Source organism: Burkholderia sp. JP2-270, from assembly GCF_003233675.1.
In the GTDB taxonomy this organism is placed as follows: Bacteria; Pseudomonadota; Gammaproteobacteria; order Burkholderiales; family Burkholderiaceae; genus Burkholderia; species Burkholderia pyrrocinia_C.
The window spans coordinates 2,217,063-2,332,143 of sequence record NZ_CP029824.1; the positions used below are offsets into that span (position 1 = coordinate 2,217,063).

At 65.7% G+C, this 115,081-nt stretch carries 92 protein-coding genes, 3 tRNA genes and 4 pseudogenes (2 of these 99 only partly in view); 56 read left to right on the plus strand and 43 right to left on the minus strand.

What is annotated here, in order from left to right:
- The 12 genes from DM992_RS41610 to DM992_RS41625 all read left to right on the plus strand — a co-directional run.
- Nucleotides 1-206, plus strand: partial view of a hypothetical protein gene (locus DM992_RS41610; RefSeq protein WP_162631628.1) — the 3' portion only. 31 nt of this gene lie to the left of the window's left edge; only the last 206 of its 237 coding nucleotides appear in the window; its start codon lies off the left edge, out of view; it ends in the stop codon at nucleotides 204-206.
- 19 nt (nucleotides 207-225) lie between these two features.
- Nucleotides 226-1,080, plus strand: coding sequence for a hypothetical protein (locus DM992_RS10535; protein ID WP_162631629.1), 855 nt, complete (start codon nucleotides 226-228; stop codon nucleotides 1,078-1,080).
- Nucleotides 1,081-1,099: 19 nt separating this feature from the next.
- A complete protein-coding gene (locus tag DM992_RS41615; RefSeq protein ID WP_162631630.1) occupies nucleotides 1,100-1,750 on the plus strand; it encodes a hypothetical protein in 651 nt (216 codons plus the stop codon).
- Nucleotides 1,744-4,479: a type VI secretion system Vgr family protein gene (tssI, locus tag DM992_RS10540; RefSeq protein WP_111016756.1), complete on the plus strand. Its 2,736-nt coding sequence runs from the start codon at nucleotides 1,744-1,746 to the stop codon at nucleotides 4,477-4,479. The genes DM992_RS41615 and tssI overlap by 7 nt, the downstream gene beginning before the upstream one ends.
- Before the next feature lie 47 nt (nucleotides 4,480-4,526).
- Entirely contained in the window at nucleotides 4,527-9,134 is a 4,608-nt protein-coding gene (locus tag DM992_RS10545) for an RHS repeat-associated core domain-containing protein (RefSeq protein WP_111016757.1), read from the plus strand.
- On the plus strand, nucleotides 9,134-9,517 hold the full coding sequence (locus DM992_RS10550) for a DUF2750 domain-containing protein (protein ID WP_111016758.1): 384 nt from the start codon (nucleotides 9,134-9,136) through the stop codon (nucleotides 9,515-9,517). The genes DM992_RS10545 and DM992_RS10550 overlap by 1 nt, the downstream gene beginning before the upstream one ends.
- Nucleotides 9,518-9,585: 68 nt before the next feature.
- Nucleotides 9,586-10,032 (plus strand): RHS repeat-associated core domain-containing protein, encoded by a 447-nt coding sequence (locus DM992_RS10555; RefSeq protein ID WP_239511265.1) that lies wholly within the window; start codon nucleotides 9,586-9,588, stop codon nucleotides 10,030-10,032.
- Nucleotides 10,029-10,424 carry a hypothetical protein gene (locus DM992_RS10560; protein WP_059691478.1) on the plus strand — a complete coding sequence of 132 codons (396 nt, stop codon included), beginning with the start codon at nucleotides 10,029-10,031 and terminating at the stop codon, nucleotides 10,422-10,424. Before DM992_RS10555 ends, DM992_RS10560 begins: the two co-directional genes overlap by 4 nt.
- Nucleotides 10,425-11,937: 1,513 nt before the next feature.
- Entirely contained in the window at nucleotides 11,938-12,957 is a 1,020-nt protein-coding gene (locus tag DM992_RS10575) for an IS30 family transposase (RefSeq protein ID WP_080484403.1), read from the plus strand.
- 126 nt (nucleotides 12,958-13,083) lie between these two features.
- Nucleotides 13,084-14,171 (plus strand): IS3 family transposase gene (locus DM992_RS10580; protein WP_111016761.1). Its coding sequence is split into 2 segments (ribosomal slippage): nucleotides 13,084-13,345 and nucleotides 13,345-14,171, totalling 1,089 coding nucleotides; the frame shifts between segments, so codons are not numbered across the junction.
- Between the two features lie 40 nt (nucleotides 14,172-14,211).
- Nucleotides 14,212-14,430 carry a hypothetical protein gene (locus tag DM992_RS41620; RefSeq protein WP_162631632.1) on the plus strand — a complete coding sequence of 73 codons (219 nt, stop codon included), beginning with the start codon at nucleotides 14,212-14,214 and terminating at the stop codon, nucleotides 14,428-14,430.
- Between the two features lie 1,941 nt (nucleotides 14,431-16,371).
- A complete protein-coding gene (locus tag DM992_RS41625) occupies nucleotides 16,372-16,611 on the plus strand; it encodes a hypothetical protein (protein ID WP_162631634.1) in 240 nt (79 codons plus the stop codon).
- 636 nt (nucleotides 16,612-17,247) lie between these two features.
- On the opposite strand, the gene DM992_RS10595 is transcribed toward DM992_RS41625, so the two are convergent.
- The gene (locus tag DM992_RS10595; RefSeq protein WP_111016764.1) at nucleotides 17,248-17,865 is read right to left on the minus strand and encodes a 3'-5' exonuclease; all 618 of its coding nucleotides are present in this window, start codon (nucleotides 17,863-17,865) and stop codon (nucleotides 17,248-17,250) included.
- Between the two features lie 342 nt (nucleotides 17,866-18,207).
- Here DM992_RS10595 and DM992_RS10600 point away from each other — a divergent pair.
- Nucleotides 18,208-18,783: pseudogene (locus tag DM992_RS10600) on the plus strand (2'-5' RNA ligase family protein); the annotation flags it as partial.
- On the opposite strand, the gene DM992_RS10605 reads toward DM992_RS10600, so the two are convergent.
- The 6 genes and pseudogenes from DM992_RS10605 to DM992_RS10635 all read right to left on the minus strand — a co-directional run bounded on the left by DM992_RS10605 (nucleotide 18,698) and on the right by DM992_RS10635 (nucleotide 23,900).
- Nucleotides 18,698-19,462: an acetyltransferase gene (locus tag DM992_RS10605; RefSeq protein ID WP_343212380.1), complete on the minus strand. Its 765-nt coding sequence runs from the start codon at nucleotides 19,460-19,462 to the stop codon at nucleotides 18,698-18,700. The pseudogene DM992_RS10600 and the gene DM992_RS10605 overlap by 86 nt on opposite strands.
- A 187-nt stretch (nucleotides 19,463-19,649) precedes the next feature.
- The gene (locus DM992_RS10615) at nucleotides 19,650-19,991 is read right to left on the minus strand and encodes a gamma-butyrobetaine hydroxylase-like domain-containing protein (protein WP_111016766.1); all 342 of its coding nucleotides are present in this window, start codon (nucleotides 19,989-19,991) and stop codon (nucleotides 19,650-19,652) included.
- Nucleotides 19,988-20,980: a HEAT repeat domain-containing protein gene (locus DM992_RS10620; protein WP_111016767.1), complete on the minus strand. Its 993-nt coding sequence runs from the start codon at nucleotides 20,978-20,980 to the stop codon at nucleotides 19,988-19,990. The genes DM992_RS10615 and DM992_RS10620 overlap by 4 nt, the downstream gene beginning before the upstream one ends.
- Before the next feature lie 157 nt (nucleotides 20,981-21,137).
- Nucleotides 21,138-21,383 (minus strand): ferredoxin family protein, encoded by a 246-nt coding sequence (locus tag DM992_RS10625; protein ID WP_111016768.1) that lies wholly within the window; start codon nucleotides 21,381-21,383, stop codon nucleotides 21,138-21,140.
- 11 nt (nucleotides 21,384-21,394) lie between these two features.
- Nucleotides 21,395-23,133 (minus strand): annotated as a pseudogene (locus DM992_RS10630) (fumarate reductase/succinate dehydrogenase flavoprotein subunit).
- Nucleotides 23,130-23,900 carry a GntR family transcriptional regulator gene (locus DM992_RS10635; RefSeq protein WP_111016769.1) on the minus strand — a complete coding sequence of 257 codons (771 nt, stop codon included), beginning with the start codon at nucleotides 23,898-23,900 and terminating at the stop codon, nucleotides 23,130-23,132. Before DM992_RS10635 ends, DM992_RS10630 begins: the two are co-directional and overlap by 4 nt.
- Nucleotides 23,901-24,250: 350 nt before the next feature.
- On the opposite strand from DM992_RS10635, the gene DM992_RS10640 reads away from it, so the two are divergent.
- From DM992_RS10640 to DM992_RS10690, 11 genes are all read left to right on the plus strand, one after another.
- Entirely contained in the window at nucleotides 24,251-25,456 is a 1,206-nt protein-coding gene (locus DM992_RS10640; protein ID WP_111016770.1) for an MFS transporter, read from the plus strand.
- Between the two features lie 279 nt (nucleotides 25,457-25,735).
- Nucleotides 25,736-26,137, plus strand: coding sequence for a DnaJ family domain-containing protein (locus DM992_RS10645; protein WP_111016771.1), 402 nt, complete (start codon nucleotides 25,736-25,738; stop codon nucleotides 26,135-26,137).
- Nucleotides 26,138-26,169: 32 nt separating this feature from the next.
- Nucleotides 26,170-26,730, plus strand: coding sequence for a tRNA adenosine(34) deaminase TadA (gene tadA, locus DM992_RS10650; protein WP_111017882.1), 561 nt, complete (start codon nucleotides 26,170-26,172; stop codon nucleotides 26,728-26,730).
- Nucleotides 26,731-26,830: 100 nt separating this feature from the next.
- The gene (gene ldcA / locus DM992_RS10655) at nucleotides 26,831-27,769 is read left to right on the plus strand and encodes a muramoyltetrapeptide carboxypeptidase (protein ID WP_111016772.1); all 939 of its coding nucleotides are present in this window, start codon (nucleotides 26,831-26,833) and stop codon (nucleotides 27,767-27,769) included.
- 306 nt (nucleotides 27,770-28,075) lie between these two features.
- Nucleotides 28,076-28,780 carry a GntR family transcriptional regulator gene (locus tag DM992_RS10660; RefSeq protein ID WP_034181153.1) on the plus strand — a complete coding sequence of 235 codons (705 nt, stop codon included), beginning with the start codon at nucleotides 28,076-28,078 and terminating at the stop codon, nucleotides 28,778-28,780.
- A 148-nt stretch (nucleotides 28,781-28,928) separates the two neighbouring features.
- Entirely contained in the window at nucleotides 28,929-30,413 is a 1,485-nt protein-coding gene (locus DM992_RS10665) for an NCS1 family nucleobase:cation symporter-1 (RefSeq protein ID WP_111016773.1), read from the plus strand.
- Nucleotides 30,414-30,423: 10 nt separating this feature from the next.
- A complete protein-coding gene (locus DM992_RS10670) occupies nucleotides 30,424-31,215 on the plus strand; it encodes an aspartate/glutamate racemase family protein (RefSeq protein WP_047900969.1) in 792 nt (263 codons plus the stop codon).
- A 148-nt stretch (nucleotides 31,216-31,363) separates the two neighbouring features.
- Entirely contained in the window at nucleotides 31,364-32,317 is a 954-nt protein-coding gene (puuE, locus tag DM992_RS10675) for an allantoinase PuuE (protein ID WP_111016774.1), read from the plus strand.
- Nucleotides 32,314-32,835 (plus strand): 2-oxo-4-hydroxy-4-carboxy-5-ureidoimidazoline decarboxylase, encoded by a 522-nt coding sequence (gene uraD / locus DM992_RS10680; RefSeq protein ID WP_111016775.1) that lies wholly within the window; start codon nucleotides 32,314-32,316, stop codon nucleotides 32,833-32,835. The genes puuE and uraD overlap by 4 nt, the downstream gene beginning before the upstream one ends.
- Nucleotides 32,836-32,897: 62 nt before the next feature.
- The gene (gene alc, locus DM992_RS10685; protein WP_111016776.1) at nucleotides 32,898-33,911 is read left to right on the plus strand and encodes an allantoicase; all 1,014 of its coding nucleotides are present in this window, start codon (nucleotides 32,898-32,900) and stop codon (nucleotides 33,909-33,911) included.
- Nucleotides 33,908-34,420: an ureidoglycolate lyase gene (locus DM992_RS10690; RefSeq protein ID WP_111016777.1), complete on the plus strand. Its 513-nt coding sequence runs from the start codon at nucleotides 33,908-33,910 to the stop codon at nucleotides 34,418-34,420. The genes alc and DM992_RS10690 overlap by 4 nt, the downstream gene beginning before the upstream one ends.
- Before the next feature lie 81 nt (nucleotides 34,421-34,501).
- On the opposite strand, the gene DM992_RS10695 is transcribed toward DM992_RS10690, so the two are convergent.
- Nucleotides 34,502-35,467: a LysR family transcriptional regulator gene (locus DM992_RS10695; RefSeq protein WP_111016778.1), complete on the minus strand. Its 966-nt coding sequence runs from the start codon at nucleotides 35,465-35,467 to the stop codon at nucleotides 34,502-34,504.
- 152 nt (nucleotides 35,468-35,619) lie between these two features.
- Here DM992_RS10695 and DM992_RS10700 point away from each other — a divergent pair, with 152 nt between their 5' ends.
- Complete coding sequence (locus tag DM992_RS10700; protein WP_111016779.1) at nucleotides 35,620-36,024, plus strand: RidA family protein; 405 nt, start codon at nucleotides 35,620-35,622, stop codon at nucleotides 36,022-36,024.
- A 137-nt stretch (nucleotides 36,025-36,161) separates the two neighbouring features.
- A complete protein-coding gene (locus tag DM992_RS10705) occupies nucleotides 36,162-36,572 on the plus strand; it encodes an ACT domain-containing protein (RefSeq protein WP_111016780.1) in 411 nt (136 codons plus the stop codon).
- Nucleotides 36,573-36,662: 90 nt separating this feature from the next.
- Here the strand turns inward: DM992_RS10705 and DM992_RS10710 are convergent, their stop codons facing one another.
- Together DM992_RS10710 and uraH are read right to left on the minus strand one after the other, a co-directional pair.
- The gene (locus tag DM992_RS10710; protein WP_111016781.1) at nucleotides 36,663-37,856 is read right to left on the minus strand and encodes a urate hydroxylase PuuD; all 1,194 of its coding nucleotides are present in this window, start codon (nucleotides 37,854-37,856) and stop codon (nucleotides 36,663-36,665) included.
- Between the two features lie 54 nt (nucleotides 37,857-37,910).
- Entirely contained in the window at nucleotides 37,911-38,264 is a 354-nt protein-coding gene (gene uraH / locus DM992_RS10715) for a hydroxyisourate hydrolase (RefSeq protein WP_011352401.1), read from the minus strand.
- Between the two features lie 519 nt (nucleotides 38,265-38,783).
- On the opposite strand from uraH, the gene DM992_RS10725 reads away from it, so the two are divergent.
- Nucleotides 38,784-40,196 (plus strand): 8-oxoguanine deaminase, encoded by a 1,413-nt coding sequence (locus tag DM992_RS10725; protein WP_111016782.1) that lies wholly within the window; start codon nucleotides 38,784-38,786, stop codon nucleotides 40,194-40,196.
- A gap of 93 nt (nucleotides 40,197-40,289) precedes the next feature.
- Here DM992_RS10725 and DM992_RS10730 read toward each other — a convergent pair whose 3' ends face one another.
- Both DM992_RS10730 and DM992_RS10735 read right to left on the minus strand, forming a co-directional pair.
- Complete coding sequence (locus DM992_RS10730) at nucleotides 40,290-41,219, minus strand: LysR substrate-binding domain-containing protein (protein ID WP_006478550.1); 930 nt, start codon at nucleotides 41,217-41,219, stop codon at nucleotides 40,290-40,292.
- Nucleotides 41,220-41,440: 221 nt separating this feature from the next.
- Complete coding sequence (locus tag DM992_RS10735) at nucleotides 41,441-41,650, minus strand: dodecin (RefSeq protein ID WP_111016783.1); 210 nt, start codon at nucleotides 41,648-41,650, stop codon at nucleotides 41,441-41,443.
- Nucleotides 41,651-41,785: 135 nt separating this feature from the next.
- On the opposite strand from DM992_RS10735, the gene DM992_RS10740 reads away from it, so the two are divergent.
- Nucleotides 41,786-42,679, plus strand: a complete 894-nt coding sequence (locus DM992_RS10740) for an NAD(P)-dependent oxidoreductase (protein WP_111016784.1) — start codon at nucleotides 41,786-41,788, stop codon at nucleotides 42,677-42,679.
- A gap of 66 nt (nucleotides 42,680-42,745) precedes the next feature.
- On the opposite strand, the gene DM992_RS10745 is transcribed toward DM992_RS10740, so the two are convergent.
- The 4 genes from DM992_RS10745 to DM992_RS10760 form a co-directional block, all read right to left on the minus strand.
- A complete protein-coding gene (locus tag DM992_RS10745) occupies nucleotides 42,746-43,192 on the minus strand; it encodes a hypothetical protein (protein ID WP_027784713.1) in 447 nt (148 codons plus the stop codon).
- 337 nt (nucleotides 43,193-43,529) lie between these two features.
- Nucleotides 43,530-43,961, minus strand: coding sequence for a large conductance mechanosensitive channel protein MscL (gene mscL, locus DM992_RS10750; RefSeq protein ID WP_111016785.1), 432 nt, complete (start codon nucleotides 43,959-43,961; stop codon nucleotides 43,530-43,532).
- A 235-nt stretch (nucleotides 43,962-44,196) separates the two neighbouring features.
- Nucleotides 44,197-45,357, minus strand: coding sequence for a tetratricopeptide repeat protein (locus DM992_RS10755; protein WP_111016786.1), 1,161 nt, complete (start codon nucleotides 45,355-45,357; stop codon nucleotides 44,197-44,199).
- A gap of 79 nt (nucleotides 45,358-45,436) precedes the next feature.
- Complete coding sequence (locus tag DM992_RS10760) at nucleotides 45,437-46,117, minus strand: PspA/IM30 family protein (protein WP_111016787.1); 681 nt, start codon at nucleotides 46,115-46,117, stop codon at nucleotides 45,437-45,439.
- A gap of 443 nt (nucleotides 46,118-46,560) precedes the next feature.
- Between DM992_RS10760 and DM992_RS10765 the strand changes: the two genes are divergently transcribed.
- Nucleotides 46,561-49,083: a penicillin-binding protein 1A gene (locus tag DM992_RS10765; protein WP_111016788.1), complete on the plus strand. Its 2,523-nt coding sequence runs from the start codon at nucleotides 46,561-46,563 to the stop codon at nucleotides 49,081-49,083.
- 87 nt (nucleotides 49,084-49,170) lie between these two features.
- On the opposite strand, the gene DM992_RS10770 is transcribed toward DM992_RS10765, so the two are convergent.
- The 4 genes from DM992_RS10770 to mfd form a co-directional block, all read right to left on the minus strand.
- Nucleotides 49,171-49,635: a DUF3574 domain-containing protein gene (locus DM992_RS10770; protein WP_239511266.1), complete on the minus strand. Its 465-nt coding sequence runs from the start codon at nucleotides 49,633-49,635 to the stop codon at nucleotides 49,171-49,173.
- Between the two features lie 145 nt (nucleotides 49,636-49,780).
- Nucleotides 49,781-50,800 (minus strand): threonine/serine dehydratase, encoded by a 1,020-nt coding sequence (locus DM992_RS10775; RefSeq protein ID WP_111016790.1) that lies wholly within the window; start codon nucleotides 50,798-50,800, stop codon nucleotides 49,781-49,783.
- A gap of 60 nt (nucleotides 50,801-50,860) precedes the next feature.
- Nucleotides 50,861-52,081: an acetylornithine deacetylase gene (gene argE, locus DM992_RS10780; protein ID WP_111016791.1), complete on the minus strand. Its 1,221-nt coding sequence runs from the start codon at nucleotides 52,079-52,081 to the stop codon at nucleotides 50,861-50,863.
- A gap of 94 nt (nucleotides 52,082-52,175) precedes the next feature.
- Nucleotides 52,176-55,646 (minus strand): transcription-repair coupling factor, encoded by a 3,471-nt coding sequence (gene mfd / locus DM992_RS10785; protein ID WP_111016792.1) that lies wholly within the window; start codon nucleotides 55,644-55,646, stop codon nucleotides 52,176-52,178.
- A 107-nt stretch (nucleotides 55,647-55,753) separates the two neighbouring features.
- Here mfd and ispD point away from each other — a divergent pair, with 107 nt between their 5' ends.
- Nucleotides 55,754-56,464: a 2-C-methyl-D-erythritol 4-phosphate cytidylyltransferase gene (gene ispD, locus DM992_RS10790; RefSeq protein WP_111016793.1), complete on the plus strand. Its 711-nt coding sequence runs from the start codon at nucleotides 55,754-55,756 to the stop codon at nucleotides 56,462-56,464.
- Between the two features lie 28 nt (nucleotides 56,465-56,492).
- The gene (gene ispF, locus DM992_RS10795; protein ID WP_111016794.1) at nucleotides 56,493-56,978 is read left to right on the plus strand and encodes a 2-C-methyl-D-erythritol 2,4-cyclodiphosphate synthase; all 486 of its coding nucleotides are present in this window, start codon (nucleotides 56,493-56,495) and stop codon (nucleotides 56,976-56,978) included.
- Between the two features lie 145 nt (nucleotides 56,979-57,123).
- On the opposite strand, the gene DM992_RS10800 is transcribed toward ispF, so the two are convergent.
- The 4 genes from DM992_RS10800 to ompR all read right to left on the minus strand — a co-directional run bounded on the left by DM992_RS10800 (nucleotide 57,124) and on the right by ompR (nucleotide 60,592).
- Nucleotides 57,124-57,651 (minus strand): carboxymuconolactone decarboxylase family protein, encoded by a 528-nt coding sequence (locus DM992_RS10800; protein ID WP_006478562.1) that lies wholly within the window; start codon nucleotides 57,649-57,651, stop codon nucleotides 57,124-57,126.
- 76 nt (nucleotides 57,652-57,727) lie between these two features.
- Nucleotides 57,728-58,276, minus strand: a complete 549-nt coding sequence (locus DM992_RS10805) for a peroxiredoxin (protein WP_034181176.1) — start codon at nucleotides 58,274-58,276, stop codon at nucleotides 57,728-57,730.
- Between the two features lie 189 nt (nucleotides 58,277-58,465).
- A complete protein-coding gene (locus tag DM992_RS10810) occupies nucleotides 58,466-59,827 on the minus strand; it encodes an ATP-binding protein (RefSeq protein WP_111016795.1) in 1,362 nt (453 codons plus the stop codon).
- Nucleotides 59,828-59,866: 39 nt separating this feature from the next.
- Nucleotides 59,867-60,592 (minus strand): two-component system response regulator OmpR, encoded by a 726-nt coding sequence (gene ompR, locus DM992_RS10815; protein WP_004199523.1) that lies wholly within the window; start codon nucleotides 60,590-60,592, stop codon nucleotides 59,867-59,869.
- A 267-nt stretch (nucleotides 60,593-60,859) separates the two neighbouring features.
- Between ompR and DM992_RS10825 the strand changes: the two genes are divergently transcribed.
- The 3 genes from DM992_RS10825 (at nucleotide 60,860) to DM992_RS10835 (ending at nucleotide 64,062) form a co-directional block, all read left to right on the plus strand.
- Nucleotides 60,860-61,138 carry a hypothetical protein gene (locus tag DM992_RS10825; RefSeq protein ID WP_111016796.1) on the plus strand — a complete coding sequence of 93 codons (279 nt, stop codon included), beginning with the start codon at nucleotides 60,860-60,862 and terminating at the stop codon, nucleotides 61,136-61,138.
- A gap of 133 nt (nucleotides 61,139-61,271) precedes the next feature.
- Nucleotides 61,272-62,774, plus strand: a complete 1,503-nt coding sequence (locus DM992_RS10830; RefSeq protein ID WP_111017883.1) for a DUF1800 domain-containing protein — start codon at nucleotides 61,272-61,274, stop codon at nucleotides 62,772-62,774.
- Nucleotides 62,775-62,841: 67 nt separating this feature from the next.
- On the plus strand, nucleotides 62,842-64,062 hold the full coding sequence (locus DM992_RS10835; RefSeq protein ID WP_111016797.1) for a DUF1501 domain-containing protein: 1,221 nt from the start codon (nucleotides 62,842-62,844) through the stop codon (nucleotides 64,060-64,062).
- 10 nt (nucleotides 64,063-64,072) lie between these two features.
- On the opposite strand, the gene hpnD is transcribed toward DM992_RS10835, so the two are convergent.
- Complete coding sequence (hpnD, locus tag DM992_RS10840; RefSeq protein WP_111016798.1) at nucleotides 64,073-64,906, minus strand: presqualene diphosphate synthase HpnD; 834 nt, start codon at nucleotides 64,904-64,906, stop codon at nucleotides 64,073-64,075.
- Between the two features lie 249 nt (nucleotides 64,907-65,155).
- Here hpnD and DM992_RS10845 point away from each other — a divergent pair.
- Nucleotides 65,156-65,242, plus strand: a tRNA-Leu gene (locus DM992_RS10845).
- Nucleotides 65,243-65,376: 134 nt separating this feature from the next.
- Nucleotides 65,377-65,727 (plus strand): hypothetical protein, encoded by a 351-nt coding sequence (locus DM992_RS10850; RefSeq protein ID WP_239511267.1) that lies wholly within the window; start codon nucleotides 65,377-65,379, stop codon nucleotides 65,725-65,727.
- 83 nt (nucleotides 65,728-65,810) lie between these two features.
- On the opposite strand, the gene DM992_RS10855 is transcribed toward DM992_RS10850, so the two are convergent.
- From DM992_RS10855 to DM992_RS10870, 4 genes are all read right to left on the minus strand, one after another.
- A complete protein-coding gene (locus DM992_RS10855) occupies nucleotides 65,811-66,041 on the minus strand; it encodes a hypothetical protein (protein WP_111016799.1) in 231 nt (76 codons plus the stop codon).
- 118 nt (nucleotides 66,042-66,159) lie between these two features.
- The gene (locus DM992_RS10860) at nucleotides 66,160-67,269 is read right to left on the minus strand and encodes a class II histone deacetylase (protein ID WP_111016800.1); all 1,110 of its coding nucleotides are present in this window, start codon (nucleotides 67,267-67,269) and stop codon (nucleotides 66,160-66,162) included.
- 16 nt (nucleotides 67,270-67,285) lie between these two features.
- Entirely contained in the window at nucleotides 67,286-68,494 is a 1,209-nt protein-coding gene (locus tag DM992_RS10865; RefSeq protein WP_111016801.1) for an MFS transporter, read from the minus strand.
- A 21-nt stretch (nucleotides 68,495-68,515) separates the two neighbouring features.
- Complete coding sequence (locus DM992_RS10870) at nucleotides 68,516-69,562, minus strand: porin (protein WP_111016802.1); 1,047 nt, start codon at nucleotides 69,560-69,562, stop codon at nucleotides 68,516-68,518.
- 302 nt (nucleotides 69,563-69,864) lie between these two features.
- Between DM992_RS10870 and DM992_RS10875 the strand changes: the two genes are divergently transcribed.
- Together DM992_RS10875 and DM992_RS10880 are read left to right on the plus strand one after the other, a co-directional pair.
- The gene (locus DM992_RS10875) at nucleotides 69,865-71,010 is read left to right on the plus strand and encodes a helix-turn-helix transcriptional regulator (RefSeq protein WP_111016803.1); all 1,146 of its coding nucleotides are present in this window, start codon (nucleotides 69,865-69,867) and stop codon (nucleotides 71,008-71,010) included.
- Nucleotides 71,011-71,102: 92 nt separating this feature from the next.
- A complete protein-coding gene (locus tag DM992_RS10880) occupies nucleotides 71,103-72,101 on the plus strand; it encodes a 2-dehydropantoate 2-reductase (protein ID WP_162631635.1) in 999 nt (332 codons plus the stop codon).
- Nucleotides 72,102-72,288: 187 nt separating this feature from the next.
- On the opposite strand, the gene DM992_RS10885 is transcribed toward DM992_RS10880, so the two are convergent.
- Together DM992_RS10885 and DM992_RS10890 are read right to left on the minus strand one after the other, a co-directional pair.
- On the minus strand, nucleotides 72,289-72,738 hold the full coding sequence (locus tag DM992_RS10885) for a MarR family transcriptional regulator (RefSeq protein ID WP_111016804.1): 450 nt from the start codon (nucleotides 72,736-72,738) through the stop codon (nucleotides 72,289-72,291).
- Between the two features lie 62 nt (nucleotides 72,739-72,800).
- The gene (locus DM992_RS10890; RefSeq protein ID WP_111016805.1) at nucleotides 72,801-73,946 is read right to left on the minus strand and encodes a glycerate kinase; all 1,146 of its coding nucleotides are present in this window, start codon (nucleotides 73,944-73,946) and stop codon (nucleotides 72,801-72,803) included.
- A 387-nt stretch (nucleotides 73,947-74,333) separates the two neighbouring features.
- Here DM992_RS10890 and tig point away from each other — a divergent pair, with 387 nt between their 5' ends.
- The 7 genes from tig to DM992_RS10925 all read left to right on the plus strand — a co-directional run bounded on the left by tig (nucleotide 74,334) and on the right by DM992_RS10925 (nucleotide 83,173).
- Entirely contained in the window at nucleotides 74,334-75,680 is a 1,347-nt protein-coding gene (gene tig / locus DM992_RS10895; RefSeq protein ID WP_111016806.1) for a trigger factor, read from the plus strand.
- Nucleotides 75,681-75,820: 140 nt separating this feature from the next.
- The gene (clpP, locus tag DM992_RS10900; RefSeq protein ID WP_010092137.1) at nucleotides 75,821-76,474 is read left to right on the plus strand and encodes an ATP-dependent Clp endopeptidase proteolytic subunit ClpP; all 654 of its coding nucleotides are present in this window, start codon (nucleotides 75,821-75,823) and stop codon (nucleotides 76,472-76,474) included.
- Between the two features lie 164 nt (nucleotides 76,475-76,638).
- On the plus strand, nucleotides 76,639-77,910 hold the full coding sequence (clpX, locus tag DM992_RS10905) for an ATP-dependent Clp protease ATP-binding subunit ClpX (protein WP_006489345.1): 1,272 nt from the start codon (nucleotides 76,639-76,641) through the stop codon (nucleotides 77,908-77,910).
- A 197-nt stretch (nucleotides 77,911-78,107) separates the two neighbouring features.
- Nucleotides 78,108-80,531 carry an endopeptidase La gene (gene lon, locus DM992_RS10910; RefSeq protein ID WP_111016807.1) on the plus strand — a complete coding sequence of 808 codons (2,424 nt, stop codon included), beginning with the start codon at nucleotides 78,108-78,110 and terminating at the stop codon, nucleotides 80,529-80,531.
- A 206-nt stretch (nucleotides 80,532-80,737) separates the two neighbouring features.
- Nucleotides 80,738-80,813: transfer RNA gene (locus DM992_RS10915), tRNA-Val, on the plus strand.
- Between the two features lie 22 nt (nucleotides 80,814-80,835).
- Nucleotides 80,836-80,912, plus strand: a tRNA-Asp gene (locus DM992_RS10920).
- 326 nt (nucleotides 80,913-81,238) lie between these two features.
- On the plus strand, nucleotides 81,239-83,173 hold the full coding sequence (locus DM992_RS10925; RefSeq protein ID WP_111016808.1) for a SurA N-terminal domain-containing protein: 1,935 nt from the start codon (nucleotides 81,239-81,241) through the stop codon (nucleotides 83,171-83,173).
- 74 nt (nucleotides 83,174-83,247) lie between these two features.
- Here DM992_RS10925 and DM992_RS10930 read toward each other — a convergent pair whose 3' ends face one another.
- Nucleotides 83,248-83,922: an arylesterase gene (locus tag DM992_RS10930; protein WP_111016809.1), complete on the minus strand. Its 675-nt coding sequence runs from the start codon at nucleotides 83,920-83,922 to the stop codon at nucleotides 83,248-83,250.
- Between DM992_RS10930 and DM992_RS10935 the strand changes: the two genes are divergently transcribed.
- On the plus strand, nucleotides 83,921-84,634 hold the full coding sequence (locus DM992_RS10935; RefSeq protein ID WP_111016810.1) for an ABC transporter ATP-binding protein: 714 nt from the start codon (nucleotides 83,921-83,923) through the stop codon (nucleotides 84,632-84,634). The genes DM992_RS10930 and DM992_RS10935 overlap by 2 nt on opposite strands.
- Nucleotides 84,635-84,694: 60 nt before the next feature.
- Here the strand turns inward: DM992_RS10935 and pgi are convergent, their stop codons facing one another.
- The 3 genes from pgi to DM992_RS10950 form a co-directional block, all read right to left on the minus strand.
- The gene (gene pgi / locus DM992_RS10940) at nucleotides 84,695-86,317 is read right to left on the minus strand and encodes a glucose-6-phosphate isomerase (protein ID WP_111016811.1); all 1,623 of its coding nucleotides are present in this window, start codon (nucleotides 86,315-86,317) and stop codon (nucleotides 84,695-84,697) included.
- 111 nt (nucleotides 86,318-86,428) lie between these two features.
- A complete protein-coding gene (locus DM992_RS10945; RefSeq protein ID WP_111016812.1) occupies nucleotides 86,429-87,973 on the minus strand; it encodes an NAD(P)H-hydrate dehydratase in 1,545 nt (514 codons plus the stop codon).
- Nucleotides 87,974-88,026: 53 nt separating this feature from the next.
- The gene (locus DM992_RS10950) at nucleotides 88,027-89,328 is read right to left on the minus strand and encodes an FAD-dependent oxidoreductase (protein WP_111016813.1); all 1,302 of its coding nucleotides are present in this window, start codon (nucleotides 89,326-89,328) and stop codon (nucleotides 88,027-88,029) included.
- A 328-nt stretch (nucleotides 89,329-89,656) separates the two neighbouring features.
- Between DM992_RS10950 and purL the strand changes: the two genes are divergently transcribed.
- Together purL and DM992_RS10960 are read left to right on the plus strand one after the other, a co-directional pair.
- Nucleotides 89,657-93,721 (plus strand): phosphoribosylformylglycinamidine synthase, encoded by a 4,065-nt coding sequence (purL, locus tag DM992_RS10955; protein WP_111016814.1) that lies wholly within the window; start codon nucleotides 89,657-89,659, stop codon nucleotides 93,719-93,721.
- A gap of 5 nt (nucleotides 93,722-93,726) precedes the next feature.
- Entirely contained in the window at nucleotides 93,727-94,272 is a 546-nt protein-coding gene (locus DM992_RS10960) for an N-acetyltransferase (RefSeq protein ID WP_111017885.1), read from the plus strand.
- A 174-nt stretch (nucleotides 94,273-94,446) separates the two neighbouring features.
- Here DM992_RS10960 and DM992_RS10965 read toward each other — a convergent pair whose 3' ends face one another.
- From DM992_RS10965 to DM992_RS10985, 5 genes are all read right to left on the minus strand, one after another.
- The gene (locus tag DM992_RS10965) at nucleotides 94,447-95,229 is read right to left on the minus strand and encodes a peptidylprolyl isomerase (protein WP_034181200.1); all 783 of its coding nucleotides are present in this window, start codon (nucleotides 95,227-95,229) and stop codon (nucleotides 94,447-94,449) included.
- 18 nt (nucleotides 95,230-95,247) lie between these two features.
- On the minus strand, nucleotides 95,248-95,556 hold the full coding sequence (locus DM992_RS10970; RefSeq protein ID WP_047900921.1) for a BolA family protein: 309 nt from the start codon (nucleotides 95,554-95,556) through the stop codon (nucleotides 95,248-95,250).
- A 1-nt stretch (nucleotide 95,557) separates the two neighbouring features.
- Entirely contained in the window at nucleotides 95,558-96,088 is a 531-nt protein-coding gene (locus tag DM992_RS10975; RefSeq protein WP_034181202.1) for a septation protein A, read from the minus strand.
- A 158-nt stretch (nucleotides 96,089-96,246) separates the two neighbouring features.
- Nucleotides 96,247-96,678 carry a peptide-methionine (R)-S-oxide reductase MsrB gene (gene msrB, locus DM992_RS10980; protein ID WP_072437159.1) on the minus strand — a complete coding sequence of 144 codons (432 nt, stop codon included), beginning with the start codon at nucleotides 96,676-96,678 and terminating at the stop codon, nucleotides 96,247-96,249.
- A gap of 46 nt (nucleotides 96,679-96,724) precedes the next feature.
- Nucleotides 96,725-98,293: a YdiU family protein gene (locus DM992_RS10985; RefSeq protein ID WP_111016815.1), complete on the minus strand. Its 1,569-nt coding sequence runs from the start codon at nucleotides 98,291-98,293 to the stop codon at nucleotides 96,725-96,727.
- A gap of 155 nt (nucleotides 98,294-98,448) precedes the next feature.
- Between DM992_RS10985 and DM992_RS10990 the strand changes: the two genes are divergently transcribed.
- The 5 genes and pseudogenes from DM992_RS10990 (at nucleotide 98,449) to DM992_RS11015 (ending at nucleotide 105,962) form a co-directional block, all read left to right on the plus strand.
- Entirely contained in the window at nucleotides 98,449-100,092 is a 1,644-nt protein-coding gene (locus DM992_RS10990; RefSeq protein ID WP_111016816.1) for a 3-(methylthio)propionyl-CoA ligase, read from the plus strand.
- A 214-nt stretch (nucleotides 100,093-100,306) separates the two neighbouring features.
- A complete protein-coding gene (locus DM992_RS11000) occupies nucleotides 100,307-102,391 on the plus strand; it encodes a 3-hydroxyacyl-CoA dehydrogenase NAD-binding domain-containing protein (RefSeq protein WP_111016818.1) in 2,085 nt (694 codons plus the stop codon).
- Nucleotides 102,392-102,435: 44 nt separating this feature from the next.
- Nucleotides 102,436-103,067, plus strand: a pseudogene (gene pncA / locus DM992_RS11005) (bifunctional nicotinamidase/pyrazinamidase).
- A 50-nt stretch (nucleotides 103,068-103,117) separates the two neighbouring features.
- Nucleotides 103,118-104,296 carry an acetyl-CoA C-acyltransferase gene (locus DM992_RS11010; protein WP_111016819.1) on the plus strand — a complete coding sequence of 393 codons (1,179 nt, stop codon included), beginning with the start codon at nucleotides 103,118-103,120 and terminating at the stop codon, nucleotides 104,294-104,296.
- A 265-nt stretch (nucleotides 104,297-104,561) separates the two neighbouring features.
- Complete coding sequence (locus DM992_RS11015; RefSeq protein ID WP_111016820.1) at nucleotides 104,562-105,962, plus strand: GGDEF domain-containing protein; 1,401 nt, start codon at nucleotides 104,562-104,564, stop codon at nucleotides 105,960-105,962.
- A 160-nt stretch (nucleotides 105,963-106,122) separates the two neighbouring features.
- Here DM992_RS11015 and DM992_RS11020 read toward each other — a convergent pair whose 3' ends face one another.
- Nucleotides 106,123-108,264 (minus strand): hypothetical protein, encoded by a 2,142-nt coding sequence (locus DM992_RS11020; protein WP_111016821.1) that lies wholly within the window; start codon nucleotides 108,262-108,264, stop codon nucleotides 106,123-106,125.
- Nucleotides 108,265-109,482: 1,218 nt separating this feature from the next.
- Between DM992_RS11020 and DM992_RS11025 the strand changes: the two genes are divergently transcribed.
- The 3 genes from DM992_RS11025 to DM992_RS11035 all read left to right on the plus strand — a co-directional run bounded on the left by DM992_RS11025 (nucleotide 109,483) and on the right by DM992_RS11035 (nucleotide 111,722).
- Nucleotides 109,483-110,223, plus strand: a complete 741-nt coding sequence (locus DM992_RS11025) for a hypothetical protein (RefSeq protein WP_162631636.1) — start codon at nucleotides 109,483-109,485, stop codon at nucleotides 110,221-110,223.
- A 325-nt stretch (nucleotides 110,224-110,548) separates the two neighbouring features.
- Nucleotides 110,549-111,115: a nucleotidyltransferase family protein gene (locus DM992_RS11030; protein WP_111016823.1), complete on the plus strand. Its 567-nt coding sequence runs from the start codon at nucleotides 110,549-110,551 to the stop codon at nucleotides 111,113-111,115.
- Between the two features lie 79 nt (nucleotides 111,116-111,194).
- Nucleotides 111,195-111,722 (plus strand): 2'-5' RNA ligase family protein, encoded by a 528-nt coding sequence (locus DM992_RS11035; RefSeq protein WP_111016824.1) that lies wholly within the window; start codon nucleotides 111,195-111,197, stop codon nucleotides 111,720-111,722.
- Between the two features lie 523 nt (nucleotides 111,723-112,245).
- On the opposite strand, the pseudogene DM992_RS11040 reads toward DM992_RS11035, so the two are convergent.
- Both DM992_RS11040 and arsA read right to left on the minus strand, forming a co-directional pair.
- Nucleotides 112,246-113,328: pseudogene (locus tag DM992_RS11040) on the minus strand (ArsO family NAD(P)H-dependent flavin-containing monooxygenase).
- 81 nt (nucleotides 113,329-113,409) lie between these two features.
- Nucleotides 113,410-115,081: the 3' portion of an arsenical pump-driving ATPase gene (gene arsA / locus DM992_RS11045; RefSeq protein WP_111016825.1), read on the minus strand. It continues 92 nt past the right edge of the window; only the last 1,672 of its 1,764 coding nucleotides appear in the window; the start codon falls outside the window, past its right edge — the gene reads right to left on this strand; the stop codon is at nucleotides 113,410-113,412.

Sequence of the window (115,081 nt, forward strand, 5' to 3'; positions counted from 1 at the left end):
CTTACCGAGCGAGGCCGTGGGAAAACGACGCGTACTTCTGCGGCGACATGGCGAGCGCCTATTGGGATGAGATCGCGGGTTACGGTTTTCAAATCCATGCTGCTGACCAGTGCAGCAATGCTTATGACTTTGCCTATACCCATCCCGAGTCGGGCAGAAACCCAGATGGCACAACAAAGCTCGGCGGCGGCGGTGAGGGCCAGTGACATGGGTGAATCGCCAACCATGAAGAAGATGGACGCCTCTCAGCAGGAGCAGTTGCTGCGCATTTTCGGTATTGGTCTACAGTGGGCCACGGGAGAGATTTCCTTCGATGAGGTGACGCGAAGTATCGGAAATCCATCTCGGTATTACGCCGACGCGCCAAACGCGGGTGCTGACATGAGCGAATATTCCTACTTCCTGAATGGAATGACGGTAGATTTCATCTACGACAAGACACGGCTCGTTGACGGGAAGCACGTGGTGAGCAAGGTGTGGATCGACGTGGACGAACACTTCCAGACGAATATTCCTAAGGAAATCTATGAGACTAGATTTCCCCTGCATCGGCGTGTGATTGGTGAGTCGATCGACGGCGTGCGCACGGAAACGGCCCCCTATTTTATTCCGTCAGGCATTGTCGGTGCGGAGGATCCGAATCGTGCGAGATTCGGCTATCGGATACTGCTGCCGGCCGATTCGCCCTACGACGTTCATGTCGGCGTCGATTATCTCGGGAAATTCGAAAATGATGGCCCCGAGTTCCGCAGTCTCCGGAATTCGGTGAACCTGCGTGGTATCCAGATCAATCGAGTGTATTTGACGCCCAAGGAGTTGCAGCAGCGGGAACAGGCAAAGCGCCAAAAGTACGGCGAGATGAACTTATGCACCGGTATGCTCTGCCCGGAGACGGGTATGTGGCAGGGCTTTTCCGAAAACAGCAGCGCAGATGTCACGGTGGTATGGAAGGGACAGAAATTCCCGAGCGTACGTACGTTGACCCATCAGGAAGAGCAGGAGCAGCGACGGCCCACAAGCTGGGTGGATGGACGCTGGATGTGGTTGAGGGAAATTGACTCGACCAGCCGGTCAGGTTAACGCGAACAGACATTTCGACATGCGGACGGATTTTGGCTTTGTGAGGCGCAACCGCTTTGGTCATGGGCCAAGTGGGCGTGTGGGCGTCGCTGCTTGCGTGATTTTTGCGCTGACGGCGTGTCAACACATCACGGCGCAAGTTACTCGTCCAATCGCGAACTCACCTTCTCCTCCGATTGTGATGGACGGCGGGTTTTGTAACGGAAATATCGAAAGCATACGGCTGTACTTTCGTACTGGATCTGTGATCCCGGCCGACGGTTGGAAAGAGAGGGTACATGAACTTATTGACAATGCGCGATGCGGTCCATTGCGCGATACCGACACGGTCATCGCGGGCTTCGACAATCAAGATGGCGAGATAGATAGCTCTGTCCTCATGCGGAACCTGAACGCAGAGCGAGCCAGGCTGATTTCCGAGTATTTGCTTACTAGAGGAATAAAGCGGTTTGCAGCTGATTTGGATGGCAGGCCGGGGCTATACGAAGTTGACCAAGTAAATAACGGAAATTCTCCGACAGGAGCATACGTGGTGTTGCAGATCTCTCGATGTAATTCTCAGAAGAGTGGGAGTCGCTATTTTGATCCGCTTGCCCACTACGGTATGACACAAAAGAAAGCGAAAACCGGCCGTTTTGAAGCGGCCGACCGGGAGATTGCATCATGGTGACACTCACCCAAGCACGCACGCTGTCGATTTCGGGCGCTGCGCTACCCACCTATTCGACCGGCGGTCTGCCGACGTTCGTGCCGGTACGGCTGCAGGGCAGCGAGGCAATCGGCCGTCTCGAGGCCTGCCGCTACCTCGTCACGCTGCGCACCGACGACGCGTTCGCGTTCTCGCCGAGCGTGACCGCCAACCTCGACCTCGACAAGATCGTCGGCACCGAGGTGACGGTGTCAATCCAGCTCGAAGGCAAGGGGCAGTTTATCCCCGGGCTCGCGGGCAACGCCGGACTGGGCAACATCGGCGCGGGCACGCGCGAGATCACGGGCCTCGTCACCGCGGCGCGCGTGGCCGGCGAGGACCGGCACTCGATCCTGTACGAGCTCGAGCTGCGGCCGTGGCTGTACCGCGCGACGCTTACGCAGGACTGCCGGATCTTCCAGGACATGAGCGTCGTCGAGATCACCGACGCGGTGCTGGCGAAGTATCCGTACCCGGTCGACAAGCGCCTGGCTGGCGCGTTCCGCGGCATCTATCCGAAGCGCGACGTGCAGCGCCAGGCGTTCGAGACCGATTGGGCGTTCCTGCAGCGGCTGTGGGAGGAATGGGGTATCTGGTGGTGGTTCGAGCACGAGGGCGGACATCAGCGCCTGGTGCTGTGCGACACGATGGGCGGCCACCATCCGCACGGTGCCGCGTACGAGACGGTGCGCTACCTGTCGCCGGACGGCAAGCGCATCGACGAGGAGCACATCCACGCACTGTCGGTGACGAGTCGGCTGACGTCGGGCAGCGTGACGGTGGTGGACTACGACTACACGCGCCCGCGCGCGAACCTGACGGTGACCGAGGAGAATCCGCGCAAGACAGCGAGCGCGGACGGGGCGGTGTACGAGTGGGGCGACTACAGCCAGCCGCTGGCGGGTGCGCAAGGCGTCGAAGGCCAGCCGAACGACACCGAGCAGGAGTCGCGGCATCTGGCGCGCGTGCAGCTGGAGGCGCGACGCTGCGCCGGCCTGCGCGCGAACGGTCGCGGCAACCTGCGCGGCCTGACGGTCGGCCGCACCTTCGCACTGACGGGCTACCCGCAGCAGGCGGCGAACCGTGAGTACGTGGTGCTGTCGTCGACGCTCGACATCGAGGAGGTGGGCGATCGCACGGGCGCCAGCTCGACGTATCGCTGCGAAGCGCAGTTCGAGTTTCTGCCGGCGAACGAGCCGTTCCGGCTCGAGCGTAGCGTGCGCAAGCCGGTGATGAGCGGTCCGGAGAAGGCGATCGTAGTGGGGCCGGCCGGCCAGGAAATCTGGACCGACCGGTTTGGCCGTGTGAAGGTCCAGTTCGGCTGGGACCGGCAGGGCAAGTTCGACGAGCATGCGGGGATCTGGCTGCGGGTGGTGTCGCCATGGCAAGGCACTGACATGGGCGCGACGTTCCTGCCGCGGATCGGCCATGAAGTGGCGGTGATGCACTACTACGGCGACCCGGACCTGCCGGTGATCGCGGGCAGCCCGGTGAACGAGTTCCGGCAGCCGACGCTGGACCTGCCGGCGAACCAGGCGGTGGCGGTGCTGCGCGGCCGCGAGTTCCAGGGCACGGCGTCGGGCCACGTGGCGATCGACGACACGCAAGGGCAGATCGAGACGCAGATTGCGAGCGACGCGGGCAGCTCGGTGCTGGCGCTGGGGAACATCCGCCGCATCGTGAAGAAGACGGGCCGGGCGGACGCACGCGGCAAGGGCTTCGACCTGCGCACCGATTACTGGGGCGTGGTGCGCGCGCTGATGGGCTTGTTCATCTCGACGGACGGGCAGGCGAACGGTGCCGGCCAGACGAAGGACGCGAAGGCGGCGGTCGGGCGTCTGACGCGCGCGCGTGAACTGCAGGAGAGTCTGTCGGGGCTGGCACAGCAGCACGAGGCGCAGCAGCGCGACGCGGACCAGAGCGAGGTCGCGAAGGCGATCAAGGCGCGCAACGACGCGATCCGCGGCGACGCACCGGCGGGCGAGAACGACTTCCCGGAGCTGAAGGAGCCGGATCTGGTGCTGGCGAGCGCATCGGGCGTCAGCGTGGCGGCCGAGCGCGGCGCGCACGTGGTGAGCAACGAGGACATCGCGATGACGAGCGGGCGGCATGCGGGTCTGGCCGTGGGTCATTCCCTGTTCGCGAGCGTGTCGAACGCGTTCTCGCTGTTCGTGCACAAGGCGGGGATGAAGCTGATCGCGGCTGCGGGCAAGGTGCGCATCGAGGCGCAGACTGACGGCATCGACATGAAGGCCAAGCAGTCGGTTGGCGTGATGAGCACCACCGACAGCATTGAGCTCCATGCCGCGAAGGAAATCGTGCTGCACGCGGGTAGCACCCAGGTCCGCATCAGCGATCAGGGCTATACGGTCCATACCGCTGGCGAGCACACGATCCATGCCGGCAGTCACCAGACAGACGGGCCGCAGGGACAGGGCGGAGGCTTCCCGCCGTTCCCCAAATCCGGGCCCGGACAACTGGAAGTGCTGCGCCACTACGTGACCGATGCCCCGGTCGACAAGAACACCATTGCGGTGACGGACAGTCTTGGCGCGGTACACAAAGGGACGCTGGACGCATCCGGTCGAACCATCGTAAGCGGGTTGGCGCCCGGTGCGGTCACTGTGCAATACGGGCACGACCCGCACGACTCGTGGGCCATGTCGAGCTACTTGAAGCAGCCTAGCTGGAACCCGGCAGGCGCTGCCTGACGTTTATCGGCCAGTCTCCCAATCCATTTCACAGTCCGAACAAGATCATGGCTGACAAACAGCAGTCCCTTCCGTCTGTCGACGCGGCGATCGTCCCGCTCAATCAGGTTCACATTGCCGATCTCGAGGCCGGCGCTTCGCACTTCGACAGCTGGTTGCGCACCGCCAGCGGCGGATACGTGACGCTCGAACGCATCAAGGAAGTCTCGGCTGCAATGCCCGTTCTCGGCAACATCATTGCGGCCGTCGACGTCTGCGGCGACATCTCGAAGCTGATCGAGCACCGAAACGTCCAACCGCGATCGGAGGCTGAGAAGCTCGACCGTGTCCTCGATTGGGCAAACCTGGCGATCAACCTGATCGGGGTACTGCCGATTCCGCCGGGGACTACCGCGGCACGCATGTCGTTGCGTCCGACGTTGGGCCTGGTACGGCAAGCTGTCAAGCGCGGGGCAACGGATCTTGCGACTGCGTCGGTCGCCGTGATCGCAGGGCATTTCACGGCAATCTTGATGGGCGAACTCAAGCCGTTTGTTGAGGAAGCCAAGGCCCGATTGACCGAACTGCTGAAGGACGCTGGCAGTGAGGCCGAGAAACGGCTGAACCAATTGGCTGACGGATTCGACGCGTTGGCTTCCGGGAGGCTGACCGATCCAAATGCGAATCTGGCAGCCGCACGGAACAAGGCATCGCGTGTTTCGGCCCGCTCGCTGATCCACGACCCGACCCAAACGCTTGGAGATCTGTTCGGCGCCGTGTGGGAGGTCTACAAGGCGGGCGCGAAGGCAGAGGTGAATTTCGTCGTGTCGCTAACCCCGGATGAAGCTCGCTCGACTGTTCGGCGTCTCGCTGCCGATATTCGAGCCAGCATTCCGGACGTCAAGAAGCGGATCCAGAGCCTGTCCAGCGACGATGTCGGGTCGGTGATGTACATGCTGAACATCCTGATCCGAGCGATTCAGGTGTACGAGGAGAAGAAGCGCCATCTTGCCGCGACAGTCGACAGCAATAAGAGAAACCAGGCGCAGCGGAAGGAGGGGGGCGAGCAAGTCACCAATATCGGCAAGGAGGCCAAGACCCAGAAGCCAGGACCCGGTTGCCTCTGTGGAATTGGCCAACCTCCAGCACGAGTAGGCGGTTCGATTGGCCTAGGGCTGGGAGACGAGTCATTCACCCATACGGATTTTGTATTGCCCGGAATCGTTCCGGTCGAATGGGCGCGCACATATCGCTCGAACTTCGATGCCCATGACGAGCAAGGGCCGCTCGGACCGCGATGGACGACGCCGTATCACGTCGCGTTCGAGGCAAAGGGCGACGAGTTCGTCTATCACGACGCGTCCGGAAGAAGTCTCACCTACCCGGCGCTGAAGCTGGGCCAGCCGCATCGCGATTCAATCGAGTCTTGCACGATCACACGTGAATCGGACGATCGAATCCGGCTCGTGCGCGGCGAAACCCTGACCGAGACTTACGAGCGGCATGGGTCACGCTTCGTGCTCGGGAAGATCGAGGATCGCTCTGGCAACGCGGTGGCGCTGGAGTGGGCGGAAGGCTTGCTTACCCGGATCGAGGTGGCGGACATCGTCGCGGCGATTACGCACGACAACGTTGGCCGCATCACGCGCGTCGCGCTGGTCGACAGCGCAGGCACTGCTATCCGCACGCTCGCGCGGTATCGCTATGACGAGGCCGGCGATCTGGTGGAAGCAAACGATGAGAATGCGGCGTCGTGGAGCTACGCGTACTCGCATCACCTTGTGACGCGCTACAGTGACCGCACCGGACGGGGGATGAATCTGGAATGGGACGGTACGCACCTCGACGCAAAAGCGATTCATGAATGGGCCGATGACGGATCCTTCGACACTCGCCTGACTTGGCACGATGACCTGCGCCTAACCTTCGTGACTGACGCGCTGGGCAATACGACGCAGCAATACTACGACATCGACGGGTACGTATACCGCACCGTCTATCCCGACCGCACCGAAGAATGGTTCATGCGCAACGCGGACAAGAATTTGACGCGGCACGTGTTTCCCGACGGAACCGAGGAATCGTTCACGTGGGACGATGGGGGGCAGATGACTTCGCATACGCAGCGCGATGGACGCATTGCGTACTACGTCTACGATCGACACCGCAATCTGACGGGATTGCAGGACCAGGAAGGTCATCGCTGGGAGCGCTACTACGATAGCAAAGGGCGCGTCACCGAAGTGCTCGATCCGCTTGGCCACGTAACGAAGTACGAATACGATCGCGCGGGCCTGCCGGTCGCGATCACGGATCCGAAGGGCGGCACGACGAAGATCGCGTGGCGCCCGGACGGACAGATTGCGAGCTATACCGACTGTTCTGGCAAGACCGCCATGTGGAAGTACGATGAACGCGGGCGGCTTGTTCAGCAACAGAACGCAGCTGGCGAGATTACGCGTTACGGCTATGAGGCTGGACAGCTTGCATGGGTGACACGGCCTGCTGGCCTGCGTGACACCTTTGCACGCGACGCGGAGGGCCGGCTGCTCGAGCACGTCGATGCCCTGAATCGATCGACGCGTTATACCTACACGGCGGCCGGCCTGCTCGCCAAGCGGATCAATGCCCGCGGCGATTCACTCGAGTATGGCTGGAACCGACTCGGACAGATCACGTTGCTGCGCAACGAAAATGGCCGGGAGTATCGGTTTGGCTACGACACCGCGGGGCGCCTCAATAGCGAATCTGACTTTGATGGACGCGAGACGCGGTATTACCGTGCGGCCGGCAGTGGGCTCGTGACGAACCGATTGTACGGCGGCGTCATGCAGGCGTTCGAATACGATGCGATGGGCAGACTCGAATCCCGACGCGGCTGGCCGGCACAGTTCACGGACCGGGGGCACGTTTTCCTGGCTCCGCAAGGAGAGACGGCGGTCGAGGCCGAGTCCTTCCGATATGACGGTCTGGGGCGGCTGCTGCAGGCAGTCAACGATCAGTCGCTGGTCCAGCGCTTCTACGATCCGGTCGGAAATCTGGCGCGTGAGCACGTGCACATGCGGGTCGAAGGCAAGGCATACGAGTTCGTATGGCGCCACGAATACGACGAGGTCGGGGCGCGGATTGCGACCACTCGGCCCGATGGTCATCGGTTGGAGTGGCTCACGTACGGATCCGGCTACGTGCATGGCGTCATGCTTGATGGTGCGACTATCGCGAATTTTGAACACGACGACGCGCACCGTGAAACGCAGCGCGAGCTTGGTAACGGTCTGACGCAGACGACGCATTACGACGAGGCTGGGCGACTCGCGCGGCAGCTGCTGCAAGGCACTGGCGGCAAGGTGATGGAGCGCCGCTACCAGTACGACGTCGCAGGGCAGTTGACCCAGATTGCGGACCTGCGGCGCGGTGAGATCCAGTACACGTACGATCCGATTGGCCGGCTGACGCGTGCGCAGTCGTCGCTCGGTGTCGAGACCTTCGCGTTCGATCCGGCAAGCAACATTGTCGAATCGAAGGAGCGTGACGAGCACGGTATCGGTGTGCTGAGTGGCGCCCGGTCTGCCCCCCTGCTGGACAACCTGCTGAAGGATTTTGCGGGTACCCACTTCGCTTACGACGAAGTGGGCAACCTGAAGCAGCGCACGCGAAACGGCGAGCGCACGGACTTCGAGTGGAGCAGTCTGGGCCGGATGGTGTCGGCTCGCGATCGACACATGCAGGCGACGTACACGTACGACGCGCTCGGCCGGCGCATTGCGAAGCTGACGGAGCCGGTGGTGCCAAATCTCGCAGGTGCTGGCAGTGGCTGGCGGGATGCGGAACGGCAACGTCTGAAGCAGGAACGCGGCTACGGCTTCACATTGTACGGTTGGGATGGTGAAACGCTGGCCTATGAGACAGCGTGGGAGCGGCGCGAGACGACGCACTACGTGTACGAACCGGGGAGCTTCACGCCGCTAGCTCAGGCGACGGGCGCGGCACTGCTTCATGATGGCGCCGCCGAAACCTCCCAATTTTCGGGCATCGCGTACTACCACTGTGATCAGATTGGCACGCCGCAGGAGCTCACTGACGATGCGGGCGAAGTCGCTTGGTCTGCGCGCTACAAGGCGTGGGGCGAGGCGAGAGAAGTCATCAGCGAGGCTGCACGCAAGGCTGGCATCACAAACCCGCTGCGCTTCGCGGGGCAGTACTTCGATCATGAAACGGGTCTACACTACAACCGGCATCGGTATTTCGATCCGGCATCGGGGCGTTTCGTGTCGAAGGATCCGATCGGACTGGAAGGTGGTATCAATGTCTATCAATACGCGGAAAATCCTGTCCTGTGGACCGATCCTCTTGGGCTCGCCTCAAAGCTCGCATGTCCGATGTGCTGTGATGGCTCACATGGGAGGTCGAACAAGCAGGAAAGGCTGAAAGCGCTGGCTGACGACCCAATGCAGCCCAGTTGGGTGAGGGGCTGGATTCGGAACGAAATGAGGCACATCGAAACCGGAAATCGTACGTCGGTTAGATTGCCCGGCAACTCACGTAATTCTCGAACTCCCGGCATGGAACTCGCTCACGGGCGCGGGACGGAAGCAAAAGATGGCTATTGCTATAGGCACTCCGAATTGCAAGATGCTGTCCTCCATAAGACCCAACACCAGGTTGGAGGGTATTGATGAAACCTCACCCGAAGAAGATCGAGAATGTTCTGCGGCTCGATACTCAGGCGCGATGTGATTACTTCGTCCGGAAAGTTGCCGACTCCGAAGTTGTCTGGGGCCTATTCGATACTGGATGGGCGACCGGTACCTCGGGTGGTCATACGGTGATTCCGTTCTGGCCGGAAGAGGACTTTGCCGTCATGTGTGCCAGTAGCGAATGGAAGAACTTCCATCCTAAAGCCATTGCCCTGGACGAGTTCCTGTCGCGATGGCTACCCGGGATGGAGACGGACGGAAGAATTTGTGCTGTGTTTCCCGGAACTGAAGGCAAGGGACAGCTACTTTCGCCACAGGAACTTCTCGAATTGATCAAGCATGAACTTGAGCAATACGAATGAACCTCACTGCCTGATCATTCGATGCTGAGACGCGTCTGCACTATAACCGGCATCGGTATTTCGATCCGGTGTCGGGGCGTTTCGTGTCGAAGGACCCGATCGGACTGGAAGGCGGTATCAATGTCTATCAGTACGCGCCCAATCCGGTTGAGTGGGTTGATCCTTTTGGCTTGGCAAAGGTACCTGGTGGGGCAGGAAGAAAGCCACATTCGACCAAACCCAATCAGAACGCTAAGTGCCCGTGCAGGAATAAGTGGGAAATAAATCGTTTTGACAGGATATGTTCAGGCAATGTGCCAGGCGTTGGTTACGCTAAATACGTGCGCGATCCGGGCACAGGCATGTGGTGGTCTGAGGATCAAACCGGACACGGAAATAGTGCTTGGAAGGTGTACGACAAAAATGGCGCATGGGTAGCCGATGCCGACGTCTATGGCGACTACATGAACAAGCACAAGAGTGATACAGGCAAGGACATTAACTTTGACTCGCTGAAGTGCAAGGATTCGAAATGATCCAGTCTGCCGAGGAATTTATTGCGCTGAGAGACAGTCGCATCAAGGACGAATATGACCGCGCAGCGACCGACGAGGCGTCTGTCTCAGTTTGGAGGGATGTAATCGTCAGATTTCCAGACTACAGAAAGTGGGTCGCTCACAACAAAACAGTTCCTGTGGAAATTCTGGCGGAGCTTTGTCAGTTCGAAGCTGAAGTGCGACGCTTTGTCGCCGTCAAGAGGAAATTGTCCAGAGAGCTATTTGAACTCTTGGCAAAAGATCCTGATCCGGTTGTGCGGCAAGGCATCGCGTCGAACAAGAAGGCTCCTATTTCGATAATTAGCGGCCTTATGCAAGATGAAGATGAGTCGGTCTCGTCAGTTGCTAGATATAATTTTGAAAATCGATAAGAATTAGAAACGGAAGGGCCGCTGACGCGGTCCTTCGTTCGTCTTCAGACTACTGACATGGACCGGTGTGGCCGGATAAAACCCGGCGCTAGACAAAAAATTGTGTTAACTCAAATATTGCAAAGCGGCGTGGAGTCGCGCTTGGGCCCTGGCGTGTGCCCCGGGAAAATCGTGTCTAGGGAAAAATTACTGACGTGGCGTAGGCGAAGGGCTAGAAGTCTTGCTGGATAAGGGAGTGCGGCGTATACGAGGGGCGAGCGTGTCGGTGTAAAAAGTCTATCAATACGCGCCCAACCCGACGCAGTGGATTGATCCGCTTGGGTTGACCAACACGTTCCCGTCGAATCCAGACGACATGACAAAGGCCCTGGCTGTTGATCCTAAGGTTGGAACGACTCCGGATGGAACGCCTCGCTATACTTGGTTTCCGAATAGCAACACACGTATCCGCTACGAGAGCCATCCCGAGGATTTATGCCCTTGCGACAAAGGATTCAACCCACGCCATCATGGAGCGCACTACCACGTCGAAACGAAACCTGACGGCTTGAGTTGGGGCCAAGCAGGGCGGCATGGTCAGATAACCAAATCATTACCGGACGGCTACACACGGGGCAGCGGCACGGGATTCACTCCAGGCGAAAATTTTCCGGGAAGTTGAGAAATGAAAAGTAGTGAGGTTTTTGTCGCTGATGCGCAGATCGAGTCCTTCTCTTATCGAGGGGGGCGTCTAGCAGTACTTATACGGGCCGATAGCGGAATATTTGAGGTCATCTTTCATACGGTCATTGGCATGAAGGCCATTTCCCCGGAAGGACAAGATTTGTCGCATTTGGCTGAGAGCAAGGGGGGGCTTACCTTATTGCCACATGTGACACAGCGGAGGAGCCAGCCGATGGGTTCAGGGAGTTCAGCTTCATCTCAGTTTGGACCGATGAGCCGTTATTAACTGTAATCGCTATCGACGTTCAGGTTTCCGGAGCGTCGAATTAGACAAGGAGCCACGCTTGCGCTCGAGGCGCACCACGTGAGAATCGCGTCTAGGGGAAAATGCTGATGTAAAGCGGGCGGAGGGCTGGGAGCCTTGCTGGAAAAGGGGTTGCGGCGTATACGAGGGGCGAGTGTGTCGGTGTAAAAAGTCTATCAATACGCGGCTAATCCTATTAGCTGGATTGATCCATTGGGATTGACTAGGTGTCAGTGCAATTGTCCGACGATGGTTAATCCCCGGCGCTTGAAATCGCGTCAAGGTCCGAGTGAAATGACTGGGAATAAAGTTAAGCGATATGCGTCGGCGATGCGGAATCAAGGAGGTTACGGAGATTTTCCTCCCGTTGAGGCTGCTGATGTGGGCAATGGTAATCTCGTAATTGTTGACGGTCACCATCGTGCGGAGGCAGCAATGAAGGCGGGCATTCCGGAAATTCCTGTCAATGTCACTGCTGTATCGCCGGAGGAAGCTGCTTAGACTCTAGCTTCAAGTGCAACACCTTTGATGAGATAGGGTGTTGCGATGACGAATTACAAGCATCTGAGCGCCGAAGAGCGTGCGGTGATCATGATCGAGAAGGCCCGGAACACGAGCGTCAGGGCGATTGCAAGGCTGCTTGGCCGCAGCGCGTCGACGATCACACGAGAACTGGCGCGCAATCGTACGGAAGCGCCTCGCTGCTATGACGCCACAAGCGCGGCCAGAGCCTATCGGACGCGCCGCGAGCGAAGTCGGCGTCAGGCGAAACTGGCAGCAGGAAGCACGCTGTACTGGCGGGTGCATCACGATCTGGTTTATCGGTGCTGGTCGCCGCAGCAAATTGCTGCGAGACTTCGCGAGATGCATCCAGACAACCCCGAGCAACGCGTCAGCCACGAAACGATCTACGCGGCGATTTATACCCATCCCCGCGGCGGCTTGAAGCAGGCCATGATTGAGGCCCTGCGTCAGGAGAAACCGGTGCGTGGCAACGCACGCAAGACGCTGGCCCGCAAGAGCTTTGTGCCGGAAGAACTTCGCATCGTCCATCGGCCCGAGGCAATCGAAACGCGCCAATGGCCCGGTCATTGGGAAGGCGATCTCATCAAGGGGGCCTTCAATCGTTCCTGCGTCGGCACACTGGTCGAGCGCAAGACGCGCTTCGTGGTGCTGTGCCGCATGGATGGCTGCACGGCCGAGGATGCACTGGAAGGCTTCACGCGCCAGATGAAGAAGCTGCCGGCCTTTCTGCGGGAAAGCCTGACCTACGATCGCGGATCGGAAATGACCTGTCATGTCGAGCTGGCTGAACGATTGAATCTGGATATCTGGTTCGCGGATCCCTACGCGCCTTGGCAACGAGGCAGCAACGAAAATACCAACGGCCTGCTGCGCCAGTTTCTACCCAAAGGAATGGACCTGTCAGGCGTGACCCAGATGCAGTTGAACGATATTGCCAAGCTGATGAACGGACGCCCTCGTCAAACCCTCAACTGGAAAACCCCCGAAGAGGCCATGGCGATGGAATTAGCTGCCACCGGGTTGGCTAAACGTTGCACTTGATTCTTGAGACCGCCGAGACTCTCGGGTGGACACCTTTGGTGCCTGGCGAGCGCGATCTTATGGTAATCCCCCCGAAAAACCGGTGTGATCAGAAGTAGAATTTTCTCGTTGAGGGAGTTCTACAGCATGAAAAAATCGAGATTCACGGACAGCCAGATCATGGACGCGCTCAAGCGCGTGGAGTCGGGGCTGTCGGTGCCGGACCTGTGCCGGGAACTGGGCATCAGCACGGCAACGTTCTACAAATGGCGCTCGAAGTACGGCGGCATGGACGTCTCGCTGATCGCGCGGATGAAGGAGTTGGAGGCCGAGAATGCCCGGCTGCGCAAGATGTACGTTGAGGAGAAGATCAAGGCCGAGATCGTGGCGGAGGCGCTCGCAAAAAAAGACTGAGGCCATCTCGCCGGCGTGAGATGGCCATGCATGCCGTGTCCAGCCGGGGCATATCGATCCGGCTGGCATGTGAGGCATTTGGGATCAGCCAGGCCTGTTATCGATACGTCGGTCGGCGCAGCGCCGAGAACGACGAGATTGCGAACTGGCTGCTGCGCCTGACGGACAACCATCGGAACTGGGGCTTTGGGCTGTGCTTCCTGTACCTGCGCAACGTGAAGGGCTTCGGCTGGAATCACAAGCGCGTGTACCGGATCTATCGCGAACTGGAACTGAACCTGCGGATCAAGCCGCGCAAGCGACTGGTCAGGCAGGTACCAGAGCCGCTGGCGGTGCCGCGTGCCGTCAACCAGGTCTGGTCGATGGACTTCATGCACGACCAACTGGCCGACGGACGCAGCATCCGGCTGTTCAACGTGATCGACGACTTCAACCGCGAGGCACTCGGCATCGAGATCGACTTCTCATTGCCATCGGAACGCGTGATCCGTGCGCTGCGGCAGATCATCGGTTGGCGCGGCAGACCCAAAGCGATTCGGTGCGATAACGGGCCCGAGTACCTGAGCGGGGCGATCATCGAATGGGCCCGACAGTACGGCATCAGGCTCGACTACATTCAGCCGGGCAAGCCGCAGCAGAACGCGTATGTCGAACGATTCAACCGGACCGTGCGGTACGAATGGCTGTCGCAGTACCACTGGGAAGACTTGGACCATGTGCAGCGCTTCGCGACCGATTGGATGTGGACTTACAATCATGACCGCCCGAACATGGCCCTGGGCGGATTTACGCCAAAGCAGCGGCTGGCCATGGCCGCTTAGTTTCTACTTCTGACCCCCGTGGAAAACGGGGGATTACCTTATGAGTGAATTTTTCAACTCTGATCTGGGGGATAAGGTTATCGAGAAGGGGGCGATTGTCCCTCTCCTATCGATTGATGACGGTGGCTACGAAATTATCTGTAGGCTGGCTACTGAGAGAAGTACTGTTGAAGATCTCGTTGTTGCGAAAAATGGATCCTTTCCCTTGTCAGTAAGGGAGGGTGCGTATTTCTATGATCTGGAAAATTTGATGCATTGACCGCCTAGCGAAACTGGCATCGACTCTGCGCTGGAATCCGGATCTTATTCGGTGACAATAAACGGATTTGGATCTATTGAATCGGGAAAAATCATCCGCGCCGGATATGAATTTGTCTGTGAAAAAACAAGTGAATTAATTGAATCAACGGCAGAAATCGATAAATACATGCGCGTCTTTTTTTGAGGGGTAGACGTTCGGGGCGCCGGATCAGTCAGAAGTATTTTGGGCGACGATGCAGAATAGGCGATGGCGATCGCCTTTGGGGTAAGGGTGAGCAATTTCGACTTTGAGATTTCAGTGGATCCTGCCTTCGATCGAAGCGGTGGCAAGGCTGCTCTCGTTAAGTTCTCGGCGCCGGTGGTGGAATTAAACGTATATGTATCAATCGGCGATATAGGGAAGGTGATCGATTTTGGAAGAGGCGGGTGCGACTATGTTCTGGCGGGGAGTCGGCGAATAATCCGGTCCACTGGAAAAGAGAGGAAGGTGATGTGTATATACTTGTTGGGGGCGATCAAGATGTGTGGGATGTCTCGATCGTTGCCAATAGCGACTTGATTTATCAAATTATTTTCGAAATTGAGAATTTGGTCAGAGGTTGACCGATAAGTGGGCCAAGGAGGACTTCATCTAGTGCGAGCTGGCGCACACGAAAGGCATTTCGACCTGACCATCGGCGGTCGGGTAGACCAGTCGCGAGCAATCGACGATGAAGCGGCCGAGGATCCGGTGCTGACAGACTACTTGTCCCGCGCGTGGCTCGAATTCACCAGTTCGTCGCCAACACCGGTGCCGAGGTGTTCCCACTGTGACGGGCTCCGTGTTCGACCACGTCAATTCGGTGGTCCGAATAAGCAGCTCCCCGGCTATTTTTGTCATGCGTGTAGGCGGAGCTTTAATCGCCAAACGGGCACGCCGTTCGCGCGCTTACGTAATCAGGCAAAGGTCTCTGGATTGATTCCGCTCCTTTCGCGCCAGGCAACATTGACGCAAGTGACTGAGCGGGTCGGCATGTCGTATGAAGGGATCCTTTCGTGGCTCTTGGCATTCCGGCGCTACGTGCTCGAGATCGATCCTTCGGGGGCGTGGGAGGCTCGTATTCGGCTTGGGATGCACGCGCTCCCACATGCTCGGTGCGCGCGTTGCGGCTTCGAGGGCGGGTTCCTTTCCGGAGGCTTCGACGCGCAGCGCCGTCGCCGCATCCGATGTCCTCAATGTGGGCGTCATCGGCTGTTGGACGTGACTCAACGCGAGGGGCAGGCGCTCGAAGCGGTTGTCGTGCGTGATTCGATTGTGCCGGCTGTGCGCCGGCGGCGAAAACACTTTCCGGACATGGCCATGCCGCCGATTAAACGGGCTGCCCGAGTAGACGACGCGGCGCCAAATGTTGCTGCTCGGTCTTTGCGGAAGCTGGACGGAATTCTACTACCCGCAAGGCGCCTGCCAGTGGGAGCGGCGCAACGTTGCGAAGACGCGGTGCTTTCGGCCTTCTTACCCGAGCAGATCGACAAGGCGCTGAGTTTGGACCCGACTCCAGTCCCGTGTCCGTGGTGCGGCGGTGGCCGTACCAGTTACCATCCATATCGGCGGCCCAGCGGACTCCCGGGTTTCCGATGCCAGTGCTGCCTTGCATATTTCACCCGCGTGTCGAATACGCCGTTGTTGCTTCCTCGGGCGCGTGAACATGCGCGGCGCTTCATCAGCATGCTGGGATGGCGCGAGAGCTTCGATGCGGCCGCACGCGAACTCGACGTTGGACATAAGGTCGTCAGGCGATGGGTTCGGGTGTGGCGGCAATGGCTGATACTGCTTGATCCAAGCGGCGAGATGGAAACTCGTGTGCGGCTAGGCGTGCCACCGCAGCCGCGGAGATCCAAAGTTTGACCGAGCAGCGATGACGCATGCCGATGTTTCTGATCTGGTGCTGGCGTGTTCAGGATGATCGAAGTACCTTGGGCGATATTCCAATGGGTACGAGTGAACGAGTTGACTGATCATCGTTACGTCCAAATCTCGCCCGACGCCATTTTCTCGGCCTATGTCTTCACGCCCATGTACCTCGGGCTGCCAGTAACTCGACCGAGTAATCGCGCGGGACAGGTTCCCGCCGAAAACCCGGGCATCGATCCGCGACAGATTGACCTATGGGCAGACGACGTCGATCAGACGCCCGTGTAGAAGCGATGGAGGTGTATCGATTCTAGGTTCGGTTGTTTTGAGTAGGATTCCTGACTGAATTTCACATAAATACAATTCTCATCGGAAACGCGTGTAGCAGCCGTCGCACTCCCGTGCGTGACGCGACGGTATCGATGACGGTATCTCTACAAAGGTCGTCATTGAGGTGCGTGGCCTTCGCGAATCTTCAACGAAAGTATGCCTTGATTTTCCGGTGCGGTCTCTCCAGTACCGGTAACTGCCAGCCGGATTCTTCGGTATCTTTGACGGTATCATCACTACGCGACCGCGTGGAAGCGCCGTCTCCACAAGGGTTCCGGCCATTGATTGACAATCGAGTGGGAGTGAGCATTCGTGCTGAATCCGTGCTTGATTCCGCCCTCGTCGTTGCGCGTTGGTCGATCGCGCGATAGTTCGTAAGCGGATTGCTGGTTCAGTGCGTCTGCTGTCCAGTCGCAGATTCGGACAAGAAACGGCTTGGCAGTTGCCAAGCCGTTTTGCATTGACGCGTTGCGTGAGTCAGGAAACGTCGTGCGGCATTCGTGGCGCGGCAATCCGGCGTCAAGTTTCGTACGCCCCGCTTTCAGCAGTCGAAGGTGCGTTTGACGGCGACAGCTTGCGTCCCCTGATCTGATTTCACGCGTGCGTTCGCACGAGCGAACGCAAGTACATAGGCACCTTCGCCTTGCTCGTCGTCTGGACACGCGTCATGAGCGCATGATCGATACGCTCCAGTCCGTAGGCCCGCGCAATGTCGTGCTGCAACCGGCACCACAGATGGCCGGCCATCTCGGCGTCGACCATGGCCCGGTGAGCGCGGCCCGATTTCGGCAACTGCAGCGTCTCGGCCAGGCTCGACAGGCGGTGGCTCCGAGCGTCCGGGTAGATGCGTCTCGCCACGAGCATCGTGCAAGCAAAGGAATGCTCGGCTGACATATCGAGAAGCCCGAGCTCTGACTGCCAGAACCGTTTATCGAAACCGGCGTTGTGTGCCACGACGGCATGCTTGCCGACGAACGCTGCCGCTTCTTTCATGACTTTCGACGCCGGGGGAGCCGATGCAATCATGTCGTTCGTGATGCCGGTCAGCGCGACGACATCGGACGGTATGCGCTTGCCCGCATTCATCAAGCTCTGGAAACGGTCGACGACTTGTCCGTCGCGGAGCAGGATGACGGCAATTTCGGTGGCGCGGTCGCCCAGATTCGGCGAAAGCCCGGTTGTTTCGAAGTCCAGTACCGCAACGGTTTGCATGGTCGAATCCTATTACTTCATGCGGTGGCGTTTAGTTTGGCCAAGAGGTTAGCATCATCGGGCCTGTGAGAGACTCGTTCAGTCCGAGAAACGATCGTCCTCGCCATTTCCCCGCTTGCGATCCGGTGCCATGCGGTTGCTGTCGACGTCCAATTCCGAATCGGGGCGTTGATGTCTTGATTCCAGGTCCAGCGGTCGGTGCGTCGTTGGTCGCTTGCCGCATCGACTGATGCAGGCGCCCGGCAGGGATACCTGCCGGGCGTTGTTTTTTGCGCGACGGAAGGGGTGTCTTCCGATCGACGATATTGGAGAAGTTGCCATCGGCGTATCCGCAATATGGCCATGACTCAGCTGACGCTACCTGGATTCGACATGCCACCGCCGGTTCCCGAGCATCGCTTTTTCTTCGCGGCGATGCCCGATCTGGCGACGGCTGCATGTATTGCCGAGATGGCTGAAGGCTTGCGTTCAGGGAAGCCTGGAGAGGGCCGGGTGCTGCCCACTGAGCACCTGCATGTCACGCTGTACACTCTGGGCGACTTTGCTTATGTGCCGGGTGCCACCATCACGCGTGCATGTGCCGCGGCGGATCGCATTGACGTGCCGTCTTTCGGCGCCACCTTCGATCGGCTCGTCAGCTTCAATGGGCGGCCGGACCATCGGCCTCTGGTACTGACAGGGAGCGCGGGGCTGGAAATGTTGATCGACTTTCAGCAGCAACTTCGAAATGCCCTTGGAAAGGCGGGCCTGCGTGCTTCAGGCGCGCGTTTCACGCCCCATACGACATTGCTGTACGGCGAACGCAGGCCCGATCAGTACAACATCGATCCGATTACGTGGACCGTCCGCGAATTCGTCCTGATCCACAGTTGGCTCCGCAGGACACACTACGATGTAATAGGGCGCTGGCCGCTGACGAACCGCAGCCGGACTCGAGCGCGCCGCGATAGCGAAGGTGGACCAGCGGATAAGGCCGCCCCTGCCCGTCGAGCGCCGATCGCCCGCAGCGTTCGAATCCGAGCCTTTCATAGAATCCCGCGGCCGCTTCGTTCTGTTCGTTGACGTCGGTCGACAGGTCGGGATGGCGCCTGAGCGCTTCTTCCACGAGCAGGCGCCCGACGCCCGCGCCATGGTGAGCGGGATCGATGAACAGCGCTGCCATGTGACTGCCGTCGAGCAGCATGAAGCCGATCGGCCGATCGGTCTCGTCGACGGCCACATCGAGCGGCGCGCGGGGCAGAAACGGCTCGACTTCGGAATCGATTGCGCGCCGGTCGGCGTCGCTCAGGAAGTGATGCGTCGCGTCGACGGCGCTGCGCCAGATATCCAGCACGCGAGCGCCGTCGGCCAGGGTGGATTTGCGAATTCTGATCATGGTTTGATTTGTTGTGGTTCGGATGCCCGTTCGACGGCTCGTCGCGCGACGTCCTGGACCCCCGTGCTCATCGGCAGATCGTCCCGATCGAGTTCCGCGAGATCGAACCAGCATGCCTTGAGCGCACCGTCGCTGCCCGTTCGAACGGCTCCGCACGACGAGCGGCGTGCCGGTCGGCGTGCCCATCACGCCGAAGCCGATGAATCCGACCGCCGTTTGCATGTCCCGGCTCCTGTGAAAAAGGGGAGTACAGCGCGCAGGCGTCAGTATCGCAGCGTTTCAGGGGGCATGCCGGTGGCGCGCGATGGCTTCAGCGGCAACGTTTCGAGTGCGCCGGGCAGGCGCGGTGCACAGCGAGGCATGCTGCGAGCCGGAACGGCGCACCGACGCGAGGCTGGCCCGCCGGTGGTCAGTTCGCGAGATCGCCGAGCATGAGCATGCAATGCGTGCCGATGTCCGGATCCGTCGCGCGTTTTCCGAGTTCCGCCAGATACGACCACGGAAAGATGCCGCGAGCATGACCGTCGCCGAACCGCAGGCGAATGCCGTAACCGGCCGCTTCCACATCGTCCAGCGTCACGTCGGGTCGCGCGTCGACCACACCGGCGTCGAATCGGATCTTGCGGCAAGCAGCGCACGGGCAACTGCTGCGCAACAGCACATAATCGATGCGTTGCATGTCGCCGTCCGGCCAGCGCAGCGTCAGCACACGAGCAGCGTGGTCGAGCACGATTTCGGTCGGCGGCGTCATCGCGCCTCTCCGATCTGCCGGATTGCGATCCGCACAGACTTGCGCACTTCGGGATCGCGATCGTCGAGTGCATCGTGCAGCGCCGGCAGCGTGCCGGGGTCGCGCAGTTCGCCGAGCGCGAGCGCGGCTTCCTTGCGCAGATTGCTGATCGTATGCGGAAGCAGCGCGGCGACCGCCGGCGCCGCAGCCGCATCGCGCAACTGTCCGAGCGCGCGCACGGCGCGCAATCGCACTTGCCAGTAGTCGTCGTCGAGCGCGGCGACGAGTTGGTCACGCGCGACCGCGACGCGCAGCTTGCCGAGCGTTGCAGCCGATTCTTCGCGTACCTGCCATTCGGCATCGCGCAACGCGGCGAGCAGTGCGGTGATGACGGCCGTGGCGTCCGACGCCGCGAAACCGAGCGCACCGACCGCGACGCGCCGCACGTCCGCATCGGCATCGGTCGTCGCGACGCGCGCGAGCGGCGACAACGCGCGTCTATCCCTGAGCCAGCCGAGCACGGCGACGGCCTCGGCCCGCACGGCGGTGGCGTCGGCGTCGAGCGCGCGCAACGCAGGGGCGAACGCATCGGGATCGCGCAACTCGCGCAGCCCGCGCAGCACGGCGCTTCGAACGTACGGTTCGGGCCGGTCGGCCCAGCTGCAAAGCACGGTGCCCGATGCAGCGTCCTTCAGTTCGGACAGGCTCTGCGCAGCGGTCGCGCGCACGCCATCGTCCGGATCGAGCAGCGCGCGGCACAGCGCGTCGACGACGTCGTGCTGTTCCCATGCGGCGAGCACGCGGGCCGCCTCGCTGCGCACGTCGGCGGACGGGTCGTCGCGCAGCGCCGCGACGAACGCGGGGATGAAACCGGATTCCTCGAGATCGGCGAGCTCGAGCAGCGCGATGCGGCGCACGGATGCGTCGGGTGCAGCGAGGCGGGCGACGAGCGCGGCACGATCCGGATCGTGCGTGCCGGGCAGCGAGGAGGTGGAAGAGAAAGCGGTCATGGGCAAAAGTCGGTTCGATGAACGGGCGGCTGCTCGCGGAGCGCGGTGCATGGGCGGCGCGGTATGGCGACGTGAATCTGGCGAGCGCCGGCCTGGCCGTTACGTCGTCGATGCACGGCCCGCGCGGGCAGCACGACGAAGATCGGCCCGCGCGCGGTCAGCGCAGCAGATAAGGGATTTCAACCTTGACCGCGCCGGTCGGGCAATCGCGCTCGCACGGCATGCAGTACCAGCATTCGTCGAACTGCATATAGGCCTTGCCCTTGGTTACGTCGATCGCGAGCAGGTCGAGCGGGCACACGTCGACGCAGGCGGTGCAGCCCTTGTCGGCGATGCACAGTTCCTCGTCGATCGTGACGGGCGCGATGCTGCGCTGGAAGATGTCGTGCGGGGTATGGGGCACGGTAAGGCTCCTCAAAGGGCGGCCGCGGGCACGGCCGGTTCGCGGATGCGCAGATGCGCGTAGGCGCCGCGTTCGTCGTCGGCCAGCGGCACGATGGTCGGCTCGACCGGCCGCTTCTCGCTGCGCATCGCGCCGTCGGCGTCCTTGCGCAGCCACGTATGGCAGAACCATTCGGCGTCGTTGCGGTGCGGATAGTCGATGCGATGGTGGTACAGCCCCAGCGGCTCTCGGTGCGGAACAACGACGCGCGCGCGGCCATTTCCGCGCAGTCGCGGATTGCGCGAACTTCGGCCGCGCGCATCAGTTCGTGAGGATGGCTCGCCTTTATCTCTTCGATATCCTCAGTAATCTCGTCAAAACGCTGCAACCCGATTTCCATCTTGCGCGTCACCTTCGGCGGTTGCAGATAGTCGTTCACCATGCGGCGCAGCTTGTATTCGACCTGCGCCGGCGCCAGGCCGCGCTCGCGTAACAGCGGGGCGAGCACGCGGGCGCGTTCGGCGTCGACCTGTTCGTCGTCCACCGGCGCATGGTCGCGGCCGGCGACGTAGTCGGCCGCATTCTGCCCGGCGAACCAGCCGTACGTGAAAGCGCCGAGCATGTAGTTGTGCGGGACGGCGGCCATGTCGCCGGCGGCGTAGAGCCCGGGCACGGTCGTCTCCGCGCGTGCGTTCACGTACACGCCAGACGCGCTGTGGCCGCTGCAGAAGCCGATCTCGGAGATGTGCATCTCGACCATCTGGCTGCGGTAGTCGGTCCCGCGCCCCGCATGGAAGCGGCCGCGGCTCGGCCGCTCGTTCGTATGCAGGATCTGCTCGATGGTTCGGATCGTTTCTTCCGCGAGATGGTCGAGCTTCAGGAACACGGGGCCGTTGCCGCTTTGCAGTTCCTGGTAGAACTCCCACATCATCTGGCCGCTCCAGTAATCGCATTCGATGAAGCGCTCGCCCTTGCCGTTCGCGGTGAAGCCGCCGAGCGGCCCGGTCACGTATGCGCATGCAGGGCCGTTGTAATCCTTGATTAGCGGATTGATCTGGAAACATTCGAGGTTCGCGAGCGCGGCACCCGCGTGATAGGCCATCGTGTAGCCGTCGCCCGCGTTGGTCGGGTTCTCGTACGTGCCCATCAGATAGCCCGACGCCGGCAGCCCGAGCCGACCGGCCGCGCCGCAGCAGAGAATCACGGCCTTCGCGCGGATCACGTGGAACTCCGCGGTGCGGCAGTCGAAGCCGAGCACGCCGCTCGCATGGCCGTGCGCGTCGGTCAGCACGCGCGTCGCGACGATCCGGTTCGTGATCGCGATGCGTGCGCGCTTCAGTTGCCGGTACAGCACCTTCTTGATGTCGTGTCCTTCGGGCATCGGCAGCACGTACGAGCCCATGTGATGGACTTTCTTTACCGCATAGTCGCCGGTGCCGTCCTTCTCGAACTTCACGCCCCAGCGGTCGAGCTGTTCGATCGTCGCGAAGCTGTGCGTCGCATACGCGTACACGGCTGCCTGGTCGACGATGCCGTCGTTGGCGATCGTGATTTCGCGCGTGTACTGCTCGGGCGTCGCATGCCCGGGGATCACCGCGTTGTTCAGCCCGTCCATGCCCATCGAGATCGCGCCGCTGCGCTTCACGTTGGCCTTTTCGAGCAGCAACACGCGCAGGGACGGGTCGCGCTCCTTCGCCTTGATCGCCGCCATCGGGCCGGCCGTGCCGCCGCCGACCACGACGACGTCGTATTCGTGCACATGGGTATTCATCGCGGGTTCCTTGCAGGTTTGCGGGCCTTCTGCCGGTCGATGCGCAACCGGTACTGGAAGGCGTCGCCGCGGAAGTAGAGGTATTCGTAGTCGATCGGCGCGCCCGATGCGTCGTGCGTGAGGCGCTCGATGCGCAGCACGGGGCTGCTTTCCTCGACGTGCAGCGCGTCGACGATCTCGTCGTCGGCGAGGATTGCGTCGATCGACACGTCGGCATGACCGAGCGGGATGCCGCAGTCGTTTTCCAGGATCAGGAAGATGTCGCGGGTCGCAAGATCGGCGCCCGCGAGGCGCTTGCCGAGCGCTTCGGGCACCCAGGTCTGCTCGAGCGACACGGGCTCGCGGTTCAGCAGCCGCACGCGATGGATCTCGACGAGCGGTGCGCCTTCCGGCACGTTCAGCTTCGTCGCGAGATGGCGGTCGGCCTTCACGGTGCGAACGCCGCGCAACTGGTTGACGATCTCGTAGCCCATCGACGACATCGCCTCGGCGAACCCCTGCAGAGACGTCACGTTCTGGAACGCCTTCGGCTTCGACACGAACGTGCCCTTGCCGTGCAGCTTGAACAGCAGGCCTTCCTTCTGCAGGTCGCCGAGCGCCTGGCGCACCGTGATGCGGCTGACGTCGAACATCGCGCAGAGTTCGTGCTCGGACGGCATCCGGCTGTGCGGCGCATAGGTGCCGTCGAGAATGCGCGCGCGCAGCGTGTCCTTGATCTGCACGTAGAGCGGGGCCGCCGACAGCGGCACGACGTTGGGTGGGGTCATCGGTCAACTTGTTATGACAAGATGGTTCGAGTGTAGCCAGCGCGATCGCGCGTCCAAACCAACCATTTCTGATTTCGACTTTCCGAATCCGGAAAAGCTGGGCGTCGGGCGAACGGCCGCTCCTGCGTCCGGTGTTCGAACGATCCACCCCTCGCCAGCCGCGCGGATTGGCCGACAATCAAAAAATTCGCCGGCGTGTGCGCCGCGCATGTCGATTTCCCGATGCGCCGCCCGTCGTATCCATGTCGACCGGGCTTGCGACAGCGTCGATGCGGCAGCCGGACCTGCCGCCGCGCAGCGCGGCGGGAGGCCGGTTCCGAGGGTTGCGGAAACGCGAAAGGAGACGCCAGATGCCGGATTCCCGATACCGCTGGGTGATCGTCGCCGCGGGCGGCCTGATGGGCTGCATCGCGATCGGCGCGATGTTTTCGCTGCCGGTGTTCCTGCGCGCGATTGCGCGCGACACGGGCTGGTCGATGACCGGCATTTCCGGCGCGATGACGCTCGGCTTCATCGCGATGGCCTTCGCGAGCATGGGGTGGGGCAGCCTGTCGGACCGCGTCGGCACGCGCGCGGTCGTCGTGACGGGCGCCGTGCTGCTGTCGGCGAGCCTCGCGCTGGCGAGCCGCGCGCCGTCGCTGCTCGCGTTCCAGCTGACCTTCGGCGTTGCCGTCGGCAGTGCGACGGCCGCGGTGTTCGCGCCGATGATGGCGTGCGTGACGGGCTGGTTCGACACGCACCGCAGCCTGGCGGTGTCGCTCGTGTCGGCCGGCATGGGGATGGCGCCGATGACGATGTCGCCGCTGGCCGCATGGCTCGTATCGACGCACGCCTGGCGCACGTCGATGCTGCTCGTCGCCGCGCTGGCGGCCGTCGTGATGATTCCGGCGTCGCTGCTGGTGCGCCGGGCGCCCGCGCTCGACCGTGCGCCGGCGGTGCCTGCCGGCGCGCCCGCGGCGATGTCGGTCGCGGATGCGCTGCGCTCGCCGCAGTTCATGGTGCTGCTGCTGACCAATTTCTTCTGCTGTGCGACCCACTCCGGCCCGATTTTCCATACGGTCAGCTACGCGGTGACGTGCGGAATCCCGCTGATCGTCGCGGTGTCGATCTACAGCGTCGAAGGGCTCGCGGGCATGGGCGGCCGGATCGTATTCGGGCTCCTCGGCGATCGTGTCGGCGCGAAGCGCATGCTGGTGGCCGGGCTGCTCGCGCAGGCGCTGGGCGCGCTCGGCTACTACTTCGTGCGCACGCTGGACGGGTTCTACGCGATCGCGACGCTGTTCGGCTTCATCTATGCGGGCGTGATGCCGCTGTATTCGGTGCTCGCGCGCGAGAATTTCCCGTTGCGGATGATGGGCACCGTGATCGGCGGCTGTGCAATGGCCGGCAGCCTTGGCATGGCCGCAGGGCCCGTTGCCGGCGGCCTGATCGTCGACACGTTCGGCAGTTACGGCTGGCTGTACCTCGGTTCGTTCGCGATCGGTCTCGGCGCGTTCCTGATCGCGATGATGTTCCGCCCGTTTGCGAAAGCGCGGCCGGAAACGGTGGCCGCGTGACCCGGCAGCGGAAGTGGGGCGGCGTCCGTTTCGCAGGATTGGCGACGCCCGCAACGCACCGCCGCAGATAAAAATCAGGGCCCGACACCGCCTGCATTTGCCGGTGCCCGGACGGCGCTTCGCCCGCTGCGGCGCAGCAGACCGGCAACTGGCGCCGATCGGCGCGCATGCGTCACGATTCGGCCCCTAAAAGCACAATATCGAGCATGTATTCGAAGGGCCTGTCATACCCGCGTCACCCTGCTAGAATTCGGCCTGCCGCATTGTTCCCATTGACTGATGAGATTGCTTGACGCCCTGGTCGAACAACGTATTGCCGCCGCCGCCGCGCGGGGCGAGTTCGACGATTTGCCGGGTACCGGCGCGCCGCAGGCGCTGGATGACGACCTGCTCGTGCCCGAGGAGGTGCGGATGGCCAACCGTATCCTGAAGAACGCGGGCTTCGTGCCGCCGGCCGTCGAGCAATTGCGCGCGCTGCGCAACCTGCATGACGAAGTGCAGGCGGTCAGCGACCGCGCCGCGCGCTGCCGGCTGCAGGCGAAGATCCTGGCGCTCGACATGGCGCTCGAATCGCTGCGCGGCGGCCCGATGGTGATGCCGCGCGACTACTGCCGTCGCATCGCGGAACGCCTGTGCGAGCGCGGGCTCGACGAGGCGCCCGCCGAAGCGGGGCCGATGTGACGTCCGACGCGCTGCACGACGCAGCCCGATCGGTGGCCGACGCGACCGCTGAACCCGCCGCACAGTCTCCTGCTCCCGAAACCGCACCCGTATCGGCGCGCGACCTGCATTTCATGCGGCTCGCGCAGGCCGCCGCGGAAGAGGCGCGCGCGGCCGGTGAAGTGCCGGTCGGCGCGGTGCTCGTGCGCGGCGACGAAGTGATCGCACGCGGCTTCAATCATCCGATCGGCGGGCACGACCCGTCGGCCCATGCGGAAATGGCGGCGCTGCGCATGGCCGCGCAAAATCTGCAGAATTACCGGATGCCCGGCTGCGAGCTGTACGTGACGCTCGAGCCCTGCCTGATGTGCGCGGGTGCGATCATGCACGCACGCATCGCGCGGGTCGTCTACGGCGCCGCCGATCCGAAGACGGGGGCATGCGGCAGCGTGATCGACGCGTTCGCGAATCCGCAGCTCAACCACCATACCGAAGTGACCGGCGGCGTGCTCGCCGACGAGTGCGGCGCCGCGCTGAAGTCGTTCTTCGCCGAGCGCCGTCGCGCGTTGCGCGAAGCACGGCTGGTTCGCGACGCAGAATCCGGCGCGTCATAGTCGCGCCCGGCCGCGCCTGTCGCCCGGGCGCGCACGGTTCCGCTGAACCGAAGACGGTTCGGACCCTCTAAGCAGGTTTGACGACCCGACACCTTTCGCCATGTCCTTCCAGCCCGCCGCGTCCTACACCATCCGCCTGCTGGCGCCATCCGGTTATCCGCACGATCCCGACGCGATCAATCGCGCGCTCGAACGCCTCAGCATCGCGCAGCAGCGCATCGAGAACATCGAAGCGACGCAGCGGCGCTTCCAGCGTTTCGGCGGCACCGACGGCGAGCGGGCAGGCGACCTGAACCGTCTCGCCGATCCCGAGCGGCCGCTGCCGGACATCGCGCTCGCGGTGCGCGGCGGCTACGGTGCCGCGCGGATCCTGCATGGGCTGGACTATCGCGGGCTCGAGCGCAGGCTGCGCGACCGGCCGGTCGCGCTCGTCGGCCACAGCGATTTCACGGCGATCCAGCTCGCGCTGTACGCGAAGGCGCGCATCAAGACGTTCGGCGGCCCGATGCTGTCCGCCGATTTCGGCGCGGAAACGCCGAGCGACTTCACGATGCAACACTTCTGGCAGACGCTGACGCAGCCGAGCACGACGATCATCGCCGAAGCACCGCAGGTGCAGACCGTGAACGTGACAGGCACGCTGTGGGGCGGCAACCTCGCGATCCTCGCGTCGCTCATCGGCACGCCTTACATGCCCGACATCGAGGGCGGCATCCTGTTTATCGAGGACGTCAACGAACAACCGTTCCGGATCGAGCGGATGATCTATCAACTGCACCTGTCGGGCCTGCTCGCGCGCCAGCAGGCGCTCGTGCTCGGCCAGTTCACGGGCGCGCGGCCGTTCGAGTACGACAACGGCTACGACATGCAGACGATGATCGACCAGGTGCGCGAGGTGATCGGCATTCCGGTCGTCACGGGCCTGCAGTTCGGCCATGTGCCCGACCTGCTGACGCTGCCGTTCGGCGCGCAGGCGCAACTGGTCGCGAATGCGCACGGGTTCCGGCTTACGCTGTCGGACTATCCGCACCTCGGATGATGCGGGCGCGGTCGATCGAAAGGCGGGTTTCCCGCCTTTTTCTTTATGTAATTGTGCAACTAACGGTCAAAAATTTCGGCTGACGCCGACAGAGTCGTCATCGGATTTTGCACCAGTTTTGTCAACAAAATGGCCGGGTGGATATACGATGAGACGGCCTCTGTCATGGCGTTCAGGCTTGATGTGCATGGATTTCGCACATCCTGCACCGATTGGAGTCGCGTCCATGCACGCCGATTGTGCGAAATTCCGGAAAAGAATTGTTGACAATATTTATGTCCGTCCTAGGATGAGGACCATCACACGATGCAGATCATGAACGAGCCCGATTCCCACCCGTCCGGTGCAGCCAGTCCCGAAGCGATCGCAGAGCGGATTCGCACGGCGATCCTCGAGCATCGGCTCGCGCCCGGCGCGAAGCTGACGGAGGCGCAGCTCTGCGACGTGTTCGGCGTGAAGCGCGGGACGATCCGCCAGGCGCTCGCGCAGCTCGCGACCGACAAGCTGGTCGAACTCGAGCCGAACCGCGGTGCGTTCGTCGCGAGCCCGACGCTGCAGGACGTGCACGAGGTGTTCGAGATGCGCCGGATCATCGAGCTCGCCGTGGTCGAGCGGCTCGCGACCGGGCCCGGCGCGAAGCGGCTGAAGGGCGTCGCCGCGCTGATCGACAAGGAACGCAAGGCGTTCGAGCGGCACGACTTCGCGGCATGGATCCGGCTGTCGGGCGAATTCCATACGGCGCTCGCCACGCTGATGGGCAATGCGACGCTCAGCGAGTGCCTCGAGGGGCTCGTCGCACGCTCGACGCTGATGTCGGCGCTGTACGAATCGCACGGGCGCAGCCCGTGTTCGTGCGACGACCACGACGAGATCCTCGCCGCGCTGGAGGCGGGCGATCCGAAGCGGGCGGTGACGCTGATGGCGCGCCACCTGCAGCATGTCGAACTGAAGATGCTGGACCGGCCCGCGCAAGGGCAGGTCGATCTGCGCGAAGTGTTCGGCGGCGCCTGAGCGGCGACGCGAACCCGGCCGCGCGCCACAGAACGAGAGCAATGCAGGCCTGCGGTGTTCGCCGCGGGCCGCTGGTCCGACTCCGGGCGACGATCCGGAGCGGTAACGATGACGGTGGAGCGGCCCCAGGCCGCATCAAGGAGAAGTCATGGCTCAGTTCAGTGTGGCGCACGACAGCGCCTATCCGGCGGAAGAAGGCGGCGAGGGCGGCGATCCGGCGCTGCCGGGCGGTTACAGCGAACGTCTGTATAACGAAGATTTGGCACCCCTAAAGAATCAGACATGGGGCTCGTACAACATCTTCGCGTTCTGGATGTCGGACGTGCACAGCGTCGGCGGCTATGTGTTCGCGGGCAGCCTGTTCGCGCTCGGACTGACGAGCTGGCAGGTGCTGATCGCGCTGATCGTAGGCATCGGCCTCGTGAACGTGCTGTGCAACCTGATCGCGCGGCCGAGCCAGCAGATCGGCGTGCCGTATCCGGTCGCGTGCCGCGCGACGTTCGGCGTGCTCGGTGCGAACGTGCCGGCCGTGATCCGCGGGCTGATCGCGATCGCGTGGTACGGCATCCAGACCTATCTCGCATCGAGCGCGCTCGTGATCGTCGTGCTGAAGTTCTTCCCGCAATGGCTGCCGTATGCGGACGTCCATCGCTACGGCTTCCTCGGGCTGTCCGCGGTCGGCTGGGCCGGGTTCATGCTGCTGTGGGTGCTGCAGGCGTTCGTGTTCTGGAACGGGATGGAGACGATCAAGAAGTTCATCGACTTCGCGGGCCCGGCCGTCTATGTCGTGATGTTCATCCTCGCCGGCTACATGGTGTGGCGTGCGGGCTGGCGCAACATCGGCATCAACCTCGGCGGCGTCAAGTATCACGGCGCGGAAGTGATCCCGGTGATGATCACGGCGGTGTCGCTGGTCGTGTCGTACTTCTCCGGGCCGATGCTGAATTTCGGCGATTTCTCGCGCTACTGCCGCTCGTTCGGCGAAGTGAAACGCGGCAATTTCTGGGGGCTGCCCGTCAACTTCCTCGCGTTCTCGCTCGTCACGGTGATCACGACGGCCGCGACGCTGCCGGTGTTCGGCGAACTCATCACCGACCCCGTCGAGACGGTCGGCCGCATCGACCATCCGACCGCGGTGATCCTCGGCGCGCTGACGTTCACGATCGCGACGATCGGCATCAACATCGTCGCGAACTTCGTGTCGCCCGCGTTCGATTTCTCGAACGTCGCGCCGCGCCTGATCAGCTGGCGCGCGGGCGGGATGCTCGCGGCCGTGGCGTCGATCTTCATCACGCCGTGGAACCTGTTCAACAACCCGGCCGTGATCCACTACACGCTCGACGTGCTCGGCGCGTTCATCGGCCCGCTGTACGGCGTGCTGATCGCCGACTTCTACCTCGTCAAGCGCGGCCGGCTCGTGCGCGACGACCTGTACACGATGTCGGAAAGCGGCACATACTGGTACACGGGCGGCGTGAACCGCCGTGCGCTCGCCGCGCTGCTGCCGGCTGCGGTGATCGCGGTCGTCTGCGTGATGGTGCCGGGCTGGCAGGGCGTCGCGAACTTCTCGTGGTTCATCGGCGCGGGGCTCGGCTTCGTGTTCTACCGGCTGCTCGTGAGCGCGAAGGCCTGAGGAGCACGAGATGAAGATCCGGCTGATCAATCCGAATACGACGCAGCGGATGACCGATGCGATGGGCCGCTGCGCGCGCGACGTCGCGGCCGCGGGCACGGAGATCGTCGCGGTGAGCCCGCCGATGGGGCCGCCGTCGATCGAAGGGTATTACGACGAGGCGCTCGCGACGCCCGGGCTGCTCGCCGAGATCGCGCAGGGCGAGCGCGACGGCTGCGACGCATACGTGATCGCGTGCTTCGGCGATCCGGGCCTCTATGCGGCGCGCGAGCTTGCGCGCGGGCCGGTGATCGGCATCGCCGAGGCCGCGATGCATGCGGCGAGCGTGCTCGCGCCGGGCTTCTCGGTCGTCACGACGCTCGCGCGTACCTGCGGGATGGCGTGGCACCTGGCCGAACGCTACGGAATGAAGCGGTTCTGCCGCAACGTGCGCGCGACCGACGTCGCGGTGCTCGAGCTCGACCGGCCGGGCTCCGCCGCACGCCGGATCATCGTCGACGAATGCCGGCGCGCGCTCGACGAGGACGGCGCGGACGCGATCGTGCTCGGCTGCGCCGGGATGGCCGAATTCGCGCACGAGATCGAGCAGCAGATCGGCGCGCCGGTGGTCGAGGGCGTCACGGCGGCCGTCAAGTGGGCCGAGGCGCTCGTTGCGCTGCGCCTCGCGACCGCGAAGCGCGGCGACTACGCGCGGCCGCTGCCGAAGCGCTACGACGGCGCATTCGCCCGCTTCAGCCCGCCGGACGGGGATGCGGCGGAGCCGGTCCCGAATTTGCCGCAACCGCACATACACACGGTCTGACATGCACTATCTGCGCCGCTGTATGGGCGCGTATGGACGTTTTCGCTACACTGGACCGTCATCGCATCGGCTCGCGCGGCCGCGCTGCGGCACCCGCGCGGTCGATGCGAACCCATTATTCCAGCGAACTTTCGCGGCACTTCGAACCATGTCACTCGATCCCAACTATCCTCGCGACCTGATCGGCTACGGCCGCCATCCCGTGCAGGCGAACTGGCCGGGGCGCGCCCGCGTCGCCGTGCAATTCGTGCTGAACTACGAAGAAGGCGGCGAGAACTGCGTGCTGCACGGTGATCCGGGCTCCGAGCAGTTCCTGTCCGAAATCGTCGGCGCGGCCGCGTATCCGGACCGCCACATGAGCATGGAGTCGATCTACGAATACGGTTCGCGGGCCGGCGTGTGGCGCATCCTGCGCGAATTCGAGAAGCGCGGGATGCCGCTGACGGTATTCGGCGTCGGCATGGCGATCGAGCGTCACCCGGAGCTCGCACGCGCGTTCGTCGAGCTCGGCCATGAGATCGCGTGCCACGGCTGGCGCTGGATCCATTACCAGAGCATGACGCCCGAACTCGAGGCCGAACACATGCGGCTCGGGATGGAGGCGATCGAGCGCGTGACGGGCGAGCGCCCGCTCGGCTGGTATACCGGCCGCGACAGCCCCAATACGCACCGTCTGGTCGCGGAATACGGCGGCTTCCTGTACGACTCCGACAACTACGGCGACGACCTGCCGTTCTGGATGGACGTCGCCGTGTCGGGCGGCGGTACGTCGCCGCAACTGATCGTGCCGTACACGCTCGATACGAACGACATGCGCTTCGCGACGCCGCAGGGCTTCAACACCGGCGATCACTTCTTCGACTATCTGCGCGACGCGTTCGACGTGCTGTACGCAGAGGGCGACGAGGCGCCGAAGATGCTGTCGATCGGCATGCACTGCCGACTGCTCGGCCGGCCGGGCCGGTTCCGCGGGCTGCAGCGGTTCCTCGATCACATCGAGAAGCACGATCGCGTATGGGTGACGCGCCGTGTCGATATCGCGCGTCACTGGCGTGAACATCATCCGTATCAGCCCAATCATCGAAACGAAGGGAAAGCATGAAGGCGATGCGTTACACGTTGAGTCAACTGAACACGATGGCGCCGAGCGCATTCGTCGCGGCGCTGTCGGGGATTTTCGAACATTCGCCGTGGGTGGCCGAGGTTGCCGCGGGCGAGCGGCCGTTTGCAAGCATCGACGCGCTGCACAAGACGATGTCGGGCGCGGTGGAAGCGGCTGGAGAAGCGCGCCAGCTCGCGCTGATCAACGCTCACCCGGAGCTGGCCGGCAAGGCCGCCGTGCGCGGCGAGCTGACGGCCGAGTCGACGCGCGAGCAGAGTGGTGCGGGCCTCGACCAGTGCACGCAGGAAGAGTTCGACAAGCTGCTGACGCTGAACCGCACATATCGCGAGAAGTTCGGCTTCCCGTTCATCCTCGCGGTGCGAGGTTATGACCGGCACGGCATCATCGCGAACTTCGAGTCGCGCGTGAATCATTCTCGCATCGAGGAACTGCGCGCGAGTCTCGACCAGATCTACCGGATCGCGCGCTTCCGCCTCGACGACCTGATCGACGCCTGACACCGCAATACGGCCTGCTGTGCCGCAGCGGCCCGAACGCATCACTGAAACAAGGAAACATCATGGCTGTTCCGCTTCTCGATCCCAACGCACCCGAATTCACGCGGCGCTACGTGAATCTTGCCGACCCGCGTCTCGGTGCGCAGGCGCTCGAAGCCAGCGACGATTTCTTCGCGCCGAAGGACCGGATGCTGAACCCCGAGCCGGCCGTCTTCATCCCCGGCAAGTACGACGACCACGGCAAGTGGATGGACGGCTGGGAGACGCGCCGCAAGCGCACGACGGGCTACGACTGGTGCATCGTCAAGCTCGCGCGCCCGGGCGTGATCAAGGGCTTCGACATCGACACGAGCCACTTCACCGGCAACTTCCCGCCGGCCGCGTCGATCGAGGCCGCCTTCGTGGCCGACGCCGCGCCGACGCATGCGACCGAGTGGATCGAGATCGTGCCGTCGACGACGCTGCAGGGCAACAGCCATCACTACGTCGAAGCAAGCGACGCACGTGCATTCACGCACCTGCGCGTGAACATCTATCCGGACGGCGGCATTGCGCGCCTGCGCGTGTACGGCCAGCCGCAGCTCGACTGGGCCGGTGCGAGCGCAACCGAGCAGTTCGATCTCGCGGCGATGGAAAACGGCGGCTACGTCGTGGCCGCGAACAACCAGCACTTCGGCGTCGCGTCGAACCTGCTGCTGCCGGGCCGCGGCGTGAACATGGGCGACGGCTGGGAAACCCGCCGCCGCCGCGAGCCGGGCAACGACTGGGCGATCATTGCGCTCGCGCAGCCGGGTGTGATCCGCAAGATCGAAGTCGATACCGCGTTCTTCAAGGGCAACTACCCGGACCGCTGCTCGATCCAGGCTGCCTACGTGTCGGGTGGCACCGACAGCTCGCTGATCACGCAGTCGATGTTCTGGCCGGTGCTGCTCGGCGAACAGAAGCTGCAGATGGACAAGCAGCACTACTTCGAAGCCGACATCGCGTCGCTCGGCCCCGTCACGCACGTGCGACTCAACATCATTCCGGACGGCGGCGTGTCGCGCCTGCGTCTGTGGGGGACGCTCGACAAATGAAGACGCTAGTTATCGAACCGCTGACCAAGGAAGCGTTCGCGCCGTTCGGCGACGTGATCGAAACGGAAGGAGCAAAGCAGATCCCGATCAATCTCGGCACGACGATCCGCTTTCACGATCTCGCGAAAGTCGACGTGACCGACGAAGACGGCCGCACGCTCGTCAACCTGTTTCGAGGCCAGCCGCGCACGCTGCCGTTCGAGGTGAAGATGCTCGAGCGGCACCCGCTCGGCAGCCAGGCATTCGTGCCGCTGAACGAGCAGCCGTATCTCGTCGTCGTGGCACCCGCGGGCGATCTCGACCCGGCGAAGATCCGCGCGTTCGTGACGAGCGGGTGGCAGGGCGTCAACTATGCGAAGGGCGTGTGGCATCACCCGCTGATCGCGCTCGGCGGCGTCAGCGATTTCATCGTCGTCGACCGGGGCGGCGACGGCCTGAATCTCAACGAACAGGATCTGCAGGAATCGCTGTGGCTCACCGACGAGGCGCAGCACGCGCTGGCGGCCTGAGTCGCCGGCGTTTCCGCGCCAGCTTGTCGAAACCCGCGCAACTTGCGCGGGTTTTTTTATGTGTGGCCGTTCATGCGCGATTCAGGTTGATATAGCCTTGCCCGTGTCGCGCGAACCGTTGCCGCCGCGACGCCGGTGCGCGACCGGCGCATGCTGCGCCATCAGGTCGGCGATCCATTCGACGAAGACGCGCAGCTTCGCGCTGACGTGCCGGTTCGGCGGGAACGCGACGTACATCGGCATCGGTTCGAGCTGCCACGCCTCGAACAGCGGCACCAGTTCGCCACGCTCGCGATGCGCGGCAGCCATGTAGTGGGGCAGCCACAGAATGCCCAGCCCGGCGAGGCCGGCCTCGAGGTACGCATTGCCGTCGTCGACGGCGAGCACGTAGCGCCCGCGCACGTCGACGCGCTCGCCGTCGCATTCCATCGCAAACGGCAGCGCCTTGCCGGTACGCGCCCACAGGAAGCCGACGATCCGGTGATGCGTGTCTTCCAGTTCAGCCGGATGCGACGGCGTGCCGGCGCGCGCGAGGTAGGCAGGCGACGCATACACGCCGAGCCGCAGGTCGCCGACGCGACGCGCGACCAGCGAGCGGTCGGCCGGTTCGCCGCCGCGCACGACGCAGTCGACGTTCTCGCCGATCACGTCCACCACGCGGTCGCTCACGCCCATGTCGAGCTGGATGTCAGGATAGCGAGCATGGAACGCGGGCAGCGCGGGGATCAGGATCAGGCGCGCGAACGGGCTCGGCACGTCCACGCGCAGCCGCCCCCGGGGCGACGCGGACGCCGCGGACAGGCTCGTTTCGGCATCGTCCATGTCGGCCAGCAGCCGCACCACGCGCTCGTAGTATGCGGCGCCGTCGGCGGTGACGACGACCTTGCGCGTCGTGCGGTTGAACAGCTTCACGCGCAGCCGCGCTTCGAGCTGCTGCACCAGTTGCGTGACGGTGGTGCGGCTCATGTGCAGCGTCTCGGCCGCCTTCGTGAAGCTGCCGGCTTCCACTACGCGGGCGAACGCCTGCATTGCGTCGAATCGATCCATCGGGTCAGGGCTCCGCGTCGGTCGGAAATTGTTTGGGGCGTGCAAACAGTGCTGGACAGGGTTGCCGGTTTATCCGCCGGGCGACGGTCCTTAAAGTGCCTTCATCGTTGATGCAGGGGCGGCTTCGCCCCACTGACTGATGGAGGTGTTGGATGGCAAAGCGTAGCGTAGTTTTCCCGCCCGGTCGCCGGGCGCTGTATGAGCGCAACCGCTATTCGCCGGCGCTGCGCTCGAACGGTTTCCTGTTCGTGTCCGGGCAGGTCGGCAGCCGCGACGACGGTTCGCCCGAGCCGGAGCTGGGCGCGCAGGTCCGCCGCGCGTTCGAGAACCTGAATGCGGTGCTGCGCGCGGCCGGCTGCACGTTCGACGATGTCGTCGACGTGACGGTGTTCCTCGTCGACCCCGCAGCGACGTTCGAGCGGATCTGGGAGATCGTCCCCGAGTATTGGGGCGACGCGCCGCACCCGACGCTGACCGCCGTCGGCGTGACCTGGCTGTACGGCTTCCAGTTCGAGATCAAGGCGATCGCGCGGCTGCCGGAGTCCGTCGACGGGTGATGTGCCGACAGCGCACCCGCGTTCCGAGGCTGGCTTGCGGACGAAGTCGCGGCGGTGCGTGCATGGTGCCGTCATCGTGCGTGCTATCGTGCCCGCATCGCCACTGCACGACGTCCTGTTCCGGACGTATTCCTCCGATGAGCCAACCTGAAAACGACCTCGTGATCCTGCTGCGCACGATGCAACCCGAGCTGCATCCGGGCGCGTTCGCGTTCGTCTCGCTGCCGACCGATGCAGACGTATCGTTATCCGAAACGATCGCGACGTTCCGCGAAGCGGAGGGGCTGACGGTCGTGGTCGGCGACGAGATGGCCGTGCGTCGAGGCTGGCCCGTGCTGTTCCGCGCCGCGTGGATCACGCTGACCGTGCATTCCGATCTCGCGGCCGTCGGCCTCACGGCGGCATTCGCGCGGGCGCTCGGTGCGGCCGGCATCAGTTGCAACGTGATGGCCGCCGCGTATCACGATCACATCTTCGTGCCGTTCGACGACGGCCCGCGCGCGCTCGAGGCGCTCGTCGCACTGCAGCGCGACGCGATGCACGGCTAGCGCGCCGCGCATTCGGAACACGCAAAAAAACGGGCCCGTCACCGGGCCCGCGAACGAAGAGGATTGCGCCGGCAACCGGCGCACGGCGGCTTACTTGACCGCGCCGCCCTCGAACCAGGCGGCGAGCTTCGTCCGTTCGTCGTCGGTCATGTGCGTGACGTTGCCGATCGGCATCGCCTTCAGGCGCACGGCCTGTTCGTAGATGCGCTGCGCGTTCTTCGACACTTCGTCCGGCGTGTCGAACATCACGCCCGCGGGCGCGCTGCCCATCAGCGTCGGCTTCGACGAGTGGCATTCGACGCAGCGCTGCTGCAGGATCGGCATGATGTCGTTGATCGCGATCTTCGGTGCGTTCGCGGCTTGCGCCTCCGGTGCTACCGGCTTCGGCATCGTCCACACCAGCGCGCCCGACAGCAGCGCGACGCCGCCGATCGGCAGGTACCACAGCTGCTTGCCGCGGTGACGCATCACGAAGAACTGGCGGATCAGCGCGCCGGCCAGCATGATCAGCACGAGCACGACCCAGTTGAACTTGTTCGTGTACGTCATCGCGTAGTGGTTCGACAGCATCGCGAACACGACGGGCAGCGTGAAGTACGTGTTGTGCACCGAGCGCTGCTTGCCGCGCTTGCCGTAGATCGGGTTCGGCTCTTCGCCCTTCAGCATCTTGTCGACCATCTTGCGCTGGCCGGGGATGATCACGAAGAACACGTTCGCCGACATGATCGTCGCGAGCATAGCGCCGACGATCAGGTAGGCCGCACGGCCCGAGAAGATGTGGCACGCGAGGTACGCTGCGACGACGACGTAGAGGCCGACGCAGATGCCGAGCACGCGGTCGTTGGTGCCGAGGATGCGGCACAGCGAGTCGTAGACGATCCAGCCGGCCATCAGGAAGCCGAGTGCGGATGCGACGGCGACGACCGGGCCCATGTCGAGCACGCTCTTGTCGATCAGGTACGTGTTCGGCGCGAGCAGGTACAGCACGAAGAACAGCGAGAAGCCCGACAGCCAGGTCGTGTACGACGGCCACTTCGACCAGTGCAGGTCATCCGGCATTTCCGGCGGGGCGACCGTGTACTTCTGCATGTTGTAGAAGCCGCCGCCGTGGACGTGCCACAGTTCGCCGAACACGCCGCGCTTGCGCTGGTTCGGGTCGGTCGGCGGTTTCAGGCTGTTGTCGAGCGCGACGAAATAGAACGACTCGCCGATCCACGCGATGGCGACGATGACGTGCAGCCATCGCAGCGCGAGGTTCAGCCAGTCGGTGATGAAGCCTTCCATGAAACTCCTCCAGACTCAGATCGTTTGTCGTTGATGCGGGCGCCGATGCGTATGTCAGCTGCCGCGATAGGTGCTGTACGACCACGGCGACACGAGCAGCGGTACGTGGTAGTGCGAGCCGGTGTCGGCGATGCCGAAGCGCAGCACGACGCGGTCGACGAAACGGGGTTCGGGCACCTTCACGCCGAGCGACGCGAAGTAGTCGCCGGCATGGAACACGAGTTCGTATTCGCCGGCGGCGAGCGCGGCGCCTTCGAGCAGGGGTTCGTCGCAGCGGCCGTCGCTATTGGTCAGCACGGTCTTGATCGCGCGGCGCGATTCGCCGTCCAGCGCGTAGAGGTCGACCTTGATTGCGGCGCCGGGACGACCGTGCGCCGTATCGAGTACGTGGGTAGTGAGCTTTCCCATTCGTTGTGTCCTTGTGTGAATGCGAGGTTCGGCGGCGACTCGATCCATTGACTGTGCGGCGGATCGAGGCTCCACGTCTCGTGGCTACATACCCGTCGGCGAGGTGAAGCGAGCGCCGTGCAGGCATTGTAAAAAGGTTCCCCGAGCAAATACGGGCGCGATATCAAAGATAATGCGCCGCGCATAAGCGGCTGTCGACGGCACGCCGGATATGGCTTTCAGCCTGCGTTTCGGGCGTCCGGCGGCAGGGCGGACCAGGCGCGCGCGGCGTACCATATCGGAACCGTGAAGTGCGGTATTACGGATTGCGCATTGTGCGCCGCGCGTGCTTGGGCGATCCTCCCGCCGTGCGCGTCGGCCTGTGGCCCGCGCGTACCCCGAAGACGGCGAGCACGCCGGGTAACCGGGCCAGGGCGTTCGAACGGACGCAGGCACCGGGGCGTGCCGCGAATCAGCGTTCGAACGGCTTTGTGACCGTCCCCAGGATCAAGCCCTGGGGCCGACCGACGCGGAGAACGCATGAACCTCGAGCAGCACGCCGGCGCACGCGCGCCGAACGCATCCCCATCCCGCCCGAAAACCCTGCTGGTCAAGCACGCCGACGTGCTGGTGACCATGGACGACACGCGCCGCGAATTGCGCGACGCGGGGCTCTACATCGAAGACAACCGGATCGTCGCGGTCGGAACGACCGCCGAGCTGCCCGACACGGCCGACGAAGTGCTCGACCTGCGCGGCCACCTCGTGATCCCGGGGCTCGTGAATACGCACCACCACATGTACCAGAGCCTCACGCGCGCGGTGCCGGCCGCGCAGAATGCCGAACTGTTCGGCTGGCTCACGAACCTGTACCGGATCTGGGCGCACCTGACGCCCGAGATGATCGAGGTGTCGACGCTCACCGCGATGGCCGAACTGCTGCAATCGGGCTGCACGACGTCGAGCGACCACCTGTACATCTATCCGAACGGCAGCCGGCTCGACGACAGCATCGGCGCCGCGCAGCGGATCGGCATGCGCTTTCACGCGAGCCGTGGCGCGATGAGCGTCGGCCAGCGCGACGGCGGGCTGCCGCCCGATTCGGTCGTCGAGCGCGAACCCGACATCCTGCGCGACACGCGGCGCCTGATCGAGACCTATCACGACGAAGGCCGCTACGCGATGCTGCGCGTGGTGGTCGCGCCGTGCTCGCCGTTCTCGGTGAGCCGCGACCTGATGCGCGACGCGGCCGGGCTCGCGCGCGAGTACGGCGTGTCGCTGCACACGCACCTCGCGGAGAACGTCAACGACATCGCGTACAGCCGCGAGAAGTTCGGGATGACGCCCGCCGAATATGCGGAAGATCTCGGCTGGGTCGGCCACGACGTATGGCATGCGCACTGCGTGCAGCTCGACGATGCGGGCATCGGCCTGTTCGCGCGCACCGGCACGGGCGTCGCGCACTGTCCGTGCTCGAACATGCGGCTCGCGTCGGGTATCGCGCCGGTAAGGAAGATGCGTCTCGCGGGCGTGCCGGTCGGCCTCGGCGTCGACGGCTCCGCGTCGAACGACGGCGCGCAGATGGTCGCGGAAGTGCGGCAGGCGCTGCTGCTGCAGCGGGTCGGCTTCGGGCCCGATGCAATGACCGCGCGCGAAGCGCTCGAGATCGCGACGCTCGGCGGCGCGAAGGTGCTGAACCGCGACGATATCGGCGCGCTGAAGCCCGGCATGGCCGCGGACTTCGCCGCGTTCGACCTGCGCCAGCCGCTGTTCGCAGGCGCGCTGCACGATCCGGTCGCGGCGCTCGTGTTCTGCGCGCCGTCGCAGGCGGCGTACACGGTGGTGAACGGGAAGGTGGTGGTGCGCGAAGGGCGGCTGGCGACGCTCGACCTGCCGCCGGTCATCGAGCGCCATAACGCGCTCGCGCATGCACTGGTCGACGCATCGCGCTGAACGAAGCATGAAGCGATATGGCGGCCGCGTTGCCGGGCATGCCGCCAGCTGCTAGCCGTCACCGCGCCGCGACGGCGCGGGCGGCGCGTGCCGTTACGCTTCGATCAGCGTGCGGGTCGCTTCGGCGACGAGGCTGCGCAGCCAGCGCACTTCGTCGGAGTAGTGGCAGCGTTCGTGCCACAGCTGGTAGTACTGCATCGGCGGGAAGTCGAGCGGTGCCGGCACGACCGACAGCGGCAGGAACTTCGCGTAGTGATCGGCGAACAGGCGCGTGGTCGTGAAGATCAAGTCGGACTTCACGAGCACGTACGGCGCGAGGTTGAAGTACGGCAGCGTGACGACCACATGGCGCTTGAGCCGTTCGCGTGCGAGATGCACGTCGATCGCGCCGCGCTGGCCGACCGAGTAAGGCGTCGGCGCGAGATGCGGCGCGTTCAGGTACTGGTCGAGCGTGAGCCCGCCGCGCTTCGCGAACGGGTGCGTGTTGCTCATCAGGCAGACGATCTCGTCGACGAACAGGTTCGACAGGTGCAGCTGCTCGGGCGGTTCGGGCCAGTTGCCGACGACGATGTCGAGCTTGCCGTCTTCCAGCGCAAGTTCGTAGTCGAATGCGGGGCCGAGCGAGTGAAACTCGAGCGTCGCGTTCGGCGCGGCCAGGCGGAAGCGCTCGACGACGGTCGGCACGAACAGCACGTTCAGGTAGTCGGGGCAGCCGATCCGGTAGCAGCGGATCGACGTGGCCGGGTCGAAGTTGTGCTGCTGGAACTTGATGCGCTCGATTTCACGCAGTGCGTTCTGCACGGGCTCGAGCAAACGCAGCCCGTATTCGGTCGGCACCATGCCGGATTTGCCGCGCACCAGCAGCGGATCGCCGGTGATGTCGCGCAGGCGCCGCAGCGCGGCGCTGATCGCCGGTTGCGACTGGTTCAGTTTGACGGCCGCGCGCGTGACGCTGCGCTCCATCAACAAGGTGTGCAAGACGCGCAAGAGGTACGTGTCGATCGCCTCGCGTTGCTGACTCATGATTTCTCCAGGTTATATGGCTGGGCTGATCGATGGGTACTGTGGGTATATCGTTTTTAATATGAACGAAAGTCAGCGTCAAGAGATGGATACCCGCAGGCACCCGCCGGCCGGGCCGCGACAAGGGGCCCGAACGGGACGGAATGCGAGGCGCGCGGCGCCGCGCGGATGCGCGTTGCGCGTATCCGGGTCGCGGTGCGGCGTGTGATGCGAGGTGCGCGTCAGTCGTCGATGCGCATGCCGACCTTCAGCGTGACCTGCCAGTGAACGACGTGGTCGCCTTCGATGTGGCCGCGCGTTTCGGTCACCTGGAACCAGTGCAGGTTGCGCAGCGTCTTGCCGGCCTTCGAGATCGCGTTGCGGATGGCGTCGTCGCTCGATTGCTGCGACGAACCGGTCAGTTCGATCAGCTTGTACACGTGGTCGCTCATGATGCGCTCCCTGGGATATCCGTATGGTTCGCCGGTGCAAGCCGCGGTCCCGAAGCTGCGCCGCGCGTGCCCGGCTTCTTGAGTGATAGGTATGATGGGCGGCAAGTGCAACCCATATCGGAGACGAGGAACATCGTGGAAGTCGGATTTTGCGGACCGGGATTGATGGGCGCGCCGATGATTTGGCATCTGCTGGCGGCCGGGCATCGGGTCAGCGTGTGGAATCGCTCGCGCGACAAGGCCGAGGCGCTCGTGAAGGACGGCGCGCAGGTGGTCGGCACGCCGCGCGAGCTGGCGGAGCGCGTCGATACGGTGTTCGTGTGCGTGCTCGACGGGCGTGCGGTCGGCGACGTCGTGTTCGGCGAGCATGGGCTGCTTTCCGGTGACGCGGCGGCGCGCCGCCTGCGGCGCATCGTCGATCATTCGAGCATCCCGCCTGCCGCGACGCGCGACTACGCGGCGCGCGCGGCCGCGCTCGGCGCAGGCTGGGTCGATGCGCCCGTGTCGGGCGGCGTGCCGGGCGCGCAGGCCGGCACGCTCGCGGTGATGGCCGGCGGCCGCGCGGCCGATCTCGACGCGGTGCGGCCGCTGATCGGCACGTATGCATCGCGCATCACGCACATGGGCGACGCGGGCGCCGGCCAGACGGCGAAGCTGTGCAACCAGGCGATCGTCACCGCGACGGTGACCGCGATTGCCGAGGCCGTCGGCCTGGCGCAGGCGAGCGGCATCGACGCCGCGCGGCTGGCCGAGGCGCTGGCCGGCGGCTGGGCCGATTCGGTGCTGCTGCAGACGTTCGTGCCGCGCATGACGTCGGACGGTCACGCACCGATCGGCGCGCTGAGCACATTCCAGAAGGATGTCGATGCGATCGCCGACGCGGCGCGCGACACGGGGGCGGTGATGCCCGTGTCGGCCACCGTGCAGCAGGTGCTGCGGCTGGGCGCCGCGCAGGGGCTCGCCGGCGCCGATTTCGCTGCGTTCATCGACATCGTGCGGCCCGGCAACGGGCGTCGGCAGCCCGCATGACGGGCAAGCGGCGCGCGTGAATGGCAGATGGGCCGCCCGGAGGCGGCCCATCGAATGACTGGCGGTTCAGCCGAGGGAGCGTGGTGTCGTGTCGCCGGCGTTCTGGCGACCGAGCCCGCCGCGCAGGCTCGCTTTCGTGCCTGCACCAAACTCGGGCAGGATGCGCGCGCGTGCCCGGCTCGCGAATACCAGGAAGCCGAAGCCGTTCGCTTCGTACCAGTACCCGCCGTTTTCGAGGCCGTCCAGCGGCTGCTCGAGCGCGTTGGCGATCGATTCGATGCAGCGCTTGCGCAGCTCGGCGATGGCCGGATAGGGCGGCTGTGCGCCGCGCACGCTGCACAGGAGCACGTCGAGACCGGGTAGCACATGCGCGTAGAGGACGGGTTCGTCCTGCGCACGGGCGCGGGCAATCTTGGTGTCGAGCTGGGCGAAAGGTTTCGAGTGACGCAACACCGCGAGGAATGACTCCTGGCCATCCTGTTGGGCACGCCGACGTTTTTTCGGGAAGGACATAAACACTCGCCTCAAAAACAATTGCAAGAAATGCGGCACTTTCATGCGACCCACTCCCGGCTATGTACGCCGCATGTCGATCCTTTATAGCACACGAAAATGCTGCATTCGTGCAGTACGACGATCAATGTCTCCCGTCGACCTGCTCGCCATGATCGACACAGCCAGCGTCTTGGCGCCCGTACTGTCGTTTAGTCTCCATCATAGACCCGCTTTCCCCGCGCGTGCATTCGCGCGTCACAAAAAAATGAAACCGGCTGCATGCGGCGGGCGGTGCACGGCGTGCGCAATAAAAAGGCCCGCACGGGGCGGGCCTGGCGGGCGGGGCGCTCGGCGCTCAGCGCTGCTTGAGCGAATCGCGGATCTCGCGCAGCAGCACGGTGTCTTCCGGCGTCGCGGCCGGCGCGGCTTCTTCCGGCTTGCGCAGCTTGTTGATGAATTTCACCATCAGGAAAATGATGAACGCGAGGATGACGAAATTGATCGCCACGGTAATGAACGAGCCGTAGCCGAACGCGGCGACACCGGCCGTCTGCAGGTCCTTGAACGAATCGGGATTACCCTTGAACGTCGGAGGGATGGTGCCGAGCAGAACGAACTTGTTCGAGAAATCCAGGCCGCCCGTCAGCAAGCCGATGACCGGCATGATGAGGTCTTTCACGACCGAGTCGACGATCTTCGAGAAGGCGCCGCCGATGATCACGCCGACGGCGAGATCCATCACGTTGCCCTTGACGGCGAACTCCTTGAATTCCTTGATGATGCTCATGAGCGGCTTTCTCCTGGTTGGGGCGAAGGGAGGCGTGCCGCGACGCGCAGGATTGCAATGCGTCGAATGAGGGTCGGTGGCACGCCGATGGCCGCATGATAGCGAACGCTCCCCATTGCCGGTAGCCCATCTTGAAATGATTGACAAATCCGCGCGTCGGCGCGCGGCCGGTGATGCAGGGGAGCGTGGCGTGTGTAGCAGCGCGTCGACGGGAATGTCGGCGCGCTGCCGAAGGTCAGGTGTTGTCGTCCGTCCAGCCGTCGTCGTTGCTGCCGAGATCGACGTTGCCGCTGCCGCCGTCGCTCCAGTTCGACGCATCGCCGCGGCCGAGGTCGAAGCCCGGGTCGGCATCCTGCCGGCGGCGCTCGCCGTCGACGATCACGTCGCGTTCGACCACGCGCTCGCGGCCGCCCGACATCGCCTCGCCGAGCAGCACGCCGGTCAGCAGCCCGCCCATCCCGCCGCCGAAACCACCGCCGCCTTGCTGGATCACGACAGGCGGCTGTTGTTGCGGGTAGGGCTGTTGCGGGTACGGCTGGCCCTGCGCGCCCGTCATGCGATCGGCTTCCTGCGCGTATACGGAGCCGCTGCCGTTCGCCGGCGGCGCGGGTTGCGCGGTCGGATCGGGGCGGCCTTCGACGCGTGCCTTCACGCTGGCATGACGCTGTTCGAGTTCGTCGACCTGATACGGCGGCACCGGATTCTTGCCGTTCGACAGCGTCTCGACGAGCGTGCGCGCGTCGGTCTCGATCGCTTCGAGCTCGCCCATCAGCGCCGCGGCGCCGGGCGCCGTCGACAGCTTCGCGTCGAGTTTCAGCGGACGGATGTCGTTCAGCACGTCGGTCGCACGCTTGAGCTGCGTGCGGCGTTCGTCGTCGGCGCGGCTGTTGTCGGCCGTGCGTGCACGCCGCAGAGTCCAGCGCAGCACCAGCGCGATTACCGCGACGATCAGCCCGAGGCCGATCCACATGCCGGTCGACGGGCCGTGTTTTTCGGCCGGCGCGACGGCGGGCACGAGCGACGGCTGCAGCGTGCCGGCCTGTGTGGCTGACGGCGCGTTGCCGCTCGCGCGCGCGGCGTCGGCGCGAATGCGCGACTCGGTCTGCGCGAAGCGCGACGCGTCGGTGAAGCGCAATTGCGGATCGAGCGACTTCGCTCGCTGCAGCTGCGCGAGCGCGTCGGGCGCGCGGCCTTCGCGGTCCAGCACCTGCGCATACAGGTAGCGCGCGTGTGCGTTGTTCGGATGGGCGTCGATGACTTGCGACAACTGCGTGTCGGCTTGTTGCCAGTTGCGCTGGGCGATCGACTGCTCGACCTGCTGCAGCGACGGTACGGCAAACGCGGCGGACGACAGCAGCATCAGCGAGAGGCCGAGTGCGGCGAGAGATTTCTTCATGGTCGAACCGGGCGCAGGCGCCCGTCTCCTGACGATCGGTTCGCGCCGCGCGCCCGGGCGGGCCGCGGCGCGGTTGCCGTTACTGCGTGGGCGTGTCGAGCTGCTTCTTCAGCGCGGCGAGGCGATCCTCGACCGACGGGCCCTTGTTCAGCGCGGCGAGCTTGTCGTCGAGCGCCTTTCCGCTCGACGTGTCGGCCGAATTGAGGCGAGCGTCCGAGCGTGCGTTCTGCAGTGCGACCTTGTCCTCGAGCTTCTGGAAATCCTCGGACAGGTTCTTGCCGCCAATGCCGCCCAAGGCGCTTGCCGCGACATCCTTCGCCTGCGCGATTTCCTGCTTGGCCTGCAGGATGTTCGAGCGCGCGTTCAGGTCGTTGCGGCGCTGGCGCATGTCGGCGATCTGCCCCTTCAGCTTGTCGACCGACGGTTCGAGCGTCGTCAGCTCGGCCGCGAGCGCGTCGCGCTCGGCTTCCGCGTTCGACTGCGCGGCCAGTGCCTCGCGTGCGAGCGCTTCGTCGCCGGACTGCAGCGCGCGCTTCGCGCCGTCCTCGTACTTCTTCACCTTGTCGTCGGCCGCATCGCGCTTGCTGCGCTGGGTCGCGACCTGTGCCTCGATCTCGATCAGCGAATTTTCGGCACGACCGATGCTGTCGTCGAGCTCCCGCACGATCTGCCGTGCGTCGCGCGACGGATCCTGTACCGAATCGGCCGCATCGTTCAGCAGGCCTTTGATCGTGCGCGAAACAGAGTCGAAAAGCGACATGAAATCCTCCGTGGTTGAAAGGCGCCGCGTGACCGCGGCAATGCCCGCCGCGGGCCGGTTGCGACCTGCGTGAGCCGGCGGATATTACACCACCGGTTCACTTAAATACGGCTTAAACGCGCGAGTTCAAGCGGCTTGCGTATCGGGATGACAAACCTTTCGCGATTGAAAGAAAATCGGCCGCGCGTGCCATATTGCGTGTCCATGATAGGCCGAGGATGCCGACAATACGTTCCGCAAATCACGGCGTTGCGGGAATTTTTACAAAAAATCGCGAAGGCACCCGGTCGATTTCATTAAAATGCGCTGTCACGTCGCGGGAACGGATCGCCGCGCGGCGGGGTCTGTCGACGTGACAGTCGCATTTCGATGCACCCGCTCTGATCCATCCGCTTGCATTTCCGCATGCGTCCGAGGGCGCCACGTACGCCCGCCATTCCGACATGCCAATTATCAAACGACCACCTTCTTCTTCCGACAGGAACGAACCCCACTACACGCTGCGCCGTTCGCCGTCCGGGGCCTATTACCCCGATGACGAGGATCGCGACCATCGCGACGACGGCCGCCGCGCGCAGCGCAGCGGCGGCGGGGGCCGTCGCACCTTCGGTTCGCGCGTCGCGCTGTGGTTCGCCGGCCTGTTCGCCACGCTGGCGATCGTCGGTGCGTTGATCGTCGGCTACGCGCTGGTCGTGATGGCGCCGCAACTGCCGTCGCTCGATGCGCTGACCAACTACCAGCCGAAGGTGCCGCTGCGCGTGTTCACGGCCGATCACGTGCTGATCGGCGAGTTCGGCGAGGAGCGCCGCAGCCTCGTGCGCTTCCAGGACATTCCGGACGTGATGAAGAAGGCGGTGCTCGCGATCGAGGACTACCGCTTCTACGAGCACGGCGGCGTCGATTTCGTCGGCATCCTGCGGGCGGGCGTCGCCGACCTGATGCACGGCGGTGCGCGCCAGGGCGCGAGCACGATCACGATGCAGGTCGCGCGCAACTTCTTCCTGTCGAGCGAGAAGACCTACACGCGCAAGATCTACGAGATGCTGCTCGCGTACAAGATCGAGAAGGCCCTGACGAAGGACCAGATCCTCGAGCTGTACATGAACCAGATCTATCTCGGCCAGCGCGCGTACGGCTTCGCGGCCGCCGCGCGGGTCTATTTCGGCAAGGACCTGAAGGACATCACGCTCGCGGAAGCGGCGATGCTCGCGGGGCTGCCGAAGGCGCCGTCCGCGTATAACCCGGTCGTGAATCCGAAGCGCGCGAAGGTGCGCCAGGAATACATCCTGAAGCGCATGCTCGAGGTCGGCTACATCACGCAGCCGCAGTACGACGCGGCCGTGAAGGAAGAGATCCACGTGCGCACGCCGGGCAACCAGTACGCGGTGCACGGCGAATACGTCGCCGAGATGGTGCGGCAGATGATGTACCAGCAGTACAAGGACGAAACCTATACGCGCGGGCTGACCGTCACGACGACGATCAACTCGTCCGACCAGGAAGCCGCGTACCAGGCCGTGCGTCGCGGCATTCTCGACTACGAGCGCCGCCACGGCTATCGCGGGCCGGAAGCGTCGATCAACCTGCCCGCGGCCGGCGACGACCGCGACGAGGCGATCGACGATGCGCTCGCCGATCACCCGGACAACGGCGACCTGCAGTCGGCGGTCGTGCTGTCGGCCTCGCCGAACGCGGTCGAGGTGCAGTTCGTCGGCGGCGCGACGACGACGATCGGCCCGGCCGGGCTGCGCTTCGTGTCGGCCGCGCTTGGGCCACGCGCGAACAACGCGCTGCGCATCAAGCCGGGCTCGATCGTGCGCGTGCTGAAGGACGGCAAGACGGGCTGGCAGGTCGTGCAGCTGCCGCAGGTCGAAGGCGCGCTCGTCGCGATCGCGCCGCAGGACGGCGCGATCCGCTCGCTCGTCGGCGGCTTCGACTTCAACAAGAGCAAGTTCAACCACGTGACGCAGGCATGGCGGCAGCCGGGCTCGTCGTTCAAGCCGTTCATCTATTCGGCATCGCTCGACAAGGGCCTCGGGCCGGCGACGATCATCAACGACGCGCCGCTGTACTTCCCGCCGAGCGTGCCGGGCGGCACCGCGTGGGAGCCGAAGGACGACGACCAGCCGGACGGCCCGATGACGATGCGCACCGGCCTGCAGCGCTCGAAGAACCTCGTGTCGATCCGGATCCTCGCCTCGATCGGTACGCAGTATGCGCAGCAGTACGTGACGCAGCGCTTCGGCTTCGATCCCGCGAAGACGCCGCCGTACCTGCCGATGGCGCTCGGCGCGGGCCTCGTGACGCCGCTGCAGCTCGCGACCGGCTACGCGGTGTTCGCGAACGGTGGCTACAAGGTCGATCCGTACCTGATCGCCGAAGTCGACGACGCGCGCGGCCAGGCACTGCAGAAGTCGCAGCCGGTGATCGCGGGCAGCACCGCGCCGCGCACGATCGAAGGCCGCAACGCGTACGTGATGAACAGCTTGCTGCATACGGTCGCGACGGCCGGCACGGGCGCGGGCACCAACGCACTGGGCCGCAGCGACCTGCAGGGCAAGACGGGTACGACGAACGATGCGAAGGACGGCTGGTTCGCCGGCTACCAGCAGTCGCTCGTCGCGGTCGCGTGGATGGGCTTCGACCAGCCGAAGAGCCTCGGCAGCCGCGAATTCGGCGCGCAGCTCGCGCTGCCGATCTGGGTGAACTACATGCGCACCGCGCTGAACGGCGTGCCGGAGCAGCAGATGCCGATGCCGGACGGCCTGACCTCGCTCGACGGCGAGCTGTTCTACGCCGATCGCACGCCGGGCAACGGCTTCGTCGGGAACGTCGACATCAATCCGGCCGAGAATGCGATCAGCGCGAACGACGCACTCGGCTCGGCCGGCGCGGCAGGGCTCACGCCGCCGCCCGTCACGCCGCAGGAGAAGCAGCAGATCATGGACATGTTCGAGAGCAAGTAAGCGGTACGCCGCTGTTCCGGCACGCGACGGGCGCCTTCGGGCGCCCGTTTTTTTGCACGCTGCCGGCAGGTAGCGGGAGACGCGGTATCAGAACGACGCGCAGGCCGGCACGAACGTGATGCCGACCGACTCCTGATGGAACCGCGCCGCGTACGCGTGCCGGATCGCGGTGAGCCGCGCGTGCGTGTCGGGCGTATCGTCGGCAATGATACGGATCACGAAACTCTGTTCCCGTGTGATGCTGCCGGTCGCGCGATCGCGCCATTGGCCGTGCGTGTCCCAGTACGTGAAGCCGTCGGGGAAACGCGGCGTGATGGTGTCGGCGAGGAACGCGGCGCGTTCCGCATCGGTGACGGGGCCGCGCCCCGCGATGTCGCGTCCGAACAGCAGGTCGGCCTGCAACATGCGGCTCGCGCCCGGCTGCGTGCAGGCCGGCTGCGCGCCGGCGACCGGCGAGGGCGGTGCCGCGCAACCGGCGAGCAGCGCAATCGCCGCGGCGGCGATCAGCGGCCGCGCGCGGCGCCGCCACATTGCAGCCCGTTGCGGCCGCATTTGCTCATTTCGCGTCCGACGACCTTCGTGCGCGCAAAACGCTGCGCGCTCAACCACTTGCGTGCTTGTTCGGCGGGTTATCAACAGGGCTGTCAACATAATCTGGGGATAACCCTAGGTCGGTTCGCCGGTGCCCGGCGTATGGTCAGTGCTGCAGTTGCGCGTGCGCGAGATGCATGCCGAGCGTGCCGGGGTCGGTGTTCGTGCCCGACAGCAGCACGCCGACGCGCTTGCCTTGCAGCGTTTCGCGCAGCGGGCCGAGCAGCGCGGCGAGCGCGGCAGCGCATGCCGGTTCGACCGACAGCTTCAGGTGCGAGAACAGGAACAGCATCGCGGCGCGCAGCGCGTCGTCGGACACGGTCACGATGCGGTCGACGTGGCGCCGGCACAGCTGGTAGCTGTATTCCTCGGTATGCGGCGCCATCAGCGAATCCGCGATCGTCTGCATCGCACTCATCTTGATCGTGTGATTCGCCGCGAAGCTGCGGCTCATCGCGTCGGCGCCTTCCGGCTCGACGCCGTACACGTGCACGCGCGGATTCGCGAGCCGCAGCGCGGTCGCCATGCCGGCCGCGAGCCCGCCGCCGCCGATCGGCACGATCACCGCGTCGAGGTCCGGCGTCTGCGTCGCCCATTCGTAGCCGAGCGTCGCGGTGCCGAGGATCGTGTGATAGCCGTTGAACGGATGGATGAAGAAGCGGCCTTCCTCGGCCTCGATCCGCCGCACGAGATCGAACGCCTGCGATGCGCTGCCGGCGAGCACGACTTCCGCGCGGTACTGCTTGCACTGCGCGATGCGCGACGGGCTCGCGGTATGGAACATCACGACCTTCGCGCTGCTGCCGAGCCGCATCGCCGCATACGCGACGGCCGCCGCATGATTGCCGGCCGACACGCAGGTGACGCCGGCATCCTTGCGTGCCTCGTCGAGCGCAAGCAGGTTCGTGAATGCGCCGCGCGCCTTGAAGCTGCCGCTTACCTGCAGCAGTTCGAACTTGAAGTTGACGTGCGTGCCCTCGAGGGACGGCAGGTCGGCGCGTTCGAACACGGGCGTGCGCGCGACCCAGGGCGATAACGCGAAATGCTGCGCGGCGATTTCGTCGAGCGTCGGAATCGGCTCGCCGTCGATCGTCGTATGGGCGGTGCCCTGTTGTTCAGTCGACATGACGTGGCGGGTGGCGGAGTGGGCCGGCCCGCACACGCGGGCCGGCGTGGCGGGAGGCAGTCAGTGCGCGTCGACCGACATGCTGCGGATGAACTTGCGCAGGAACTGCTCGCAGCCGGCGAGCTGCGCGAGCTCGACATATTCGTTCGGCTTGTGCGCCTGCTCGATGTTGCCGGGCCCGCACACGACGCTCGGGATTCCCGCGCGTTCGAACAGGCCGGCTTCGGTGCCGTACGCGACCTTGCGCTTGTCCTGGTCGGCCGTCAGCGCGCGCACGAGCTGCGTGATCGCGGCCTGTTCGGTCGCGTCGAGGCCGGGCGCCGCGGCGATCTTCGAGAACTCGATCGCGGCATTCGGATGCTCGCGAAGCATCTGCGGCAGCAGCGTTTCCTGCGCATACGCTTCGATGCGCGTGAAGATCTGCTCGGGATCGAGCGTCGGCAGGTTGCGGAACTCGAAGTCGAACCGGCATTCGGCCGGCACCGTGTTGATCGCGTTGCCGCCCTGGATCGTGCTCGTCTGCGCGGTCGTGAACGGCACGTCGTACAGCTCGTCGAACGGGCCTTCGGCGCGGAAGCGCTCGGCGATGTCGCGGATGTGACAGATGAGGCGCGCCGCGTACTCGATCGCGTTGAGCCCCTTCGGCGTCAGCGACGAATGCGCCGCGTGGCCGCGCACGCAGCAGCGGTACGCGTTGATGCCCTTGTGCGCGATGATCGGCCGCATGCTGGTCGGTTCGCCGACGATGCAGCCGGACGGCCGCACGCCGCGCTTGACGAGGTCGGCGATCATCAGCGGCGCGCCCGCGCAGCCGATTTCCTCGTCGTAGGAGAGCGCGAAATGGATCGGCTTCGCGAGCTTCGTCGCCTGCATTTCGGGCAACAGCGCGAGCGCCGTGCCGATGAAACCCTTCATGTCGCAGGTGCCGCGGCCGTACAGGCGGCCGTCGCGGATTTCCGGCGCAAACGGGTTGCTGTCCCACTGCTGGCCGTCGACCGGCACGACGTCGGTATGCCCGGACAGCACGATGCCGCCGTTCGTCGAGCCGTCGTGCGCGGGCACCGTCGCGAACAGGTTTGCCCAGCCTTCGCGCGGATCGTGCGTGATCGTCGAAACGATGCCTTTCGCGGCGAGCGCGTCGCGCACCGTTTCGATCAGGCCGAGATTCGGCACGCGGCTCGTCGTGTCCATCGACACCAGTTGCTTGACCCAGGGCAGGCTGACGAGCGATGCGTCGCCTTGGGTTGCGGCGGACGGCGCCGTCGCGTCGAGAGTGGACATGGCAAAACTCCGTCTGAGGAATGGGAAAATCATACTCAAAAACACGGCGGCCCGCCTGCGCCGGGCGCGGTGCGGTGCAGCATCGCCGCGGCCTTCAGCGCACCGCGGCGGCCGCTCCCTGCTTCGGCGCGAGCGCGCGCAGCGTTTCCTTGATCGTCGACACGCGGATCGCGAGATCGGGCGAGCGCGTCTCGATGCGCAGCTTGTCCTGGCCCGCGAGCTTGATGTGCCGGTGCTTCTGCACCATGTCGATGATCCGCATCGGATCGATCGGCGGATTCGGCTCGAACTGCAGCCCGATCGCGGCTTCGCTCGCGTCGATCTTCACAATGCCGAGCGGCTTCGCGGCGATGCGCAGCCGGTGCGTCTCGACGAGTGCGTGCGCCTGCGGCGGCAGCTTGCCGAAGCGGTCGATCAGTTCCTCCTGGATGCCGTCGATCGCGTCGCCGTGCTCGCAGTTCGCGAGACGCTTGTACAGCGACAGCCGCTCCTGCACGTCCGCGCAGTAGTCGGCCGGCAGGATCGCGGGCGCATGCAGGTTGATTTCCGTCGTTGCGGCGAGCGGCGCGGTGAGGTCGGGCTCCTTGCCGTTCTTCAGCGCCTTCACCGCGTCGTTCAGCATGTCCGTATAAAGCTGGAAGCCGATCTCGTGGATCTCGCCCGACTGCTTGTCGCCGAGCACTTCGCCGGTGCCGCGGATCTCGAGGTCGTGCATCGCGAGATAGAAGCCCGAGCCGAGTTCCTCCATCTGCTGGATCGCTTCCAGCCGGCGCTGCGCCTGCTTGGTCAGTGCCTGCGGATCGTGGACCAGCAGGTACGCATAGGCCTGGTGATGCGAGCGGCCGACACGGCCACGCAACTGGTGGAGCTGCGCGAGGCCGAACTTGTCCGAGCGATGCATGATGATCGTGTTCGCGCTCGGCACGTCGATGCCGGTCTCGATGATGGTCGTGCACAGCAGCACGTTTGCGCGCTGCGCGACGAAATCGCGCATCACGCGCTCGAGTTCGCGCTCGTGCATCTGGCCGTGCGCGATCACGATGCGCGCCTCGGGCACGAGTTCCTCGAGCATCGCCCTGCGGTTCTCGATCGTCTCGACCTCGTTGTGCAGGAAGTACACCTGGCCGCCGCGCTTCAGCTCGCGCAGCATCGCCTCGCGGATCACGCTTTCCTCCTCGCGGCGCACGAAGGTCTTGATCGCGAGCCGCTTCTGCGGCGCGGTCGCGATCACCGAGAAATCGCGCAGCCCTTCGAGCGCCATCCCGAGCGTGCGCGGAATCGGCGTCGCGGTGAGCGTCAGCACGTCGACTTCCGCGCGCAGCGCCTTCAGCGCTTCCTTCTGGCGCACGCCGAAGCGGTGTTCCTCGTCGATGATCACGAGGCCGAGCCGCTTGAACTGCACGTCCGACGACAGCAGCTTGTGCGTGCCGATCACGATGTCGACGCTGCCTTCGTTGATCTGCGCGATCGCCGCGTTGACTTCCTTCGCGGTCTTGAAGCGCGACAGCTCGACGATCCGCACGGGCCAGTCCGCGAAGCGGTCGACGAAGGTCTGCGTGTGCTGCTCGGCGAGCAGCGTGGTCGGCGACAGCAGCGCGACCTGCTTGCCGCCCATCACCGCGATGAACGCGGCGCGCAGCGCGACCTCGGTCTTGCCGAAGCCGACGTCGCCGCATACGAGGCGATCCATCGGCTTGCCGCTCGTCATGTCGCCGATCACGGCCGCGATCGCGGCGGCCTGGTCGGGCGTCTCCTCGAAGCCGAAGCTTTCCGCGAATTTCACGTAGTCGCGCGGGTCGAGCGCGAACGCGTGGCCCTCGCGGGCCGCGCGGCGCGCGTACAGGTTCAGCAGCTCGGCGGCCGTATCGCGGATCTGCTGCGCGGCCTTGCGCTTCGCGCGCTCCCACTGGCCGGAGCCGAGCGCGTGCAGCGGCGCGCTGTCGGGATCGGCGCCGCTGTAGCGCGAGATCACGTGCAATTGCGCGACGGGCACGTAGAGCTTGCTGTCACCCGAGTATTCGAGATGCAGGAATTCGGTCTCGCCTTCGCCGAGATCCATCGACACGAGGCCCATGTAGCGGCCGATGCCGTGCTGCGCATGGACGACCGGGTCGCCGACCTTCAGCTCCGACAGGTCGCGCACCATCGCGTCGACGTTGCTGGCTTGTTCCTGCCGGCGGCGGCCCGCGCGGCGGCCGAGCGCGCCGTACAGCTCGGTTTCGGTGACGATCGCGTAGCCTTCGCCCGGCACCGCAAAGCCGTTCGCGAGCGGCGCGACGCCGAGCGCGAAGCGTTCGTCGCTCGCGAGCCAGCCGGCGAAGTGGTCGTTCGACACCGGTCGCAGATGGTGCTCGGCGAGCAACTGCAGGATCGTCTCGCGGCGGCCGGCCGATTCGACGGTCAGCAGCACGCGCTTGCCCGACGATTCGACGAACGTACGCAGCGACGCGAGCGGATCGTCGGAATGCCGGTCGACGGTGAGCTCGGGCAGCGCGGTCGCCCAGCCGCCGGCCGGTTGCGCGGGCAGCACGACGCGCGCGAACGGCTTCGCGAACGCGAAGAAATCCTCGTCGGACAGGAACAGGCGCTGCGGTTCCAGGATCGGCCGCTCGCGGTCGTGCGACAGGAACGCGTGGCGCTGCTTCGTATCGGCCGTGAAGCGGCGGATCGAGGCTTCGAGATCGCCGGTGAACACGAGGTGCGCGTCCTGCGGCAGGTAGTGGAACAGCGTGGCCGTTTCGTCGAAGAACAGCGGCAGGTAATACTCGATGCCGGCCGACGGCACGCCGTTGCCGATGTCCTTGTAGATCGGCGCGCGGCTCGGGTCGCCTTCGAAGGTCTCGCGCCAGCGGCTGCGGAAGGCCGTGCGCGCGGCTTCGTCGAACGGGAACTCGCGGCCGGGCAAGAGGCGCACGTCGCGTACCGGGTAGAGGCTGCGCTGCGTGTCGGGGTCGAACGCGCGGATCGAGTCGACCTGGTCGTCGAACAGGTCGATCCGGTACGGCAGCGGCGAGCCCATCGGGTACAGGTCGATCAGCGAGCCGCGCACGCAGTATTCGCCGGGCCGCACCACCTGGCTCACGTGCTCGTAGCCGGCCAGCGTGAGCTGCGCCTTCAGCTTCGCCTCGTCGAGCCGTTCGCCCTGCGCGAACGCGAACGTGTACGCGGCCATGAACGACGCGGGCGGCATCCGGTACAGCGCGGTGGTCGCGGGCACGAGCAGGATGTCGCAGCGGCCTTCGCCGAGATCGTGCAGCGTCGCGAGCCGCTCGGACACGAGGTCCTGGTGCGGCGAGAACGTGTCGTACGGCAGCGTTTCCCAGTCCGGCAGCAGGCGCACGCGCGCATCGGGCGAGAAGTAGCGGATTTCTTGCGAGAGCCGCTGCGCGTCGACCGCGTTCGCGCAGATCACTGCGAGGAGCGGCACGTCCCGGCGGTTGTCGGCGAGATAACGGGCGATGGCGAGCGCGTCGGCGGAACCGTGCGCGCCGTCGAAGGCAAAGCGCTGGCCGGGTTTGACGCGGGCAACGGGCGAGGCGGACAGGGTGGAATCGTTATCTGGCATAGGGACGGCAGGGGTTGCGTGCACGGGCGCATCGCGGTGCGCCGGTCGAGACGAAAGACCTATTATAAAATCCGCTTCTCGATTTCATCTTTCCGGCGTTTCCTTTCGTGACTCCCCGACTTTTCGCCCTGATTCCCTGTGCCGGCACGGGCAGCCGCTCCGGTTCGGCCGTGCCGAAGCAATATCGCACGCTGGCCGGCCGCGCGCTCCTGCATTACACGCTCGCCGCGTTCGACGCGTGCAGCGAATTCGCGCAGACGCTCGTCGTTCTCGCGCCCGACGATTCCCATTTCGACGCGCGCCGCTTCGCGGGCCTGCGCTTCGCGGTGCGCCGCTGCGGCGGCGGTTCGCGGCAGGCGTCGGTGCTGAACGGGCTGCTCGGGCTGGCCGAATTCGGTGCAACCGACCACGATTGGGTGCTCGTGCACGACGCCGCGCGCCCGGGCATCACGCCGGAGCTGATCCGCACGCTCGTCGCGACGCTGAAGGACGACCCGGTCGGCGGCATCGTCGCACTGCCGGTGGCCGATACGCTCAAGCGCGTGCCGGCCGGCGGCGACGCGATCGCGCGCACCGAGTCGCGCGACGCACTGTGGCAGGCGCAGACGCCGCAGATGTTCCGCATCGGCATGCTGCGCGACGCGATCCTGCGCGCGCAGCGCGAAGGGCACGACCTGACCGACGAAGCGAGCGCGATCGAATGGGCGGGCCACACGCCGCGCGTCGTGCAGGGCAGCCTGCGCAACTTCAAGGTCACGTATCCGGAAGATTTCGCGCTCGCGGAAGCGATTCTCGCGCGCTCCGCGAACGCTTCCTGACTTTCACCCCCTCTCAATCGGAACACGCATGGATTTCAGAATCGGACAAGGCTACGACGTGCACCAGCTCGTCCCGGGGCGCCCCCTCATCATCGGCGGCGTGACGATTCCGTATGAGCGCGGCCTGCTCGGCCACTCGGACGCGGACGTGCTGCTGCACGCGATCACCGACGCGCTGTTCGGCGCGGCGGCGCTCGGCGACATCGGCCGCCATTTCTCCGACACCGACGTGGCGTTCAAGGGCGCGGACAGCCGCGTGCTGCTGCGCGAGTGCGTCGCCCGCGTGAAGGCGGCCGGTTTCACGATCCAGAACGTCGACAGCACCGTGATCGCGCAGGCGCCGAAGCTCGCGCCGCATATCGACGGGATGCGCGCGAACATCGCGGCCGATCTCGGGCTGCCGCTCGACCGCGTGAACGTGAAGGCGAAGACCAACGAGAAGCTCGGCTATCTCGGCCGCGGCGAGGGCATCGAGGCGCAGGCCGCCGCGCTGCTGGTCAGGCAGGGCGGCTGACGCCGGTTGTGGCGACGCGGGGTTCGCTCCGCGCGCGGTGCTGCGGAAATGAAAAATGCCACGCATCAGCGTGGCATTTTCGTTTGGAGCGGCCGCTGCTCCGGCACGGCTGCCGGTCGCGCGGCGAAACCGCTCATGCAGCCATTTACTCGCCTTCGGCGGCGATCACCTGCGCGGCGGCGTTGATCACCGACGCGATGCGGCCGACGTCGCGCAGCTGCGTGACGGTCATCCCTTGCTCGTTCTTCAGCAGCGCATAGTGCGACTTCACGCAGAAGTGGCACTTGCCGACGATCGACGCGGCGAGCGCATACATCTCGAACTTGCGCTTGTCGACGCCGCCGTGCGTCGCATACGCACCCATCCGCAGCTCGGCGCGCTGCGTCTTCAGGTCGGCGTCGTCGGCCATCTCGACATACGGATACCAGGTGTTGTTCATCCCCATCAGCGCGGCTGCCGTCAGCACGGCGTTCGTCTCTTCGGGCGACAGCACGCCGGCTTCGCGGATCGTCTTCACGAGCACCGTGCTCTTCGCCGCGATCGCGGCCGCCAGCGCGACGCCGACCGCATCGGTGCCCTCGAGCGACGAGCGCGAGATCGTACCGTCGAGGTTCAGGCGAATGTCCTTCGCGTAGTCGGGAATACGTGCCTTAATCGAATCGATGAATTCCATTGATATCTCCTATGGGTTGGCCGTTAAAAAAGCCCGCAGGCAGGACGTGCGCCGCGGGCTTCGTGCATCGATGCGCTTACAGCGTTGCGCCGCCGACTGCACGGTTGCACGGGCACAGTTCGTCCGTTTGCAGGCCGTCCAGAATGCGCAGGACTTCTTCCGGGCTGCGGCCGACGTTCAGGTTGTTCACCGAAACGTGCTGGATCGTGTTGTCCGGATCGACGATGAACGTTGCACGCAGGGCCACGCCGGCTTCCTTGTCGCGCACGCCGAGCTGGTCGATCAGCTCGCCCTTGACGTCGCCGAACGAGTAGTGGTTCAGCTTGTCGAGGTCCTTGTGCTCACGGCGCCATGCGAGCTTGACGAATTCGTTGTCCGAGCTGCCGCCGAGCAGGATGGCATCGCGCTCTTCGAACTGCTTCGTCAGCTTCGCGAACTCGACGATTTCCGTCGGGCACACGAACGTGAAATCCTTCGGATAGAAGTAGATGATCTTCCACTTGCCCGGGAACGACGCTTCGGTGACGGTCTCGAACGCCGACTGGCCGTTTTCCTCGTGATTGTTGAAGCCCGGCTTCGCGGCTACGACGGTGAAAGCTTCGAGTTTATCGCCCACGGTTTTCATGCGGATACTCCTGTATGAGTTGGGAAGAAGGCTGAGTCAAGCTACCTCGGTGCTGCAACGATGGTGTGACAGCATGCGGCAAACTATAACACTATTAATAAAGTGCTTCAATAGATTTTGACTAACGATCTCCATAGTTTTTTTCAACCGGATCGATAGTGTGGGGCGCAAGAAGCGTGCGCGAGCGCGTCACGCGGTCGCACGCGCCTTGCCGGCGCCGGGGAACTCGAGCGTGACTTCGAGGCCCGCATCGGGGTTGCGGTTGCGCAGGCGCAGCGCGCCGCGATAGCGGCCGACCAGCCGCAGCACGATCGCCATCCCGAGGCCCGTGCCATCCGCCTTGGTGCGCGCGGTGTCGACGCGATAGAACGGCCGCATCACAAGCGGCAGCTGATCTTCGGGGATGCCGGGGCCTTCGTCGCTCACCGACAGTTCGACGCGCGCGTGCGATATGCGCGTCTCTAGCGTGATGCGCGAGATGCCGTCCTGCTTGCTCTGGCCGTACTTGCGTGCGTTCTCGACGAGGTTGCCGATCACGCGGCGCATGTCGGTCTCGTCGGCTTCGATGACCGCGCTCGGCGCGAGCCGCGTGCGGATCTCGACGCCGTCCTCGCTCGCTATGCGCGCGGCGACTTCCTGCGCGATCGACGACAGGTCGACGGGCTCGGGCTTGCGCTGCGACGGGCGCGCGTAGTCGATGAAGGCGGCGATGATGCGGTCCATCTGCTCGATGTCGTCGACCATCGCGTCCTTGGTCGCCTGGTCGGACGGGCTCATCTCGGTTTCGAGGCGCAGCCGCGCGAGCGGCGTGCGCAGGTCGTGCGAGATGCCCGCGAGCATCAGCGCGCGGTCGGCCTCGAGCTGTTCGAGGTCGCGCACCATCTGGTTGAAGCTGCGATTGGTATCGGCCGCGACGCCCATCCCGCGCTCGGGCAGCGGCTCGGGCGCCTGGCCCGAGCCGACCTGGCGCGCGGCGAGCGCGAGCCGCGAGAACGGCCGGTTCACCAGGCTCGTGATGAACGCGGAGCCGAACAGCGACAGCGCGAGCGCGAACAGCCCCCAGCCGGCCCACTGCAGCCCGGTGACGTTGTCGAGCTGGTCGCGATCGAGCGCGACCCAGTAATCGTCGTCGTCGATCTTGAAGCTGATCCACACGCCGGGAATGTCGTTGACCGACTGCGCGATCACGGTATCGTCGCCGAGGCGGCTGCGGATGTCGTGCTCGATCAGGCGGTTCAGCGATTCGTCGGGCTGCAGCTTGAACTTGTCGGTTTTCTCGCGTGGGTAAACGCGCACGCCCTCGTTGCTCTCGAGATCCTGCAGCAGCGCGCGCCGCAGATCGGGATCGGAATAGAGCAGGGCGGTGCGCGTGAGCTTCACGACCGCGACGAGCTGCAGCGCGACGCGCTGCGCCCGCGGCTCGCGCTCGATCACGCGAAAGCTCTGGAACCACGCGGCGAGACTGACCGAGATCAGCAGCGCGATCAGCAGGAAGGTGCGCCAGAACAGCCCGCCGAACGCGAGCTGCAGGAGGCGCCGGTCAATACGCATGGGACGGGCCGTGGGCGGGCGAAACCGGAAAAGAAAAAATCAGGCCGCGCCGTCCGGAATGAACACGTAGCCGAGGCCCCAGACGGTCTGGATGAAACGCGGGCTGCCCGGATCCGGCTCGATCAGCTTGCGCAGGCGCGAGATCTGCACGTCGAGGCTGCGGTCGAACACTTCGTATTCACGGCCGCGCGCGAGCTCCATCAGCTTCTCGCGCGACAGCGGCTGGCGCGGATGACGCGCGAACACCTTCAGCACCGAGAACTCGCCGGTCGTCAGCGGAATTTCCTGGCCGGACTTCGTCAGCGTGCGCGTCGCGAGGTTCAGCGAGAACTCGCCGAACTCGAACACCTCGGTCGTTTCGGACGGTGCGCCCGGCAGTTCGGCCGGCGCCTGGCGGCGCAGCACCGCGTGAATGCGCGCGACGAGCTCGCGCGGGTTGAACGGCTTCGGCAGGTAATCGTCGGCGCCCATCTCGAGGCCGACGATGCGATCGACGTCCTCGCCCTTCGCGGTGAGCATGATGATCGGCGTGCGGTCGTTGCTGCCGCGCAGGCGGCGGCAGATCGACAGGCCGTCTTCGCCCGGCAGCATCAGGTCGAGCACGAGCAGGTCGAAGCGCTCGCGTACCCAGAGCTTGTTCATCGCGGTCGCGTTTTCCGCGACATATACGTTGAAACCCTGCTCGCCGAGATAGCGGCGCAGCAGATCGCGCAGGCGTGGGTCGTCGTCGACGACGAGAATCTTGGAGGGGTTTTTCGTTTCCATGATCGGCATCTTATCGCGAATGGGAATTGGCGCACGGCCGCGAATTTTCACGCGTTACAGTCGGTTACAAAATTTACCCGTAGTGTCGCACCGAGTAAAGGCAGGCTATAGAGATTCCTTTACTCGAAGCCGAAGTTCGGTAGATACTCCCCTGCATTCCATCTTTCATCTTTGCACACCCGAATTCCGCAGGGTTTTTCAAGTACCAGAGGTAGCCGGTTGCCGCGTGACGAAGGGAACAAATCGACCAAAGAAGCGAGGACGGTCATGCGATCTGCCCGGATTGCACTGATGCTGACGATCGCGCTTGCCGGTCCATATGCGTCGAACTTCGCGTATGCGCAGCGCCCCGAGCAGGGTGCGCCGTCGCGCAAGCTGCCGCGCGGCAAAACGCAGCAGCCCGATCGTACCGCCGAGACGACGGTCCGTTCCGCGGTGCCTCCCGATCTCGAACAGCGCCGCCGCGACGGGCACATGACGCCCGAGGAGCGCCACCTTTTGCGCCAGCACATCGAAGACGCCGTTCGCGAGTTGTACAAGCGCTGACGCGTGCCGTCCTCGACCTGCGCGGAACACGCCGCGCCGAAAAAATTCGTAGCACTTTTTCCGTCAACTTTCGCCTGCCGATTGCCGTTGTACCGGCATCCGCACCGCCGGTGCGTTCCGGGAGTCCATGACGATGAAAGCGAACGCTGCCGCACCGGTGCCGCCGCCCGCCATGCAGTCGGCGCTCGACGCCGACGATGCGCTGTTTTTCCTGAGCCGCACCGGTTTCTCTCCCGCGCCCGCCGACGTCGCGCGCATCGTCGGCATGACGCGCGCGCAGGTCGTGGCCGACACGCTCGGCAACGTTCGCCGCGAACCCGTCACGGCGTGGCCCGACTGGATCGCCGAGCTGCCGCCGACGCGCGCGCAGCGTCAGGCGCTGACCCCCGACATGCGGCGCGACGAGCAGCGCGAGCGCGATCGCCGCTACGAGGCGTTGCGCGCGGCGTGGGTCAACGAGATGGTCGTGACGCCGTCGCCGCTGACCGAACGCATGACGCTGTTCTGGCACGGGCACTTCACGTCGGGGCAGGACAAGGTGCCTTATCCGCAAACGATGGCCGCGCAGAACGCGCTCTTTCGCCGCGAGGCGCTCGGCAACTTCGGCACGCTGCTGCACGCGGTCGCGAAGGATCCGGCGATGCTGCAGTATCTCGAGGGCGCGAGCAATCGCAAGGGTCGCCCGAACGAGAATTTCGCGCGCGAGGCGATGGAGCTGTTTACGCTCGGAGAAGGGCATTACACGCAGTACGACGTGACCGAAGCCGCGCGTGCGATGACGGGCTGGACGATCGATCCCGATACGCTGCGCTTCGACGTGCGGCCCGAATGGCACGATGCGGGCGACAAGACGATTCTAGGTGAGACGGGGCCGTTCGACGGCGACGGCTTCGTCGACATCCTGCTGAAGCGGCCCGGCACCGCGCGCTTCATCGTCGGCAAGCTGTGGCGCGAGTTCGTGTCCGATACGCCCGACCCGGGCGCGCTCGATCTCGTGGCCGAGCGGTTTCGCGCGAGCGGCTACGACATTCGCACGGCGCTTGCCGCGCTGTGGTCGACCGATGCATTCTGGGATCCGCGCAACCGCGGCGTGCTGGTCAAATCGCCGGCCGAGTTCGTCGTCGGGTCGGTGCGGCTGTTCGACGTCGCGTACGGCGATCCGCAGATGCTCGCGAACACCGTGCGCACGCTCGGGCAGAACCTGTTCTATCCGCCGAACGTGAAGGGCTGGCCGGGCGGCGCGCTGTGGATCAACAGCACCACGCTGCTCGCGCGCAAGCAGTTCGTCGAGCAGCTGTTCCGCGCGACGGAGACGGCCGGCATGCGGCCGCCGGCGCATCCGATGGCGCCGCCGCCGAACGCGCGTGCGCAAGCGATGCCGGTGGCCGACACGGCGTCCGCAGCCGGCATGCGCCGCGCGCCGGCCAAGCCCGCGCGCGGCGGCCTGCGTTTCGATCTCGAACGCTGGCTAGCGCAATATCGTGCGCGGCCGCAGGCGATCGCGGGATTGTCGACCGAGCTTCAGCTCCAGCACGCGGTGCTGCCGGTGTCGCCGGTCGCGGCGATCGACACGGATTCGACCGGCAGCGCGTATCTCGAAGCGCTGCTGATGGATCCGGCCTATCAACTGAAATGATGCAAACGACGACGAATCGGAGCGCCGGTGCGGCAAAAGTGCCGGGCGGCGAACCAAAGGATGCGCGATGAACCGACGTGATTTTCTGACGCTGACGGGGGCCGCTGCCGCGGCGGGCGTGTCGATGTGGCAGCCGCCCGCGCTGGCGGCCTCGGTGGCGCCGGCCGGCCGGCAACCGGCGGCCGGGTATGCGAACGTGCTGATCCTCGTCGAGCTGAAGGGCGGCAACGACGGCCTCAACACGGTGGTGCCGTATGCGGATCCGCTGTACTACCAGTTCCGGCGCAGCATCGGCATCAAGCGCGAGCAGGTGCTGCAGCTCGACGCGCACACCGGGCTGCACCCGTCGCTTGCACCGCTGATGCCGCTGTGGCGCGACGGGCAGGTCGCGGTCGTGCAGGGCGTCGGCTATCCGCAGCCGAACCTGTCGCATTTCCGCTCGATCGAGATCTGGGATACGGCGTCGCGTTCGGACCAGTACCTGCACGAAGGCTGGCTCACGCGCACGTTTGCGCAGGCGCCGGTGCCGCCCGGTTTCGCGGCGGACGGCGTCGTGCTCGGCAGCGCCGAGATGGGGCCGCTCGCAAACGGCGCGCGCGCGATCGCGCTCGTCAATCCCGCGCAGTTCATCCGTGCGGCCCGGCTCGCCGAACCGTCGTCGCTGCGCGAGCAGAACCCGGCGCTTGCGCACATCATCGACGTCGAGAACGACATCGTGAAGGCAGCCGACCGGCTGCGCCCGCGCGGCGGGATGCGTGAATTCAGGACGGCGTTTCCGGCCGGCGCGTTCGGCACGTCGGTCAAGACCGCGATGCAGGTGCTGGCCGCGTGCGAAGCGTCCGGGCCCGGTGCGCAGGATGGCGTCGCGGTGCTGCGCCTGACGCTCAACGGCTTCGACACGCACCAGAACCAGCCGGGGCAGCAGGCCGCGCTGCTCAAGCAGTTCGCGGAAGGGATGAGCGCGATGCGCGGTGCGCTGATCGAACTCGGGCGCTGGAACCAGACGCTCGTGATGACGTATGCGGAATTCGGGCGGCGCGTGCGCGAGAACCAGAGCAACGGCACCGATCACGGCACGGCCGCGCCGCATTTCGTGATGGGCGGCCGCGTGGCGGGCGGCCTGTACGGCGCGCCGCCGGCGCTTGGGCGGCTCGACGGCAACGGCAACCTGCCGGTCGCGGTCGATTTCCGCCAGCTCTACGCGACCGTACTCGGGCCGTGGTGGGGGCTCGACGCGACGCGCGTGCTGCAGCAGCGCTTCGACACGCTGCCGTTGTTGAAGGCGTGATGCGTCAGGTTCAGCGCCGGCGTGCGGCGCGCCACGCGATCCACAGCTTGCGGATCGGCGTCAGCGCGATGCGCTGGTGCAGCACCTGGTAGCCGTCGCGCTCGATTTCGTCGAGCAGCGCGCCGGCCAATGCGATCTGCGCGCGCAGCGTGCGCTGCGCGCGGCGTTCGGGGGCGGGGATCGCTGCATCGGCGGCCGCGAGCGCTTCGCGCGCACGAGCGGTCTGGAATTGCAGCAACTCGGTGAAGGCCGGGCTGTAGCGGCGGTTCAGCAGATCGGCCGCGGTCACGTTGTAGCGCTGCAGTTCGTCGATCGGCAGGTAGATGCGGCCGTGGCGCGCGTCGTTGCCGAGTTCCTGCACGAATTGCGCGAGCATCAGCGCGCGGCCGGCGTCCGCGGCCCACGGCTGCGGGTCGGCCGGGTTCGCGGCGCTGGCGCGCGCGACCAGCGACGCGAAGGTGCCGCCGACCTGCGCGATATAGCGCTGCAGGTTCGCGAAATCGAGGTAGCGCGCCTGTTCGAGGTCCATCCCGTAACCGTTGACGAGCGTACGCAACGCGTCGGCCTCGGCGGCGATCGCCGGATGATGCTGCGCAAGCGCCTTCGTGACGGGGTGCGACGGCTGAGCGTCGGCCAGCGCCGCGAGTTCCTTGTGCCACCACGCGAGCTTCGTGTGTCCGACGGTCGGGTCACTGGTTTCCTTGACGGTTTCCTCGAGTTCGCGGCGCAGCGCGAACAGCGCCGTTAGACGCGGCTGCGTGGCGAGCGGCGCCTGACGCAACGCGTAGTAGACGCTGGAGCCCGCGGGGGCGGCCTTTTGCTGACAGTAGTCGTCGAAGTTCACGGGCGGAATCGGGTGGGGGCGGGTTCGGGGGACGCGCGGCGGCGCGGTGCCGAAACGTCGAGCGCGGCATTCTAGCACCGCTGCACGACGGGTGCCGGCAGGGCGAGACAAGGCCGCACGGATCGGGTAGAATCTCGCGCTCGCCTGATCGGGCGTGCCGGTTTCCTGGCCGGCGTGAAGTGTCCCGAGCGGTCCCGGGCGCGTGGAGAACGCATCTTGCGTGCCACGCGGTCAGGCGACAGAAAATGCGCGTGAGTGGCGAAATTGGTAGACGCACCAGGTTTAGGTCCTGACGCCCGCAAGGGTGTGCCGGTTCGAGTCCGGCCTCACGCACCAGAAGTCGGACCAGCACCCGTCAGGGTGCCGTTCCCGAAAAAGCGCTGTCGGTCGGCTGACCGCAGCGCTTTTTTGTTTCTGCCGATTTTTCTCGGCAGGCGAGCGCGTACTGAAATTCCGACGTGTGTAATATCGTGATCGCAATTCATAAGAAGCACGATTACACCGAGGGGCCACTGATGAAAGATATCGTCCGCATCCCGATTTCCATTCTTGTGCTGATGCTGGCCGCGCCGGCATTTGCCAATACACCTGCCGACAACGTCGCATGGAGCGCCAAGCCGGTGCAGGCGGTTGCATCGTCGCCGGATTGCACCGCGTACTCGGGGCGATTGATCTCGAGCGGCGCGCCGCTATCGACGGAAACCGTGCTGAAATCGGTCGGCACGGCGCTGGCTGTTTCCGCGCTCAGTGTCACCGCCGGATTGTTAGGCGGCAGCAGCACGCAATCCGTGCGCGCATGCCGGCCTGCCGATGGTTTGTAACTGAGCGACAGGCATCGTAGCGTTGTTCGATAAGCAAGCGCCGCGCGTCGCCCGACCGCGGCGCTTTGTCGTTTCTGGCGCGCCTACTCCCAGAAGCTCCGGATCGCGACCGCCACGATCACCGGCACCGAGAACACCAGCGGGATCGCGAAATACTGCGCTTCGCGATCGACGATCCAGCTATAGATCACCCACGCCGCGCCGATCGCGAACGTGATGAGGCCGACCGCCACGGCGGCGATGTTCAGGGCCAGCTTCGAAGGTTGGCGGCGCGTTTTGGCATTGTCGTTGTTATCGCGCGGGGACGATTTCATCGGAAGAGTGCGGCTTCGGGCCGAAACAGGGGTAAAAGCACAGGAAACCCCATCCGCACGGATCGCGCAAGGGCCGGTGCATGCCGGCCCCGTCATGTTCATTCCCGAGCGTTACAAGTTACAACCCGAACGACGCAGCCAGTTCGTCGAGCAGTCCGCGCTGGAACGCGACGAACCGCTCGCCGGGCTGCTGCGCGATCGCGAGGTCCAGCATCGGATCGGCGACGTCGGTGCGAATGCCGGCCAGCTCCTCGACGATCGCGAGCCCGCAGAACGGCACGTACGCCTCCGAATAGCCGCCTTCGTGAACGATCACGAGCCGCCCGCCGCAATGGCGCTGCGCGGCATCCTTGACCGCGCGCGTCATGAACCGGTAGCTGTCGGTATGCAGCTGCATGCGTGCGAGCGGGTCGACCGCGCTCGCATCGAGGCCGCTCGCAACGACGATCAGCTCGGGCCGGAAACGTTTCAGCGCCGGCAGCACGATCCGCTCGAATGCGTAGCGATACGCGTCGTCGCCGCTGCCCGCGAGCAGCGGCACGTTCAGGTTCGCGCCGATGCCCGCGCCTTCGCCGCGATCGTCTGCGCCGCTGTAGCCGGGCGGGAAGCAGCGGTCCTGGTGCAGCGAGATCGTCAGCGTGTCCGGATCGTCGTAGTAGATCGACTGCGTGCCGTTGCCGTGATGCACATCCCAGTCGATCACCGCGACGCGCCCGATGCCGTGTTTCGCGCGGGCGGCCTCGATCGCGATCGGGATGTTCGCCAGCATGCAGAAGCCCATCGGGCGGTCGCGCAGGCAGTGATGGCCGGGCGGCCGAGACAGCGAGAACGCATTGGCCGCGCGCTCGCCGACGACCGTGTCGATGGCCGCGATCGCGAGGCCGGCCGACAGCGCGGCGATCTCGTAGCTGCCCTTGCCGAATGGCGCGAGATCGCCGAGGTCGCCGCCGTTCGCGTCGCTGAGTGCGCGGAACGCGTCGAGATAGTGCGCCGGGTGAATACGCAGCAGGTCGGCGGCCGAGGCCGGGTTGGCGCCGCGCAGGTCGAGTTGCGCGGCAAGGCCCGAAGCCTGTACGAGCGACAGGAAGCGGCGCTTCGAATCGGGCGATTCCGCGTAGCCCGCGCTCGATGGCGGCTGGACCCAGCCGCCGACCGGGAAGAACAGCGCGTGCGTGCCGCCGGTGTGCCAGAAAGTGCGTTCGTCGGTGAAGAAGGCAGTGCGATTCATGGATGTGCGTGACCTGTCACGGTTGGGAGGAAACGGCGGGGCGCGCGCGGCGATCGATATGGCGCAGCGCGGCGAACGAGACGATCGCGACGGCCGTCGCGGCCGCGAACAGTGCGCGCATCGTGCCGCCGGCGTCGAGCATCAGCCCGGCGAGCAGCGGGCCGGCCGCGAGGCCGGCGCCGATCATGAAATTGAGCGTCGCGACGAGGCGGCCCGACGTGTCGATCTGCGCGACGGTCGCGAGGATGAACGGCAGCACGAAGGTCCATGCGAACTTGAACGCGAAGATCGCCGCGCTGTAGCCGCCCGCGTGCCGCATCGCGGCGAGTGCGACGAGCGAGGCCGCGAGCAGCGCGTAACCGGCGGCCAGCATCGCGCGCCGCGCGAGCCGGCCGCCGGCGCACGACGCGAGCGCCGCGCCGGCGATTCCCATCACGCTCGCGATCGCGAGCACGTTGCCGGCCGACTGCGGATCGAGCCCGGCATCCGACGCCGCGCGGCTCGCGAAGGTCCACACGCTGCCGATCGCGAGATAGAACGTCAGCACCGCACCGATTGCGAGCACGACGAAGCTTCGCGGCGTATGCGTTGCAGCGCCGCGTGCGGCTTGCGCGGGTGTCGTCCGCGTGCCGAGCGACGACGGAAAGCCGCGCGACAGCGGTGCCGCGAGCAGCGCGAGCGCGGCGAGCGCGATGTACAGCGCGCGCAGCCCGAACGCGGCGAACACATGCGGCAGCACGAACAGGCCGATCGCGCCCGCGATCAACTGGCCGACGACCCACAGCCCGTACACGCGATCGCTGTTCCTGCTCGTCGCCGCGCTCGTCATGCAGAGCACCATCAGCGAGCCGCCGCCGAGCGCGGTGACGGCGCGCAGCGCGAGCAGCGCGGCGAAGCCCGGCATCCACAGCGCGGTCAGCAGGTTGCCCGCGCCGAACAGCGCGATCGCGAACGCGGCGACGCGGCGCGCGTCGACGCGGCCGAGCCACAGGTACGACGGCACGGTCGCGAGGCTGAACGCACCGAGTTCGACGAAGAAGTAGGTGCCGATCTGCGATGCGGACAGCCCGAGCTGCGTCGCGAGCTGGCCGGCGACGGCCGGCGCCACGAGCAGCAGCAGTGGCGTGATGGCCGCGAACACGACGAGCGCGACGAGCGTCGAGCGCGCGAACGTCGGCGTGCGGCCGTCGGGCGAGAGTACGGCATCCGGAGACAGGGATTTCATGGCGGGATCTCGTTGGGGGAATCAGAACAGGTGGTGCATGCCGACCATCGCGCCGAACTGCGGCGCGCCGGCGAGCGGCGTCGGGTCGTATTCGTAGACGGTCTGCGAACTCTGGCCGCTGTTGCGCGCATAACCTAGGTTCACGTACGCGACGGTGCGTTTCGACAGCGCGTACGTGGTGCTCGCGATGAACAGCGTCGGGTGGCCGATCGCCGGCGTGCGCGAGTCGGTGTGGTAGACGCCCGCGTTCAGGCCGATCCCGTTCGGGCTCAGGTAGCGCGCGCCGCCCCAGACGATCGTGCGCGCCGCATCGAGGTCGCCCGTCAGGCGCTGGACGCCTGCATAGACGGTGAGCGGCAGCGCGGCGAACGCATAGCGCGCGGCGAGCGTGCCGAGTTCTCGCCGGCGCACCGATGCGTCGTCGGTAGCCGACACATCGCCGTGCGCCTGATGCAGCACTGCGCTGACCGACAGGCCGTTGCTCGTGTACTGGCCGCCGAGTTCGAGCACGCGTCCGGCGCGCGTATTGCCGGCGACGCCGGCCGTCGCGGCGAGCGCCTCGACGTCGAAGCCGGCAAACGTCGGCGACTGGTACTTGATCGAGTGGTCGATGAAGTTCGCGCTCATCGGCACGATCACGCCCTGGCCGCTGTACGACGCATACCAGAGCGGGTCGTAGAACAGCGTCTTGTCGAACAGCACGCTGAACTGCCGGCCGACCGTGACGGTGCCGACGGGGCCGGCGATACCCACGTACGCGCCGCGAAAGAACGCGTAGCCGGGCGCGGTCGCGGTGCCGTCGTTGAGGTTGAGGCCCTGTTCGAGCTTGAACAGCGCACGCCAGCCGCCGCCGAGATCCTCGTTGCCCTTCAGTCCGATCTGCGAAGGCAGGATGCCGTAGTTCTGCAACTGCACGGCCGAGTGGCGCCCGTCGGCGTGCGTCAGGTATTGCACGCCGGCGTCGAGCGCGCCGTACAGCGTGAGGGTCGACTGCGCGTGCGCGGCGGCGCTGCACGCGGCGAGCGTCGCGGCGGCCGCGGCCGTGCGGATGAAGCTGGGTTTCGTCACGTGGGGTTCTCCATACCGTGCTGCATCGGTTTGTCGTTGGTGTTGTCGCGACGCAGTGTCCGCAGCGGGAAAACCTTCGAACAGTCGTACAGATGAACGGTGCGGAAAACCCGCGGTGCACGGCATGGACGCGGCGCGATGCCGCGGCGCGGCGTGCTGCGGAGCAGCAACGTGCCGCATACCGTTCAAATGGATGGGGTTGCCGCCGGTTCCGGCACCGTGGCCCGCCAAAAAAGCCGCTGGCTATAATCGGCGGTCTGCGTTGTGCGCGTCAGCGGCCCGGTCGGGCAGGGGAGCGGAAGGTGAGGATCACGACGGATACCGGGCAGGATCTCGAAGCGCTGCGCGACGTGCCGGCCGCCATCGTGCTCGACGAATTCGCGTGGCCGCCGCTGCCTTCGCGTCGTGCCGATTTCGACGGTGTCGCGCGCGGCGACGCATCGCAGCGCGAACTCGGGCTGATGCTGCTCGACCTGTACGCGGTCGCCGCGCAGTCCGGCATCGGCGAATTCGAATACCGCTTCTTTACGCTGCTGCAGGCGCTCGTCCCGTTCGACGCCGCATGGACGGGCGTCGCGACGCATGCGTCCACCGGCCCCGTGATGCACAACAGCTTCCTGTACCGCCTGCCGCACGCGTTCTTCGGCGACTGGAAGCGCGTGCGCGATTGCGACCCGTTCGCGCACCGCACGCTGCGCGGCGCGCACGGACGCGCGGTGCGGCTGTCGGTCGTCGAGCCGGGGCTCGATGCGCGGTTTCGCGACTGGTGCGTGAAGTACGGGCTCGCGCAACTGATGTTCGTGTGCACGCTCGATCGCCGCTTCGGCCTGACGACGTTCATGTCGATCTACCGCCAGGGCCTGAATCGCCCGTTCAGCGACGATGATGCGCGCCGTTTCGAGGAAGTGATTCCGCATCTCGCGGCCGCGCTCACGATCAACCGCGCCGCGCAGCTCACGCGCGAGCGCGGCGATACGGTCGCACCGGCCGCACGCGCGCTGTGCGACAACTTCGGGGTGCTCCATCACGCCGATCACGCCTTTGACGACGTGCTGCGCGCCGAATGGCCGGCGTGGGCCGGCGCGCGCGTGCCGCAGCCGCTCGTCGCACACCTGCGGCGCCAGTCGGGCCAGCCGTTCGTAGGCGATGCGCTGCGCATCCAGTGCGTGCCCGTCGCGGGGCTGTTCCAGATCGAGGCACGGCCGCGCTCGCTGCTCGACCGGTTGAGCCCGCGCGAGCTGGCCGCGATCCGTTATTACGGCGCCGGCCGTTCGCACAAGGAAGTCGCGCAACAGATGGCGATTTCACCGACGACCGTGCGCCACTACCTGCGCTGTGCGTACCGCAAGCTCGGCATGCACGACAAGAGCCAGATCGCGGGCGTGCTCGGCGCGACGGGCGGCGCGACCGATGACGAACCGGTGGAAGCGGGCGGCGAGCCGCGCTGAATCGCTCGCACGCGGCACGCTCCCGCCCTAATGGTTGTATCCGCAACCATTGAGCGTTATGCTCGTCAGCTCCCGGGAGACGGAATTCCATCATGAACGACACGAATTCAGGGTCGATGCGCGCGGCGGTGGTCGGTGTCGGCGCGATCGGCGGATTGCTCGCGGCCGCGCTGTCGCGGGCCGGCATGACCGTGAGCGCGTACGCACGCGGCGCGACGCTCGACGCGCTGAACGCGCATGGCGTACGCGTGATTGACGAGGCGGGCGTCACGTCGTCGGTGCCGGTGCGCGCGAGCGACGATGCGGCCGCGCTCGGCGTGCAGGACTACGTGGTGATCGCGCTGAAGGCGCAGGCGCTGCCGGCGCTGGCCGCGCGCATTGCGCCGCTGGTCGGGCCGGACACCGTGATCGTCGCGGCGATGAACGGGCTGCCGTGGTGGTTCACGCACGGGCTCGAAGGGCCGATCGATGGCGTGCCGCTCGACGCGGTCGATCCGGCCGGCGCGGTGTCGGCGGCGCTGCCGCCCGCGCAGGCGATCGGCTGCGTCGTGCACCTGTCGTCGAGCACCGACGCGCCGGGCGTCGTGCGCCGCGGGCGCGGCAACCGGCTGATCGTCGGCGCACCCGATCCGCGGCTCGACACGGCCGCCGCACGCTTCGCCGCGGCGCTCGCGGCGGGCGGTTTCGACGTCGAGTCGACGCCGGCGATCCGGACCGAGATCTGGGCGAAGCTGTGGGGCAACATGAACATGAATCCGCTGAGTGCGCTGACGGGATCGACGGCCGAGCAGTTGCTCGACGATCCGTTCACGCAGGATCTCGCGCTGCGGATGATGGAGGAGGCTGCCGCGATCGGCGCGAAGCTCGGCCTGTCGACAGGGATGAGCGGGCCCGAACGGATCGCGGTCACGCGCAAGCTCGGCGCGTTCAGGACGTCGATGCTGCAGGATTTCGAAGCGGGGCGTCCGCTCGAGATCGGGCCGATCCTCGGCGTGTTTCCTGAGCTCGGGCGCAAGCTCGATGTGCCGACCCCGTATTGCGACGCGGTGCTCGGGTTGCTGCGCCAGCGCGCGGCCAACAGCGGGTTGTAGCGTCTGCGAGCCTGATGGATTCGCGGTCGCGGGCAACGCGGCGAAGCGCGATCCTTGGCGGGTGTCGCCGCATGATGCAAAACGGGCCGCCCGGCCGCTGGTCATGCGGCCCGGGCGGCCCGTCGAATTCGTCGGATCAATGCTGCCGGCAGCGCTTGATCGTCTGGCGATGCGGAGCCCGCCAGGCTCAGTCGTCCCGCTCGGTTGCGTGCGCGACGACCTTGTCGAGCAGCCGCTCGAACGTCTGGCGTTCGCTGTCGGACAGGCACGCGAGCAACCCGTCGTTCCACTTGCGCACGATCGGCATGATCTTGCGATGCAGCGCGCGGCCGTCGGCGGTCAGCGCGATCAGCACGATCCGGCCATCCTCGTCGCTCGCGCTGCGCTCGAGCAGCCCCTGGCGCAGCAGCGCTTCGGCCGCGCGGCTCGCCTGGCTCTTGTCGAGATTGGTGTGGCGCGCGAGATCCATGATCGAGAACGGACCGAACGCGCCGACGGCGGCGATCACGCGTGCCTCGGGCAGCGAGATGTCGAGCTTGTGCCGGTACACCTCGCCGATCCCGCGGTCGGATCGCTTCGTGAGTGCATGGAGGCGATAGGTCAGAAACTGATCGAGCCCGGTTTGACGGCCTTTCATGTCGAATCCTGAAGAAAAAGGGCGGGCCCGATTGTTCCTGTATCGCGCGCTCGGGTCAACGGTCAGTGTGCGCCGTACTTCAGGCGTGTCAATTGCTCCGCTTCGTTCGCGAGCAGGTTCGCCGCGTCGCGGATCGCGACGTCGAGCGTGATCGGCCCGGGAGCCGGCGAGAAGCAGCCGGAAAAATGTTCGGACAGGCGCGGCAGCGCGGCCGGGTCGACCGCGCCCGACAGCAGCGACGCGGGCACGCCGACGGCCTGTGCGTGCCGGCACGCGATGAACGGCGCCTTGCCGTGCAGCGTCTGCACGTCGGAGCGGCCTTCGCCGGTGATCAGCCAGTCGGCGCCGGCGAGCGCCGCGTCGAGCCCGACCTGCCGCGCGACCACTTCGGCGCCGGCTTCGAACTGTGCGCCGAGCATGTGCAGTGCGAAACCGAGGCCGCCCGCGGCGCCGGCGCCGGGCAGGTCGCGGGCGCGTCGGTCGAGCGCGGCTTCGAGCAGGTCGGCGAAATGGCCGAGCGCGGCGTCGAGGGTCGCAACCTGCGCGGACGTCACGCCTTTTTGCGGGCCGAACACGGCGGTCGCGCCGTGCGCGCCCGTCAGCGGGTTGTCGACGTCGGACATGCCGACGAATTCCGTTTCCTTCAGGCGCGGGTCGAGCCCCGACGCGTCGATGCGCGCGATGTCGGCGAGCCGCGACGGCACGGGCTCGACCGGCTGGCCGGCCGCGTCGAAGCATTGCAGGCCGAGGCCCGCGAGCAGCCCGGCGCCCGCATCATTGGTGCTGCTGCCGCCGAGCGCGACGAAGAAGCGGCGCACGCCGTCGTCGAGCAGCGTGCGGATCGCCTCGCCCATCCCGCGCGTGCTGCGCGCGTCGACCGGCACACTCATGCCGACCGGGTCGGTAATGCCGACGATCTCGGCCGTCTCGACGATCGCGGTGCGCGGGTCGATCACGCCGACCGCCGCGTCGCGTGCCGCGAGCGACGCGCCGGCCACCCGCAGCGAGCGCCGCGTGCCGCCGCCTGCCAGCATCGCGTCGAGCGTGCCTTCGCCGCCGTCGGCCATCGGACAGCAGCGCACGACCGCGTCGGGGCGCGCACGGCGGATGCCGGTGGCGATCGCGTCCGCGACCTGCTCGGCGGAAAGCGAGCCTTTGAACGAATCGGGCGCGATGACGACGACAGGCGCGGACGGGTGGTGCGGCATGGTGTCTCCGGAAGGCGTGATTGGTGTGAAGAATAATGGGGCGCGACGGCGGCGCACCCTCAATCGGAGCTTACAGGATGGCGGGCCCGCGGTGGATACGGCATACGGCATAGCGGCGATCCGCGCGCATTGCCGTGCAGGGGGCTGCCGGCATGGCGCAGACGCATGCGCGTCGCGCCGAACTGGAGGTGCGAGGAAAATTGTTTGCTAGAATAGTCGATTCTTCCGGCCAAAGCCGTGCTCCGAGCCGCTTGCGCTAGCCATCCGGCGCGTGCAGGGATGGCGTGGCGCTCCGGCGCGGCGTGTATGCGTGAGACGTGTAGCGCCGCAGGCAGGCACGGCAAGGAAAACCCGATTCGCTCGAATAATTTTAGGACGATTGAAGCCATGGCTAACGTTGTTGAGAACCTCGGCAAGCTTGAACGCCGCGTGACGATTTCCCTGCCGAAAGACACCGTGCAGAAGGAAATCGACGCCCGTATCCAGAAACTCGCGAAGAACGTGCGCATGCCGGGTTTCCGCCCGGGCAAGGTGCCGCTGAAGATGGTCGCGCAGCAGTACTCGGGTCAGGTCGAGGCGGAAGTGCTGAGCGACAAGATCGGCCAGGAGTTCTTCACGATCAGCCGCGCGGAAAACCTGCGCGTCGCCGGCCAGCCGAGCTTCGAGCCGAAGCAGGAGCAAGCCGAAGATGCGTACGCGTTCGACGCGACGTTCGAGGTCTACCCGGAAGTGAAGATCGGCGATCTGGCGACGGCTGAAGTCGAGCGCTCGACCACGTCGATCGGTGACGCCGAAATCGACCGCACGCTGGACATCCTGCGCAAGCAGCGCGTGCACTACCACGCACGTGGCGAAGCCGGCGAGCACGGCGACGGCGGCGCGGACACCGCAGCCAAGAACGGCGACCGCGTGACGGTCGACTTCGTCGGCAAGATCGACGACGTCGCGTTCCAGGGCGGCACGGCCGAAGACTTCCCGTTCGTGCTCGGCGAAGGCCGCATGCTGCCGGAATTCGAAACCGCCGCGCTGGGCCTGAAGGCCGGCGAATCGCGCACGTTCGACCTGAAGTTCCCGGATGACTACCACGGTGCCGACGTCGCGGGCAAGACCGCGCAATTCACGGTCACGATGAAGAAGATCGAGTGGCCGCACCTGCCGGAAATCGACGGCGAATTCGCGAAGTCGCTCGGCATCGAAGACGGCGACCTCACGAAGATGCGCGCCGAGATCAAGGAAAACCTCGAGCGCGAAGCGAAGCGCCGCACGCAGTCCATCGTCAAGAACCAGGTGATGGACGCGCTGCTGAAGATTTCCGAACTCGACGTGCCGAAGGCGCTGATCGAGCAGGACCAGCAACGTCTCGTCGAAATGGCTCGCCAGGATCTGGCGCAGCGCGGCGTGCCGAACGCGAAGGACGCACCGATCCCGGCCGAGATGTTCGCCGAGCAGGCCGAGCGCCGCGTGAAGCTGGGCCTGGTGCTGGCCGAGCTCGTGAAGTCGAACAGCCTCGAGGCGAAGCCGGAACAGATCCGCGCGGAAGTCGACGAGTTCGCGAAGAGCTACGAAGACCCGAAGGAAGTGGTCCGCTGGTATTATTCCAACCAGCAGCGCCTCGCCGAGATGGAAGCGTTCGTCGTTGAAAGCAACGTCGTCGATTTCGTGCTGGGCAAGGCAAAGGTGACGGACAAGGAAGTGAGCTTCGAGGCACTCGCGAGCGCATCGGCGCAAGCGTAAGTGTCGCTCTAGCGGCGTGCCGGCTGTCGGAGCGACGGCCCGCACGCCGTTTTTACGTCAAGCGCACGGTTGCCATTAATATGGCGATTGAGCGGGCGGCTTCCTTCCGTTCAATTTTCCATTCGAACAAGGTTCATTGAATGATCACTCGCGCTGAATTGCTGGACATGCTTGCTTCGAACGCGCCGCAGGGTTTCGAGGCGCAAGCACTGGGGCTGGTGCCGATCGTCGTCGAAACGAGCGGCCGCGGCGAGCGTTCGTACGATATTTATTCGCGTCTCCTGAAGGAGCGCCTGGTGTTCATGGTCGGCGAAGTGAACGACCAGACCGCGAACCTCGTGGTCGCGCAATTGCTGTTCCTCGAGAGCGAGAATCCCGACAAGGACATCAGCCTGTACATCAACAGCCCGGGCGGGTCGGTGTCGGCCGGCATGGCGATCTACGACACGATGCAGTTCATCAAGCCGGACGTGTCGACGCTGTGCATGGGGCTCGCGGCCAGCATGGGCGCATTCCTGCTCGCGTCGGGCGCGAAGGGCAAGCGCTTCGCGCTGCCGAACTCGCGCGTGATGATCCACCAGCCGCTCGGCGGCGCACGCGGCCAGGCATCCGACATCGAGATCCAGGCGCGCGAAATCCTCTACCTGAAGGAGCGGCTTAACCAGTTGCTCGCGCAGCATACGGGCCAGGACGTCGAGCGCATCGCGCGCGACACCGACCGTGATAACTTCATGTCGAGCGAAGACGCGAAGGCGTACGGGCTGATCGACCAGGTGCTGCTGAAGCGCCCGTAAACTTAAGTGGGGTGCCGCCCCGATTCGCGCGGCGCCCCTGCTATGTTCCGCACGCCCTGAGCCTCTGCGGCAAGCGCATCCGGCCGGCTCCGGTCGCGCCCTAGGCGCGGCGTTCGGAGCAATCGGCGTATCATGTCATTTACCTGTCCGGAGGCTCTACATTCATGGCGGACAAAAAAGGTTCGAACAGCGAGAAGCTGTTGTATTGCTCGTTTTGCGGGAAGAGCCAGCATGAGGTGAAAAAACTCATCGCGGGCCCGTCGGTGTTCATCTGCGATGAATGTATCGACCTCTGCAACGAGATCATTCGCGACGAGGCGGCTGCCGCAGGCGTCGAGGCCAGCCTGTCCCGGTCGGATCTGCCGAGCCCGCAGGAAATTCGCGACATCCTCGATCAGTACGTGATCGGCCAGGAGCGCGCGAAGAAGATCCTCGCGGTGGCCGTGTACAACCACTACAAGCGCCTGAAGCATCTCGACAAGAAGGACGACGTCGAGCTGTCGAAGAGCAACATCCTGCTGATCGGCCCGACGGGCTCCGGCAAGACGCTGCTCGCGCAGACGCTCGCGCGGTTGCTCAACGTGCCGTTCGTGATCGCCGATGCGACGACGCTGACCGAAGCCGGCTACGTCGGCGAGGACGTCGAGAACATCATCCAGAAGCTGTTGCAGAACTGCAACTACGAGGTCGACAAGGCCCAGCGCGGGATCGTCTACATCGACGAAATCGACAAGATCAGCCGCAAGTCGGACAACCCGTCGATCACGCGCGACGTGTCGGGCGAGGGTGTCCAGCAGGCGCTGCTGAAGCTGGTCGAGGGCACGATGGCATCGGTGCCGCCGCAGGGCGGCCGCAAGCACCCGAACCAGGATTTCATCCAGGTCGACACGACCAACATCCTGTTCATCTGCGGCGGCGCGTTCGACGGTCTCGAAAAGGTGATCACCGATCGCACCGAGAAAACCGGCATCGGCTTCGGCGCGACGGTCAAGAGCAAGCAGGAGCGCGACGCGGGCGAAGTGCTGCGCGAAACGGAGCCGGAAGACCTGATCAAATTCGGTCTGATCCCCGAATTGATCGGCCGCCTGCCGGTGGTCGCGACGCTCGGCAAGCTCGACGAAGCCGCGCTGATGAAGATCCTGGTCGAGCCGAAGAACGCGCTCGTCAAGCAGTATCACAAGCTGTTCGCGATGGAGCGCGTCGAGCTGGAGATCCGGCCGGGCGCACTGCAGGCAGTCGCCCGCAAGGCGATCCGCCGCAAGACCGGCGCGCGCGGTTTGCGTTCGATCATCGAACAGGCGTTGCTCGACGTGATGTACGAACTGCCGACGATGAAAGGGGTCAGCAAGGTCATCATCGACGAGAACGTCATCGATGGGGACGGCAAGCCTTTGCTGATCTACGAGGACACGCCGAAGGTGGCGGGTTCGAACTGACCGGCTGGCCGACGATGTTCTGCGAAAAAGGCCGTTCATGAGACCGTGGGCGGCTTTTTTTCGTTTATCTTGTGGGTAACTCTGACTCGACACGCGGTGGTTACTTTCTTACCGAATATTTCCCGCACTTGAAGGCTTGCAATTCGTTGTGGCGGCCTCAATTACCGAACAATTGATTCCACTCATGGGGAAATGAAATGTCAGGCACCCAACTTCTCCCGCCGGAACGCATCACGCTCCCGCTGCTGCCGCTGCGGGATGTCGTCGTTTTCCCGCACATGGTGATTCCGCTCTTCGTGGGCCGGCCGAAATCGATCAAGGCCCTCGAAGCAGCGATGGAAGGCGGCAAGCACATCATGCTCGTCGCCCAGAAAACCGCGGCCAAGGACGAACCGACCGAAAAGGACATGTACGAGGTCGGTTGTATCGCCAACATCCTGCAGATGCTGAAGCTGCCGGACGGCACCGTGAAGGTGCTCGTCGAAGGCCTGCAGCGTGCGAAGGCACTGTCGATCGAAGAACAGGAGACGCAGTTCTCCTGCGAAGTGATGCCGCTCGAGCCCGATCATGCCGACAGCGCTGAAACGGAAGCGCTGCGCCGCGCGATCGTGTCGCAGTTCGACCAGTACGTGAAGCTGAACAAGAAGATCCCGCCGGAGATCCTCACGTCGCTGTCGGGCATCGACGAAGCGGGCCGCCTCGCCGACATGATCGCCGAGCGCCTGCCGCTGAAGCTCGACCAGAAGCAGCACATCCTCGAGATGTTCCCGGTCATCGAGCGCCTCGAGCACCTGCTCGCGCAGCTCGAGGCCGAGATCGACATCCTGCAGGTCGAGAAGCGCATCCGCGGGCGCGTGAAGCGCCAGATGGAAAAGAGCCAGCGCGAGTACTACCTGAACGAGCAGGTCAAGGCGATCCAGAAGGAACTGGGCGAAGGCGAAGAGGGTGCCGATCTCGAGGAACTCGAGAAGCGCATCAACGCCGCGCGCATGCCGAAGGAAGCCAAGAAGAAGGCCGATGCCGAGCTGAAGAAGCTGAAGCTGATGTCGCCGATGTCGGCGGAAGCGACCGTCGTGCGCAACTACATCGACACGCTGATCGGTCTGCCGTGGCGCAAGAAGAGCAAGGTCAACAACGACCTGTCGAATGCCGAGCAGGTGCTCGACGAGGATCACTTCGGCCTCGAGAAGGTCAAGGAACGCATTCTCGAGTATCTCGCGGTGCAACAGCGCGTCGACAAGGTCAAGGCGCCGATCCTGTGCCTCGTCGGGCCCCCGGGCGTCGGCAAGACCTCGCTCGGCCAGTCGATCGCCCGTGCGACGAACCGCAAGTTCGTCCGGATGGCGCTCGGCGGCGTGCGTGACGAAGCCGAGATCCGCGGCCACCGCCGTACGTATATCGGTTCGATGCCGGGCAAGATCCTGCAGAGCCTCACGAAGGTCGGCGTGCGCAATCCGCTCTTCCTGCTCGACGAAGTCGACAAGATGGGCATGGATTTCCGCGGCGATCCGTCGTCGGCGCTGCTCGAAGTGCTCGATCCCGAACAGAACCATACGTTCGCCGATCACTACATCGAGGTCGACTTCGACCTGTCGGACGTGATGTTCGTCGCGACGTCGAACTCGCTGAACATCCCGCCGCCGCTGCTCGACCGGATGGAAGTGATCCGTCTGTCGGGCTACACGGAAGACGAGAAGGTCAGCATCGCGCAGCGTTACCTGCTGCCGAAGCAGAAGAAGAACAACGGGCTGAAGGAAGGCGAGATCGACGTCACCGAACAGGCGATCCGCGACATCATCCGCTACTACACGCGCGAAGCCGGTGTGCGTTCGCTCGAGCGGGAAGTGTCGAAGATCTGCCGCAAGGTCGTGAAGATGCTGCTGCTGAAGAAGGCATCGGGCGCGATCAAGGTCGATGGCGAGAACCTCGATACGTTCCTCGGCGTGCGTAAGTACGACTTCGGCCTCGCGGCGAAGGAAAACCAGGTCGGTCAGGTGACGGGCCTCGCGTGGACGGAAGTCGGCGGCGACCTGCTGACGATCGAAGCCGCGGTGATGCCGGGCAAGGGCAACGTGATCCGCACGGGTTCGCTCGGCGACGTGATGAAGGAGTCGGTCGAGGCTGCACGTTCGGTCGTGCGCTCGCGTTCGCGCCGTCTGGGCATCAAGGACGAAGCGTTCGAGAAGCAGGACATCCACATCCACGTGCCGGAAGGCGCGACGCCGAAGGACGGTCCGTCCGCCGGCGGTGCGATGACGACCGCGCTGGTGTCGGTGCTGACGGGTATCCCGGTGCGAGCCGATGTCGCGATGACGGGCGAAATCACGTTGCGTGGCGAAGTGCTGCCGATCGGCGGGCTGAAGGAAAAGCTGCTGGCCGCGCATCGCGGCGGCATCAAGCTCGTGCTGATTCCGGAAGAGAACGTGAAGGATCTCGCGGACATTCCGGACAACGTGAAGAACGCGATCGAGATCGTGCCGGTCCGCTGGATCGACAAGGTGCTGGAGCTCGCGCTCGAGCGTTCGCCGACTCCGCTGCCGCCGGAAGAAGAAGCGAAGGCAGCAGCGCCGGTCGGCGAGGCGGCGAAGGATGCCGGCTCGACGGAAGTCGTCAAGCACTGAGACCCTGAACGCCGTCCTTCCTGACGGTTGTTCACAAAACCCGCGGCGTGTCCGCGGGTTTTTTTATGCGTGGCGGAATCGCGAGCGAGGGCGGCAGAAAAAAATTCGCGTCCAGGCTTGGCAAAATGATCGGGGATGAATTAAACTTGCGGGCTCGCTGGTTGTTGATGCGGAAACGCAGATCGCAGCCGGAACGAATCGGGAACGGGTGCTTAGCTCAGCTGGTAGAGCGGCGCCCTTACAAGGCGTAGGTCGGGGGTTCGAACCCCTCAGCACCCACCAGTTTCTGATTCAGCCAGACCAAGGAGCGGTAGTTCAGTCGGTTAGAATACCGGCCTGTCACGCCGGGGGTCGCGGGTTCGAGTCCCGTCCGCTCCGCCAAACAAACGAAAGTGCCCGCCTCGTGCGGGCATTTTCGTTTGTGCTGTCCGGTTGTTGCGCCCGTTCTCGGGCGCGTGACTGCGGAGCGGAGGAAGCCGCCTGCGCGGCTTCCGGCGGGACTCGAAGGGCTGCGCCTGCAAGCGCAGCCGCGGCCTGCGGGATGTAGGCGAGTCCCGTCCGCTCCGCCAAACAAACGAAAGTGCCCGCCTCGTGCGGGCATTTTCGTTTGTGCTGTCCGTTGCGCCCGCTCGCTGCACGTCTGCTTTTCTCCCGTCCCACCCCGTATGTTGTAATATCGGTCGTTTTGTCCAATTTTCCCGTCACGCATGCTCGATTTCTTCCGTAATCACCAGCGCCTGATGATGGCGCTCCTGCTCCTGATCGTATTGCCGGGGCTGGGTTTCGTCGGGATCCAAGGCTTCCGCGGCTTCTTCGACGATAGTGCGAACGCCGCGGCGGTCAACGGGCACAAGATCACGCGGGTCGAATTCGACGGCGCGTTCCGCCAGCAGATCGACCAGGCGCGTCAGGCGCTCGGCGGGCAGTTCGACATCAAGATGTTCGATACGCCCGAGCATCGCAAGCAGGTGCTCGACGGTCTGATCCAGCAGCGCGTGCTGGCCGATGAAACGCAACGCCTGCACCTGACCGCGTCCGACAATGCGGTGCGCGATGCGCTGATGAGCGACCCGATGATCGCGTCGCTGAAGAAGCCCGATGGTTCGATCGACGTCGAGCGTTACGCGCAACTGCTGTCGTTCCAGGGGATGACGCCCGAGCAGTACCAGGAGCGCGTGCGCTACAGCCTCGCGCTGCAGCAGATTCCGGCCAGCATCGTGTCGAGCGCGTTCACGCCGAAGAGCCTCGCGCAACGCCTGTCCGAACTCGCCGCGCAGCAACGCGACGTGCAGGCGCTCGTGCTGAAGACGAGCGACTACGCATCGAAGGTCCAGCCGACCGACGCGCAGCTCGCCGCGTACTACGACGCGCACAAGCAGAGCTTCGCGACGCCCGAGACCGCGACGATCCAGTACCTCGTCTATTCGCCGGCCGCGGCGGCCGCAAGCGCGCAGCCGACCGATGCGGACATCAAGAAGTTCTACGACGACAACCCGACGCACTTCCGCACCGAAGCGCAGGTTCGCGTGAGCCACATCTTCATCGCCGCGGCGAGCAGCGCAAGCGCGGCCGACAAGGCGGCCGCGAAGGCGAAGGCCGAGCAACTGCTCGCCGACGTGAAGGCGCATCCGGACCAGTTCGCGCAGATCGCGCAGAAGAGCTCGCAGGACGCGCCGTCGGCCGCGAAGGGCGGCGACCTCGGCTTCATCACGCGCGGCTCGACGGCGGGCGGCAAGGCGTTCGATGATGCCGCGTTCGCACTCAAGCAGGGCGACGTGAGCGGTGTCGTGCAGTCGGATCTCGGCTTCCACGTGCTGAAGGCGACCGAAGTGAAGCCGGCGGCCGTCAAGCCGTTCGAGGAAGTGAAGGACCGGATCGCGACCGACCTGAAGCAGCAGTACGCATCGAAGGCGTTCACGGACAACGCGGAAGGCTTCACGTCGACCGTCTACGAAAAGGCGAAGACGCTGCAGCCGGCCGCGGACAAGTACAAGCTGACGATCCAGACGGCCACCGTCACGCCGACGCCGAATCCGCAACTGCCGCCGACGAGCCCGCTGAACAATCCGAAGTTCCTGGCCGCCGTGTTCGCGAACGACTCGGTGAAGAACCAGAACAACACGCAGGCGATCGACGTCGGCAACAACACGCTGATCTCGGCACGCGTGACCGACTACAAGCCGGCTGCCGTGCCTGCGCTCGATGCGATCAAGGACGTCGTGCGCCAGAAGGTCGTCGCCGAGCAGGCCGCGGCACTCGCGCAGAAGGACGGTGCGGCGAAGCTGGCCGAGCTGCAGAAGTCGAAGTCGACCGACGGGTTCGCGGCAGCGCAGAAGGTGTCGCGCACGCAATCGCAGGGCCTGACGCCGGCCGCGCTGAGCGCCGTCTACAAGGTCGATGCGAAGACGCTGCCGGCTTACGTCGGCGTCGATCTCGGCGCGGACGGCTACGCGATCTACCGCGTGAACGCGGTGATCCCGGGCACGGCCGTCGATCCGCAGCAACTGGCGGCCGCGCAGCAGCAGATGGCGCAGGTCGACGCGCAAAGCGAAGGCGAAGCGTATCTCGCCGCGCTGCGCGATCGCTCGAAGGTGAAGCTGTACGGGACGACGACCAGCCAGTCGCAGGACGGCGACAACTGAGCATCGTTTCGCACGCAACAACAAAAAGCCCCGCTTCGAGCGGGGCTTTTTGTTTTCCGGCGGGGGGTACGACGTCAGCCGCGCGGCTTGCCGAGCAGCGGCTTCAGTGCAGGCCACACGTTGTCGAGCAGAATGCCCTGCGCCTGCTGCGCGGGATGCATCTGGTCGGCCTGGAACATCTCGGGCTTGTTCTCGATGCCGGCCAGCAGGAACGGCACGAGCGGCACGCCGAGATCCTTCGACAGCCGCGTATAGACGGCGTGGAACTTCTGCGTGTAGTCGGGGCCGTAATTGGGCGGCACGTACATGCCGACCAGCACGACCTTCGCCTGTGCACGCCGTGCGCCTGCGATGATGTCGCGCAGGTTCTGCTCGGTCGTCGCGAGCGGCACGCCGCGCAACGCATCGTTCGAACCGAGCTCGACGACGACGATCGAAGGCTTGAGCCGCTGCAGCACCGCAGGCAGCCGCGCGCGGCCGCCGCTCGTGGTGTCGCCGCTGACGCTGGCGTTCGCGACGCTATAATCGATTCGCTCGTTCGTGAGCCGCTGCCGCAGTAATGCAACCCAGCCCGTGTCGCGCGGCAACCCGTATTCGGCCGACAGGCTGTCGCCGAGCACGACGATCACCGGCTGGCCCGATGTCGGGGCCGGCGCCGTCACGGCGCGTGCGGGCGCGCTTGCGGTCAGCAGGGTGCCCAGCAGCGCGGCGAGCGCCGCGCGTTTTTTCCAGCGAAATGTCGTGTCCATGTTCAAGATTACCGATCCGATCATCGAAGTCCATGACGTGTGCAAGCGGGTCGCCGACGCAACGGGCGAGCTGACGATCCTCGACGGCATCACGCTCGCCGTGCGGCCGGGTAGCAGCCTCGCGATCGTCGGCGCGTCGGGGTCGGGCAAGTCGACGCTGCTCGGCCTGCTTGCGGGGTTGGACAGCGCGACGAGCGGCGCGGTTCGCCTGCTCGGCCGCGCGCTCGATCAGCTCGACGAGGACGAGCGCGCCGCGCTGCGCAACGGTGCCGTCGGGTTCGTGTTCCAGTCGTTCCAGTTGATGCCGCACCTGACGGCGCTCGAAAACGTGATGCTGCCGCTCGAACTGCGGGGCGGCATCAGTGCGCGCGACGCGGCCGATCGCGCACGGGCGCTGCTCGTACAGGTCGGTCTGGGCGAACGCACCGCGCATTATCCGAAGCTGCTGTCGGGCGGCGAGCAGCAGCGCGTCGCGCTCGCGCGCGCGTTCGTCACGCGCCCGGCGATCCTGTTTGCCGACGAGCCGACCGGCAGCCTCGATGCGGCGACGGGGCACGCGGTCATCGACCTGATGTTCGAACTGAACCGCACGCACGGCGCAACGCTCGTGCTCGTCACGCACGATGTCGAACTTGCACGCCGCTGCGCGACGACGGTGACGCTCGACGCCGGGCACATCGTCGAGCCGCACGCAGCGCAGCGCGGCGCCTGAATTTTCCTGCCGGCCGCGCGGGTTGCAATGCGCGGCCGGCGTGCGCATGACGCGGTCGCGTCAGCGCTTGAGCGCCGCGCGGGCGCGTTCGATCAGCGCCGTGGTCGACGAGTCGTGCTTCGCGGGATCGACCGACTCGGCGGACAGGTCGGCTTCGACGACCTTGCCGAGAATCTTGCCGAGCTCGACACCCCACTGGTCGAACGGATTGATGTCCCACACCGTCGCCTGCACGAGCACCTTCTGCTCGTAAAGCGCGATCAGCGCGCCGAGGGTGCGCGGCGTCAGCGCATCGACGAGCAGCGTCGTCGTCGGGCGGTTGCCGGGAAACGTCAGGTGCGGCGCGAGCGCTTCCTTGCCGGGCCCGGCGACCTTGCGCGCTTCGTCGAGCGTGCGGCCGAGCATCAGCGCCTCGCTCTGTGCGAAGCAGTTCGCAAGCAGCTTCGGATGATGGCTCGCGAGCGGATGTTCGGGCGTCAGCACCGCGATGAAGTCGATCGGCACGATCGTCGGCCCCTGGTGCAGCATCTGGAAGAACGCGTGCTGACCGTTGGTGCCCGGCTCGCCCCACGTGACGGCCGACGTCGGGTAATCGACGAAGGTGCCGTCCAGGCGCGCGGATTTGCCGTTGCTCTCCATTTCGAGCTGCTGCAGGTACGACGGCAGGTAGTGCAGCGCTTCCGAATACGGTGCGACGAGGTAGCTCTGCGAGCCGAAGAAATTCCGGTACCAGATGCCGATCAGGCCGAGCAGCACCGGCAGGTTGCGCTCGAGCGGCGCTTCGCGGAAATGGCGGTCCATGTCGTTCGCGCCGGCCAGCAGTTCGTCGAACTGCTCGGGGCCGATCGCGATCATGATCGACAGGCCGACCGCCGACCACAGCGAATAGCGGCCGCCGACCCAGTCCCACATTTCGAACACGTTGTCCGCGGCGATGCCGAACTTCACGACTTCGGCCGTGTTCGCCGACACGCCGACGAAGTGCTTCGCGAGCGCGTCCTCGGGGCAGCCGCGCGCGACGAACCAGTCGCGCAGCGAGCGTGCGTTCGTCATCGTCTCGAGCGTCGTGAAGGTCTTCGACACGATGATCGCGAGCGTTTCCTCGGGATTGACCTGTTCGAGCACGCGCGCGAGATCGGCACCGTCGACGTTCGACACGAAGTGGGTCGAGATGTCAGGCGTCGCGACGTGGTGCAGCGCATGCACGACCATCTTCGGCCCGAGATCGGAGCCGCCGATGCCGATGTTGATCACGTGGCGGATGCGCTTGCCCGTGTAGCCCGTCCACGTGCCGCTGCGCACGGCGCGCGCGAAGGTCGCCATCTTCGCGCGCTCGGCGCTCACCTGCGCGTGGAACGGCGCTTGCGGGTCGGTCGCGCGCAACGCGGTGTGCAGCGCGGCGCGGCCTTCGGTCGGGTTGACGATCTCGCCCGCGAACATCGCGTCGCGGCGCGTTTCGACGCCCGCGTCGCGCGCGAGCTGCACGAGCAGACGCAGCGTTTCGTCGTTGATGCGGTTCTTCGAGAAGTCGGCCGCGAGACCGCCGCCCGGAATCGTGAAGCGTTCGGCGCGGGTCGGCGCGCGGTCGTTTTCCGGCGCGAACCAGTCGCGCAGCCGGGCGTGGCGGATCTGTTCGAAGTGGGATTGAAGGGCAGTCCAGGCGGGGAGCGAATTCAGCGTCATGGCGGTTCGAGTGAAGCGTGAATCGGGAGGAATGCCGCGCCGGCTCATCGGGATCGGCAGGCCAGCGGACGAGAGGGCCCGCCGTGCGGCGGGGCAGTCAGTATAGCGGCGTTACGCGTTGGCGCGCGGCGACGGATAAAAAAGGCGATTGATCAGCGTGCGCACCATCGGTGCGAGTTCGCCGGCCGTGAGCCCGGCCGGGCCGGTGCCGTGCGCGGTCAGCGTGTCGGCCGCGAGGCCGTGCAGGTAGACGCCCGCGAGCGCCGCTTCGTACGGTGTGACGCGCTGTGCGAGCAGCGCGCCGATCAGGCCGCCGAGCACGTCGCCGGTGCCACCGGTGGCGAGCGCCGCGTTGCCGGTCGGGTTGATCGTCACGCGGCCGTCGGGTGCCGCAATCACCGTGCCCGAGCCTTTCAGCACGACGATGGCTGCATGGCGCGCGGCGAGCGCCTGTGCCGCCGCGACGCGGTCGCGCTGCACCGTCGCCGTGTCGCTGCCGAGCAGCCGCGCGGCTTCGAGCGGGTGCGGGGTCAGCACGCAGGGATTGCCGCGGGCGCCGCGCGTGGCGACGGCGGCCGCGAGGTCCGCGTGCGTCGCGACGAGGTTCAGCGCGTCGGCATCGAGCAGCGTCGCGGCGTCGTGGGCGAGCACGTCGCGCACGAGCGTTGCCGCGGCCTCGCGCGTGCCGAGGCCGCAGCCGGCCGCGATCGCGGTCATCGCGCCGAGGTCGAGGCCGTCGGCCGGATGCAGCATCAGTTCGGGGAACGGCGGGTCGTACGGCGGCGCGCCGGCGCCGAGGAAGCCGACGTGCACCTTGCCGGCGCCCGCGAACAGCGCGGCGCGCGCGGCCAGGATCGGCGCCCCGCACATGCCGGTGTCGCCGCCGAGCACCGCGAGGCTGCCGAAGGTGCCCTTGTGGGACGCGAACGCGCGCGCGGGCAGCGCCGCGGCGAATCGCGCGGGCGTGTTCAGCACGATGGCCGGCGCGGCGGGCGGCGCGACGTCGAGCGACGCGACGTCGATCTCGCCGGCGAGGTCGCGGCCGTCGCCCGTGTAGAGGCCCGGCTTCGCGCCGATGAAGGTGAGCGTATGCGTGGCCGCGACGGCGACGCCTGCGCCGACGATCCGGCCCGTATCGCTGTCGAGCCCGCTCGGCACGTCGAGCGCGAGCACGCGGCCACCGCACCGTGCGTGCGCGGCGATGCGCGCGGCCTGTTCGGCGAATGCGCCGTCGAGCGCGCGGCCGAGACCGATGCCGAACAGCCCGTCGACGACCCACGCGTAGCCGTCCAGCGACGCGGGCGGCGTGGCCGACAGCGGGACGCCGGCTGCGCGAGCGAGGCCGAGCGCCCATTGTGCGTCGTCCGGCTTGACCGGCACCGGCATCCACGCCTGCGTCGCGATGCCGAGCTGCTGGAGCTGCGTGGCGGCAACCAGCGCGTCGCCGCCGTTGTTGCCGGGGCCGACCGCGAACCACACGGGGCGGTCGTCGCCGGCGACGCGCTCGGACAGCCAGCGCGCGGCGGCGGCACCCGCACGGCCCATCAGCGTATGCGGAGGCAGCGCCGCGGCCGCGTCGGCTTCGGCCGCGCGCAAGTCGGCGACGCGCAGCAGTGCGATTGGATCGGATTCGGGAAGCGGGCGGGTAGCGGTCATCGCGGGATCGTGGCGGCTGGCAAGGATGCCGCCACGGGACGGGCCCGCGGCGGTCAGGTCGTGAAGCGCCCGGCGCGCAGTGCGGCGAGCGTATCGGCGGGCCAGTGCTGCACGTCGCCGCCGAGGTAGTCGGTCACCACTTTAGCAGACCCGCACGCGAGCCCCCAGCCGGTCGGGCCGTGTCCGAAATTGACGAACACGCGCGGATGCGGGGTCGGACCCACGACGGGCAGGCCGTCCGGCGACAGCAGTTGCGTGCCCTGCCACGACAGCGCGGCCGAGATCCTGGCGGCGCCGGGCACCCAGTCGTGGACGGCCTGGCCGAGCAGCGCGAGCGCGGCCTCGGACAGCGGCTCGGCAAGCGGCTTTGCGGTGTCGGTCAGGCTCTGCAGCACGGCGCCGCCGCCGATGCGCAGCCGCTGGTGGGTGCGTGTGATCGAGATGCGCTTGATCGAATCGACGACGCTCAGGTGCGGCGCGTGTTCTTCGTACGCGACCGGCGCAGTGAGCGTATGGACCCGCACCGGGTGCAGCGGCAGGCGCCAGCCGAGCCGTTCGAGCAGCGGCAGGCTGCCGGCGCCGGCGGCGACCACGATCGCGTCGGCGGAAATCACGTCGACCTCGTGCGCCTTCGCCGCGTTCCGGTGGCCGGACGGTACGAGTTCGACCGCGGCGCGGCCGGTATCGACGCGGATCGCGGCGACGTCCGCGCCGAAGCGGAACTGCACGCCGTGCTCGTCGAGCGTCTGCTTGACCAGTTTCGCGAACAGCGGGCAGTTCCCGGTGCGCTCGGTCTCGAGCAGCACGCCGCCGGCGAAGCCGGGCTCGGCCGGCACCGACGGTTCGAGCGCCGCGCATTCGTCGGCGCTCAGCGTGCGGTACGGCTGGTCGAGCGTGCGCAGCAGGTCGAGCGCGGGCTGCATCGCTTCCCAGTCGCGCGGATCGCGCACGACGTGCAGGATGCCGGGCTTCTGTTCGAATTCGAGTTCGAGACGCGCCTCGATGTCGGCGAGCGTGTCGCGCGACGCGTCGATCAGCGGTTGCAGCCGCGCGTACTGCGCGGCGAACGCATCGGGCTCGCGCAGCGCGCCAAGCTGCTTGACGAAGCGGCGCACGCCGCCGTTGAAGCCCGGCTTGTAGACGATGCCGCTGTCGCGCGGCTGGCGCTGGCGCATGAAGGTCGGGCCGAACCAGACGTCGAGCGGGCTCGGCAGCAGCGCGCCGCCGTCGCCGTAGGTCGCTCCCTGTGCGACGGTCGCGTGGCGTTCGACCACGCACACGCGATGGCCGGCCGCGCGCAACTGGTAGGCGGTGGCGACGCCGCTGATTCCGCCGCCGATGACGATGACATCCATGGATTGCTTCGATGACGGGCGGCGCGCACGCCGCCCGGTGAGGATTCGCTGAGGGCCCCGGCCCGGTGAACCCGGAATGATAGCGCCAAAATCGCGGGAACCGGCGCTGCGCGAGCAGGCGCCGTACGGCCGCGCGGAGGCCGCCGCCTGCCGCACCCGGGCGGGCCGGCCCGGCGGGCGGCCGTGCACGGTGCGCGCCGCGGCACCGTCGCGGTGCATGCGGGCTGCCGAACGGCCGGTTTGGGGCGGCCGACTTCCGGGTATAATTACGGCCTTCCTTTCGCCCCACGTCGCCACCTCGCGCGACTCATCGACGTCAGTCCAGCCCATGGCTCACTTCTCGTGTTTTCCCGGCGCTTCGGCCCTTTCCGATTTCCGTCAAACCCGTCTGCTCGACACGCTCAGGCAAATCGACGCCAACATCGTCGCGGTGCGCGGCCAGTTCCTGCACTTCGTCAATGCGGCCGAGCCGCTGTCGGCCGACGACAGCGCGCGCATCGATGCGCTGATGCACTACGGCGCGCCGTTCGAGCCGGCGGCCGAGAAGGGCGCGGCCGAGACCTTCGTCGTGCTGCCGCGCTTCGGCACGGTCTCGCCGTGGGCGAGCAAGGCGACCGACATCGCGCAGCACTGCGGCCTCACGCAGGTGCGCCGCATCGAGCGCGGCGTCGAATTCACGGTCACGCTGAAGTCGGGCCTGCTCGGCGGCAAGAAGGCGCTGTCCGACGACGCGCGTGCGGCAGTCGCCGCTGCGCTGCATGACCGGATGACCGAAAGCGTGGTCGCCGCGCGCGACGACGCGAAGCACCTGTTCGACGAACTGCCGGCCAAGCCGCTCGCGAGCGTCGACGTGCTGGGCGTCGGCCGCGGCGCGCTCGAGCGCGCGAACGTCGAGCTGGGCCTCGCGCTCGCCGACGACGAGATCGACTATCTGGTCGATGCGTTCCGCAAGCTCGAACGCAATCCGACCGACGTCGAATTGATGATGTTCGCGCAGGCGAACAGCGAGCACTGCCGCCACAAGATCTTCAACGCGCAGTGGACGATCGACGGCGAAGCGCAGGACATGTCGCTGTTCGCGATGATCCGCAACACCGAGAAGCTGAATCCGCAGGGCACGATCGTCGCGTATTCCGACAACTCGTCGATCATGATGGGCGCCGAAGCCGAGCGCTGGTTCCCGCGCAACGCGGGCGCGGCCGGCGAGCCGGGCGAGCGATATGGCCGCCACACCGAACTCACGCACACGCTGATGAAGGTCGAGACGCACAACCACCCGACGGCGATCTCGCCGTTCCCGGGTGCGGCGACCGGCGCGGGCGGCGAGATCCGCGACGAAGGCGCGACGGGCCGCGGCGCGCGTCCGAAGGCCGGCCTCACGGGCTTCACCGTGTCGAACCTCGACCTGCCCGATGCACGTCAGTCGTGGGAAAACGCACGCGACGCGGCGCAGCCGGTCGGCGAGCGCAACCCGAACGATGCGCACGGCCCGTACGGCCGCCCGGACCGCATCGCGTCGCCGCTGCAGATCATGATCGACGGCCCGCTCGGCGGCGCCGCGTTCAACAACGAATTCGGCCGCCCGAACCTCGGCGGCTACTTCCGCGTATACGAGCAGAACGTCGGCGGCCAGGTGCGCGGCTATCACAAGCCGATCATGATCGCGGGCGGCCTCGGCAACATCGCGGATCAACACACGCACAAGCATGACGTGCCGGCCGGCTCGCTGCTGATCCAGATCGGCGGCCCCGGCATGCGGATCGGCATGGGCGGCGGTGCGGCGAGCTCGATGGCGACCGGCGCGAACACGGCCGAGCTCGATTTCGACTCGGTGCAGCGCGGCAACCCCGAAATCGAGCGTCGCGCGCAGGAAGTGATCAACGGCTGCTGGCAGCTCGGCGCGGAAAACCCGATCCTGAGCATCCACGACGTCGGTGCGGGCGGCCTGTCGAACGCGTTCCCCGAAATCGTCGACGGCGCGGGCAAGGGCGCACGCTTCGAACTGCGCAAGGTCGCGCTCGAGGAATCGGGCCTGTCGCCGCGCGAGATCTGGTCGAACGAGGCGCAGGAGCGCTATGTGCTCGCGATTGCGCCGGCCGACCTGCCGCGCTTCGAGGCGATCTGCGCGCGTGAGCGCTGCCCGTTCGCGGTGGTCGGTGTTGCAACCGACGAGCGCCAGCTGCAACTCGTCGACGCCGAAGCGACCGGTGCCGACGAATATCCGGTCGACATGCCGATGGAAGTGCTGCTCGGCAAGCCGCCGCGCATGCACCGCGACGTCACGCGCGTGGCGACCGAGCGCGCGCCGGTCGACGTGACGGGCATCGCGCTGTCGGAAGTCGCGGTCGACGTGCTGAAGCACCCGACGGTCGGCAGCAAGTCGTTCCTGATCACGATCGGCGACCGTTCGGTCGGCGGCACGTCGGTGCGCGACCAGATGGTCGGCCCGTGGCAGGTGCCGGTGGCCGACTGCGCGGTTACCGCGCTCGACTATGCGGGCTTCAAGGGCGAAGCGATGACGATGGCCGAGCGCACGCCGCTCGCGGTGATCGACGCGCCGGCATCGGGCCGCATGGCCGTCGGCGAAGCGATCACGAACATCGCGAGCGCGCCTATCGCGTCGCTCGACAAGCTGAAGCTGTCGGCGAACTGGATGGCCGCGTGCGGCACGGCCGGCGAGGACGCCGCGCTGTTCGACACGGTCAAGGCGATCGGCATGGAGCTGTGCCCGGCGCTCGGGATCGGCATCCCGGTCGGCAAGGACTCGCTGTCGATGAAGACGAAGTGGGACGAGCAGGGCGTCGCGAAGGAAGTGGTCTCGCCGGTGTCGCTGATCATCTCCGCGTTCGCACCGGTCGAGGACGTGCGGCTCCATCTGACGCCGCAACTGCGCCGCGTCGCCGACGCGGGCGACAGCGTGCTGATCGCGATCGATCTCGGCCGCGGCAAGAACCGGATGGGCGGCAGCATCTTCGCGCAGGTCACGCAGCAGGTCGGCGACACGACGCCGGACGTCGACGATGCGGAAGACCTGAAGCGCTTCTTCAATGCGATCCAGTCGCTCAATGCGCAGGGCAAGCTGCTTGCGTACCACGACCGCTCGGACGGCGGCCTGTGGGCGACGGTGTGCGAAATGGCGTTCGCGGGCCACGCGGGCGTGTCGCTGAACGTCGACATGCTGACGCTCGACCCGCATCACGAATCCGACTATGGCGACGCGAAGGACTGGGCGAAGCAGACGAGCGGCCGCCGCGACGATCGAACGCTGCGCGCGCTGTTCTCCGAGGAGCTCGGCGCTGTCGTGCAGGTGCGCACGGCCGACCGCGACGCGGTGCTCGGCGCGCTGCGCGAATTCGGTCTGTCGACGTGCTCGCACGTGATCGGCTCGGTCAACGACCGCGACGTGATCGAGGTGTACCGCGACGCGAAGAAGATCTTCGACGCGCCGCGCACCGAACTCCATCGCGCATGGGGCGAAGTGAGCTGGCGCATTGCGCGCCTGCGCGACAACCCCGCGTGCGCGGATGCCGAATACGACGCGCTGCTCGACGCGGCCGATCCGGGCATCTCGCCGGTGCTGAGCTTCGATCCGGCCGACGACATCGCCGCGCCGTTCATCGCGACCGGCGCGCGGCCGCGCGTCGCGATCCTGCGCGAGCAGGGCGTGAACTCGCATCTGGAAACGGCCTACGCATTCGACCGCGCGGGCTTCGACGCGCACGACGTGCACATGAGCGACCTGCTCGCGGGCCGCGCGACGCTGGCCGATTTCGCGGGTGCGGTCGCGTGCGGCGGCTTCTCGTACGGCGACGTGCTCGGTGCGGGCGAAGGCTGGGCGAAGACGATCCGTTTCAACGCGAACCTGGCCGACATGTTCTCGGCGTTCTTCGCGCGTCCGGACACGTTCGCGCTCGGCATCTGCAACGGCTGCCAGATGCTGTCGAGCCTCGCGTCGATGATCCCGGGCGCGGAGGCGTGGCCGAAGTTCACGCGCAACAAGTCCGAGCAGTTCGAGGCACGCTTCTCGTTCGTCGAAGTGGAGAAGTCGCCGTCGATCTTCTTTGCTGGGATGGAAGGCTCGCGGATTCCGGTCGCGGTCGCGCACGGCGAAGGTTATGCGGACTTCTCGCAGCAGGGCGACATCGACCGCGTTGCAGTCGCGATGCGTTTCGTCGATCACCGCGGCGAAGCCACCGAGCGCTATCCGTTCAACCCGAACGGCTCGCCGGCCGGCATCACGTCGGTGACGACGGCCGACGGCCGCTTCTCGGTGCTGATGCCGCACATGGAGCGTGTGCACCGTACGGTCACGATGAGCTGGCACCCGGAAGGCTGGGGTGAAGCGAGCCCGTGGATGCGCGTGTTCCGCAACGCGCGCCGCTGGATCGGCTGATCCGGATGAGGTTCGACCCGAACGCGCCGGTCGAGGTCGTCACGCTGCGCGACGAGCGCGCGAGCGAGGCCGGCGCGATCGGCCGCGTGATCGTCGCGGCGTTCGCGGGCGAACCGCAGGGCGGGCAGTTCGAGCGGCGAATCGTCGACGCGCTGCGCGCGGACGGCGCGTTGAGCGTGTCGCTCGTCGCGGAGCGCGACGGCCGCATCATCGGCCACGTCGCGTTTTCGCCGGTCTCGATCGGCGGCGAGCCGACGGATCGACAGCAATGGTACGGGCTTGCGCCGCTCGCGGTGCTGCCCGACTGCCAGCGGCAGAGCATCGGCGCCGGGCTCGTGCGCGCGGGGCTGGACGCGTTGCGCCGGCTCGGCGCGCGCGGCTGCGTCGTGCTCGGCGATCCCGCGTACTACGCGCGCTTCGGGTTCGAGCCGTCCGGCGACATCGTGTTTCCCGACGTGCCGTCCGAGTATTTTCTCGCGCTGTCGTTCGACGCATCGGCGCCGCTGCCGTCGGGCGAAGTTCGCTATCACGACGTGTTCTATCCCGCGTAGCGAACGCTGCGGCGCGGGTGGTGTCCGGCACAGAGAATGCCGCTCCCTGGAGCGGCATTTTTTATCGCGCGTCGACCGGCTGCGAAAGCCTCACGATGCATGCGCTCCGGCGCGCCAAATGAAAAAGCCGCTCCGAAGAGCGGCTTTCCGATGCACGGGCGACGGGCGCCTGCGTTACTGGATCTTTGCCTGCTGGCGCAGACCTTCCTCGAACGCCTGCAGCTTCTGCTGCACGAGCTGTTGCGCGATCTGCGCCTTCACCTGGTCGAACGGCGGCGGCGCGATGTCGCGGATGTCGTCGACGCGGATGATGTGCCAGCCGAACTGCGTCTTCACCGGCGCGTCGGTCATCTGGCCTTTCTGCAGCTTCTGCGCGGCCGCCGAGAATTCCGGCACGTACGCCTTCGGGTCGGACCAGTCGAGATCGCCGCCGTTCTTGCCCGAACCAGGATCCTTCGAGTATTGCTTCGCGAGATCCTCGAACTTCGCGCCGGCCTTGATCTTCGCGATCAGGTCCTTGGCCTGCTGCTCGTTGTCGACGAGGATGTGGTGCAGGTGATATTCGCGGTTGCCGCCGGCGCCCTTGACGAGTTCGTCGTAGCGCGCCTTCACTTCGGCGTCGGTCGGCTGGTTCTTCTTCAGGAAGCTCTCGATCATCGAACGCAGCACGACGGTCTGCTGCGCGACGGCGACCTGCGCCTTCACGTCCGGACGGTTCGGGATGCCTTCGCGGATTGCTTCCTGCATCAGGATTTCGCGGTTCACGAGTTCCTGGCGCACGGCCTGCTGCAGTTGCGGGCTGTCGGTCTGGCCTTGCTGGACGAGCTGCGCGACCATCGCGTCGGCGCGCGACTTCGGAATCGGCGTGCCGTTGACGACGGCGATGTTCTGGGCAAATGCCGGTGCCGCTGCGAATGCAGCCGCCGCGACCCACAGGCGAGGGGATTTCAGGATCATCGGGAATTCCTAATGAGACTAGATTGAAGATTCGTTGAATTCTTCGGGCGTGTAAGCCACGATCGCGAGCGCGTGAATGCCGCGCTGCATCGCATCAGCGAGCGCATCATACACCAGCCGGTGCCGCGCGACGCGCGGCTTGCCCGCGAATGCGGCCGACACGATCGTGACCGTGTAGTGGCCGCCCGAGGCCGCGCCGGCGTGGCCCGCGTGCTGCGCGCTGTCGTCGCGCACGGCGAGCGACACGGGTGCGAGCGACGCGGTGAGGCGCGCCTCGATCAGCGCGATGCGTTCGTCGGGCGACGCGTGGAGAAAGGCGTCCGTCATGTCATTCGTCCTTCAGGTATTTCGTGAGCCAGAGGCTCTGCAGGATGATGAACACGACCATCGCGCCCGTCGTGCCGAACAGCTTGAAGTTCACCCATTGCGATTCGGTGAAATTGTGCACCACGTACAGGTTCGCGACGCCGAGCACCGCGAAGAACAGCGCCCACGCGACGTTCAGCTTGTCCCACACGGGGTGCGGCAGCGTGAGTTGCTTGCCCATCATCTTCTCGATCAGGTTGTTGCCGAACGCATAGCGCGCGGCAAGCAGCCCGACCGCAAACAGCCAGTACAGCACAGTCGGTTTCCATTGAATGAATTTCTCGTCATGCAGCACGAGGGTGGCGCCGCCGAAGACGACGATCACGCCGAGGCTGACCCACAGCATCGTGTCGACCTTCCGGTGCCGGAAGGCGACCCACGCGACCTGGGCCAGCGTCGCGACGATCGCGACGGCGGTGGCGGTGAAGATGCCCCAGACCTTGAAGGCGACAAAAAACAGGATGATCGGAAACAGATCGAACAGGAATTTCATGGCGCTCGCAGCTGCGTGAAACGCCGCGTGCGCGGCCTTTCACCGTTGTAGGGACCCGCCAGGCACCGCCGTCGCGGATCGGGGCGGCCAGCCCGAGAGCAAGCCGCCCGGCGAAGGTTGCCCCCAAAGGGCCGTCTCGCCGATCCGCCCGGCGCCGCTCATTCGTTTTCGGGTCGGGACTCGAAGTTTAACGCAGCCGAATTGATGCAGTACCGCAAACCGGTCTTGTCGCGCGGGCCGTCCTCGAAGACGTGCCCGAGATGCGCGCCGCAATGGTTGCAGCGGACCTCGACGCGCACCATGCCGTGCGAGTAGTCGACCTTCTCGTCGATCACCTCGCCGTTGAGCGGCTTGAAGTAGCTGGGCCAGCCGCAGCCCGAATGGAACTTGGAACCGGATTCGAACAGCGGCGTGCTGCAGACGACGCATTTGTAGATGCCGGCGTCCTCGGTGTCGGTGTATTCGCCGGTGAAGGCGCGCTCGGTCGCCGCATGCTGCGTGACCTCGTACTGCATCGGCGTGAGCCGGCGGCGCAGCTCGGCGTCGTCCTTCTCGTACGGGAAGGTTTTGTCGTCGGAATCGTGGGACATGTGGGGTTCTCCTGATCGGTCGTTCGATACGCGCGGGTTGGGGGCTTCAGGACGAGCAGCTCACTTCGAGCGACCCGGCCCAGTCGGGCGGCAACGCGGCGTATGTTTCATGCTCCGGTTGTTCGTCGAACGGCCGGCGCAGGATCCGCGCGAGCCGCTCGATCTCCGAAAAATCCTTTTCCTTCGCGCGCCGGATCGCGACTTCGGCCAGATGGTTGCGCAATACGTACTTCGGGTTCACGCGGTTCATCGCGGCCGCACGTGTCGCGTCGTCGCGCGTTTCCTCCGACAGCCGCGCGCGGTAGAGGTTCGCCCACGCGTCGAACGCGTCGCGGTCGATGAACAGGTCGCGCACGGGCGCGTCGCGGCTCGCGTCGTGCTTCGACAGTTGCGCGAGCCGGCGGAACGTCAGCGTGAAATCCGCATGGCTCGCATGCATCGTCTCGAGCAGTTTGTTCGCGAGTTCGGCGTCGTTCTCGCGTTCGAGCTCGAGGCCGAGCTTCGCGCGCATCGCGCGTTCGAGCGCGGGGCCGAAGCGTTCCGGAAATTTCGCGAGCACCGCCTGCGCGTCGTCCACCGCGCGCTCGGCGCGCGCATCGTCATCGGCGATGCCGTGCTGCAGCCCGATCAGCGGCAGCAGCGCCTGCGCGAGGCAATAGCAGTTCCAGTGCGCGATGCGCGGCTGCATCCGGTATGCGTAGCGGCCGCTGTTATCGGAGTGGTTGCAGATGTGGTTCGCGTCGAACGCGTCGACGAAGCCGAACGGGCCGTAGTCGATCGTCACGCCGAGGATCGACATGTTGTCGGTGTTCATCACGCCGTGGCAGAAGCCGACGGCCTGCCACTGCGCGACGAGGTCGGCCGTGCGCAGCGTCGCGGCTTCGAGCAGCGCGAGGTACGGATCGTCCGCGTCGCGGCAATCCGGATAGAAGCGGTCGATCACGTGATCGGCGAGCTGGCGCAGCAGGTCGGGGCGATCGTTCGAGAAGAAGTGCTCGAAGTGGCCGAAGCGCACGAAGCTTTCCGACACACGCGTGACGACGGCCGACGTCTCGATCTCCTCGCGGACCACCGGCTGGTCGGAGCCGATCACCGTCAGCGCGCGCGTGGTCGGGATGCCGAGGTGATGCATCGCTTCCGAGCACAGGAATTCGCGGATCGACGAGCGTAGCACCGCGCGGCCGTCGCCCATCCGCGAGTACGGTGTGCGGCCGCTGCCTTTCAGTTGCAGCTCGTAGCGGCGGCCATCGGTGCCGGTGCGCTCGCCGATCGTCAGCGCGCGGCCGTCGCCGAGCTGGCCGGCCCACACGCCGAACTGGTGGCCGGAATACACCGATGCGTACGGCATCGCGGTTGCGGGCCAGTCGCGCGTCGGGTTGCCGGCGAACAGTTCGGCGAAGCCGGGCTGCGCGGCGAGCGACGCCGGCAGGTCGAGCAGTTGCGCGACTTCGTCGGAAAAGCCGACGACGTACGGCGCGGCAAGCGGCGCGGCCGGCAGCCGCGTATGAAACGCGTCGCCGAGCTGGACGAACGCGCCTTCGGCGGGTGCTCCGAGCGTGGCGGCGAGGTCGGGAAGGGTGTCAGCCGCATCGGCTGCGCTTCGGGAAAACGACATGTTGAGCGCCTCTGGGTAAGCCGATATTGTAAGGCGGCGCCGCGCCGCCCGCATGGCGGCCCGCGCACCGTGCGCCGCGCCCGTCCGGGCCGCTGACGGGCGCACGCCGGTTCGAGGCTGGTCACCGATTCGCGTCCTTCAGGGAGAACAAGACGATGGGTAAGCCGTTGCTGGGCCAGATGATGGACATGCCGTTGCTGGTGTCCTCGCTGATCGCGCATGCCGCGCGTCACGCGGGCGACACGGAGATCGTGTCGAAGCGCATCGAGGGCGATGTGCATCGTTACACGTACCGCGATTGCGAACGCCGCGCGAAGCGGCTCGCGCAGGCGCTCGCACGGCTCGGCGTAGAAGCCGGCGACCGCGTCGGCACGCTGGCGTGGAACGGCTACCGGCATCTCGAGGCGTATTACGGGATCGGCGGGATGGGCGCCGTATGCCACACGATCAACCCGCGCCTCTTCCCCGAGCAGATCGCGTACATCGTCAATCACGCGGAAGACCGCTACGTCCTGTTCGACATCAATTTCGCGCCGCTCGTCGACGCGATCGCGCCGCAATGCCCGCACGTGAAGGGCTGGGTCGCGATGACGGACGCCGCGCACCTGCCGTCCTGCGCGACGCCGTTGCTCTGCTACGAAACGCTCGTCGAAGCGGAGGACGGCCGCTACGACTGGCCGCGCCTCGACGAGCAGCAGGCGTCGGGGCTCTGCTACACGTCGGGCACGACCGGCAATCCGAAAGGCGTGCTGTATTCGCACCGCTCGACGGTGCTGCACGCGTACGGCGCCGCGCTGCCCGACGCGATGAACCTGTCCGCGATGGATGCGGTGCTGCCCGTCGTGCCGATGTTCCACGTCAACGCGTGGGGGCTGCCGTACGCGGTGCCGCTCACCGGCGGGAAGCTGGTGCTGCCCGGCAAGGATCTCGACGGGAAATCGCTGTACGAGCTGATGGAGGCCGAGCGCGTGACGTTTTCCGCGGGCGTGCCGACCGTGTGGCTCGGTCTGCTCAACTACATGCGCGAAGCCGGCGTGCGCTTTTCGACGCTGAACCGCACGGTGATCGGCGGCTCCGCGTGCCCGCCCGCGATGCTGCGTACGTTCGAGGACGACTACGGCGTGCGCGTGATTCATGCGTGGGGGATGACCGAACTGTCGCCGCTCGGCACGCTCGCGAAGCTCAACTGGGCGCAGTCGCAGCGTCCGCTCGACGCGCAGCGCAGGCTGCTCGAGAAACAGGGGCGCGTGATCTGCGGCGTGGACATGCGCATCGTCGGCGAGGACGGCCATGAATTGCCGTGGGACGGCGTCGCGTTCGGCGAACTGCAGGTGCGCGGGCCGTGGGTGATCGATCACTACTTCCGCGGCGACACGTCGCCGCTGTCGGACGGCTGGTTCCCGACCGGCGACGTCGCGACGATCGACCCCGACGGCTTCCTGCAGATCACCGACCGCAGCAAGGACGTGATCAAGTCGGGCGGCGAGTGGATCAGCTCGATCGACATCGAGAACGTCGCGATCGCTCACCCGGGCGTGGCCGAAGCCGCATGCATTGCATGCGCGCACCCGAAATGGACCGAGCGTCCGCTGCTCGTCGTGGTGCCCCGCGAAGGCGCGAACCTGAGCCGCGACGCGCTGCTCGCGTTCTATGAAGGCAAGGTCGCGAAATGGTGGATCCCCGACGACGTCGTGTTCGTCGAATCGCTGCCGCACACGGCGACCGGCAAGCTGCAGAAGCTGAAGCTGCGCGAGACCTTCCGCGACTACGTGTTGCCGACGGCGGTGTGCGAGCCATAAGGAGCCGCAAGGCGCCATAAGGCCAGGCAGGCCCGGGCCGGCGACGGCCCGCGATCCGGTCGCCCGATCCGCCCCCACGATCGGGATACAAATTCAAATTGAACGACCGTGCTTTTTCGTTGTATGCTGCCTCCGTTCGATCCGGACATGCGGCCGTTCGACCGCGCACAATGAAGCGCAGCCACCCCGGCGCGCGATGCATGGAGGCAGGCAGATGGCAGTGGATTACTCGACTCGCGACGGCGTGGCCGTCCTCACGCTCAACAATCCGCCCGTCAACGGGCTCGGCCTGTCGACCCGCCAGGGCGTCATGGACGCGCTCGATCGCGCCGCGCAGGACCCGTCGGTCACGGCCATCGTGCTGACCGGCGCGGGGCGCGCATTCTCGGGCGGTGCCGACATCACCGAATTCAATACGCCGAAGGCGCTGCAGGAGCCGACGCTGCACACCGTGATCCGTGCGGTGGAGGCGAGCGGGAAGCCTGTCGTCGCGGCGCTGCACAGCGTTGTGATGGGCGGCGGCCTCGAGCTCGCGCTCGGCGCGCACTATCGCGTCGCGGCGCCCGGCGCGCAGGTCGCGCTGCCCGAAGTGAAGCTCGGCCTGCTGCCGGGCGCGGGCGGCACGCAGCGCCTGCCGCGCGCGGTCGGGCTCGAAACCGCGCTGAACATGATCGTGTCGGGCGCGCCCGTGCCGTCCGAGCAGCTCGCGAAGAGCGGGCTGTTCGACGAGATGGCCGACGGCGACCTGCTCGACGCGGCCGTCGCGTTCGCGCGCAAGGTCGGTGCGCAGAAGGGGCCGCATCCGCGCGTGCGCGATCGCAAGATCGTCCACGAGAACGCCGCGGGTTTCATCCAGTTCGCGCGCAATTCCGCGCGGGCCGCCGCGCCGAACTTCCCCGCGCCGCACAAGTGCATCGACGCGATCGAGGCCGGCGTGCTGAACGGCTTCGACAAGGGCAGCATCGCCGAGCGCGAGGGTTTCGTCGCGCTGATGATGACGCCGGAAAGTCGCGCGCTGCGCCATGCGTTCTTCGGCGAGCGTGCGGCGAGCAAGATTCCCGACGTGCCGGCCGATACGCCGCTGCGCGAGATCCGCCGCGTCGGCGTGATCGGCGCGGGCACGATGGGTGGCGGGATCGCGATGAACTTCGTCAACGCGGGCCTGCCCGTCACGCTGCTCGAGACGAAGCAGGACGCGCTCGAGCGCGGCGTCGCGACGATCCGCAAGAACTACGACGCGCAGGTGAAGAAGGGCAAGCTCGCGCAGGAGAAGCTCGACGCGCGCATGGCGCTGATCACGCCGACGCTGTCCTACGACGACCTGAAGGATGCCGACCTGATCGTCGAGGCCGTGTTCGAGGAACTCGGCGTGAAGGAGCAGGTGTTCAGGAAGCTCGACGAAGTTGCGAAGCCGGGCGCGATCCTCGCGTCGAACACGTCGACGCTCGACGTCGACAGGATCGCGGCGTTCACGAAGCGTCCGCAGGACGTCGTCGGCATGCACTTCTTCAGCCCGGCGAACGTGATGAAGCTGCTCGAGGTCGTGCGCGGCGCGCGGACCGCGAAGGACGTGCTCGCGACCGTGATGGCCGTCGCGAAGAAGATCCGCAAGACGGCGGTCGTGTCGGGCGTGTGCGACGGCTTCATCGGCAACCGGATGATCGAGCAGTACATCCGCCAGGCGCTCTTCATGCTCGAGGAAGGCGCGCTGCCCGCGCAGGTCGATCGTGCGATCGAGAAGTTCGGTTTCGCGATGGGGCCGTTCCGGATGAGCGACCTCGCCGGCAACGACATCGGCTGGGCGATCCGCAAGCGTCGCTACGTCGAGAAGCCGGATCTGCAGTACTCGAAGATCGCCGACCGCCTGTGCGAGCAGGGCCGCTTCGGTCAGAAGACGGGCGCCGGCTGGTACGACTACGTGCCGGGCGATCGCAAGGCGAAGCCGTCGTCGCTGGTCGACGAGATGGTCGTCGCGTATTCGAGGGAGCGCGGCGTCGAGCGGCGCAAGATCGGCGACGACGAGATCGTCGAGCGGCTGGTGTTCGCGCTCGTCAACGAAGGCGCGAAGATCCTCGAAGAGAAGATCGCATCGAAGGCGTCCGACATCGACATGGTCTACCTGACCGGCTATGGCTTCCCGCTGTGGCGCGGCGGCCCGATGCTGTACGCGGACATGGTCGGCCTCTACAACGTCGAGCGCGCGATTCGCCGCTACGCGGCCGCGCCGAACGGCGACGCGTGGCAGCTCGCGCCGTCGATCGTGGCGCTCGCGAAGGCCGGCCGCGGGTTCAACGGCTGACGATATCGCGCGGCGGCGCGACCGATTTCCGCAGGAGAAACGCAATGAAACGCACCGACGACGTACTGCTCGTGATCGACGTGCAATACGACTTCATGCCGGGCGGCGCGCTCGCGGTGCCGGACGGCGACGCGGTCGTGCCGGTGATCAACGCGCTCGCGCGACGCTTCGACCAGGTCGTGCTGACACAGGACTGGCACCCGCGCGAGCACGTGTCGTTCGCGGCGAACCACCCGGGCGCGAGCCGTTCTCGACGCTCGCGCTGCCGTACGGCGAGCAGGTGCTGTGGCCCGTGCACTGCGTGCAGGACACCGACGGCGCGGCGCTGCATCGCGACCTCGACATCCCGCAGGCACGGCTCGTGATCCGCAAGGGCGGCGACGCGCAGATCGACAGCTATTCCGCGTTCGTCGAGGCCGACCGCACGACCCGCACGGGGCTCGCGGGCTATCTGCGCGAACTCGGCGCGAAGCGCGTGTGGTGCTGCGGGCTCGCGACCGACTATTGCGTCGCGTGGTCGGCGCTCGATGCGCGCGCGGCCGGTTTCGAAGCCGCGGTGATCAACGATGCGTGCCGCGCGATCGACCTGAACGGGTCGCTCGCGCACGCATGGCAGCAGATGCAGGCAGCGGGAGTCGCACATGTGACGTCCGCGGGCGCTCGCCCGGCGGCGTAGCGCATTCCCCATCCGAATCAGGACATGAAGCAGGACCGAAGGAGACTCGCATGACCGAAGCCGTAATCGTATCGACCGCACGCACGCCGCTCGCGAAATCCTGGCGCGGCGCCTTCAACATGACGCACGGCGCGACGCTCGGCGGCCACGTGGTCGCGGCCGCGCTCGAACGCGCGAAGCTCGATCCCGCGCGCGTCGAGGACGTGATCATGGGCTGCGCGAACCCCGAAGGCGCGACCGGCGCGAACATCGCGCGGCAGATCGCGCTGCGCGCGGGGCTGCCGGTGACCGTGCCGGGGATGACGGTGAACCGTTTCTGCTCGTCGGGGCTGCAGACCATCGCGCTGGCCGCGCAGCGGATCATCGCGGGCGAAGGCGACGTGTATGTCGCGGGCGGCGTCGAATCGATCTCTTGCGTGCAGAACGAGATGAACCGGCACATGGTCCAGGAGGGCTGGCTGGTCGAGCACAAGCCCGAGATCTACTGGAACATGCTGCAGACGGCCGAGAACGTCGCGAAGCGCTACGGAATCTCGAAGGAGCGGCAGGACGAGTACGGCGTGCAGTCGCAACTGCGGGCCGCGGCCGCCCAGGAAGCCGGTCTCTTCCGCGACGAGATCGTGCCGATCACCGTGCTTGCGGGTATCGCCGACAAGGCGACGGGCCGCCTGTTCACGAAGGAAGTGACCGTATCGGCCGACGAAGGCATCCGTCCCGACACGACGCTCGAAGGCGTGTCGAAGATCCGTTCGGCCGTGCCGGGCGGCGTGATCACCGCCGGCAACGCGAGCCAGTTCTCGGATGGCGCGTCGGCGTGCGTCGTGATGAGCGCCGCTGCCGCGCAGCGCGAAGGGCTGCAGCCGCTGGGCGTGTTCCGCGGCTTCGCGGTGGTCGGCTGCGAGCCGGACGAGATGGGTATCGGCCCCGTGTTCGCGGTGCCCAAGCTGCTGAAGCAGGCAGGGCTGAAGGTCGACGACATCGGCCTGTGGGAACTGAACGAGGCATTCGCGGTGCAGGTGCTGTACTGCCGCGACACGCTCGGGATTCCAGAAGATCGCCTGAACGTGAACGGCGGCGCGATCGCCGTCGGCCATCCGTACGGCGTGTCGGGCGCGCGCCTGACGGGCCATGCGCTGATCGAAGGCAAGCGCCGCGGCGTGAAGTACGTGGTCGTCACGATGTGCATCGGCGGCGGGCAGGGCGCGGCGGGCCTGTTCGAAATTATCTGATTTTTGGCTGGTGGCGGCCGCGGTTTCGCTTCGGCGAGGCCGGCGGCCGCGATGCGACGCGAATCGGCGCGGCAGAATTGCCATTCGAAACGATCGGGAGGCAAAAAACGTGCTCCCGGCAATGCCGTTTCCCCTTACTTGTCAAACGAATTGCCCCACCTATACTTGCTCTGACATTTGCCTTTCGGCACGATGGGCCGGATCGTACGTCGCGCGATACGTGCCGCGAAGATTGAACCAACGCAGCAGACCGACCGGGGACCGAATGAGTACGACCTATGCAGCCGGGGAACCGCCGCGCGTCGTCAGCGCGGCCGCGAGGCTCTACGCGAAATGCCTGCTGGTCGGATTCGCGTTGCTGCCTGCCTATCTGATCGCCTATCTGTGGTTCTTCAGCGACCCGCACGTCGTGTTCGAGAGCCATGCGTTCCATGAAATCGCGATTGCGGCGGCGACCCTCGAGGGCGCGTTCGTCACCTACGTGACGTGGGTGTGCTACCGGTCGTCCGGCGAGCCGCTGCTGCGCTGGCTGACGCTCGGCTTTCTCGGCTTCGCGATGATCTATTCGCTGCACGGTGCGTTCACCGGGATGGCGCACCACAATATCTGGCTGTTCCTGCTGTACGGGCCCGCGTCGCGGCTCGTGATGTCGATCCTGCTGCTCACGGGCCTGATGTCCTATTCGAGTCCGCCCGATCGCATCGAGAAGCGCACGAGCGTGCGGACGTGGCTGCCGTGGATCATGTTCTTCGTGATCATCAACGTGGCCGTTGCGTACATCGCGTATTCGCCGATCGCGGGCGCGCTGGGCACGCGGCTGTCGATGGAGGGCGGCGCGCTCGTGTTCTCGATGCTGAACGTCGGCGTGCTGCTCGCGCGGCGGATCCGCTCGCCGCTGATGGTGATCTACGGCGTGTCGATCATGGCGTTCGCGCTGTCGTCGCTCGCGTTCATTCTCGGCAAGCCGTGGAATCACATGTGGTGGCTCGCGCACGCGATCTTCGCGGGCGGGTTCTTCCTGCTCAGCTACGGCGTCGTGCAGGCGCTGCAGACGACGCGCTCGTTCTCGGCGATCTACAGCCAGGAAGACCTGATGAGCCGGCTGTCGGAGTCGATGGCGCGCGCCGAGAGCGCGCTGCAGGAACTGCGGCGCACGAACCAGAAGCTCGAGTACATGGCCGCGACCGATCCGATGACGGGCGCATCGAACCGCCGGCAGTTCATCGCGCAGGTCGAGCGCGAGATGGTGCGGGCCGAGCGCGACGGCACGCCGTTTTGCCTGCTCGCGCTCGATCTCGACAATTTCAAGAACATCAACGATGCGTACGGGCACCAGATCGGCGACGAGGTGCTGCGCGGCGTCGTACGCCAGTGCCTTGAGGCGATCCGCCCGGCGGGCGGGCTCGCGCGAGTCGGCGGCGAGGAGTTCATGGCGCTGCTGCCGGAGATGCCGCTCGAGGGCGCGCGGATGACGGCCGAGCGCGTGCGCTCGTCGATCGCGAGTTCGCCGTTCGGGCTGGACTTCAAGCGTGTGCAGGTGACGGTCAGCGTCGGCGTCGCGCAATACGGGGTCGACGGCAGCACGGTCGATGCGCTGCTGCGCATGGTCGACGAGCGGCTGTACCAGGCGAAGCGGGAAGGGCGGAACCGGGTCGTGTCGCGGTAACGCGGGTTCGAGCGGCACGCCGGCGCCGTTGAGCGAGTGCGGTGCGCTCGGCAACGCGGTTGTGCGGAAGCGATGATCGATGCAGTCCCTGCCGAAGCCCTGGGGGCGGAAATACCCCCGGGGCTTCTGCATGCTCGGTTGGCGCGCGATGGGCAATGCGCTAGCGCGATGCCACGACCGCTGCGTTTTTCGGCTGCACCTCCTGCATCCGCAGCGACGCCTGCCACCAGTACTTGCCCGCGCGCTGCTGCGGATCGCGGATCGCGAGATACGTCGTACTCCAGAGCTGCGCCGCGTTGGCTTCGGTCGCGTCCGCGCTGCGCGTGCCGAATGCATCGGTCCGGTACTGGCCGTTCACGTAGGACCATGTCCACATCTCCGACGTACGCATGTCGCGCCCGTTGGAGATCACCTGCCAGATCGTCTGCCGCGCCTGCGCGAGCAGCGCACGGGTTGCGGCCGACAGGTCCTGGCGCGCGAGCTGGCGATCGAGCCCGGCCACCCACATCGCCTGCTGCCACGACCAGATCACCGTGCCGTGATACGCGGAGCTCGTGAACTTCGGCCACAGCGACTGGTTCGCATACGCCGGGTTCGCGATCAGCATGCCGGCATCGGTCACGAGCCCGGTCGGGAACGGCCGCGTGACGTCGGCGACGATCCGCTGGAGCTCGTCGTCCGGCGGCGCGCCGAACAGCAGCGCGAAGCCGCCGTCGGAATTCATCACCGGAATCGGGTTGCCCTGCTGATCGAGCGACAGCGCGTAGAACGACAGCGGTGCAATCGGCGCGGCACCGGCGGGCACGCCGGCGGACGGCGCATAGGCCGACAGGTCGGTGGCCGCCTGCGCGGCCGGCACGCTGACCTGGAACAGCGGCGGCGCCTGCGTTTCCCACGCGGCGGCTTGGTTCGCCGTGTTGGCGAGCGTCGCGCGCTGCGCGGCATCCAGGTACGGATCGAGCAGGCCGCGCGCGAGGAACGCATTCGCCGCGCGCAACGCGGCGGGCACGAGCACCGCGTTTACGTCGTACGGGTAGACGCCGCCGCCGAGCCCGTCGGTGCTGTCGCGCCAGTTGCCGACGATCTCGCCGGGCCGCAGGTGGATCAGGTTCGCGACCGATGGCTGCTGCGCGAACGGCTGCGCGGTCGTCGCGACGTGCAGCAGGTTGACGACCAGGCGGCTGCCGTTGGTCTGCCCGTCGCTGCCGCGCTGCGCCAGATAGGCGGCCGCGCGGGCCTGGCCGCGCGTATCGTCGATCAGCCACGCGGCCGCGATCGGCGCGAGCAGGTAGTCGCTGTCGATCATCTTGTAGTCGTAGGTCGGCGTCGGATCGTTCGGCCGGCCGTTCTTCTGGTTGTCGACCAGCGCGAATTCGCCGATGCCTTCCTCGTGCGCGACCTTGCCGTCCGTCGACAGGCGGCTCAGCACCGACGACAAACCGGCCTCGATCGCCGCGGGTTCGAGCACGGGCATCAGCATGCGGACCGAGATCAGCGTGTCGCGGCCGAAGTACGTGTCGTACTGCCACGAGCCGGCCAGCAGCTTGTCGTGGAAGCTCAGGAATTCGAGCACGTTCTGGCTGACCGGATCGGGGTTCACGGACGGCGCGAGCAGATCGGCGCGCGTGATCGGCGACAGCGGTGTTTCGCCCGACAGCGCATCGACATGCAGCTTCAGCGTGTGCGCGCCCGCCGGTGCGCGCAGCACGAGCTTGCCGCCCGCCGCTGGCGTGATGCTGCCGCCATCGCGCAGCGTGATGCGCAGCGCATAGCCGGGCGCGCCGTCGATCCGGTCGCGCTGCCATTGCGCTGCGCTGCCCTGGACCGTCGGCGCCGTGACGATCTGCTGCGGAATCGTTGCGCCGCCGTTGAAGTCGCGCAGGAAGCGCACGTTGCTGAGCACGCCCTGGCGGATCGTCAGCGTGTCGGTGTCCACCGACACGTCGGCGCCGATGCCGGACAGCGGGCGGCCGTGCGTGTCGGGGGCCGACAGCGCGGACGGTGGCGTGTCGAGGCTCCAGTTCACCGGCTGCGCGGTGTCGTCGAACCACAGCCCCGTGCCGCTGTTGCCGGCCGGGAAGACCACGAGCAGGCGCGGTTTCGTCGACGAGCGCGCCAGCAGGTGCGCGGCGACCTTGTCCTGCCGGTAGAACGCATTGATCTGGCCGCCGGCGTCCATGCGGAACGACAGCGCGGCGTGGTGCGACGGTGCGTCGCTCGACCGGATGTCGTCGTCGTTACAGGCCGCGAGCAGGCCGGCGCAGACGAACCCGAGACACAGCGACTTCGCAAGGCGATGCATGTTGATGTCCCTCCTGGTGACTGGCGATTTTTATCGGAATTGCCGAATGAACGGATCTTCCGTCCGTTTCGTTCTGTGCTGCGGGCATTCGGGCGAATGCCTGGAATTAATCGGGGTGTGGTGATTCTGCGATAAGCGAATTGCGCGGCAAATAAGCGAATGACCGATCAGTGCCGCAAGCGAAAATGGCAGAAGGCGCCACCCCGGCGCGGCAAGGGAATGGGCTCAGGGGTAGCCTTCGCGCGAGCGAATGGCGACTCGTGTGCGGCGGGAGAAAATGAAACGTAAGCTGTCGTAGGGGATTCTAAATTTACGAGAAAGTTGAAGTCAATAATGTTTTCGCGGTTTTCTGATATTCTATGGAAAAGGCGATCGCAATTATTACTCGTCGAGTCGGTAAAATGTGCGATTTAAAGAAAATGGATAATGGAATCCGGATATCCGATGGCGAAACAATTGGCAATGACGTTTCAATCCGGCGATTGATGCCTGGCAGGAATTGAATCGTCGCGTTTGTGCCGGTTGTTGTCGGGCAATGCGCGGAAGGCGCGGAAGCGGAGCGCGCGACGCATGAGCAATCCGCGTTCCTGCAATGCAGCGGAAGACGCGCGCCGTTCTGGCTCCAAAGCGCGATCCGGATAACAGACCACGTGATAGGTACCGGTTCGGGCCGCGAACCGTGCGATCGTTCAATCGGAGCCGTCAAGTTTGGTAGGCTTGGTGCCTGCCGCCGTTTGCGCGGATCGCGCCGTCGAGTGTCGACGGGGTGAAAAGCAGACAGACGACTGGCGGGGCGCCGCCCGGCCGCCGCGATGCGAGCCGCGCCCGCATCGTGAACCCCAACGAACTGGAGCGAACAAAGTGATCAGACATATTGTCATGTGGAAGTTGCATTGACAATTGTGGTCGCAATTCATTGAGTAATAAAGAATGTTGTCGAGATTGTGGCGTCTGGCACCCGCTCTAATACCCCCTTTTTCATGTGCTGGAACGACTGGCGACGGCACGACCATGGACGTTGAACCGTTTGACCGGATTCGTCGCCATCCGGCCGGGTGTTGCTGATGGCGAGCGACAATTACCGGCCATAAGGCGTCGCTCGACGCCGCCCTTGCCGAGACGTTCGGACGCCCGGTCGGCCCAGAAAGGCGACCTTCCACGATCGCGTGTGCTCGCCGCATAATTTGCCAAAGTGGTCATCTAACAAGACGCAAAACCTTGAAAACCTCCTTCCGCCGTTGGATCACACGCGCAGTCATCGGAACCATCCTGTCTGGGGTGATCGCCTCTGGTCTCGTCGCTTGTGGCTATCCTGCCATCGCCACCACAATCTGTACCGCATGCTACGGAATGGAGCGCGCAGCGCCAAGACTGATTGTTGATCGGGGCATGCCCCCTCAGATGCGCGATACGCTATTAGCAAATGCCAAGGAAGCCGAGTCGCTGGTTCGAGAGTTCTACGGGTCGTTCGATCTCGCACCGATTATCGTTGGCTGCTCCACGGATGAATGCGATAGACGCATGGGAGGTCGTGGCGCCCTTGCCTCAACCACCACCACGCCCTTTGCGATCATCACTCGGGTTTCGCCTCATGGCCAAACGCCCACGATTCTGGCGCACGAGTTCTCGCATGTAGAGCTACATCGGCGGATTGGCTCGCGGAAGTTGGCCAATGGCACCATGCCGGCCTGGTTCGACGAGGGCGTCGCCGTAATTGTCTCTGACGACAACCGGTACCTGAATCCCGGAACGACGACGGCCGAGCGTTGCGTTAGGGAAAGTGTGAGTTCGCTCCCGTCAAGTCCTGCCGAGTGGGGGCCTCGTGCCGGCAAGGATCGGATGATCTACGCTGACGCCGCTTGTCGCGTTCTGCACTGGATGGATATCCACGGTGGCCGGGACGGCTTGCTGCGGACAATCGATGCCACTGCAAGGGACGAGACCTTCAACCCTCAGTGACTACCAGCACGCTCCTCATGAGATCTGCCCGCTCCTCGTGAGTGGCGCAATTGGACACTTCGTGCAGCGGACGTTACTGGTGAGGCCCGCAGTTAGGGCGCGAACGTCCATAACGGCCGAACCGCTGCCCCCAAGGAGCCGGCTTAGACGACCGGACCACCCAATTACCCGCCGTTGAACCCCAGACAGCACGACAGGCGGCAACGGGTGTCGGCATCCGCCGGCCGCACCCGGCGGTTGGCGGCCAGTTTCGGTCACTCGACGGTGCGCCCGGATTTGGTGACAATTTCACCCGTTCTGCTCGTTTAGGCCACGTAGATCCGCGATGAATCTCAACGAAAGATTAATCGAAATAGCCCGACAGTCGTCTTGGTGTATGTCTGCGCTGTCGGCGGCACGTGCAATGGGCCTGAAATCCTGGTGCATTGGCGCAGGGGCCATTCGTAATTTGGTCTGGGACTCGCTTCACGGATATGTGACTCCGACACGCCCAGCCGACGTCGATTTAGCCTACTTCGACCCGTCTGATTTGTCGTCGATTCGCGATGCCGAAATCCAGCGCAGCCTCACGGCGCAATGTCCCGAAATTCCGTGGGAGGTCACAAATCAGGCCGCTGTTCATCTCTGGTTCGAGAGCGCCTTTGGGCATCCGGTGTCCCCCTTCAGTTCACTGGCCCAAGCCGTTGCGTCGTGGCCGGAGTACACGACGACGGTAGGACTGACTTTGCTTAGTGACGGGACAATTGATGTCTGCGCACCATACGGACTCGACGACCTTTTTTCCATGGTGGTACGACGCAATCCAGCGCGTGTCAGCATTGATACCTATCTTCGGCGAATCCAGCAGAAGAGATACAAGGACCGCTGGCCCCGTGTGACCATCATCGTTTAGATATGCCGCAGGCAGTCAAGGGGCGTGTTACCGACGGAAGTCGAGCATAAATGATCAATCGACGCGAGAGGATTCCCGAATGCTCACAACAGCGTTCGTCGTTGAGGTTCCCGCAGCAGAGTCAACAGTAGCGGACCTTCGTAGCCGGTTTGATGCTACCTCTGACCAGGGCGTGCCGGCGCATATCACGGTTCTGTTTCCCTTCATGCCGCCTGACGAAATTACGACCGATGTCCTTCGTCAGGCGCAAAGCGCGCTGAGTGTTGTGCAGCCGTTCGAATTTTCGTTGAGGAAGGTCGGGCGGTTTGCGGTCACCACTTATCTTGCTCCTGATCCGCCAGAACCGTTCGTCGCCTTGACGACTGCGCTGGTCGAGCGCTTCCCCATGTTTCGCCCCTATGGTGATGCACACGATGGCATCGTTCCACATCTGACTGTCGCGCACGGCGATGCTGCGACAGCTCATTTGGCTGCCGTCGAGCTCGAACATCGTCTGTCTGCGCAGGAGGCGATTCGAACGTGCTGTCGCTCTGTCGCTCTGCTGGAGAACTCGTCGGGTCGCTGGAGGAAGATGCATGTGATTGATCTTCCAAATGTCTACGTCTAATGACGATCGACCGCAGTCCGGTCTGCGCGGTTCTATGGCACTAGGCGTCTAGCCCATCTGAAGCGAATGGCCGCTTTGTAGAAAGCTGGCCGGCCGCTCCGGGTCGATCTGCGCCGGTCGCGCGCTGCAGGGCGGCGGCCGGCCGCGTTCGGCCGAGGCCGTGTCAAAACTCGAAATTACCCGTTTTTCGGGTGTCGCTTTACCCTTCCCGAAGTGCCGCGAGGCCGATACAGAGCATTCTGGCGGGTCGCCTTCTCCGTTGGCCGGCCCCGGCACACGTTTTTACACAGCCTTATATGGACACCGCCCGGTCATTGGCCAGCAACTCCTGATGACGATGCGAGTGTCCGCTCAAAGCAAAGGAGCGGCCCCATTTTTTGCTTAAAATTTGTCTTCATCGTGCCCTGCGCGAGGCACCTCGGAAACTGCGGCTCGGCCTCGATCCCCCAAGCGCCTGCCACATGACCGAGACGTGGCGTGGCAGGTAAAAGGGACGATGCCTGATTGGCGATGCCCTCATCGGCTATGGTGCCGACCCGTTGCTCGGTTGTATGGGAAGCAGATATTGGGCTATGCCGTACGCCGCTTCCCGCGCGCCACGCATTACACCGATGAGCGTAGCCGAGGCGGCCCCGCACCACTCGCCGTAGCCGACCAGCCACAAGCGTTTCTCGTCTCTGGCGTGCGTCCCATCTGTCCTCGGCAAGCCCTCGACGTCACGGATCTGTAGCGGGTCAAGATGTTTGAGTGCGGGGCGGAACCCGGTGCACCAGATCACGACATCGATGCGGGAATGCCTGCCGTCGCTCCAGACGACGCCATCCGTGTCGAATCGGCTGAACGGACGTATTGCATGCAGCACGCCTCGCACACGCGCCTCCCGTACAGGAGGCACCATGACGATGTCGCCCAAACCACCTACTGGTGCCGTGATCGTGTGCCCATCGCGTAGAGCCTGCCATTTGGCGGTCGCGCGTTCGAACAAGACCCGGCCATCCACGTCGTCTGGAAGAAAAGCAGGTTCCTGCAGCGTCACCCACGTAACGTTGCAGACCGTTGATACCTCCGCCAGGATCTGTGCGCCCGAGTTGCCGCCACCCACTACCAGCACGGATCGTCCGCGCAGGTCGTCCGGATTGCGATACTGCGCCGAATGCATCTGACGACCACTGAAGATCTCGCGTCCAGGATAGTCGGGCACATACGGTGCGCTCCAGGTGCCGGTTGCACTCACGACCGCCCTGGCGAGCCATTCCCCGTGTTCGGTACCGACCAGCAAGCCACCCTGAACCCGTGAAACGGATTCGACATGAACTGTGCGCCGGACAGGTATGTGATAACGCTCCTCATATCGCGCCAGATAGTCGATGACCTCGTTGCGCGACGGGTAAGTGTCGCGCGATACGGGCATCTGCCAGCCTGGCAGCGAACTCCATTGAGCCGGCGAAAACAGATGTAGCGAGTCCTAGGTATGTCGCCAGGCGCCTCCTGGGGCGCTCTGGTTATCCAGCACGAGATAGTCGAGCCCCGCACGACGCAGGAAGTAGGCGGTGGCAAGCCCGGCCTGGCCACCGCCGATGACTACAACATCAAGGTCTGCAGGCATGCGCTTTCGTCCCATCTCCTGATTCGAATTCCGGCGGTCACGCGGCCCATTGAGCTTAAAGACGGTGGGCGGTGCACTGCACTACTTGGTCGCCCGCGACGTAATCACGTGCTCGAGGCCAGCTGGCCCGACCGGTGCCTCGGCGAGCCACGGAATGAGCGCGGTGCGCTGCGCCAGATCGTCCGCCACGCGGCGCACGAACGGCACCTCGTAAGTGCCCCGCTGGCACAGCATCGGGTCGGTCGTGCCGCTCGCCAGCAACGACTGGTTGATGACCCACGCGTACGGCGTAATTCCCGCGCGCGCGAGGTCGGCGCTCAGGCGTTCCGCTTCGTGAACGGGAGTGGCTTCCGGCAACGTGACGATCAGGATGCGGCTGTAATCCGGGTCGCGCAAGCGCGGCAGCAGCTGGCGGACCGACTCGGGCATGTCGCCCCGGGTGCGCATCACTTCGCGGTGATAGGCCTCTGCTGCGTCCAGCAGCAGAATGGTGTGCCCGGTCGGCGCGGTGTCCAGCACCACAAAGCCGGACTTGCCTTGATCGACCGTGCGCGCGAAAGCCCTGAAGACGGCGATTTCCGCCGTGCAGGGCGAGCGCAGATCTTCTTCGAGCATCGCCCGGCCGCCCGCATCGAGATGGGATGCCGCTTTGCCCAGTACTTCCTCGGTGTACTGCTGCACTTCGCGCACCGGGTCGATGCGCGTGACGCTCAGCCGAGGCAAGACGCCGTCGATGGTCGCGGCCACATGCGAGGCCGGGTCGGTGGTCGAGAGGATCACGTCGTGTCCGCGGCCCGCCAGCGCGACTGCGATTGCCGCCGCTACCGTGGTCTTGCCCACGCCGCCTTTGCCCATCGTCATGATCACGCCGTGGCCCGCCGCCGACAGCTCGTCGACGAGGCCGCCCAGGCCCGGCGGCAAGATGGTTTCGGGCATCCGGCGTTCGGTCGGCATGCGCACGCGCTCGGGATGCGCCATGTCGCGCAGCGCGTCCAGCCCGACCGTGCCGCGCGGCAGAAACGGAATGCGCGTCTGCGGTAAGCCAGCCAGCTCGCGCGGCATGTCGGCCAGCGCCTGTTGCGCGCGCTGCGCCATGGCGGTCGCAATCGCGTCGTCGGTGCGGTCTGTGGCGAAGAGGCCGTTGATCGCCAGCACCTGGTTGCGAATGCCGAGTTCGGCCAGCTCGTGCCGCGTGCGATTCGCTTCGCGCAGTGCGGCGACTTCGGGCCGGCTCACCAGGACGACGGTCGTTTGCGCTGCGCTCGACAGGCGTTCGACGGTCGCCGCGTACAGCGCCTTCTGCTTTTCCAGTCCGGCTAACGGCCCGAGGCAGGAGGCACCGCCCGTCGACGACGAGATGAACTCGCTCCACGCCGACGGCAAGGTCAGGAGGCGCAGCGTGTGCCCCGTCGGCGCCGTATCGAAAATTACGTGATCGAAATCGGCCGTCGCGGCCGGGTCACCGAGCAATTTGGAGAATTCATCAAAGGCCGCAATCTCGACCGTGCAGGCGCCGGAAAACTGCTCTTCCATATTGCGGATCGCCGCTGCGGGCAAGACGCCGCGATAGGGTCCGACCATTCTGTCCCGGTAGGCCTGCGCGGCCGCTTCGGGGTCGATATTCAACGCGAACAGGCCAGGAGCGCCGGGCACCGGCGTCGGCAACTGACTCAAGCCGACGCCGAGTACCTCGTCGAGATTGGAGGCCGGGTCCGTGCTGACGATGAGCACCCGCTTGCCGACATCTGCCATG

What these genes read in the sequence shown, in the direction of transcription:
- DM992_RS10535 (WP_162631629.1), top strand. Translation starts at nt 226, where the DNA reads ATGAAGAAGATGGACGCCTCTCAGCAGGAGCAGTTGCTGCGCATTTTC.
- DM992_RS41615 (WP_162631630.1), top strand. Translation starts at nt 1,100, where the DNA reads ATGCGGACGGATTTTGGCTTTGTGAGGCGCAACCGCTTTGGTCATGGG.
- tssI (WP_111016756.1), top strand. Translation starts at nt 1,744, where the DNA reads ATGGTGACACTCACCCAAGCACGCACGCTGTCGATTTCGGGCGCTGCG.
- DM992_RS10545 (WP_111016757.1), top strand. Translation starts at nt 4,527, where the DNA reads ATGGCTGACAAACAGCAGTCCCTTCCGTCTGTCGACGCGGCGATCGTC.
- DM992_RS10550 (WP_111016758.1), top strand. Translation starts at nt 9,134, where the DNA reads ATGAAACCTCACCCGAAGAAGATCGAGAATGTTCTGCGGCTCGATACT.
- DM992_RS10560 (WP_059691478.1), top strand. Translation starts at nt 10,029, where the DNA reads ATGATCCAGTCTGCCGAGGAATTTATTGCGCTGAGAGACAGTCGCATC.
- DM992_RS10575 (WP_080484403.1), top strand. Translation starts at nt 11,938, where the DNA reads ATGACGAATTACAAGCATCTGAGCGCCGAAGAGCGTGCGGTGATCATG.
- DM992_RS41620 (WP_162631632.1), top strand. Translation starts at nt 14,212, where the DNA reads ATGAGTGAATTTTTCAACTCTGATCTGGGGGATAAGGTTATCGAGAAG.
- DM992_RS41625 (WP_162631634.1), top strand. Translation starts at nt 16,372, where the DNA reads ATGATCGAAGTACCTTGGGCGATATTCCAATGGGTACGAGTGAACGAG.
- DM992_RS10595 (WP_111016764.1), bottom strand. Translation starts at nt 17,865, where the DNA reads ATGCAAACCGTTGCGGTACTGGACTTCGAAACAACCGGGCTTTCGCCG.
- DM992_RS10605 (WP_343212380.1), bottom strand. Translation starts at nt 19,462, where the DNA reads ATGCAAACGGCGGTCGGATTCATCGGCTTCGGCGTGATGGGCACGCCG.
- DM992_RS10615 (WP_111016766.1), bottom strand. Translation starts at nt 19,991, where the DNA reads ATGACGCCGCCGACCGAAATCGTGCTCGACCACGCTGCTCGTGTGCTG.
- DM992_RS10620 (WP_111016767.1), bottom strand. Translation starts at nt 20,980, where the DNA reads ATGACCGCTTTCTCTTCCACCTCCTCGCTGCCCGGCACGCACGATCCG.
- DM992_RS10635 (WP_111016769.1), bottom strand. Translation starts at nt 23,900, where the DNA reads ATGACCCCACCCAACGTCGTGCCGCTGTCGGCGGCCCCGCTCTACGTG.
- DM992_RS10640 (WP_111016770.1), top strand. Translation starts at nt 24,251, where the DNA reads ATGCCGGATTCCCGATACCGCTGGGTGATCGTCGCCGCGGGCGGCCTG.
- DM992_RS10645 (WP_111016771.1), top strand. Translation starts at nt 25,736, where the DNA reads ATGAGATTGCTTGACGCCCTGGTCGAACAACGTATTGCCGCCGCCGCC.
- ldcA (WP_111016772.1), top strand. Translation starts at nt 26,831, where the DNA reads ATGTCCTTCCAGCCCGCCGCGTCCTACACCATCCGCCTGCTGGCGCCA.
- DM992_RS10660 (WP_034181153.1), top strand. Translation starts at nt 28,076, where the DNA reads ATGCAGATCATGAACGAGCCCGATTCCCACCCGTCCGGTGCAGCCAGT.
- DM992_RS10665 (WP_111016773.1), top strand. Translation starts at nt 28,929, where the DNA reads ATGGCTCAGTTCAGTGTGGCGCACGACAGCGCCTATCCGGCGGAAGAA.
- DM992_RS10670 (WP_047900969.1), top strand. Translation starts at nt 30,424, where the DNA reads ATGAAGATCCGGCTGATCAATCCGAATACGACGCAGCGGATGACCGAT.
- puuE (WP_111016774.1), top strand. Translation starts at nt 31,364, where the DNA reads ATGTCACTCGATCCCAACTATCCTCGCGACCTGATCGGCTACGGCCGC.
- uraD (WP_111016775.1), top strand. Translation starts at nt 32,314, where the DNA reads ATGAAGGCGATGCGTTACACGTTGAGTCAACTGAACACGATGGCGCCG.
- alc (WP_111016776.1), top strand. Translation starts at nt 32,898, where the DNA reads ATGGCTGTTCCGCTTCTCGATCCCAACGCACCCGAATTCACGCGGCGC.
- DM992_RS10690 (WP_111016777.1), top strand. Translation starts at nt 33,908, where the DNA reads ATGAAGACGCTAGTTATCGAACCGCTGACCAAGGAAGCGTTCGCGCCG.
- DM992_RS10695 (WP_111016778.1), bottom strand. Translation starts at nt 35,467, where the DNA reads ATGGATCGATTCGACGCAATGCAGGCGTTCGCCCGCGTAGTGGAAGCC.
- DM992_RS10700 (WP_111016779.1), top strand. Translation starts at nt 35,620, where the DNA reads ATGGCAAAGCGTAGCGTAGTTTTCCCGCCCGGTCGCCGGGCGCTGTAT.
- DM992_RS10705 (WP_111016780.1), top strand. Translation starts at nt 36,162, where the DNA reads ATGAGCCAACCTGAAAACGACCTCGTGATCCTGCTGCGCACGATGCAA.
- DM992_RS10710 (WP_111016781.1), bottom strand. Translation starts at nt 37,856, where the DNA reads ATGGAAGGCTTCATCACCGACTGGCTGAACCTCGCGCTGCGATGGCTG.
- uraH (WP_011352401.1), bottom strand. Translation starts at nt 38,264, where the DNA reads ATGGGAAAGCTCACTACCCACGTACTCGATACGGCGCACGGTCGTCCC.
- DM992_RS10725 (WP_111016782.1), top strand. Translation starts at nt 38,784, where the DNA reads ATGAACCTCGAGCAGCACGCCGGCGCACGCGCGCCGAACGCATCCCCA.
- DM992_RS10730 (WP_006478550.1), bottom strand. Translation starts at nt 41,219, where the DNA reads ATGAGTCAGCAACGCGAGGCGATCGACACGTACCTCTTGCGCGTCTTG.
- DM992_RS10735 (WP_111016783.1), bottom strand. Translation starts at nt 41,650, where the DNA reads ATGAGCGACCACGTGTACAAGCTGATCGAACTGACCGGTTCGTCGCAG.
- DM992_RS10745 (WP_027784713.1), bottom strand. Translation starts at nt 43,192, where the DNA reads ATGTCCTTCCCGAAAAAACGTCGGCGTGCCCAACAGGATGGCCAGGAG.
- mscL (WP_111016785.1), bottom strand. Translation starts at nt 43,961, where the DNA reads ATGAGCATCATCAAGGAATTCAAGGAGTTCGCCGTCAAGGGCAACGTG.
- DM992_RS10755 (WP_111016786.1), bottom strand. Translation starts at nt 45,357, where the DNA reads ATGAAGAAATCTCTCGCCGCACTCGGCCTCTCGCTGATGCTGCTGTCG.
- DM992_RS10760 (WP_111016787.1), bottom strand. Translation starts at nt 46,117, where the DNA reads ATGTCGCTTTTCGACTCTGTTTCGCGCACGATCAAAGGCCTGCTGAAC.
- DM992_RS10765 (WP_111016788.1), top strand. Translation starts at nt 46,561, where the DNA reads ATGCCAATTATCAAACGACCACCTTCTTCTTCCGACAGGAACGAACCC.
- DM992_RS10770 (WP_239511266.1), bottom strand. Translation starts at nt 49,635, where the DNA reads ATGCGGCCGCAACGGGCTGCAATGTGGCGGCGCCGCGCGCGGCCGCTG.
- DM992_RS10775 (WP_111016790.1), bottom strand. Translation starts at nt 50,800, where the DNA reads ATGTCGACTGAACAACAGGGCACCGCCCATACGACGATCGACGGCGAG.
- argE (WP_111016791.1), bottom strand. Translation starts at nt 52,081, where the DNA reads ATGTCCACTCTCGACGCGACGGCGCCGTCCGCCGCAACCCAAGGCGAC.
- mfd (WP_111016792.1), bottom strand. Translation starts at nt 55,646, where the DNA reads ATGCCAGATAACGATTCCACCCTGTCCGCCTCGCCCGTTGCCCGCGTC.
- ispF (WP_111016794.1), top strand. Translation starts at nt 56,493, where the DNA reads ATGGATTTCAGAATCGGACAAGGCTACGACGTGCACCAGCTCGTCCCG.
- DM992_RS10800 (WP_006478562.1), bottom strand. Translation starts at nt 57,651, where the DNA reads ATGGAATTCATCGATTCGATTAAGGCACGTATTCCCGACTACGCGAAG.
- DM992_RS10805 (WP_034181176.1), bottom strand. Translation starts at nt 58,276, where the DNA reads ATGAAAACCGTGGGCGATAAACTCGAAGCTTTCACCGTCGTAGCCGCG.
- DM992_RS10810 (WP_111016795.1), bottom strand. Translation starts at nt 59,827, where the DNA reads ATGCGTATTGACCGGCGCCTCCTGCAGCTCGCGTTCGGCGGGCTGTTC.
- ompR (WP_004199523.1), bottom strand. Translation starts at nt 60,592, where the DNA reads ATGGAAACGAAAAACCCCTCCAAGATTCTCGTCGTCGACGACGACCCA.
- DM992_RS10825 (WP_111016796.1), top strand. Translation starts at nt 60,860, where the DNA reads ATGCGATCTGCCCGGATTGCACTGATGCTGACGATCGCGCTTGCCGGT.
- DM992_RS10830 (WP_111017883.1), top strand. Translation starts at nt 61,272, where the DNA reads ATGAAAGCGAACGCTGCCGCACCGGTGCCGCCGCCCGCCATGCAGTCG.
- DM992_RS10835 (WP_111016797.1), top strand. Translation starts at nt 62,842, where the DNA reads ATGAACCGACGTGATTTTCTGACGCTGACGGGGGCCGCTGCCGCGGCG.
- DM992_RS10855 (WP_111016799.1), bottom strand. Translation starts at nt 66,041, where the DNA reads ATGAAATCGTCCCCGCGCGATAACAACGACAATGCCAAAACGCGCCGC.
- DM992_RS10860 (WP_111016800.1), bottom strand. Translation starts at nt 67,269, where the DNA reads ATGAATCGCACTGCCTTCTTCACCGACGAACGCACTTTCTGGCACACC.
- DM992_RS10865 (WP_111016801.1), bottom strand. Translation starts at nt 68,494, where the DNA reads ATGAAATCCCTGTCTCCGGATGCCGTACTCTCGCCCGACGGCCGCACG.
- DM992_RS10880 (WP_162631635.1), top strand. Translation starts at nt 71,103, where the DNA reads ATGAACGACACGAATTCAGGGTCGATGCGCGCGGCGGTGGTCGGTGTC.
- DM992_RS10885 (WP_111016804.1), bottom strand. Translation starts at nt 72,738, where the DNA reads ATGAAAGGCCGTCAAACCGGGCTCGATCAGTTTCTGACCTATCGCCTC.
- DM992_RS10890 (WP_111016805.1), bottom strand. Translation starts at nt 73,946, where the DNA reads ATGCCGCACCACCCGTCCGCGCCTGTCGTCGTCATCGCGCCCGATTCG.
- tig (WP_111016806.1), top strand. Translation starts at nt 74,334, where the DNA reads ATGGCTAACGTTGTTGAGAACCTCGGCAAGCTTGAACGCCGCGTGACG.
- clpP (WP_010092137.1), top strand. Translation starts at nt 75,821, where the DNA reads ATGATCACTCGCGCTGAATTGCTGGACATGCTTGCTTCGAACGCGCCG.
- clpX (WP_006489345.1), top strand. Translation starts at nt 76,639, where the DNA reads ATGGCGGACAAAAAAGGTTCGAACAGCGAGAAGCTGTTGTATTGCTCG.
- lon (WP_111016807.1), top strand. Translation starts at nt 78,108, where the DNA reads ATGTCAGGCACCCAACTTCTCCCGCCGGAACGCATCACGCTCCCGCTG.
- DM992_RS10925 (WP_111016808.1), top strand. Translation starts at nt 81,239, where the DNA reads ATGCTCGATTTCTTCCGTAATCACCAGCGCCTGATGATGGCGCTCCTG.
- DM992_RS10935 (WP_111016810.1), top strand. Translation starts at nt 83,921, where the DNA reads ATGTTCAAGATTACCGATCCGATCATCGAAGTCCATGACGTGTGCAAG.
- DM992_RS10930 (WP_111016809.1), bottom strand. Translation starts at nt 83,922, where the DNA reads ATGGACACGACATTTCGCTGGAAAAAACGCGCGGCGCTCGCCGCGCTG.
- pgi (WP_111016811.1), bottom strand. Translation starts at nt 86,317, where the DNA reads ATGACGCTGAATTCGCTCCCCGCCTGGACTGCCCTTCAATCCCACTTC.
- DM992_RS10945 (WP_111016812.1), bottom strand. Translation starts at nt 87,973, where the DNA reads ATGACCGCTACCCGCCCGCTTCCCGAATCCGATCCAATCGCACTGCTG.
- DM992_RS10950 (WP_111016813.1), bottom strand. Translation starts at nt 89,328, where the DNA reads ATGGATGTCATCGTCATCGGCGGCGGAATCAGCGGCGTCGCCACCGCC.
- purL (WP_111016814.1), top strand. Translation starts at nt 89,657, where the DNA reads ATGGCTCACTTCTCGTGTTTTCCCGGCGCTTCGGCCCTTTCCGATTTC.
- DM992_RS10960 (WP_111017885.1), top strand. Translation starts at nt 93,727, where the DNA reads ATGAGGTTCGACCCGAACGCGCCGGTCGAGGTCGTCACGCTGCGCGAC.
- DM992_RS10965 (WP_034181200.1), bottom strand. Translation starts at nt 95,229, where the DNA reads ATGATCCTGAAATCCCCTCGCCTGTGGGTCGCGGCGGCTGCATTCGCA.
- DM992_RS10970 (WP_047900921.1), bottom strand. Translation starts at nt 95,556, where the DNA reads ATGACGGACGCCTTTCTCCACGCGTCGCCCGACGAACGCATCGCGCTG.
- DM992_RS10975 (WP_034181202.1), bottom strand. Translation starts at nt 96,088, where the DNA reads ATGAAATTCCTGTTCGATCTGTTTCCGATCATCCTGTTTTTTGTCGCC.
- msrB (WP_072437159.1), bottom strand. Translation starts at nt 96,678, where the DNA reads ATGTCCCACGATTCCGACGACAAAACCTTCCCGTACGAGAAGGACGAC.
- DM992_RS10985 (WP_111016815.1), bottom strand. Translation starts at nt 98,293, where the DNA reads ATGTCGTTTTCCCGAAGCGCAGCCGATGCGGCTGACACCCTTCCCGAC.
- DM992_RS10990 (WP_111016816.1), top strand. Translation starts at nt 98,449, where the DNA reads ATGGGTAAGCCGTTGCTGGGCCAGATGATGGACATGCCGTTGCTGGTG.
- DM992_RS11000 (WP_111016818.1), top strand. Translation starts at nt 100,307, where the DNA reads ATGGCAGTGGATTACTCGACTCGCGACGGCGTGGCCGTCCTCACGCTC.
- DM992_RS11010 (WP_111016819.1), top strand. Translation starts at nt 103,118, where the DNA reads ATGACCGAAGCCGTAATCGTATCGACCGCACGCACGCCGCTCGCGAAA.
- DM992_RS11015 (WP_111016820.1), top strand. Translation starts at nt 104,562, where the DNA reads ATGAGTACGACCTATGCAGCCGGGGAACCGCCGCGCGTCGTCAGCGCG.
- DM992_RS11020 (WP_111016821.1), bottom strand. Translation starts at nt 108,264, where the DNA reads ATGCATCGCCTTGCGAAGTCGCTGTGTCTCGGGTTCGTCTGCGCCGGC.
- DM992_RS11030 (WP_111016823.1), top strand. Translation starts at nt 110,549, where the DNA reads ATGAATCTCAACGAAAGATTAATCGAAATAGCCCGACAGTCGTCTTGG.
- DM992_RS11035 (WP_111016824.1), top strand. Translation starts at nt 111,195, where the DNA reads ATGCTCACAACAGCGTTCGTCGTTGAGGTTCCCGCAGCAGAGTCAACA.